This window comes from Serratia sp. Ag1 (assembly GCF_000743355.1).
Classification (GTDB): domain Bacteria; phylum Pseudomonadota; class Gammaproteobacteria; order Enterobacterales; family Enterobacteriaceae; genus Chania.
The window spans coordinates 1-115343 of sequence record NZ_JQEI01000008.1 but is presented as its reverse complement, the minus strand read 5'-3'; the positions used below and the strand labels follow the sequence as shown (position 1 = coordinate 115343).

Here is a 115343-nt window from a genome sequence, read left to right as displayed (position 1 = left end):
CATCTCTTCAGTGCAGTGCCAGTTTTTGTAATGGGCGTTCTGCGCTAGGCACTGTTGCTCGAGGGTTTTCAGACCGGCGTGATCGTTGGCCCGCAGCAGATCGGTGCGCTGTTCCATCACTTTGTACGGTGCCCAGGACTTCGGATAAACGATGTCTGCGCCCTGGAAAGCCTCGGCCATTGAGGTCACCTGCTGGAAGCTGCCACCGGAAGCCGCCGCGTTGTTTTTCGCCACCTCAATCACATCCGGGATCAGGTCGTAGCCTTCCGGGTGCGCCAAAGTGACTTTCATACCAAAACGCGTCATCAGGCCGATAATGCCCTGCGGCACCGACAACGGTTTGCCATAGCTTGGGGAATAAGCCCAGGTCATGGCGATTTTTTTCCCTTTCAGTTTATCCAGGCTGCCAAAATGCTCTTGCAACCAGGCCAGATCGGCCATCGCCTGCGTTGGGTGATCGATATCGCATTGCAGGTTAACCAGCGCTGGCCGCTGCGGCAGCACGCCTTTCTGGAAGCCTTCATCCAGCGCCTCGCCCACCTCGCGCATGTAAGCGTTACCGGCACCCAGGAACATGTCGTCACGGATCCCGATAGCATCGGCGCAGAACGAAATCATGTTCGCCGTTTCACGCACCGTTTCCCCATGGGCGATCTGCGATTTCCCTTCGTCCAGATCCTGCTGCGCCAGGCCCAGCAGGTTTAACGCCGACGCATAAGAAAAACGGGTGCGCGTGGAGTTATCACGGAAAATAGAAATACCCAAGCCACTGTTGAAAACCTTGGTTGCGATATTTTCTGAACGCATGGTTTTCAGCGCTTCAGCCAATTTAAGCACCAGCTCCAGCTCTTCGCGGCTCTGTTCCCACGTCAGTAAAAAGTCCTTCTGATGTAAGTTGGACTTTAACGCTTTTATGTCCTTAATTAACTGATTAACTGTTTTCATCTTTGCCCCTAAATAACCGATGGTTGACCCAGAATGTCCCATACGCTTTTTCAGCGTCTGTTATCAGGTAATCAATAAGCATGCCAAGAGATCCAGCAGAGCAGGAAACCACTGCATAACATGATTTCGGTCACATAATTCACTGGTTTCTGCGGATTTAATCGGAGGGATTCAAACAGCCGTCGCGCGCCAAGCGATAATGTCAACCGGCCATCGCAGGGTTATTTATAATTATCAGCCAATATCGCAACCCAAAATGATAGCAATTACCGCCGTGTATCATTTTGATAATAAAACGTGACGCTAATGACACAATCTATTTATCTGAAGGATTAGCTTGATGGTAATCAAATAACCACCAGCATTAATGTATTATCGTTTCTTTTTTCTATGATGAAAAAGAGAGACTCTTGATGATAGCACCGGTAAATACCCAATCTGCGCTGATGCAGATCCAACCGACAATCTTGCGCTTCACCAAAATGCTCTCCAGCGTGCTGTTGTTGGAGGTCGAGATTGTCGACGCCAATCTGGTGCGAGTGGCAGGAACCGGCCCCTATGGCAAAAACTTTGGCAGAAAACTCGGCAGCAACTCCGGGTTACTAAAACATGTTATTGATACACAAAGGGAAAAAATAGTCACCCATTCTCGTTTTGATCCGGTGTGTGATGGGTGCAACAACAAAGAAGAGTGCCAGGAGAAAGCCTTTCTCGGCATTCCGATCCTGTTTCAGCATACCTGCATCGGCGTGATCAGCCTGGTGGCTTTCAATCTGGAACAGCAACAACGATTACGCGATAATCTACAGGAATTCTCTGATTATGTGCGGAATATATCCAACGTTTTCGTTTCCAATTTATTAGAGACACAAGGCAGCAGTGGTGGACTCAATAAAGTGCTGTTCAGCCTGATTGAAAATATGGATCAGGGCGTATTAATCCTCAGTGAAAAAAATCAGGTCAAATTTGCCAACGCAATGGCGTTGAAAGAGTTTAATTTACCGCAAGAAGACATTATCGGGAAAACATTCAGTATTCATGCACTGACTTTTCATCAAAATTATACCAGCGGGCATTTACAGCATATTATCACCTTCGATGGCCGCCAGGAGATCATGATTGGTCAGCTACATCAGGTTCAGGAGCATCAACTATTTTTAATGGCCTTTCATCAGTCACATTCATCATTTAACGCTCCAGAAAGCCATGAAGATCCGCGTATTGAGCATCTGGCCGGGGAAAGTAAGCCCATGCGCCTGATGAAGAAACTGATTACCCGCATTGCCCCCAGCCCTTCCAGCGTCTTGGTGGTAGGGGAAAGCGGCACCGGTAAAGAGGTAGTGGCGCGCGCCATACACCGGTTGAGCAACCGCAGCGATAAGCCTTTTATCGCCATTAACTGCGCCGCGATCCCGGAGCAACTGCTGGAAAGTGAGCTTTTTGGCTACCTGAAAGGCGCGTTTACCGGTGCTTCGGCCAATGGCAAGGTGGGGCTGATTCAGGCTGCCAACCAGGGCACACTGTTTCTGGATGAGATTGGCGATATGCCTTTACTGCTGCAGGCCAAATTGCTGCGCACGGTAGAATCGCGCGAGGTGCTGCCCATTGGCTCCAGCAAGCCGATCCCGGTAGATATCCGCATTATCTCCGCCACCAACCAAAACCTGGAGCAATACATCGCCGAGGGGAAGTTCCGTGAAGACCTCTATTATCGTCTGAACGTTATCCCCCTCTCATTACCGCCCTTACGCGAGCGCGAAGGGGATATTGAGCTGCTGGTCCATTACTTCCTCAGTTTGCATACCAAAAGAATCGGTATTATCTACCCTGGGATCTCGGCAGAAGTGCTCAAAATATTGCGCCAGTACCGCTGGCCGGGCAATGTGCGCGAACTGAGCAACCTGATCGAGTATCTGGTTAACGTGGTGCCTAGCGGTGAAATTATTGATACCTATCTGCTGCCGCCGAACTTAACCCGTGGTCAATACCTGCATCAGCCCCATCCAACTCCGGCCAGTAGGGCTACGGAGATCTGCACAGGTCAGGATGCGGTAGGGCTGGAGAATATGGAAAAACGCATGATTGAGGAGGCACTCAGGCATCACACCAACAAGAAACTGGTGGCAGAAAAATTAGGCATCGGGATCGCGACGCTGTATCGCAAAATAAAGAAGTACGAACTGTCCTCAAGCTGACAGGGGCACAGATGACTCGAGGAACCAGGTTGCATAAAATCGGGCAGCACTGTATCCCCTCCATACTGCACGTTGTTTGAAGTGTGAAGGGGATAACGATCATTAACGGTTAAATTCGTTTGCTATAGCAAACGACTACCGGAAAGATCATTTCACTCAGTTCATATCCACCGTTGCCAAGCGAGGTGATAGACATATAGAAATCTTTTTTATTGCCAAACATGATGTCATTAAACAGCTCACTGGATGCACTGTTCGTGGTTGCATAGTCTTCTTCTTTGACTCGCTTAAAATAATAATAATCCCCGTGTGATTCACGGTTATAGATGAAATAAACCTTGCGATTGACGTTAAAATCCACCCCATCTTTGGTTATTACACCGTTTACGTCAAGAATCGCCATGCTGTTGCTCGTCAACAACAGGGATGTGTTGGCATCTATCAGGCTGTTACTTTTGGAGTTTTCAAAGTGAATTTCCGTGTCACATTTAAAGAACCGATCTTGTGCTCTCATTACCGTAAAATAGGCTAAAATCAGCAAAGCTAATAAAATAGCTGCTCCAAGAGAATAAAGCCATTTTTTATTCTTCATTTAAATTAAACCAACCTGATACTGTAACAGTGGGAGTAATAACCATCACCGCCATTGCGGCATAAAGAAAACATTTTAAATTTGTTCCTGTTTTGCTCTTTACCATTGAGGTAGAAGAACACATCATATTTATCATTATCACAATCTATCTCATTGCTTTTTATCGTATCAATGACGATTGAGATAATTTTTTCCTTCTTGTTTTCAGGCACTTCCTGTAGCGTTTTCAATGCACACTGCTTATAGGTGTAAATCTTTTCTGCGTGGGTATTTAACAGCGAATGATAAACTTCTTTGCCATAGAGAGAAGAAATAAATAAAAGTGAAAAAGTCAGCAGCACAGCCAAGGCGGCTTTATTGAACTTGAATTTGGGCCGGTCAGTAGCCTTAAGGCTGCTCGTGATATCGCAGGCGTCATTCCCATCCTCGCCACAGATCTCAACCCGATAGCTTTTATTAAGGATAAAGCCCTTCTTAGGCAAGGTCTTGATCAGATCGTCCAAACCGGCCAACTCTTCAAGATGTTTTCTTAACAGGCTGATATGGTTATTCAGATTGTTATTTGAGGCTTTTAAACCATGGTCTGACCATACTGCGTTTAACAAATGCTCTCTCGTCACCCCAGCACCATTCATCAGCAGCTCTGACAGCAATCGCACCGAAATAGTACTCATTTCTAATGTTCTATCATTAACCACGGCTGACAACGTGCCCTCTTCAGGATCGAATATCAATGCCTCGTTAATTATGTACTTCATTTATTCACCTATAATAATGTTATCAGGCGTAGTTGTCTTGAGCAGTGGACTTAAAAAACATTATTTTGTTATATCAGGTAGTTTATGAAAGCACCTGAACCACACGTTTTATTTGCAAAAACATAGTCCATCAGAATTTTCTTTTAATCAAGTATTCAGCTATCACGGTTGAATCGAGGTTTAGATAAAAAAACCATTAAAAAAATAAAAAAAGTTATATAAATATTAATAAAAAATAATTAATTAAAGCAGCGGCAAAATCAGGTGGGGTTAATAAATAAAAAAACCTACCCATGGCATGTTGGGCAGAGTTTAAAACTATTTAATGCTACACATATGGATAAATCAGCTAAATGGTATCTGTAGATTGAGAGCCTATCAATATAGACTCTCAATCAGTACCGCAGTGATGGTGCGACTCATGGCCGAACAAGGTCTCTGCGCCGGGTGTCAGTCAAAGATATGGTTGCTGACACAGAAGCGAATCAGTTCCTGATTGCTTTCTACGTTCAGCTTGCGCATGGCCGAGTTCTTTTGCAGGCTGACGGTTTTAGCACTGCGATTAAGCCGCTCGGCGATGTGTGTAATGGATTCCCCTTCAACAAAATAGCGCAGCACTTCAAACTCTCTGGGAGACAGGCTATTAATCCGCTGCTGTAAAAATATCTCTCGTTCGTCACGGCTGCCCGTATTCTGGAATGAGGGAGGGTAATAGCGTGCGTTAGTGCGCAGCGCGCGCAATGCAGATTGCACTTCGCTGAGCGGATCCTGCTTAAACACCACACCCGATACCCCTGCGTCATAAAGCGCGGAGACAATCATCGGGTTAGTGATCATGGTCAAAATCAATAGCTTTATTTGTGGGAACGTGCGGACCAAAAAGTCGACAAAGCGTAAGCCATCTTTGTGCACTTCGTCGTTAGGCATGTTGTAGTCGGTAATGATCACGTCCAACGGATTGGCTTTGGCGTAATTCACCAACTCTGTCGTGGTGGAAAACGTCGCAACGACCTCAATATTGGCGCTGTTTTTCAGAAACTCTTTCATGCCAGCCAATACCACCTGGTGATCGTCCACCAACACTACGCGTAGTTTTTTCATAGTGTCATCCCCTTTTATACCGTTGATTCAATGCTGGCCAGAAAATGGCGAATCTCAACCATGATAGCGGCCAAGCTGGCTTTCTCTTGTTCGTCCAGGCCATGCGTCTGCATGCGTATCTCTAATGCTTCCATGTTGGCCGCTAACTCACGGCATTGAGCCAAAACTAGCGCGCCACGCATACGATGCAGTGCGTTTTCCACTTTGCCTGCCTCTTCCTCGGCCATCCCCTGTTCCAATTGGCTCAGATCATCGGCCATACTTTTGAGGAAAATATCGCGGTGTTTATCAAGCACGTTAGGTTCGAGCTGTTCGAAGTGTTCATTCGCGACCCCCTCAGCGGGTAATGGCTCTGCTGGCATAAACTTGCGCAACAGATCCACCAGCGTTTGCAGCCCAATGGGTTTCACCAACCAGGCATTCATCCCCGCCTCAACGCAGCGCCTTTCCTCATCCAGCATGGCGTTAGCCGTGACACCAATAATCGGTATCGCCATGCCCTCATTGCGCAGGCTGCGAGCAAGTTCATAACCATTCATGTAAGGCATGTTTACGTCGGTCAGCACCAAATCATGGGGGGCGATATCCCACAGCGCCAACGCCTCTTCACCATCGTCCGCTAACGTGACTTCACAACCCAACAGTTCAAGTTGCCCCTGTAGTGTGACCTGATTGAGCGGGTTGTCCTCAGCAACAAGAACGCGAGCCTTAAATTGCGGTAACACCGTTTCGCGTTGCTCGCTGAGTTGTTGCCCGTGCAACAGGCGATCGATACCAAAGCCGATGCTACTCAGGCTGTAGGCATCAATATCAGCATAATTCGCCGTCTCACCCGACAAGGAAATCGGTAAGGAACGCCCTGGCCACTCGCCAGGATCGCTTGGTCGCTGCGCTTGTATATCCAGCAGAATATCCTGCTCATGGCCCGGCGGTACCGAGGTGGTAAAGGGCGAAGATTGTGCCCCCCAACGCTGCAACCAGGCGCAGAGATTGTCGGTCAACTCAGGGTGGGGAGTTTTCACCCACACGCTGGCTCCTCGTAACTGCGGCTCATCCACCTCGGTGGTTGTGGCCACGGCCAGAGCCAGCGTCAGATAAAATCGGCTGCCTTGTTGCGGCTGGCTGTCGAGCTGAATTTCCGCCCCCATCAGGCCTGCCAAGCGCTTGCAGATCGACAGGCCCAATCCGGCGCCCCCCAAACTGCCCCGGCTGGCATCCGTCAGGTAAAACGGTGTGAACAGTTTTTCTTGCTGTGCTTGGGTGATGCCGATCCCGCTGTCACACACCTCCATTCGGAGCTGGGTTTCTGCCGCAGAACCTGCCGTTTGGCTAAGGCGCACGATCACCTGACCAGAATCGGTAAATTTGATCGCATTGTTGACCAGATTGCTCAGAATCTGGCGGATGCGCACCGGATCGCCCACCGTCAGACAGGGCACATCAATGCTGACCACCGAAAACAGCAACAATCCCTTGCGATAAGCCATGGCCGCAAAGGTGCTGGTCACGCTCTGTACCAGTTCACGTGGATTAAATTCAACCGTTTCCAGTTGCAGTTGCCCTGCCTCGATCTTGCTGATGTCCAGGATGTCGCTGATCAATTGCAGCAATATCTGCGAAGCGTCGTCGATTCGGTCCACATACTGGCGTTGCTGGCGATCCAACTGTGTCATGGACAGCAGTTCCAACGTGCCAAGAGCACCATAAAGCGGTGTACGGATTTCGTGGCTCATGGTCGCCAGGAAGGTCGATTTGGCCGCGCTGGCCTCGTCTGCCGCTGACTTGGCACGCTCAAGCTGGCGTTCTATTTCCGCACGCGCGCTGACATCCGCAAACACGCACAGAATCACATCACGCTGCATGTAACGCGTGGGCGCATAGGCAACATACAGAGTTCTGCCGTCTATCCCTTCCAGCTGTTCGATGGTTCCGGCCTGCCGCGTAAGCAACACCTGGCCCAGCAATTGTTTGGTAGCCGCAGCGGGCGGTAAACGTTGGCCAGCGGTGGCATCCAGCCACTCCAGCGCCAATGCGTTACCGAATACCAGGTGACCATCCGCACGGGCAATCAGGCATACCGCGACCGGTGCCGTCTGGATCAGCGTTCGATTAAAGGCTTCGCTTTCAAGCAGCTCACGCTGTGCCTCCTGTGCCGGAGCGATTACTCGGCGATTGTACCAACGCGTATAAGCCAAACCACCGAGTATGCTACTCAGTAACAACATCAACACCCCGATAGGTAACCACAAGTTATCCTGAAAGAAACTGCCATAGCTGACATAGTAATATCCTGTCCACTTACTGTTTGGCCCTATGATCTTGAACACTAAACCCGTCAGGGTGTAATGCACCCCTTGTTGCTCAAATTCTGGCGCTTTCCCCTGCCCCATCAGCAAACCGTAGTCCTGATGCTTCAGCCACACCTGATCGAAACGCTGCAACCAGAAGGCGTGCTTGGGTGCCGGATTAACGCGTTGTTCCAGCATCCCGAAGCGCGAGCGGCTCAGTAAAGTGGCCGCATAAATGCAAGACGTTGGGCGCTTATGTGAAATTGTCCAGATACTCGGTGGGAACCCAGCCGGAATCAGCCCAATCATTTGATTTGGCAAGGCCGTTTCCCTGAACCAGATCACCTCCCTGTCGGTAGGTTTATCACCGCGCTGTTGCTGACAGCCTTTGGTGGCAAGCTCGCGCAACCGCTCACGCACAGCATCGGTGACCGCCCGATAGGTTTGCATATTGCCAGCCGTATCCGTGGTGTTTCTGTTGACCGCAGGCACGTTGATGCTAATTCCGTCACTCTCATTAACAAAGAATACAGCCCCCGCCGGAAAGTAAGACGATGCCCAGAATGAGGAGTAAAAATCAGCGAGATAACTCCCCAACGAAAAAAGCATGCCAGGCGCGGTAGGGCAATCGGCCTGTTTTTCACAAAATAGCGAGAAAGGCATCGTCACGGCAGACTCTTGCCCCTCAAACAGCCTGCCGCCCCACTCAGGAGAGGTGGCGACTTGCCGAAAGCTGTTGACCCGTGGAATAGGCAAATAAGAAAGCTGACTGTTTTGGGCTCGTAACTGACGCAGGAAGGCCTCTTGTTCATAGGCATACCCCACCAACGTTGAGAAATCGAGGGTGAATCGACCACGCTCTTGGCTGATGATACGCTGCGTCCCCCAAAACAGGCCGGTTGCCAAAACCAAAGCCAGTGCTATCAGACCAAACAACAGATTATTCTGCCTACGCGACGTGTGTGTAATCCTACCGAAGGGTGTGTCCTGCATGGGGTTTGCTCACCTATCAAGGGTGTTATGGTTAGAATATTCACTCCTCTGATCATAATTCATCAGTTAAGAACTTTCCTTAACCTAAGACAATTCTCCCCCCTACTGCAAATGGTTCGGATGTTGGCTTTGTTACTCGGCCCATCCGTAGGCCTCACCCCGTTGAGGCGATAGAGTCACCAGCCCGTTTAACACAAGCCAAAAATCGAATAGTGATCGCGAGTAACGATATAGCCCAGCAATGAGCTCAAAATAATGACCACGATTGAGAGTAACCACAACGCCATTGGGTAATGTTCAGCCCAGCCGTCTTTCTCTGGCCTGACAGGCGGGGCTGTGGGTATCGGCTCGCTGATGCTGTGAATCGTATATCTCTTGTTGATCATAAAGCCCTTTTTAGGCAGCGTGACGATCAGGTCATCAAAATCAATCAGGCTGGAAATACTCTTTCTCAGTTGGCTGATATGATTATTGAGGTTGTTATTCGACGGCCTTAAACCATGATTCGACCAGACGGTATCCAGCAGGTACTCGCGATCGACTCCCGCTATATTTTCAAGCATCTCAACAAACAGACGCGCTGAAACAGCACCAATCTCTACATATTCCTCGGGTGATTCTGCTAAAAACAGCGTTTTTTCATCACTATCAAGTATTAGTTTTTTATCAATAATATACTTCATACTTCTCTAAGCTGGTAAAAATAAGAATGATAAACCCAAGCCAAACACAACCTGTTTGCCAAGCGAGTCATAAATTTAAATAGGTGGTTTGCAGCCGTATTTATTCTTCGCAGTTTACGTTGGCAATTAACCAACGTCTAAAATCACCTTTATGCTTAAAGTTGAATTTTGTCATGGCATTGACCTTATGCGCACTCACCGTTTTTTGATTAATCCCCAATAGCTGCCCAATTTGAACATTGCTATAACCAATAGAATAATAACTCAACACCGTTTTTTCTCTTTTGGTTAACACGGTTTTCGATCCCATGCTGCGCTGAATCTCAGGCGGTGAGTATGCTGCGTCAACCTGGTTGATAATCGTTTCGGCACAATCATGACGTTGAATACTTTCCATGTCTTCATCACCATCAGCCTCCATTTCCTCCGAGCCAGCTCGAATAATAAATACCGTATCGGCATTTATTGCTGTTTTAACTGAGCGATGCTGTGCCATTTTCTCTTCGCAGACAAAGGCCATGGAGTAGCGGACATTGGGGTTAATGCTTTCATTAAACTCCGTGCTAACCTCTTTCTCCTTAAAGTAATCCGCCAATAACGCGCGCAATCCCGCTGTAAAATATTTATCATTATCCACTATGAGTATTTTCATTGAGTCAGTTCCCTGTTTAATAAATCAATTAAATGTCACCAGCATTTCTGCTGATGCGCTTACGTTACCAGTCGGTAAGTCGTTGCCCCCTGAGCACAAACGCCAAGTGATCTGGTTGGTGGTATTTTGGGTGGATTGCGCATTGGTAATATTGCCCACTTTAAGTTGGCTATTATCAAACGGCACGCCGCTGGTGCCGGAGCAATTTCCACTGCCGGTGATGCCACCGCTGATTTCACCGGTAATATAGCCGCCCCCTTGGCTGAGGGCCAAACGGGTGGGTGTAGATGCGAACAAACCGGTTAATGCTCTAAACTGCACATTAATATTGGCATTAATTCCCGAGGTGCCGTCTTGCGAGCACTGGGTCGTCAACGTATTGGTCTTTAAGCCCAACTCCGCACCGCTCTGGGTATTTTTAGCGACGGCACCAAAATCAATCTGTACCGGGGTATTCACCGTGCATTCCAGGGTAGAAATACGCAAGGTGGTATTTCTTGAAAAGATCGGCACAAAACCAAGGCTGTTCCCCGCAGTGGAGAAATTTACATTATATAAGGCAATATTGTCCTGCCTGGTTTGCGTTCCATCGGCCACCATCACCCAATTGCCCGTCGCTGTCGCGTTGATTAAGGTGTTCGCCTGATAAAAGTTAACGACACTGGACATTCTTGGCGCTAAACACCAACTCCCTCCCATCAGTGGATTAGTAATGGTTATTCCACTTGATGTCGTCCCCTGCGTGCTCGGTAGCCCAATGGTGCCGTTAAGCGTTTCAGTTGTGCCATTAGCCAGTACATAACTCGCAGTAATGGTTGCCCGAGGAATAATGCCAACGCCAGGTGCGATCTTGAAGGCTTTATATCCGGCAATTATCGTCAGCCAATTATCTGGCACACAATTATTACTTGCCAGATTGGTCGGGTTAATAAAAGCCACGCTTCTGCCGGGATCCAAGTTTGGATTAGCCCCCGTGCCTGCCGTATTCGAAGCATTAAACGGCATTCCCTCCCAGACAATACCGCTACCTTTGCCAATCGTAATGGTATCCGCCACGGCATATGGCGCGGCGAATAGCGCTGACAGCGCCAGCAGGCTCAAGAGGTTGGCAATACGCCGAATTGTCTGGTTTACTCTTGTCATTATTTCTTTCCTAATTAGCTGTTCTCACAGCGCGCCGTTAACTGGCGCACCGGATTGCCCGCCGCTGGGGTGGCGCTATTGGCAAAACTGAATGCGGCACGGCATTGCTGGTTGGCTTCGTTACCCCATTTAGCCGTCAACTGACCTTTTTCCGGCAATCCGCTCAGATATACCTGCCCCGCATCGCCAACAATGCCGGTATTGTTTTCACCTGCGGGCGTCCCCTCCACTGTGACCACCGTGCCAAACGGAATGCTGGTGTCACCCTGTTGTAAGGTCACTAACGCCTGATAACCCACGCGCGTAGCAAACTTGGCCATCACTACCGCACCTTTGGTTGGGTAGACGTTGAGGCTTGAGTAAGTCATTTCTACGTCGTCCGGTAAGGTGGCCGGATTCAGGCTGATGCTGTTGTTCTGGTAGTTCGACAAATAAGGCACCAGAGCGTAACCACGGCTGTCGGTGCGCACATTGCCGTTCATGACGCTAGTCTCCTTGGCTCCCGCTGCACTGACGACGGCCACCGAGTTGCCCAGCATTTGCCCCAGCGTCACCCCCTCTGGATGCACGACGACGCCACCATTAGCGCTGAGGTTCAATGAACGGAATGCACTCCCGTAGCTATAACCCATGTTGACCTGCCCTTTGCTGCCCTGATAACCCGCATTCAACGTACCGTTATTGTGGCCCTCACCGTTCGACCAACCCTGCATGACGCTGTAAGAAAGACGATCATCCATGGCGTTACCGCTGATCCCAACCTGCTGCTGCACTTCACCCTGATTGCTACGGGTCATTTGATAGTTGGCATAATTGCGACTGAACATTGGTTTTGCACTGAACAGGCTGAAAGGAACCTGCATATTCAGCGACAGCTGGCGATTCTCTGGCCAACTGCCATCCCCTTTAATGTGATCGATGCTGTAAACCACCCCATAGCTGACGCCGCGATAACTGCCGTGGTAACCCGCCGAAACGGTGTTATTTATACGATCGCTGCCCCAATAGTCGTTACGGGCGGCAGCCAGATACAGTGCCCCCCAGGAGCCCAACTGTTGGCTGAGGCGCACCTGAAAATTAGAGCGCTGCCGCTCCAGCGACCACGGCATCTGTCCGTCATTCAGTTGATAACCCTGGCCGTTAAAATCGGCAAAACTGTAGTAATGACGGGTGGAATAGCGGTAAGCAGTGAGATCGACCGCAGTCCCCGTCCTCAACAAACTTTTGGCATAGCGTATCCGGTAAGACGCCCCCTGCTGCCGGTTATCCTGCCCATCCAATCTGGTGCTGGAGGTGGTCACTTCAGCCGATAAGGCCCCCCATGCCCGCAGCGACACGCCTGTTCCTAACACCAGCGAGATATAGTCTTGCGCCACCAACCCACCGCCGTACAGGGTGATGTCATAAGGCAAACCGTACATCAAGGTGCCTAGCCCAAAAATCGCCTCGCGCGACCCTTGCGTGATCCCCCCGTTGTAACGCCCAGTGGTGAACTCGTACTTCAGTGCGCCGGGGCGTTGCATCACCGGTAGTGCAGAAAACGCCAGCGTTTGCGTGCGCACGCTCCCGTCGGCTTCGCTGATCGTCACCGTCAGATCGCCGCCCTGCCCGGTCTGATACAAATCGTCGATGCGGAACGGCCCCGGAGCGACATAGGTTTGATACACCACATTGCCGTTCTGGCTGACGGTGACCCGGGCGTTAGTCTGGGCAATCCCGCTAACAACCGGTGCAAAACCGCGCAGGCTGCCCGGCAGCATCTCTTCGCTGGAGTTCAGCTTGATGCCACGGAAAGGAATACTGTCAAACACGTCATTACCCGTGTTGCTCTCCCCAGCCAGTATCTCTGAACGCCAGGCGCGGATGTCGCGCTGTAAATAGGTGTTGGTGAAACGGGTGCTCTGCGTTGTCGGGGCAGACACATCACCACTGCTCTGGTTGCGTAAATAGGTCATGTCGCTGCGCAAACGCCATGCCTGCCAGTTCAGCCCACCGTGCAGGCCAGCGAACAGGTTGGTCTGTTCACTGCTGCTTATTCCTGCCTGAGCATTTTGTCTGTTGCGGCTACCGCTCAGGTTATAATTCATTATCAGAGCCGGTACGCCATCGTCCCACAGTGCCGGATCGACTGAACCGCGTGCATTCTGCTGCATCGCGATCTGCGGAATACTGAGATCCAGGCGCAGTTGCGCCATATGAAAATGCACCTGTGCATCAGGAATCAACGCGGACAACTCGCCCTTAAGCGGCACCTGTTGCGGCAACCCTTTAAAGTTGGGCAACGCCGTGGTGTTCACTCCTAACTGATTCAGGAACTCAGGCGTCAGTTCAGGCTGAACCACGCCTTGTGCATTTTTCTTGAACTCGAGCCGATGCTGCCCCTGATTGACCTGATTCACCCACAGCTCAACCAGGTAATGGCCTTCCGGCACGCCTCCGGCGGTTTCATAAGCGCTCAGATCGGCGGTCATCGCCTGTTCCCCGGCCAAAGCCAGTAAGGCAGGGTCAAAATAGTCCCGTGCGGCAGCAGGTAATGCCCCAGTCAGTAATAACGCGCCGGTCAGCATGGGGGAAACCGCTGAGTTATTAAGGCGTATCTTCACTGTTTTTTGTCCATTCGAGGTCCGTCCCTAATAACTCAAAAATTACCAGTCCTGTTGCTGCCCGGGAGTATCCCACCCGTCCTCATCAATTAATTTCCATACAACCTTGCCGTTGGTCCCCGTCGGTAAGGCATAACGCTGTTGCCCTTTAGGCGGCACCATCAGGCGCAGCGCAGGTTTGCCCAATGCCACATCGCCGACCTGCAGTTGTGAAAAGGTGAGCCAATACGGCGTCGGGTTTTCGGCAATCAGCACGTCGCCCTCACGTTGGAACCGCAACTGAGAAGCCACATCCGCCACTGCCCGCGTGGCCAAACCCGCTGGGCGATAGAACAATTTCATGTTGCTGACTACGGTGAGCGCCATCTGGCCGGACGCGGCGGGCTCACTGAGTGCTTTTTTCGCCGGAATCGCCTTCATTGAGATAAAAAACACCGATTCCCGGTCGGTGGGCAACGGCTCACCGTTGCGCCGAATGCGCAGCGTCAGTTCGCTATTGGCTTCTAAACGTGCCAGAGGCGGTGTGACAATAAAGGGCATCTTCGGTTGCCCGCCGTAGTTCAGATCGACCTCCCCACTGTTAGGGTCGACTGGCCGGATCCAGGACTGCATCAGGTACGGAGCCGCACTTTTGTTATTCACGTTTAACGTAGCGCCGTTCTTGGCGCTTTCCGGATAAATCACCCGCAGTACATAAAAAGAGATGCCGCTGGATCCCGGAGCTACGGCCTGCGCTGCCGACAGGCTGCACAGGAGCAACATCACTGCCTGAGTTAAACGTTTCATTGTGGTTGTTCCCGTCATTGGCAAGCGGCAGACAGCGCCCCGAAATCATCGATAACCTGCCAATGCACCTGCTTAACCGGCTTGCTGACCGGGTAGATTTCACTACTCAGCGGTGCAATCATCGCCGGTTGTACATTCAAATCCACGGCTCGTTGGTCAAATGACAAACGGCCAAATGTGACAAAATAGGGCGTAGGGTTCTCAATACGCATTCCCTGCGCCGTAGGGGTGATCCGCAGTTGGCAACTGGCACTCTCTGCTGCGATCTTCAGCCCTGCCGGGCGATAAAACAGCTTGATTACAAACTGAAAACCCATAGATAAACGTGACTCTTGCGCCGTAGGCTGCGACTGCGCCGGGATAGCCGACACCGCAAGATAAAACAGCGACTCACGGTCGGTTGGCAGCGCCTGTTCCTGCTTTAAAATGCGCAGCGTCTGGCTGCTCTCTGGCCCCAGTTGAAACAACGGCGGAGTCACGATAAAAGGGGCTGCACTCGCACGCTGCTGCTCACGTTGAACGCGGCTTTGAATCAGGTATTTTTTTGCCCCGGTATTTTTTACCGTGAGGGTTTGGGCTTTATCCCCAGAGGAAAAAATCACCCGCGTCTGATTTAAGCTGACACCGCCGTCCGCTGCTGGCACGGAAAAAGCCATCAGCAACAGTGAGGTAAGCAAAAAATGTGCGAACGTCATCACTCTTTCACCGATAAGCAAACATAAACATCAAATTGGCCGTCAGTGCTCCCGGTTTTATGGTGGCGCAACCGGTACTGCCCCCACAGCTAACACCAGCAAAGAAGGGGAACTCTTGGTTGACCGGCACTTGCCCTACGCCAGCCAACGGGAAATAATCGCCCGGCTTAACCTCCGTGGCGGTGTAACTTGGGGGGGTATCCCCTTGTACTAACATCACCCCTGCTCCCCCGGCGGTAGAATTGCTATTGCGAAATAGCCATTTGCCGTCCTGCGTTGCACCAGCTCCCACCACCAGGATAACCAGCTGCTGTGAGCCACCGGCGACACCGCTGCAGTTGTCTACCCTGAGGCTGAAAGGCTTCAGATTGACCAACGCACCGCTGCGCAGGCTGGCCTGTGGTACGTCCCCCAACGGCAACACGCTTTTATCCAGGCTCAGCGAACAGGTGCTTTGCACAATCGATGCTGAAAAATTCAGTGTTACCGCGTGTACCGCCTGGCTGCAGAGGCTGAGCGCTATCAGGATCAGCGCATTAGGGCTGAACCCGTTTAAATGCATCGACGCCCCCTTGATCGTTAATGGTTTGCCATTCAATGGTTCCGTTTCTTACCGTGGTGGGGTAAGTGTGAGAACCAAATGGCGCAATCATCAGCGCAGCCGCAGAATCCAGTTTGAGAGCCTGCCCGCCAAATTGGATCCCGGCCAGACTGACAAAGTAAGGCGATGGGTTATTGACCTGCAGCCCATCGTTCACCTTGGCGAATTGCAGGCCTTTCTGCGCGTCGCTGGACGTTGATGACAACCCTTCTGGGCGATAAAACATCTTGATAATGCTGCCGACACCAAATTGCACCGCCGCCTGTACGCCCGCATTCGACTGTTTAGCCGTTGGCGCTTGGCTCGCAGGAATTGCCGTAGCCTGAAAATAAAAAACTGACTCGCGATCTTTAGCCAATGACTCGCCGTTACCGGTAATACGAATCTGGTTCATGCTCTTGGGTTCCAAACGGAACATAGGTGGTGTCACCGTAAAAGGCGTGGCCTCACGGCTGTCTGGCTTTTTACTGAGTGAAACCTGTACCAAATACGGCATCACTGGCTGAGTATTACGCACCGAGACAGGGATACTGTCTGCCCCTTGCGGATAGATCAGACGAGTGGCATTAATCCCAAAACCATCCGCCATGACGGCTGAGGAACAGGACAGCAGCGCCAGCGGCATGAAGAAAAACGGGTTTAGGCGCTTCATCGATTGACTCCTGATGGCTAAAATCGCAGGCAGCAGAGGCTACCTGCTCTGGGGCTTAGTTATAGGCAAAGCTAAACAGGATTGGTGCATTGACTGCACCAATGTTGATACCGGTGGTGGTGGTCGATGCCAACCCCGCCTGCAGGCTCAACGTTTTGCTATTAAAGTCGCTGGCTGCTGGCGTTGCACCCGCCGTTGCCACCAGGAGTTTCTGCCCGTTGGTGATATAGCTGTTTGGCGTTGCAACCTGATTCAACATGATGCCGGTATTGGTTCCGGTGGAATTAAACAGGTTAGGGTTGCCCCCCAGCGTCTGGCCGCTAACCACCAAATTGGCGGTATCTGCCGCTTGAGCAGGCACCTGGCAATTGTTCAAACCAACGGTAAAGGTTTTTTGGCTGGAAGGAATTGGCGTGGCGACCCCGGTAAACTGGCTCGGGGCATAGTTGCCCAAATCCAGGTTGTTGGTAGACAGAGAGACGTCACAGGTGGCAGCAACAACGTTAGCCGTTACGGTTAACTGGGCGTTGGTCGCCGCCTGAGCATTCCCGGCGACAGCCATTAATAACAGAGCCGCTGGAGTTAAAATAAGAATCGTTTTGCGCATGGAGCTATTCCTTTATGTATCAACATTCATATTTAAGTAAAACTTACGCTTACTCTGAATACTTTCAGTTATGCCTTGATCGCGAGAGCTGAAAGCATTTTTTACCCACGGGAAATCATTAAATGATCGCCACCAGGCATTCATTAATTCGCAGGTGATTTAATCATATTTCGTTTAATACAGAGTTGTACCCGTCGTAGCTCAATCAACTGGCAACGGGCTAAATATACGCAAGGTAGGTATTATCCAAATTTATCTTCCATGTTATATAAGGGAATCCTTAAAATACTTACATTGGTTTTTTAAGCAGGTTTATACCCCGATGATTCAGGCTACTTGAACACCCAAGTGACTCGAATTATTCTGGATATAGAGGGAACAAAGATGGAATAAACCTTCATGGTTAACCCTCTCTGAGCCCCCGCTAATATTCATGAATACGGTGTCGTTGTCAACAATCCCACACAGTCACCATTGTCAAAATAATTATTTGATTTTTATGGTTTTTTATCGCCTCGACAGTATGCGACACTCAACGCCCTCACCAGTTAGAGTATTACGCTATAGCTTGGTGTAAACATAGTTTTTAAAACTAATTAAATTAATTTAATTAGATTAATAGTTTGTTTTTTTATGGTATTTTGGCCAAAAAATCAACTTTACTGCAACAGTGTTAATTTTAATAAAAACAATGTAACGGGCAATATCATTTTTTATGAAAATAACTTTTTACAAGTTAATTTTATTAAGTAAAAACCACGTGCACTCATAACTCTGTAACTGGGCCTGATTGGTAATTTACAATAACCTGATGGCTTATCACCCGCAGCGGTGGATTTAACGTTCCGCGCGCCTGCACGTAATAAACAAAACGAAACTCGCTATCTGCAGGTTCACCATTTAATGCCTCACTGCGCCCACTGCCCGCGCCAAGCGCAATGCAGCGGGCAAGCGTGCATAATTGTACCTGTAGCCCAGCCGGTTCAGCGGATAATAATTGATAACGCCAACTAATACTGGTGATGCGGGCAGAGTTACCCGGCAAAACGTTGAATGGCCGTAACGGTTGCGATTCGGCCCGCAGTTGACCGTAGCCCAGTTCGATACCGTCATTACTCGCGTTCCAAGAGCCAGACACCGCTTGCGCGGCGAAAGGTGATAATAATAGCAAAACAACGCAGCAGATTTTCATGCGCTAGAGCCAATCGTTGCAGTCAGCCTGATTTGGCGTTCGTCACTGATTTCCAGATTCGACAACACCACCAACTGTGGCAATGTTCGGCGCAAAAAGCGCGCCAGCAGCGCGCGCAACGCATGATTGACCAACAATACCGGCGGTGCGCTGAGCATTTCCTGCCGCTGCAAGGCTTGCCCGGCCTGTTCCAGCAACCGATCCGCCAACCCGGGTTCAAGACCACCGCCCCCTTGCAAAGCTTGCAACAATAAACGCTCCAACGGCGTATCCAAGCCGATAACCTGAATCTCACCCCTGCCGGGGAACCATTGCTGGGTGATAGCACGCCCGAGAGCCAGCCGCACTACGCCGGTTAATTCATCAGGATCGCTCTGAATCGGTGCATGTTCCGCCAGCGTTTCGATGATGGTGCGCATATCACGGATAGATACCTGCTCGGCCAGCAGGTTCTGCAACACTTTATGCAGGAGAGTCAGTGAAACCACACCCGGTATAAAATCCTCGGCCAGCTTCGGCATTTCCTGTGCAACGCGCTCCATTAATTGCTGGGTTTCCTGGCGGCCAAACAGTTCGCAGGCGAACTGGCCGAGCAGATGGTTGAGATGGGTTGCCACCACGGTGCTGGCTTCAACCACGGTAAACCCCTGAATTTGTGCCTGTTCACGCAAGGCGCTATCGATCCACACCGCTGCCAGGCCGAAGGCCGGATCGAATGTGTTCTCTCCAACCAGTTCTCCCACCGCATTGCCCGGATTGATCGCCAGCCAACGCCCCGGGTGCGCTTCTCCGCTAGCGATCTCTACCCCTTTCATCAGAATACGGTAGCGGGTCGGCAACAGTTCGAGGTTGTCTCGAATATGCACGACTGGCGGTAAATAACCGATGTCCTGCGCGAACTTCTTACGGATCCCACGGATACGCCCCAGCAGTTCACCATTCTGCTGAAAATCCACCAGCGGGATCAAACGATAGCCAACCTCCATCCCCAGCGGATCTTCTAACTGAACATCGGCCCAACTGGCCTCCATCCCCTGCGCACTCTCCTGCGGTATGGCTGGCGTTGTGATTGGCGGTGCTTGCTGTTGACGCCCGCGTAACCACCAGGCCAGCGCCAACAAGGCGGCGGTAAACAGCAGAAATACCAGGTTTGGCATGCCGGGCACCAACCCAAGCAGCCCCAATACCCCGGCGCTCAACAGCATCACTCGCGGATTATTGAACAGTTGGCCCACCATCTGCTCGCCAACGTCCTGATCGGTTGCCACACGGGTGACGATCACACCCGCCGCAGTAGATATCACCAGCGCCGGGATCTGCGCCACCAGGCCATCACCAATCGTCAGTAAGGTATAGCTTTCCGCCGCTGCGCCCAACGGCATGCCGTGCTGGATCACACCAACCAGCAACCCACCGACCACATTGAGCACCATAATCATCAGGCCAGCGACCGCATCACCGCGCACAAACTTGCTGGCACCGTCCATCGAACCGTAGAAATCGGCCTCTTGTGTCACTTCGGCACGGCGCTTTTTCGCTTCCTCTTCACCGATCAACCCCGCGTTGAGATCGGCGTCAATCGCCATCTGTTTACCGGGCATCCCATCGAGCACAAAGCGGGCACCCACTTCGGCAATGCGCCCAGCGCCTTTGGTGATCACCATAAAGTTAATCAGTACCAGAATAATGAACACCACGATGCCGATGGCAAAATTACCGCCAACCAGAAAGTGGCCGAACGCTTCCACCACCCGCCCCGCAGCCGCCGAGCCGGTGTGCCCTTCCAGCAGAATAATGCGCGTCGATGCAACGTTCAGCGATAGACGCAACAGGGTGGAAAACAGCAGGATGGTCGGGAAAGCGGCGAACTCCAGCGTGCGCTGGGTGAACATCGCCACCAACAGCACCATGATCGACAGGGCAATATTGAAGGTAAACAGCAGATCGAGGACAAACGCCGGTAATGGCAACACCATCATCGACAGAATCAGTAAGATCAGTATCGGGCCAGCCAGCACCTGCCACTGTGTCTCTTTAAAATTGCCCGGCAAACGAAGCAGAGCAGCCAAATTCGTCATCATGGTGATTCTCTCAGGCCAAAATCCAGTGCTGCTGGCACCGGTAAACGCTCAGGCTTTTTCGGGATCAGCCCCCCCTCACGCTGCCAGCGGCGCAACTGGTAGACCCAGGCCAGCACTTCGGCCACGGCAGCATACAGGGTGATAGGAATATGTTGCCCAATCTCGCTATGGCGAAACAGCGCACGCGCCAAGGGTGGCGCTTCCAGCAGTGGGATACGGTGTTGATTGCCCAGTTCGCGGATACGCTGAGCTATTTCCCCCGCGCCTTTCGCCAACACTTTGGGAGCGCTCATTTTTTTATCGTTGTACTGCAAAGCTACCGCGTAATGCGTTGGATTAGTGACAATCACATCCGCCTGTGGCACATCGGCCATCATACGGCGGCGCGCCATCACCCGCTGTTGCTGGCGAATGCGCCCTTTTACCTGCGGATCGCCTTCCTGCTGTTTATGTTCATCACGAATCTCCTGCTTACTCATCTTCAATTTTTTGAAGTGGCTCCAGAGCTGATAAAACACATCGAACGCCACCATCGGCACCAACCCGAGCACGATCAGCATGCCGCACCCAAAAACCATCTGTAGCGCATCACCCAACGCATCGAGCGGCGGTTGTGCTATCAGATGCAGCATCGCCGCCCAGTTGTGCCACAGATAAAGGCCAGCAACCCAACCGACCAGCAGCGCTTTCAGGATCGCTTTCAGCAGTTCTGCCAACACTTGGGTAGAGAACAGGCGTTTAAACCCGGCAAGCGGATTGAGACGTTTCACATCGAACTTGATGCTGAAAGCCACCCCACCCAGCAACATCGGCGCGCTCAACGCCACCAGCACCAAACCGGCGATGATCGGCAGCAACGCCCACAGCGCCTGACGCAGCAGCATGGCAAACTGGTTCAGCATTTGCCGGTCATTGCCGATCATGCCATGGTCAAAACGCAGCCCTTCACTCAGCATCCCCGCCAACTGCCGGGCGAGAGGGTAGCCGGTCACCCACAAAAGGACTAACCCGGCGCTCAACATCAACATTGAGGTCAGTTCGCGCGAACGGGCAATCTGCCCATCCTCACGAGCTTTCTCTAAGCGGTGGGGCGTGGGGGCCTCACTTTTTTCCAGATCGCTATCTTCAGCCAAGGAGGCGATTCCTGTTGAGGGGAAATAATAGAATCAGCATGGCAAAAAAATGCCGATTTTATTGCGGGAATAACGGGGGGAAAGGCGGGCTATTTAGGGTATGGAACGTGAACCACGGCCATAGAGGCACTGTTGCTGCTCCCTATGGCCGCGCAAGTTACGGCATTAAAAACCAAGGCTGTCGAGCAGATCGTCTACCTGTTCCTGATTAGCGATCACCCCAACGCCCTGTTGATCAAGCTGCGGGCCGTTAAGCAAATTGTCATTTGGCCTTTTCTCTTTGGCTGGCTGCTCGGGGATATTCTCCATCAACACCATCAGCAGTTGTTTTTCAATCTCCTGTACCACATCCATCATGCGTTTGATCACCTGACCGGTCAGATCCTGAAAGTCCTGTGCCATCATGATCTCCAACAGTTGGGCGTTAGTGAAAGTGGTATGCTCAGGCACCCGCTCCAGATACTGGCGGGTGTTGGTGACCAGTGAACGGGCATCTGCCAGTTCGATCGGATCGGCAAACCACGCATCCCAGCGCTCTTTCAGCGCCTTGGCTTCTGACTCCAGCACCGCCTGGCGCGGCTGGGCCGCCTCTACGCAGTTGAGCGCTCGTTCCGCCGCCTGCGCCGTCATGGTAACAACGTAGTCAAGGCGATCGCGGGCGTCCGGTATTGCTTCCGCCGCCTGGGCGATCGCCTGATCGAGCCCCAGTTCCCGCATGCTATCACGCAGCATGCGGGTCAGTTGGGCGATGCGAAAGATGATCTCACCCGCTGTCGCTGCATCGCTGGTAGGCATTGAAATATCTCTCATCGCCCTCTCCTTTTACATACCCAGTTTTTCGAAAATCTTGTTGAGTTTTTCTTCCAGCGTTGCCGCCGTAAAGGGTTTCACCACGTAACCACTGGCTCCCGCCTGAGCCGCAGCGATGATGTTCTCTTTCTTGGCCTCTGCCGTCACCATCAATACCGGCATCGCCGCCAATACACCGTCGGCACGGATGGTTTGCAGCAGTTCGAGGCCGTCCATATTTGGCATGTTCCAATCCGAAACCACAAAATCGAAGCCGCCAGCACGGAGTTTATTCAAGGCATCGGCCCCGTCTTCGGCCTCTTCCACATTGTTAAAACCCAACTCTTTCAGTAAATTTCTGACGATGCGGCGCATGGTGGAAAAATCGTCCACCACCAGAAATCTGAGATTCTTGTCTGCCATGCTCACTCCCAAGGTTTACGCCTTTATCATTGTTCACTCAGATGCGCAGCGCCTGACCACCGGCGATTTGCGCCAACATACGCTGGCTCATGCGATCCAACTCCACCACTTCACTGACTCCCCCGCTGGCGATCGCCTCACGCGGCATACCAAACACCACGCAACTGGACTCGCTTTGCGCCAGGGTAGAGGCTCCGGCACGGTGCATTGCGAGCAGCCCTGCTGCGCCATCATTGCCCATGCCGGTGAGGATCACCCCCAGCGCATTGCGCCCGGCGAACTGCGCCACCGAGTGGAACAGCACATCCACCGAAGGCCGATGGCGGTTGACCGGTGGGCCATCGTGCAACCGGATTTGATAGTTGGCCCCGCTGCGCACCAACTCCAGATGGCGATCGCCCGGTGCGATATACGCATGGCCCGGCAGCACCCGTTCGCCGTTTTCTGCCTCTTTCACTGTGATCTGGCACAGTTTGTTAAGCCGCTCGGCAAACGAGCGGGTAAACCCCGGCGGCATATGCTGGGTGATCAGCAACGCCGGGCTATTCGCCGGTAACGGCTGCAATACCTGGCGGATGGCTTCGGTACCGCCGGTTGATGCGCCAATCGCAATCAGCTTTTCACTGCTGAGCAAAGGCGTATGGCTGAGGATCTCCGGTGTTGGGGTTATCGGGCGCAGCGGCAAGCGCGCCTTGGCCGCCATACGGATTTTCTCGGCAATCAGTTCGCTGTATGCCAGCATGCCTTCGCGGATCCCCAACTGGGGTTTGGTGACGAAATCAATCGCCCCCAACTCCAGCGCACGCAAGGTAATTTCCGAGCCTTTGCCGGTCAGCGATGACACCATCACCACCGGCATCGGGCGCAAACGCATCAGTTTTTCAAGAAAATCCAACCCGTCCATGCGCGGCATTTCGACATCCAGCGTCAGCACCTGCGGGTTAAACTGTTTGATCAGATCGCGCGCCACCAGCGGATCCGGTGCGGTCGCGACCATTTCCATATCGGCATGGCTGTTGACAATTTCAGTCATGATCTGCCGCATCAAGGCTGAATCATCTACGCTTAATACGCTGATTTTGTTCATTACCTCTCCTTGGCCAGGCCATAGACGGTCTGCCCACGCAAGTAGAAATCCTGGCTAAGCTGGCTGAAATTCTCAGAATGCCCGGCAAACAGTAACCCTCCCGGTTTCAGCAACGGCACAAAGCGGCGCAAAATGCGCTCCTGAGTTGCTTTATCGAAATAGATCATGACGTTGCGGCAAAAAATAGTGTCGAACTGCCCGGGAAGTTCCCACTCCATGGCCAGTAAATTGAGCGGCTGGAAATGCACCTGTGCCACCAATTCTGGCCGCACCCGTACCAAGCCATGATGCGGCCCGGTGCCGCGCAGGAAATAACGCTGCCGCTGCTCCGGCGTGAGGGTCCGCAGATCCTCCTGGCGGTACACTCCCGCTTCGGCCTTCTCCAGCACCTGGGTATCAATATCGCTGGCCCACACCAGCGTACCGGTGGCTCGTCGCCCCAAGGTTTCATTCAGGGTCATGGCGATCGAATAAGGTTCCTCCCCGGTAGAAGCAGCGGTGCTCCACACGCTGTAACCGTCTGGCCGTGAACGCGCATGTTCCGCCAGAATAGGGAAATGGTGCGCCTCGCGGAAAAATGCCGTCAGGTTGGTGGTCAGGGCATTGATAAACGCCTGCCATTCGGCGCTGTTAGGATCGCTTTCCAGCAGGGCCAGGTAATCGCCAAAGCTGGGCAGATCAAGCATTCGCAGGCGGCGGACCAGACGGTTGTAAACCATCTCGCGTTTGTGTTCCGCCAGCACGATACCCGCACGCTGGTATATCAACTGGCTGATGCGCCGGAAATGCACGTCCGATAGCGGCAACCGTTGCACCATCTGTGCCAGTATCGAGGTGGGTTCCCGGTTTGACACTGAAACTGTATTTTTCATACCCGATTACCTGGGGAATTGATGCCGTTATAAAAATATTTCGACGGTGTTTAGGCGCTTTTCGCCACATTATCCATCAGTGACATTTCTTCGCTGCTCAGCAGTTTTTCGATATCCACCAGGATCAGCATCCGTTCACCCAATGCGCCCAAACCGGTGAGATATTCCGTGGCTAGCGTTACCGCAAACTCGGGGGCTGGGCGGATCTGTTCGGTGGTCAGCGACAGCACGTCGGAGACTCCATCAACCACAATCCCCACCACTCGTTGACCAAAATTCAGCACGATTACCACGGTGTTTTCGTCATAAGACACCCCTTGCTGGGCGAACTTCACGCGCAGATCGACAATCGGCACAATCACACCGCGCAAATTAGTCACGCCTTTAATAAACGCCGGGGTATTGGCGATGCGAGTAACCTGATCGTAACCACGGATCTCCTGCACCTTGAGGATATCAATGCCGTACTCTTCATTTCCCAAGGTAAAAATCAGGAACTCCTGACCTACCGTTTCACCCGCCAGTTTGCCGACGGTTGCCAGTCCTGTCATATGACCCCCTTTGATGAACTCGGATTATTTTGGGCATAGTCGCTATGCGGCCACGTCGGTCAGATGCTGTTCACGGTTCAACGTTTGCAGCGCCGACACGTCCACAATCAGCGCAACGCTGCCATCCCCCAGGATCGTGGCGGCAGAGATCCCCGGGATTTTGCGGTAATTACTTTCCAGATTTTTCACCACCACCTGATGTTGACCTATCAGTTGGTCCACCAGCAGCGCATAACGGCGGCCAGCGCTCTGCAGGATCACTACAATCCCCTGCGTGGCATCGCTTTTGGCTCCGGCTACGTCAAATATGCGGTACAGTTCCACCAACGGCAGATATTCGCCGCGCACCTGCAACACGCGCTCACCACCGGCTAACGGGTGTAAATCTTCTGCCTGCGGTTGCAGCGATTCCATCACCGCGTTCAATGGCAGAATAAACACTTCTTCATTCACCTTGACCGACATGCCGTCAAGGATCGCCAGCGTCAGCGGCAGCAGGATACGCACTGCGCTGCCCTTACCGGCCTGCGAGTGAATCTCAACGTGGCCGCCCATTTCCTGAATATTCCTTTTCACCACGTCCATCCCCACTCCACGGCCAGAAACATCGGTCACCAGTTCAGCGGTGGAGAAACCCGGTGCGAAGATCAGCATGCCCACTTCGTCGTCACTCATGCTGTCGCTCACTGGCAAACCTTGTGAGGCGGCTTTCGCCAAAATTTTCTGGCGATTCAGGCCAGCGCCATCGTCGATCACTTCAATGCAGATATTGCCCCCCTGATGTTCAGCCGACAGGATCAGATTGCCCACTTCGGGCTTGCCTGCCGCCACGCGCGTCGCCGGTTCTTCAATGCCGTGGTCCAGGCTGTTGCGCACCAGGTGGGTCAACGGGTCGATAATGCGTTCAATCAGGCTTTTATCCAATTCGGTGGAACTGCCGCGCAGCGTCAGCTCTACCTGTTTATCCAGCTTGCTGGCCAGATCGCGCACCAGACGCGGGAAACGGCTGAAGACATATTCCATCGGCATCATGCGGATCGACATCACCGACTCCTGCAAATCGCGGGCGTTGCGTGCCAACTGGCTCATGCTGTTGAGCAGTTCGCCATGATTGACCGGATCCAGCGAGCCAGAGCGCTGCGCCAGCATTGACTGGGTGATCACCAGTTCGCCCACCAGATTGATCAGTTGATCAACCTTTTCAACCGCCACGCGAATACTGCTCGATTCGTTGGCTTTGGCACGCGCTTTGGGTGCCTCCGCCACAGGAGTAATAGGAGCCACTGCAGCAGGGGGAGCATCCGGCTGGCGGGCTTGTGCTGGCCTGCTGAACGCGATCTGTTCTGGTTCCAGCACAAAACACAGTACCGCACTGATAGCGTCTTCGCTGGCGGAGGTCAGCAGCGTCACTGCCAGGCTAGTTTCGCTCTGCTGTGGGCTCTGCACGTCCCCGAGATTGCCCAACTCTTCCAGCAGCAATGGAATCTCACTTGGCTTCAGGCCGCTCAGGCAGATACGCACGCCCTCTTCGATCGCCACAGGCTCCAGGGTTGTGGTCTCTTCAACCTGCTCCGCTGCAGGCTGTTGCGTTTCCAAAGCCAGTTGCCGCAACGCCTGACAGATGTACTCAAAGCTCGCGTTATCAGGTAGTTGCGACGTTTTATATGCGCCCAGTTGATCCTGCATAATGTCTTTGGTTTCCAGAAACAGGTTGATAATCTCGGTGCTCAGGCGCATTTCCTGACGCCGGGCACCGTCCAGCAGATTCTCCAGCAGGTGGGTGGTTTCCTGCAGGACGGAGAAACCGAAGGTGGCCGCGCCGCCTTTAATCGAGTGCGCAGCACGAAAAATCGCATTCATCGGTTCAACATCTGGGGCCAAGGGATCCAGCTTCAGCAGGTGCTGCTCCATATCCGCGAGCAGTTCGTCTGCTTCATCAAAAAATGTCTGATAAAAAGCGCTTATATCCATGCTCACGGTTCACCTCGGCTGTGGGTCAATAAATTCGGTGGGGTGGCTGATCTCCATCGCTTTACCTTCCGCATTTTCATGCTCTATGTCCTGTTGAGTCTCCTTGTTCAGGACCAGGATCGTGATGCGCCGGTTGATCGCATCCTCAGCACCCTGCACTTTCAGGCTCATGGTCGATGCCATACCGACAACGCGCAGCACTTTACCTTCGGCCAAACCACCAGCGAGCAACTCACGCCGTGAGGCATTGGCACGATCGGCAGAAAGCTCCCAGTTGCTGTAATAACGCTCGCCGGTCGCATAGGGCAGATCATCGGTATGGCCCGAAAGGCTGATGCTGTTGGGCAGATCGTTCAGAATCGGGGCCATGGCGCGCAGAATATCGCGCATGTGGCTTTCCACCTGTGCACTACCGGTCTTGAACATGGGCCGGTTCTGGCTGTCGATAATCTGAATACGCAACCCTTCATTCATCATGTCGATCAGCAAATGTGGGCGCAGAGCTTTCAGGCGCGGTTCAGACTCGATCAGTTCATCCAGCTTTTCGCGCAGCTTGTTCAAACGCTGCTTCTCAGCCTTGATTTCAGGAGAATCCACCGCTTTTTGCACCAACCCTTGCTGCTGAGTGGGATCGTCACCCCCACCGGGGATCAGGCTGCTCTCTGCGCTGCTTTTGTTACCGCCGCTCAAGGCCACTTTCAGCGGCGTGCGGAAATATTCGGCGATCTGCGTCAACTCCTGCGGGCTGGCAATCGCCAACAGCCACATCACCAGAAAAAAGGCCATCATTGCCGTCATAAAATCGGCGTAGGCGATTTTCCAAGAACCACCATGATGAGCGGCATGTTGGGCTTTGCGCTTTTTGACCAGAATAATCGGGTGATTCTGTTTCATGCGTCCTGATCTTCCGTCTCTTGTGGCGCAGGCGCTTTCACCCGGCGCACGTGTTCCTCCAGTTCCACAAAAGAGGGGCGCTCGGTGGTGTAGAGCGTTTTACGACCAAATTCGACCGCAATCTGCGGGGCATAACCGTTCAGGCTCGACAATAAGGTCACCTTGATGCACTGCATCATTTTGGTGGTTTCCGCGCTTTTCTGGCGCAACAGCGTCGCCAGCGGCGAGATAAATCCATAGGCCAGCAAAATGCCGAGAAAGGTTCCTACCATGGCGTTGGCGATCAGTGCGCCCAACTCAGCGGCGGGACGATCGGCAGAGGCCAAAGCATGAACCACCCCCATGACGGCAGCAACAATGCCAAAAGCCGGTAACGAGTCCCCCACCATCGCCAGGCTGCCCGCAGGCACTTCGCTTTCCTGCTCAAAGGTTTCAATCTCTTCATCCATCAACGCTTCAATTTCGAATGCATTCATGTTGCCGCTCACCATCAGCCGTAAATAGTCGGTAATAAATTCCACCAGATGTTTATCGGCAAGGATGCGCGGATAATTAGAGAAGATTTCACTTTCCTGCGGATTATCGATATCAAACTCGAGGGATAACATGCCCTGTTGACGGGATTTGGCCAGCAGGCGATACAGCAACGCCATCAGGTCCATATAAAGATTTTTGTTGTATTTTGAGCGGCGCATCAGTTTAGGCATGGCACGCAGCGTGGATTTGATCGCTTTACCGTTGTTACCGACGATAAACGCCCCCAGGCCGGCCCCGCCGATAATCAGGAATTCTGCTGGCTGATAAAGGGCACCCAGATGGCCGCCAACCGTTAAATAGCCACCAAACACAGCCCCCAAGACCACGAGATAACCCAGGATAACTAACACACGGATTCCTTACGTTCACAGGACAGAAAGTGGGGTCAGCGCGAAGGAAAAACACAGACGCAGCACGGGCCATTCCATGGCCATCGTGTACCGGGTTCCAGTACTTCAGTATTGGTTTTTACTTTCCGTAAGTCTGCGTTGCTGCAGGCTCAGACCGCGCGTTTAATCTGCTCGTCCAGCAGTTGAGGAGTAATATCGGCTGGTTGCGAAAAAGGTTTACGCTTTTTTACTGCACGGGAAGGAGGTTGGCACAAACTGCAGACAAAGTTGTTAACGGGTTGATAGGCATGGGTAATGAAGGTGCCGTTACAACAATTACAGGCCGAAAGTTGCAGCATGCCGCTGTCAACAAAGCGCACCAGCGTCCAGGCACGGGTCAAAGCCAGCAGCGGTGCTTCGCCCGGTTGCTGCGGGCACTGCTCCAGATACAGGCGATAGGCCTTGATCACCACGTCTACCCCCCGACATTGCCCACTTTTCAACAGGAACTGATAGGCGTTGTAAAACATTGATGAGTGGATATTTTGTTCCCAGATCATAAACCAGTCAGTCGAGAACGGCAGCATACCTTTAGGCGGTGGGCTGCCACGTAGCTCCTTGTAAAGTTTGATCAAACGCCCACGGCTGAGCTGTGTTTCGCTTTCCAGCATCTGCAGACGCGCCCCCAACGTGATCAACTCCATAGCGAGTTGAATGTCTCTAGCTTCTTGAACAATACTTTTATCGCTCATAGTCAGGCTCTTTTCTTCGTCGAGTTACCGTTTTTAGCCGATAACCCTTGCAGTAGATGGCTTGATAGCAAAATCCCTGTATGGATTTGTTGTAAATCATCCACCCGGGACTCTTTGGTCAGGCGCTCTATCGTATTGTGATCCTTGAAACGAAAATGGCAGACCAATTGATTAGTTTCTGCCAATTTAACCATTTGCGGCAACGTGAGTTGCGACAGCGCATCGGCCATTGTTTCATCAATCCCTAGGCGGAACATTGCAGACGCCTTCTCATCATTTATTAGGCGCTGCGCTAAAAGTAAATATGACAGGTTGATATCATAAACATGTTTAAGCAATTCAGATGTACCCATATTTTCCATCCCGACAAACTATGTTTAAAAACACACGTAGGGCGATAAACTTATCGCCCATGGTTTGGGTTTATTCCCGCATCTGGCAAACGGAACTCTTCATGCTTGCCGCGATAACATTACGGCATGACTCAATTAAGATTACTGCTCAGTATGGATATCGTTTAAAACAAAATGCACAGATATAGAGCAGTTCAGTTTTCAAAGCATTTTCGCCCTGAAATCATTTTACAATTTGATAAGATTATTCTGATCAACAATATCACTCTACCTCTGAACCTTTAGCATACACAACGTAAGCCACGGGTTATTTAAAAAAAAATGCAATATACATCACAAAAATAAAAAATTCTCGAGTCAAACGCTAACGTTTATGGATGCTTTTTAATCAAATTTAGTTCAAAAACCAGGATTATGTTAGAAAATGTCTCAAAATTCGCATTTGTTTGCTAAAAAGCATCATTTTTGAAATAAGTTCATAGAAAAACTTTACCAAAGCCAAATAACCCTATAAACATTCTGATTTTCATAAAAAATCAAAATATAACAATGAACTATAGCGTGTAACTGGTTACAGTCTTAAAATGTAAACCTGATAAACTATAAGGTTTATTAATTCCAGACCAATTAAAAACCAGAAGATAAGATACCTCTTTAGCCCTTTTTAGAGGCTGAACCTTGCAAATCTAGCGCAAACCTGATTTCAACAAGAAAAAAATGGTAACAAAAAATTTCCATAAAAAGGAAAAGTACCATTAAAACACAAGAATAGTCACAGGATAAAAGGCCAGAGAATTTGATGGCTGATTATCATTCTTATATTCCAAACCCACACTTTCAATACATCTCATCTTTATTTCACCTTTAATAAAAAATACCCCATTAAAACTGCACAACCTCAACAATTCAATTGTCATGATATTTTTAATTTATTGCACCTTACCTCTATTTTCTTTATAAAAATATGTCAATGAAGTTAAATAAATCATTACCCTGACAGTCAGGAATAATTATTGCCATTCGTATACGCCCCCCAACACAAAGGCCGCGTCTCTTTTCCAAGATTATTTTCTAGAGAAAAAAAGATGTGCTTTCCTATAAGCCCTTGCAGAAGAAGTCATCAGACCAGATACAGCTTTCTGAACGATGTTACCGCAAAGCGGTTTCAACAACGGCTGTAAACAAAGCCCAGAAGCCAAGCCGCATGAGAGCAGGCTCCTCATCCATTGATTAATCTGGAACCAGCCAAAAGAAATAATCCTTTCAGCATTGACGTTCACACCTAAGATAAACCCTAATTAATGCTTTATACTCTCAGGAATATTGCCGATCAGACCTTAGCATATTATGATTCCCTGTGCGCTCGCGGCTGCATTAGCTTTATTTCTTTGTGCCGTGGGCTGTTCGTTTTTTCTTTGCCTATGTCTAGCGGCGCATCTCTGCTCACGGTTCTCACGTAAACAGGTGATGCTTTTATTTAATCAACTTAAAATCAATTTGCAGGCTACATTTCAATCATGACTCATACCATCGATTATCTGATGACATTTCGTAAATGTTCCAGTCTAGACAGCCTGGAAAAAGTCTACGACAAACTGAATTACTCCATCACCAGCGACAGTGAAATGAGTAGCATGTACCGCGCAGCCGATCATCGTCGTGCTGAATTGGTATCGGGGAAGCTGTTCGATCTAGGAAAAGTACCAAAGTCACTGTGGGCTCAGGTTCTTTAATCACGCTCTATTACGCGCGTTTCTTTTTTTATCTTTTATGGCGGATTGCCCTGCCAGGCTCAAGATTTACTGCCGCGCGTGATACGAAACACATTTATTGAACAACCAAAGCTCTACTCTTTTAGCCAATAATCAAGCTACAGGAGGGAACATGGGATACAACAACGTGTTAGTTGCGGTAGCTATGGCTACTGACAGTCACAAGTTGGTAGATAAAGCCGTTTCTATCGTGCGCCCCTACAACGGCCAAATCACATTGGTCAGCGTGATCGCCAATCCCGAAATCTACAATAACTTTGCTGGCCCCATGTTGGGCGATCTGCGCGCATTGATGGAAGAGGAAACGTTGCTCTTTATGGAAGAGTTACGGCAACACGCAGACTACCCCATCAGCAACACACAGATTATTCATGGCGAATTGGGTGACTGCCTGACCTATGCCAATCAGCAGCATCCCTTCGATCTGGTCATTTGTGGCAACCACAGTGACAGTATAATGAACAAGGTAGCCTGTTCCGCCGCGCGTTTTATTAATACCAGCAGTATCGATGTGTTGATTATTCCGCTGTAATGGATTGGCAATTGTTGCATTACTTTTAACACTTCAGCTTTATGGTTTATACACCAGACTTAAGTGACACCTTATTTTTTGATGAAAAATAAGCAAATTCAGGATCAAAGCCTCACCATGTGGGGCCGAAGGCTAGCAGGATGCTCAGGGCGCTTTTGCGCCCTCCTCGCACAGCCAATAGACTCCGTGGCGTTCATGCACCTATTTCGGTGCGTACATCTAACAACTCAGGGAAAAATGTCAGTTCTAACGCTTTTTTTAGAAAACTGACCCCACTGGAACCCCCAGTGCCTGATTTAAAACCAATAATACGCTCTACCGTTTTCATATGACGAAAACGCCATAAATGAAAGCTCTCTTCGATGTCCACCAGTTTTTCCGCCATCTCATAGGCTTCCCAATAAGTTTGGGGATTGTCGTAGATCTGTTTGAACACCGGTAACAGTTCTGGATTGCGCTGATAAGGCTGGGTCCAATCGCGTTCAACACAGGCTTGCGGAATAGAAAAGCCATGGCGGGAAAGGTAACGCAGGAATTCATCGTACAGGCTAGGAGCTTCCAAAAGCGTTTTTAGCGCAGTATGTTTTTCTGCATCAGCGTTAAATACCGCCAACATCGCCGCATTTTTGTTACCCAGCAAAAACTCAATGGAGCGATACTGATGGGATTGAAACCCCGAAGAATTACCCAGCACCCCACGGAACTCAACATACTCCGACGGTGTTAACGTCTCCAGCACCGCCCACTGCTCAAAGAGCAACCGCTGGATCTGCTTTACCCTGGCTAGAATTTTGAAACAATGGCTGAGCTTATCCTGCTGAACCAACCGCCGCGCGGCCTGTAATTCATGCAGCATCAGTTTCATCCATAATTCAGAGGTTTGATGCTGCACGATGAATAGCATCTCGTCATGATGCTGAGGATTAGACAGAGGCTGCTGGCAGAGCAGTATCTGATCCAGGCATAGATAGTCACCGTAGCTCATACGTTTAGAGAAATCGGTAACAATGCTGCCTTCTAATTCCCGCTGATTCATTTTCTCTCTCCCTGCGCCCCGAGGTGGGAAAACGCGTTGCTAGTTGGCAAAACGAGAGAAAACCATAGTCCATTTGCTTAACATGGGCGTAACAATCAGCGAAAAATGTCTTGCCGATCACATGTAAGTTTATCCCCGCAGGACAACACGACGCGCCATCCCCCTTGGATTACGTTATTTTTTACCCGGCATCATTCTGATCAAGGTGTTATCCAACATAATATAATGGTGGAACAGTGCTCCAACCGCATGAATACCTACAATAAAATAACCAACGTCCGCAACCAGCTCATGGATTTCTTTCAGGTTATGCTGCAAATCGGTATGCGGCAGACCCGCAACCGGCATCGGGTAAGAGAAGAATGACCAGGCTACGTTGCCATAATAAAGCGATAATCCCCCCAGCAATGGAAGGCAGATAAACATCAGGTAAAGAATGCCATGAGTCGCTTTAGCTAATCGAATCTGCCAGCGTGGAGGCGTGGGTATTATCTCAGGATCTTTATGAGCAAACTTGATGACGACACGTATTAACATCAAGATCAGGATCATAATCCCAAAGGTATAATGCAGCGTTGCCATCCACTCCCTGAGGTTGCTGCCCTTGGGAGTAATCCCTTTCAGCTCCATTACGGCATAGGTGATGACCACCAGAATAAAGATCGCCCAGTGGAAAAAAATCTGACTCGGTGCAAATTTCCGGCTCATGCTGCCCCTCTCAACGTCAATATTCTACCTACGCCTAATATAGCCCCGTTCAGCTAAATCAACATGTAAAGCCGATAAAAAGCTCTTCTGAGGCTCAGAACAACACATGCTTAAATTCGCATCCAGATACGAATATTTGACAAATTCGTATCTGGATGCGAACTTAAGATCAAGAATCACTCCCTGACCGACCGAGAACATGAAAGCACAAATCAGCGTAATTACCGGCGATTTAGTCAATTCGCAGCAAGGTGATACGGCCAGTTACATCACCTACCTCGATAATCTGCTAGCCAAACTGCAGCAAGCCAAGTGCTTGCGGCAATATGACATCTTTCGTGGTGACAGTTTCCAGATAGTCTCAAAGCCTGACCAAGGATTGTTTCTGGCAATATATATACGCATAGCACTGCGTGCGGCGGATGCCGCTCGTTGGGACGCGCGCCTTGGAATCGGCCTGGGTACCCAGCAGGCGAAAAGTACCGGTTATGGTAGCGCATTCCTCAATTCCGGCAACGCGCTGGATGGCATGGCAAAAAATTGCTATCTAGCTCTGAAAACCGACAAACAGAAAATCAACAGCATTGTCAGCGATCTGCTACCGATGTTAGATCATGTCGTTGGTCAACTGTCACAAACCGAAGCCAACATTGTCCAGACCAGAATGTTTACGGACACGAACAAAGACGTCGCAACCGTGTTACAGAAAGCCACCTCGACAATATCCGCCACTTTGAAACGGGCTGCTTTTGAGGAAATAATGCTATTTATCAAGGCGATAAACAGGATGACTTAATAATGGATTTAACCTATATACCCCTCTTATTCTGGATGCTGGTCGTTCATTTTATTGCCGACTTTCCCTTGCAACCACTCAGTTGGGTGAAGGATAAAATTCTAAATCGCAGCCGTTCACGCTTTCTGTTGTTGCATGCACTAGTACAAGGCACACTGACCGCCTTGGTCATTGCCTTATTCAGTGTGCTGCATGACGGATTATCGTTGACTGATATATGGGTTGCTTTGCTGCTAATCAGTACCAGCCATTATTTCATCGATTTGATGAAGGTGACTTACTTTACCCGTATGAGCCAGGTGAGCAGCCTTTTACTCGACCAGACTTTACACGTGGCTGTTATCGTCTTTCTGTGGCTGTATCTCAGCCCCGATCCAGGCACATTCCTGCATGCCACATGGCAGCAGATTTCTGGCAGGCAACTCAGCCTGCTGGTATTAGCCTATCTGCTGATTTACATGCCAATGGGCATTCTGATTGGGCAATTACTGGCTCATTGGGCACCACAGATGCCGCTCAGTGCCAAAGCAGAAAATGATTCTCTACTACGCGCAGGTAAGCAGATTGGTTATCTGGAAAGAACGTTAATTCTGACGTTTGTCCTGATCGGCCAAATACCGGCTATCGGTTTTCTGCTGGCAGCAAAATCAATTTTTCGTTTTGGCGATCTGCGGCAAACGGGGGACAAAATGCGTACCGAGTATGTTCTGCTCGGTACGCTGTTTTCTTTTACGCTGACCATTATGCTAGGTCTGCTGGTGAAAAGAGTGTTATAGCCACTCCCCGAAGCGGCGAATGTAGAAACGCTTCATCAACTGTGCCACGACACAGTAGCTAACCAACGTTGCGGCTAACCAAGGGAAGTATTCCCAAGGCAACGGTTGCAACCCAACCCAAGCCCCAAGCGGTGAGAATGGAATATAAATGCCGAGCGCCATGATAAGCCCGGTGGTCAACAATACCGGTAATGCCGCCGTGCTCTGAATAAACGGAATTTTTTGAGTACGCAACATATGTACTACCAGCGTTTGTGATAGCAGCCCTTCAATAAACCAGCCTGACTGGAACAAGGCCTGATGTTCCACACTATTCGCAGCAAATACGAACCACATCAGCGCATAGGTCGTGATATCAAAAATGGAAGAGGTTGGCCCGATCCACAGCATAAAGCGACCAATGTTCTTGGCATCCCACTTGCGTGGCTTGCGCAGAAACTCTTTGTCCATCTTGTCCCACGGCAGTGACAGTTGAGAGATGTCATACATCAGATTCTGCAACAGCAAATGGATCGCCAGCATCGGCAAGAAAGGAATAAAAGCACTGGCGACCAGCACCGAGAACACGTTGCCGAAGTTGGAACTGGCTGTCATATTCAGGTATTTGATGATGTTCCCGAAAGTTTCGCGCCCTTTGAGCACACCTTCTTCCAGTACCATCAGGTTTTTTTCCAACAAGATAATGTCGGCTGACTCTTTGGCAATGTCGGTGCCGGTATCAACAGAAATCCCCACGTCAGCATCACGCAGCGCTGGCGCGTCGTTGATCCCATCCCCCAGGAAACCGACGGTATGGCCGTTAGCCTGTAACATCTTCAACACGCGTGATTTCTGCAGCGGTGTCAGTTTAGTGAAGACCGTACGCTGTTCTACTTCGCGTGCCAGTTGAACATCGTCCATCAGTTCGATGTCTGCACCAGAAAGCGGTTCCCCGGGTTCCAGGCCGACATCACGGCAAATTTTACAGGTGATCACCGGGTTATCGCCGGTTAGCACTTTTACCGCTACGCCGTTTTCCTGCAGTGCTGCGATAGCTTCCTGAGCACTTTCTTTTGGCGGATCGAGAAACGTCAATAACCCTTCGATCACCAGATCTCGCTCATCCGCCACACTGAGTGGCAACTGACAGCCTTCCAGCCCCAGATCGCGCGTGGCCAACACCAGCACGCGGAAACCATCTTCGTTATATTGACAGGCCAAGGCTTGCAGCGCAGCGCGGCGCTCATCGTCGATCTCCAGTACCTGCTGCCCTTCACGCACGTGGGTAGCGATTTCCAGCATCTCTTCCACCGCCCCCTTGCAGATCAGCAATTGACGCTGGTTTTCGTCCTTCACAACAATCGACAAACGGCGGCGCACAAAGTCAAAAGGCAGTTCGTCCACCTTGCTGTAACGCCCGAGTGCTTCAACGCCCGGTTTACCACGCCCAAAGCGGATCACGGCCTGATCCATCAGGTTTTTCATCCCGCTTTGATGGAAACTGTTCAGCCAGGCCAGATGCAGTACGTGACTATCTTGGTTACCATTTATATCCAGATGATGCTCAAGGATGATTCGATCCTGCGTCAATGTGCCGGTTTTATCGGTACAGAGTACATCCATCGCACCAAAGTTCTGGATTGCATTCAGGCGTTTAACCACTACCTTACGGCGCGCCATCGCGATCGCGCCTTTCGCCAGGTTAGAGCTGACAATCATTGGCAGCATTTCTGGCGTCAGGCCAACGGCCACCGCCAACGCAAACAGCGCGGCTTCTGACCAGTCTCCTTTCGTGAAACCGTTAATCAGTAAAACGATAGGCACCATGACCAGCATAAAACGGATCAGCAACCAACTGACGCTGTTTACCCCGCGATCAAATGCAGTTTGCGAGCGTGAGCCAACGATCGATTTAGCCAGAGAACCGAAATAGGTACGGCCACCGGTTGCAACCACCACTGCCGATGCGGTGCCGCTGGCAACGTTGGTCCCCATCAGGCAAATGTTTGACAGTTCGAGCAACTCACTTTCGCTGGAAGCATCGATTTCGGTCGACTTCTGGCTGATATTACCCAGCGCATCGTATTTCTCGATCGGGATCGCCTCACCAGTCAAAATAGCCTGGCTGATAAACAGATCGCGGGAACTCAGTAACCGCACATCCGCAGGCACCATATCCCCTGCAGAAAGCTGGATAATATCGCCCGGCACCAACTCACGAATGGGGATTTCTACCGCCTGTGCCTGGGTGCTGAAACTGCTGCGACGTAATACCGTTGCGGTAGTGCGCACCATCGATTTCAATGATTCTGCAGCCTTGTTAGTGCGGTATTCCTGCCAAAAACGCAGTAAGCCACTCAGAGTCACCATCACCAGAATAATGATCACGCCGGTAAGCTCAGTTTCTTCACCGTGCCGGGCAGGTAGCCAATAGTCGGTAAAGAAACTGATCCCCGCCAGCACCATCAAGACAAATATAAACGGGTTATTAAATGCGCTGACTAATTGAACCAACGCATGTGGAGCTTTCTCGTGAGCAACCTGATTGGTGCCGAAATGCTGTAAGCGTTCCTGTGCATCTTCCTGGGTTAATCCAACGCGGCTGCAGTTCAAATTTGCCAGCGTCTGATCGAGGCTATTCTTGGCCTCAAGAGCAATGATATAGGGCTCGCGGCTTTTATCACGGCGGTGTGTTTTTTCTTTAATATAGGTCATAACGCTATTCTCTTATTTTACTCTATGCACGGCATGCCCCACCCGAATTAACAGATGAATTGGCACAGAGTGGAATTTACTGAATTACGCTCGCCACAACTCAAGTTACCAGCACATTAACTGTACCCACTTGCAACTTGGATTATGTAGAGTATTGCGTTGTTAACGCCATTATTATCGCTCTAACAACGCTGAATAATAAAAACTCTGGGGTGCTCGTCCATGACGGCTCCTTATCACCAAGCTGGTGAATGTTGGTAATAATTAAACGGGTAATTCGGAAGCTACACGCCAATAAACCGCACTGACGCTTCTTTCCAAACTGACTCGGCAGACAATATTTTCAATCTCTCTCTGTGCTACCGGGTTGGCGATAATTTCAGCGCAAACTTCTAACTGGCCGGGAATAGCGATATCAGCACTGCGTAGCGATTGCAAACGTAAGGCTACGCCATTCAACGCCTGCAGAATTAACGTGCGTACCAAGATTTCATCCTGCTCTCCGCAGGTCACCAGAATACGGTAGCGTGTTTCCAGATCGACCGCTTGTTGCTGTGGCTGCAGGTTAATACGCTGCGCAGCTTCTCGCAGCAGAATATTGGCACACAAAATAACCAACGTCGCCAATACGGCTTCCCAATGTTGCCCCAACCCGCACAGCACGCCGATCGCTGCAGAACACCACAAGGTCGCTGCCGTATTCAGCCCACGGATATTGAGGCCTTCCCGCATAATGACACCTGCACCGAGGAAGCCGATCCCAGAAACAATTTGTGCAGCAATACGCCCGGCACTGTCAGGCTCGGTGGTAAACGAACTCAGGATAAATACTGCAGCCCCGGTTGCGACCAACGCATTGGTGCGCAAACCAGCCATACGTTGGCGCCATTGCCGTTCGGCACCAATAATTGCGCCCAAGCTCATCGCCAGTAATAAATTTAAAACAAAAGGAGTCATAGCCATGATCTTCCCCTTAATAAACACCAGGAGGGTGAATCATGTGCTTTTAAGCACACGCGAAACTGCGCTGACAATAAATCAGCGGGTTAGCGTTTTAGTGCCTGGAGGGAAAAGGCTGTGGCGATAAAATACCATAATAATATCCGAGTAAAATCTCCCAAAGCGATTAAGCTCCAGGTAAAACATCATATTCGGGGTGGCACAGCTCGGAATAACGTGTGAGGGGTGCTGCCCGCCGTGTTCGGCAAGCAACAAATCAAAAGGAGATCGGTCAGCTTGCCTTAATTATTTCGCTACTACTGCAACTGTCCAATGAGTTTTCTCCTTTGAGGTTTTGGTTGAAGTATAGTTATGTAAAATTATTAAGTAAAGAATAGTTTATTAAACGAATACTAAACTATACCCAAAATAATTCGAGTAGTTTATAAGCGGCACTCACCCCAATTGTTGTTGCAGCCAATGCAACAAAGTTTCAACAGCGGGTGTCAGGCCAGTGGCATGCGGCCACACCAGATAAATATCGTTATTCCCCAGATGTTGTGCCGGTGCCAATGGCACTAAGCGGCCCGCCGCAATCGAATCCCCTGCCAGCACCGTTTTCACCAAGGCAACACCAAAGCCCTGTTCCGCAGCACGAATCAACAGGCCCGCATCGTTAAACAGCGCTACCTGCTGACCACCACCGGTGTCCCCTTGTGCCTGGAACCAGGCACGCCAAGGCATAGCATCATGCTCCAGCAGCGGAACCGGAGCATCAACCATGCCAGAAAAGGCTCCCTGCCATTGCAAAGCCAGTTCTGGGGTGGCAACTGGAACCACCTCCCCTGTAGCAATGCGTTGTGCCTGCACACCGCTCCACACGCCATCCCCCATCCTGATTGCTGCATCAAACCCCTTGCGGGCTAAATCCTGCACCGCCAATGAAGCATCAATATCCAGCGCGATCCCTGAGCTAATGTGGTGAAACTCTGCCAAACGGGGTAATAACCAATAGTGAGCAAAAGAGGGTAATACGCTGATGCGCAGCACTTGGCTGGTCGCAATCCGTCTGACACGGTTGACACCTTGTTGTAAGGCTGACAAGGCGGGTTCAGCGACAGCCAGCAGTTCGCGCCCGGCAGCATTCAGCCGCACCCCACGGCCACTACGTTCAAACAACGGGCAACCTATGGCCTGTTCGAGTTGTTGAATCTGCTGGCTGACAGCACCATGAGTCAGATGCACCTGCTGTGCTGCCGCACGCAAGTTTTCTAAGCGTGCAGCAACAATAAAGGTCGGTAAAAAATGAATCGGCAGGCGATCGCTCATCATTGGTTAGCCTTACTATCACAAAAGGCTATTTTTCATCGATATCAGCGTAAATGCAAATTCTCTATGGTAGAGCCACTTACACCTGCGCCAAGGAAAAAACATGCACCCACGTTTACAGCAAGATCTCGATGATTTCCCTCGCATACTTGACCAGACCAACCTGTTGGCCCAAAAATTTCTTGCCGGGCTGGAACAGCGCTCAGTATGCCCACCGCTAGCTAAACAGCAGCTTAAAGCCGGAGATAATATCCTGGTGGAAGAAGGCTGCGGCGCTCTGGCCGCTTTAGAAGATTTCTGGCAACACTATGCCGCCGGATTCTCCAGCAGTGCCGGGCCACGCTACTTTGGTTTTGTTACCGGCGGTGGTACACCGGCAGCTTTAGCCGCCGACTGGCTGGTTAGTACAACCGACCAGAATAGCTTACTCAGCCATGACACTATTGCCGCAGCCCTCGAACTCGCCACGATTGAACAAATAAAAAGCCTCCTGAATCTGCCCGCTGATTTCAGCGGCAGCTTTGTCAGCGGCGCTACCATGGCAAACTTTGTCGGTATTGCAATTGGCCGCCAATGGCTTGGGCAACAACAAGGGATTGACGTATCACAGCAGGGGTTGGCAGCCCTGGGGCCCATTCAGGTGCTTTCAGCTAATGCCCACTCCAGCAGCCTGAAAGCCCTTAGCATGCTGGGGATCGGGCGCGACGCGCTGAAAGAGATTGCCCAGCAGCCTGGCTCAGAAGCCATCGACCTCACAGCCTTAGAACAGCACCTTGCCGCCACCCTTGGCAAACCTACGATCGTCTTGGCCAGCGCAGGGACGGTAAACACTGCCACCTTCGACGATTTGCCTGGTCTGTTGGCACTGCGCGAACGCTATCCCTTCTGGTTACATGTTGATGCCGCCTTCGGTGGCGTAGCGGCCTGTTCTCACCGCTATGAACACCTGGTGCAAGGTTGGCAACAGGCCGACTCAATCACCGTGGATGCTCATAAATGGATGAATGTTCCCTACGACAGCGCGATTCAATTCACCCGCCATTTAGCACTGCAAATGCAAGTGTTCCAGAACCATTCAGCTTACCTGGAAGCTCCAACCTTGCGCCCGGATAACTATCTTCACCTGACACCAGAGAACTCACGGCGTTTCCGAGCGCTACCATTATGGATGGCATTGAAAGCCTATGGACGCAACGGCATACGGGAGATCGTTGAACGTAATGTCATGCTGGCACACCGTTTGGGTGAGGGGCTATCCGCCAGCAAAGGCTTCCGTCTGCTGGCTGCCGTAAACCTGAACGTAGTGTGCTTCGCATTAACAGGGGTTGAGGGTGACGCAAAAACCGCTCGCGATCGTTTTCTCATGCGTTTGGATCAACACGGCGTGGTGCGCTGTACGCCTACCCAGTATAACGGTCAGCCGGGTATTCGCGCGGCTTTGGTAAATTGGATGACCGAAGAGCGGGATATCACTCTCGCACTGGCTTCACTGCACAGTTGTCGCCAAGAGGTCGCTTAATTCCCCGCCAAGGCAATGTGGCGCTGTTTCCACACTGCCTTGGCGGGCGCGTTTTGTCAGTTGTATGAAAGTGTTATCCTCTCAATCTTGCCGAATAGAACAGAGTAATCGATGTTTTTGTGCATCCAATGCCGAGGCCGGCCATAGGACATGTACAGAATCTCTACAGCCCACACCGCCCTTTCGCTCAAAAAAACAGCCATACAACTTAAAAAGTCAGAATTGTCATTATCAATGAGAGAAAATCATTGATATAATGAATTGATTTTAAACATCAAATCAGAATTTGTGATGTTAAGTAAATGAAATGTTGAGTAAAAAACAGGCAAAATTTAGGGGGAAGTTAAAATATGAATATTCCTTTAATAATCATCTCACTAACACAGAAATAATACTCATGATATATCAGGTAAATTTGATGGTGCCGATCTGGTCACTTGAGGGCAAGCGACTCTATTGCAGGCAGACATTCAACTATCCGCTATAATAAGTCAACTTAAGCTAAACTGATGGGTCAATAGGATTAAAAAATTTAGTCCGAAAAGGCGTTGAGTCGTATCTGTTTTATTGATAGAACTTTAAGTCCATAAAATGTAATTTTTTTGTACCTTTTAGCCTTAAAACTCGGGCTTTTCTTATTATTACTGTAGCAAAACAGGTTTAAGTGGGGGGTAAAATGCCAACAATTATTATGGATTCATGCAGTTACACAAAACTAGGACTCACTGATTATCTGACTTCACAGGGTATGAAAAAGCGTCATATTAGCGCAGTTACCGATATCGACAGCCTAGACGCAAAATGCACCAAGCTACAACCGAGTCTGGTTTTCTTAAACGAAGATTGCTTTATACATGAGGCTAATGCGACAGAAAGAATAAAACAGGTCATTTCTCAAAACCCTGCTACGTTATTCTTTATCTTCATGGCAATCACCAAAGTACATTTCGATAATTATTTATATGTACGCCAGAACGTCATCATCTCATCAAAGTCAATCAAGCCAGAAACAATGAGTGGGCTACTCGATAGCTGCCTTGAGAAGAAAATCACTCACCCTGAAAAAAACTCGTTCGACCAAACCCCGGTGACACTCAGCCAAACCGAGTCCAATATGCTACGCATGTGGATGTCTGGCCAAGGAACCATTCAGATCTCTGATCAGATGCAGATCAAAGCAAAAACGGTCTCTTCACATAAAGGCAATATCAAAAGAAAGATCAAAACACACAACAAACAGATTATTTATCATGTGGTTCGCCTAACCGACACCTTGACGAACGGCATCTTTGTTAACAACCGTTAACGCGGTCAATAGCACGCCCCTTCACCGATTCGTTTGTGAAGCAGTGCAACCACCTTACTGGACATCTTCTCCAGCAAAACTGAAATACCTGTTCGCATCAGCATGTTTTCTGCGGCGGGTATTCTCGTCTTTTCTAGCTACCTTTCTTGTTAAAACGCTTACTTCTTCTCTGAAGAGCGCTGTTCAACAAAAGTACCATCGCGGCTGTCGATCTCATTAAAGAACCATATCCCGGCAGGATAGTCCTCCAATGCCACCAGATACATTGTGCCCTCATTAAACACTTCCACCGCCAGAATCACCCCTTCGCGACGTGGGCCACCGTCAGTTTTAACCGTCACCAGATCGTTAACTTTCATAGATTGCCTCGTTTTGCAGAAGAAAACCCTCATCCCTCAATTCTGGTCAGCAAAGAATTGCAGACACAAAAAAACCCGCCTCGGCGGGTTTTTGTTAATCAGCACAAGGCCAATTAGATAGCGGTAACGTTAGCCGCTGACGGACCTTTAGCACCGTTCTCGATAGAGAACTGTACGTTCTGGCCTTCAGCCAGGGTCTTGAAACCTTGATCCTGGATTGCAGAGAAGTGTACGAATACATCTTTGCTGCCGTCTGCAGGAGTGATGAAACCAAAACCTTTAGATTCGTTGAACCACTTCACTTGACCTTTGATCATGTTAGACATGTCTAATTCCTTCAAAATTAAATTTAAGCCACCATGGGCATCTTATAGCCGGTCATCAGTTACTTATGGAGGCACTAGAAAGGAAATTCGTCAGAGAAGAGCTATCAAGGATAACGCTTTAAATTTGAACTACTTTACTCAAAATGTCGTGCATAAATAGGTCTGTACCACAGGCCGGGAATCATTAACTCATGCCTAGGGTTGAATAGCAACTCTTTTTGCCTCTGGAAAGCACAAACGTGTTTAAGCGCACAGTATTCCGCCGACTCAGGCGAAATTATCAACTCGATCTTGCCAGTTCTATCGTTATTGCGCTTAATGGCATACGGCTTAATTCTACCCAAAATAATTCAAACACTATGAAAGTCATCGAAATCGACCAACCTGGTGGGCCTGAAGTTCTGCTGCTGGCAGAACGCCCAACGCCTTCACTAGCCCAAGGGGAAATCCTGGTAAAAGTCGCCGCATCCGGCGTCAATCGCCCCGATGTCATGCAGCGTCGCGGTCTGTATGCGCCACCACCGGGCGCTTCAGATATTCCAGGGTTAGAGATTGCAGGAGAAGTGGTGGCTATTGGCGAGGGAGTGCAACGCTATGTACCAGGCGATCGGGTTTGTGCGTTGATCGCCGGGGGTGGCTATGCGCAATATTGCAAGGTACATGAGAGTAACGCGTTACCTGTACCGAAAGGGCTAAGTATGATCGAAGCCGCCGCCCTTCCAGAAACCTTCTTCACCGTTTGGGTGAACCTGTTTCAACGCGGCCATCTGCAAGCCGGGGAGACGGTACTGATTCATGGTGGGACTTCCGGGATTGGCACCGTGGCCACCATGTTGGCAAAAGCGTTTGGCGCTCGCGTTATAACAACAGTGGGTTCAGAGGAAAAACGCCAAGCCAGTTTAGATCTCGGGGCCGACGTGGCCATTAACTACCGTAATGAAGATTTCGTTGAGTGCACCAAGCAAGCCACCGATGGCAAAGGCGCGAACGTGATTGTCGATCTGATTGCGGGTGAGTATGTCGCCAAGAATTTTCAGGCGGCTGCAATGGATGGCCGCATCGTACAGATCGGCACTCAGCACGGCATCATTAAAGAACTGAACCTGATGCCATTGCTGCTTAAACGCCTCACCCATACTGGCTCAACGCTACGGGCCCGTAGCGTTGAAGACAAAGCACAAATTGCCGCTGAGCTGGAGCAGAAAGTGTGGCCGTTGCTGGAAAGCGGTGCGTTAAAACCACTGATCTTCCAAACGTTCCCGCTGGAGCAAGCGGCCCAGGCGCATGCACTGATGGAGTCCAGCGTGCATATTGGCAAGATTGTATTAACGCATTAAAAGAAAGGGTCGCCATAGCGACCCATTTCAGACTGCTGATAAAGCCTGTTATTAGGGGGAGCGTGCCGAAGGGGTCGTAGCGGCGTAAGCCGCCGGAGCGCCCCTCGGTGCGCTAGACCCGGGTATCTCGGGTTAAAAAGCCACTTTGTCATCAACCTCAAAGGGTCGCCATAGCGACCCATTTTAAGCAAGATTTGCTCAGCTTCTGACTTTTCTGTAGATAACCAGCACCACCAAAGCACCGACTACCGCAACTACAAAGCTGCCTAGGTTAAAGCCATCGACCCGGCCCATCCCGAAGAAAGTGCTGATATAGCCACCGACAACCGCACCTACGATCCCCAGGATAACGGTCATGATAAACCCGCCACCATCTTTACCTGGCAAAATCCACTTAGCCAGAATACCGGCGATTAAACCAAAAATGATCCAGGAAATGATGCCCATCTTTAACTCTCCCGATTTATCTTCTGACTAACAGAGACCTAACGCCAAGCCAACAACAGCACCGACACTACCCAACGATCGCTTTCATCAGCTACCCCAGCGAGCACCAGCTCCAAGCGGCCCATCAGCGGGGGACTGTCTGCAATAATTCGTATCTGCATGTTATTATTATAGTAAAAAAGCAGCGATTTACTCGTTTACAAACGGTCAATTTTACCTGAGCAAAATTTGTGCTAGTGTCATTATATTGTCACTCTTTGTCGGTAGAACGGGCTATACTTAGTCTATGCGATCTAGACTCCTCCGTGAGGTTCGCGCCATGAGCAACACATCTTTCATGATTTTTCTGGTTCTGGTATATGTACTGGCCGCAGTATGGGATGGCTCAGCTGCCTTACTGTTTATGTAAGTCTCTCCGGCAAGTCCCCTTCCTGCCGCGCCACCAGCGTCAGAATACTGTATAGCGCCACTGCCTGCTGATGCTGGTTGAATACCTGTACGTCCCACACCACCACACCATGTGGACGATCTTCAGTGGTCTTCTGAGGCTTGCGAATTTTCTTCTTGCAGGTTAAGCGTACCTGAATGGTGTCACCTATCTTCACCGGTTCGATAAAGCGCAGGTTTTCCATACCGTAGTTGGCAATCACTGGCCCGACGCCAGGATCGACAAACAGCCCTGCCGCCGCTGATACCACAAAATAGCCATGCGCCACCCGCTCGCCAAACAACGATTCTGCGGCACCAATCTTATCCATGTGCGCATAGAAATGATCGCCACTCAGGCAGGCGAAATTCACGAGGTCAGCTTCGGTTACGGTGCGGCGTGCTGTCAGCAGGCTTTCACCGATCTGCAATTGCTCGAAGTATTTACGGAATGGATGCACCTGCTCTTCAATCACCGTAGCACCACGTACCCATTCACGGCCAATCGCCGCCAACATGGCTGGGCTGCCCTGAATCGCCGTGCGCTGCATATAGTGTTTCACCGCACGCAAACCGCCCAGTTCCTCGCCACCGCCTGCACGCCCTGGGCCACCATGCACCAACAACGGCAACGGTGAACCATGGCCGGTAGACTCTGCCGCAGCATGACGATCCAACACCAGCATGCGGCCATGCGCGCAGGCCGTGGCGCGGATAAAACGGGTAGCCAGCGCTTCATCGGCGGTAATCAACGAGCCCGCCAGGCTCCCCTGCCCCAACAAGGCCAGTTCAATGGCCTGCTGGGTATTCTGATAAGGCATCAGCGTCGCCACCGGGCCAAACGCCTCGGTGCCATGCACCGCCTTATGGCTGAAAGGCTCGGCGCAATACAGCAAGGTGATCGGGTAAAACGCTCCTTCCTGCGCACGCTCACCAGCAATAGCCAGCTTATCCAATGACGCGCCGCACAGTGCCTCACAGCCGTTTTGCAGCAAAAATGCCACCTTCTGTTGCACATCGTCGCGTTGCTCCTGATTAACCAACGCCCCCATCCGCACCTGCTCCAATTGCGGATCGCCAATCTGCACGCCCGCCAAGCGCTGCAGCAGCGCCTGTTGCACCTCCGCGATACGCGCTGCGGGTACGATAATGCGCCGGATAGCGGTACATTTCTGCCCGGCTTTGCTGGTCATCTCGCGGCAGACTTCTTTGATAAACAGCGCAAACTCCGGCATATCTGGCGTGACATCCTCCCCCAGCACACAGCAGTTGAGCGAGTCGGCCTCCATGGTGAACGCGATGGATTTTTCCAGCAACCTTGGGTGAGAGCGCAGCTTTTGCCCGGTTTGCGTTGAACCGGTGAATGTTACCGCGTCCTGATAGTCAAGATGCTCAAACATATCGCCAATGCCGCCGCAGATCAGTTGTAACGCCCCTTTCGGCACCAGCCCGCTGTCAATCATCAGCTTCACCATCGCTTGGGTCAGTTGTGCCGTTGCGGTAGCAGGTTTGATGATCGCAGGCATTCCCGCCAGCCAGGTAGGGGCCAGTTTTTCCAGCATGCCCCAGCAGGGGAAGTTAAACGCGTTGATATGCAACGCGACACCTGGGCGCGAGGTCAATACGTGCCGTGCAGCAAACTGCCCCTGTTTGGAAAGCGGGATGGGTTCATCTTCCGGCCACAAGGTATCGTCCGGTAATTCTCGCCCTGCCAGCCCCGCATAAGAGAACAGCGTTGCGATCCCCCCTTCAATATCTACCCAGCTATCGTTGCGCGTGGCACCGGTCTGGTAGGAAACCTCATACAGCTCCTCCTTGTGGGCCAGCAGATGCTTAGCGACCGCTTTCATCATCTGCGCACGTTGCTGGAAGGTCATCTGTGCCAGCGTCTTGCCCCCTGTTTCACGCGCATAATCCAGACTGGCAGCCAACGCTAGCCCATCAGAACACACCTGATACAGCGGTTCTCCGGTAACAGCATGATGGATTGCACGGGCCTGGCCTTGGCCGTACACCCAGCGGCCAGAGAGATAACTGTATAACTGCTGCATTGGCTCCTCCAAAAATCACAAATAGACACCATGAAGATTAATTATGTATCACATATTTTTCATTTAACGCCAAGTTAAAATTTAACAAAAATAAAACACTCTCAGAAAAAGTCACCACCCTCGCTCAAAGACACTGCAAAACCAAATTTAAATATCATTTAAAAACAATTAATTGAATTTTTAGTTGTGATGAGTATCGCAAAATCATATCCAGGCCATTTGATCTTATTGTTATCAACTTGTAACTTCATGGTTATTGAAAAATGATTCACATTTTTATGTTTAAATTAAAAAATACGAATCACCAAGAGGCAAGCATGATAACCGAAGCACAATACCAGCAGCATTTTGACGACAAGATTGCCGCAGATACCTCCATTGAAGCCAAAGACTGGATGCCGGATGCCTATCGGCAGAACCTGATCCGGCAAATCGGCCAGCACGCTCATTCCGAAGTGATCGGCATGCTGCCGGAAGCTAACTGGCTGACGCGCGCCCCCACTCTGCGCCGCAAGGCGGTTTTACTGGCGAAGGTGCAGGACGAAGCCGGACATGGCCTGTATCTGTACAGCGCAGCGGAAACCCTCGGTTGCTCGCGCCAGGATATCTACCAAAAAATGCTCGTTGGTCAGATGAAATATTCTTCCATCTTCAACTATCCGACGCTGAACTGGGCAGACATTGGCGTGATTGGCTGGCTGGTCGATGGAGCCGCCATCGTCAACCAGGTAGCGCTATGCCGCGCGTCTTACGGCCCCTATGCCCGAGCAATGGTGAAAATCTGCAAAGAAGAGAGTTTCCATCAACGCCAAGGCTACGAAGCCGTGATGGCGATGGCGCAAGGCAGCCCAGAACAAAAGGCCATGCTGCAAGATGCCATCAACCGTTTCTGGTGGCCGGTGCTGATGATGTTTGGCCCAAGTGATGCCGATTCCCCCCACAGTGCGCAAAGCATGGCCTGGAAGATCAAGCGCCACAGCAATGACGAACTGCGGCAGAAATTTATCGATAACACCGTGCCACAGCTAGAAGCTCTGGGAATGAGCGCACCGGATCCCGATCTCGCCTGGGATGAAACCACGGGCCATTACCGCTGCGGCGAGATCGACTGGAACGAATTGTACGAGGTGATCAAAGGGCGCGGTCAGTGTAACCACGAACGCTTACAGGCCAAACGCCGTGCCTGGGATGAAGGCAGTTGGGTACGGGATGGTGCAATGGCCCATGCCGCTAAACGTGCGGCAAACGCTGCTTAACCGAGGAGAGAGCAATGACTCACGCTGAATGGCCGCTGTATGAAGTGTTTATCCGCAGCAAACAAGGCCTGGCACACCGGCATGTAGGCAGCCTGCACGCTGCAGACGATCAGATGGCATTGGAAAACGCCCGCGATGCCTATACCCGCCGTAATGAAGGCTGCTCGATCTGGGTGGTGCAGTCCTGCCACTTGGTGGCCTCACAGTCGGAAGACCGCGCAGCGTTCTTCGATCCGTCCGACGACAAGATTTACCGTCATCCGACGTTTTACACCATTCCCGACGGCATCAAGAACATGTAGAGGCAGGCCATGAAAACCATCACCGATGCCAAAATCACCTACGTCCTGCGCCAGGGCGACACACCGCTGATCCTGGCTCAACGCCTGTGCGGCTGGTGCGGCCATGCGCCAGAACTGGAGATCGATCTGGCGCTGGCCAATATCGGCCTGGATCTGCTGGGGCAAGCACGTAACTTTTTAGGCTACGCGGCACAATTGGCCGGGCCAGACTACAGCGAAGATCGTCTGGCGTTTAACCGCGACGAACGTGAATTCTGTAACCTGCTGCTGGCCGAACAACCCAACGGCGGTTTTAACGACACGCTGGTGCGTCAGTTCCTGTTAGATACCTACCACTTACTGCTGCACCGGGAATTAAGCCACAGCAAAGATAGCCAACTGGCCGCGATTGCCGCTAAATCGCTGAAAGAGGCTGAATACCATCTGCGTTTCAGCCGTGGCTGGATGATCCGCCTGGGCGATGGCAATGAAATCAGCCACCAGAAAATCCAGCAATCATTAGATGACCTGTGGCGTTTCACCGCCGAACTGTTTCACGCCGATGACATTGAGCTTGAACTGGCTGAACAGGGCATTGCCGTTGACCCGCGTCAGTTGCAGGCTCCGTGGCAAGAGGCCGTCAACAACACCCTGCAACAGGCCACGCTGGCGCTACCCGCCGTACCCGCTTTTCGCCACGGTGGCAAGCAAGGGCAACACAGTGAACATCTCGGCATGATGCTGGCAGAGATGCAGTTCCTGCAACGCGCTTACCCGAATTGCAACTGGTAGAGGCCAACATGCAAATCACCCGGCTACAGCCCGCAGAAATTCCGCAGATCTGGCACTGCCTGCAACAGATCAGCGATCCAGAACTGCCGGTGCTGTCAATCACCGATCTCGGCATGGTGCGCAACGTGGAACGTGACGATAAAGGCTGGCTTATCACCTTTACGCCAACCTATTCCGGTTGCCCAGCCACCGAGTATCTGCTCAATGCCATTGAACAATCGTTGGCAGACGCAGGCTTCAGCCCGGTGAAAATCGTAATCAGCCTGAGCCCGGCCTGGACCACTGACTGGATGAATGCCGATGCCCGCCTGCGGCTAAAGGAATACGGTGTTGCGCCGCCACAGGGGCAAAGCTGCGAAAAACCGCAGGTTCATGGCCCGGTACAGTGCCCGCGCTGCGGTAGCGCCTCGACAGAAAAAATCAGTGAGTTCGGCTCCACCGCCTGCAAAGCGCTGTATCGCTGCTGCGCATGCCGGGAACCGTTCGACTACTTCAAATGTATTTAGGAGCAACCATGACGGTCTTTCATCGCCTGAATGTCGCAGCCATCGAACGCGAAACGCCGGATGCCGTGGCCATCACGCTGCGCGTGCCGGACGAATTAAAACCTCATTACCGCTATACCCCCGGCCAGCACCTGACGCTGAAAGCCAAGGTTAATGGCGAAGAGCTGCGCCGCTGTTATTCCATCTGTAGTGCCCCACAGGAAGGTCTGTTGCAGATTGGGGTGAAAGCTATTCATCAGGGGCGTTTCTCTTCTTTTATCAACCAAAGGCTGCAAGTGGGCGACGAACTGGACGTGATGGTGCCGCAAGGCCGTTTCGGTTATCAGCCACAACCCCACACGCAAGGCCACTATCTGGCGATAGCCGCCGGTTCTGGCATTACGCCAATGCTGTCGATCATCAAGGCCACCCTGCAACAGGAGCCCAATAGCCATTTCACCCTGATTTACGGCAACCGTACCAGCCGCTCGGTGATGTTTAAAGAAGCACTATCAGATCTGAAAAACCGTTATCCACAACGCTTTCAGCCGTTGTACCTGTTCAGCCAGGAAAGCCTCGACAGCCCGCTGCTCGGTGGCCGCATCGACAGTGAACATCTCACTGCCATCGGCAAAACGCTGCTGGCTTTCAACGAATTCGACCATGCTTTTATCTGCGGCCCAGAAGCGATGATGGACGAGGCGCATACCGTGCTGGAGTTAGCTGGCCTGCCTGCCGAACGCATTCATAGCGAACGCTTCAACACCAGCAGCGCAACGCGCCCGGCCAACAGTGGTAACCGCAATGCCACTCAGGTGGAGATCCAGCTCGATGGCCGCCGCCTGAAGATCGACGTCGGCACCGAAGATGACAGCATTCTTGATGCAGCATTACGCCAAGGGGCCGACCTGCCCTACGCCTGCAAGGGCGGTGTCTGCGCTACCTGCAAATGCAAACTGAAAGCCGGTGAAGTGGATATGGCGATCAACTACAGCCTGGAGCCGGATCAGTTGGCAGCAGGCTACGTTTTGAGCTGCCAGTCCTGGCCACGCGGTGAAGGCGTGGTGCTGGACTTTGACGTTTAGGAGTTGCCATGGAAACCCCTTGGATTTTACGTGAACAGCACCAGCGGGTGGTAACGCTGCAACTGCATCGCCCCGAAGCCCGCAATGCGTTGAGCACCCCGTGCCTGGAACAGTTGGTTTATCTACTGGAACAGGCCGACGCCGATGTACAGGTGGGTGCGGTCGTGCTGACTGGTGCCGCACGCTTTTTCGCTGCCGGTGCCGACCTGCGTGAATTGCAACAGCAGGATGTCGCTGCTGCCCTACTCGATCGCCGCCCCCTGCTATGGCAACGCTTAGCGCAATTCAGCAAACCGCTGTTAGCAGCAGTGAACGGCTATGCGCTCGGTGCCGGTTGTGAATTAGCGCTGGCCTGCGACATCGTGATTTGTGGCGAAAGCGCCCATTTCGGTTTGCCGGAAATCACTTTGGGCCTGATCCCCGGTGCAGGCGGCACGCAGCGCCTGATTCGCTGTGTGGGTAAATCCCGCGCCTATCAAATGGTGCTGACCGGCGAGGCCATCGACGCCCGCAGTGCACAGCAGGCCGGGTTAGTGAGTGAGGTTTGTGTTGATGCGCTGACGCTGGAGCGCACCCAACAGATCGCCCAACGCATCAGCCAACATGCACCGCTGGCACTGCGTGCCGCCAAGCAGGCGCTGAAGCAGGCGCAGGAAATCGGCCTGAGCCAAGGTTTACAGCTGGAACGCCAACAGTTTGTCACCTTGGCCGCCACTGAGGATCGCCGCGAAGGCATTGCTGCCTTCTTCGAAAAACGTACACCGCATTACACAGGGCGCTGATTTATGGAAAACGCATTAATTCTCAGCCATATCGATGCCGGGGTGTTGACCATCACCCTACATCGGCCAGACCGTCTCAACAGTTTCAACGATGAAATGCACCACCAGCTCAGCGAAGCACTGACCCTGGCTGAACGTGACGATAGCGTGCGCTGCGTGCTGATCACCGGGGCCGGGCGCGGTTTCTGCGCCGGGCAGGATTTGAACGATCGCAACGTCAACGTTGAACAGGCCGCACCGGATCTTGGCCTGTCGGTAGAGCGTTTTTACAACCCACTGATCCGCCGCCTGACGGCGCTGCCTAAGCCGGTGGTGTGCGCAGTGAATGGTGTGGCAGCCGGAGCCGGAGCCGCACTGGCTTTGGCCTGCGATATCGTGATAGCTGCCGATAATGCCAGCTTTATCCAATCTTTCTGCAAGCTCGGGCTGGTGCCGGATTCTGGCGGCAGTTGGTTCCTGCCACGTTTGGCCGGGCATGCACGCGCCATGGGTATGGCGCTGTTGGGCGACAAAATCAGCGCCCAGCAAGCGTTAGCCTGGGGCATGATCTGGCAAGTCGTGCCCGCCGCAGAGCTGGCCGAACACACACAAACCCTGGCTAAACAGCTAGCGACACAGCCTACTTATGGCCTGGGGTTGATTAAAAAAGCGCTTTACAGTTCGGCGACCAACACGCTCGATCAGCAGCTTGATCTGGAGCGTGATTTGCAGCGCCTGGGTGGCCGCAGCGCCGACTATCGCGAAGGAGTCAGTGCTTTCTTCGCCAAACGACCACCGAATTTCAGCGGGAAATAACCATGAATATCACGGGAATTTCAGTGGCAGTGATCGGTGCAGGCACCATGGGGATCGGCATTGCCCAGGTAGCCGCAGCAGCAGGGCACCCGGTCAAGCTGTTTGATATCGCCCTGCCCGCCGCCGCTCGCGCGCTTGAGCAACTCGGGCAACAGTTGCGCAAGCGGGTGGCGGCAGGCAAAGCCGATGCCCATAGCACCGAAGCCTTATTAGCCAATATCCAGTTGGCTAATTCATTACACGAACTGGCCGATAGCGAGCTGGTCATCGAAGCGGTAGCGGAACAACTGGCGATCAAACAAAGTCTGTTTCGCGATCTGGAAGCCATCTGCTCCCCTAACGCGCTGTTAGCCAGCAACACCTCATCGCTGTCTATCACCGCTATCGCCAGCGCATTGCAGCACCCGCAACGTATGGCTGGGCTGCACTTCTTCAACCCGGCACCGTTGATGAAACTGGTGGAGATCGTCAGCGGGCTGGAAACCAGCGCAGAAACCTTAACCACGCTGCAAGCCTTGGCAGAGCACTGGGGCAAGCACAGCGTCCATTGCCGCTCCACGCCCGGTTTTATCGTCAACCGTGTCGCTCGGCCATTCTATGGCGAAACCCTACGGGCGCTGGAAGAACAAGTTGCCGACCCGGCCACACTGGATGCGGTGCTGCGTGACGCAGGGGGTTTCGCTATGGGGCCACTGCAACTGACAGATTTGATCGGGCAAGATGTTAACTATGCCGTCACCGAGTCGATCTACCACGCGTTCTATCAAGACGGGCGCTTCACCCCTTCGCTGCTGCAACAGGAACTGGTGGCTGCCGGGCATCTGGGGCGCAAAAGTGGGCGCGGTTTTTATCGCTATGGCAGCGAGCATACCGCCCCGCAGCCGGTTTTTGCCGCAGCGGAAACGGCTGAGTTACCGCAAGCGGTGACGCTGCAAGGCGACTGGTCAGCCTTGGCCGAATTTGCCCAGTTATTAACCAGAAATGCGTTAACGATCAAACATCCTGGCCAGACCAGCCCTGTGGCGCTCATAGATGATGTTAGATTTATGTTAACGAATGGCAGAAAGGCCAGCCAGATCGCTGCGGAAACCGGAACGCCCGTGGTGGTGTTCGATCTCGCCGTTAATTATCAGCATGCGCCTACCATTGCGATCGCCAGTGCCGTGCAGAACAGCGCAGCGCAAACCGCCAAAGTGATCCGTTTGCTGCAAGCGCTGGGTAAGCAGGTTATCCATCTGCCTGATTACCCTGGCCTACTGGTGATGCGCACCGTCGCGATGCTGAGTAATGAAGCGCTTGACGTGGTGAGCAAAGGCGTCGCCAGCGCTGCCGACATCGATAACGCTCTGCGCTTTGGCGTCAATTATCCACAAGGGCCATTGGCCTGGGGCAAAAAACTCGGCTGGCAACACATTCTTGCCACGCTGGAAAACCTGCAAAGCTATTACGCCGAGCCGCGCTATCGCCCCATGCCGTTGCTGCGCCGCTATGCCGCAAATTATTCAGGAGTCGAATACTGATGCACGCCCATACTCCCCACGCGCTGGCCCAACGCTGCGCCGAACAGATGTTTAAGCAAGATACCTGCGCCCAGGCAATGGGTATGCAGGTCGACGCCGTGGATGCCGGTTTTGCACAAGTCAGCATGATCGTCGGCCCACAGATGCTCAATGGCCACCAGACCTGCCACGGTGGCCAGCTTTTCAGCCTGGCGGATACCGCGTTTGCCTATGCCTGCAACAGCCAAGGGCTGGCGGCAGTAGCTTCTGGCTGCACCATCGATTTCATCCGCCCGGCAGTAGCTGGCGATCGCCTCACCGCCAATGCGACGGTGCGCCATCAGGGCAAAACCACCGGGTTATATGACGTTGAGATCGTCAATCAACAGGGTAAAACCGTTGCCTGGTTCCGTGGCCGCGCCCATCGCCTGGGCCACCACATTTTAGGGGAGCAACCATGAGTCAGGCATTTATTTGCGACGGCGTGCGCACACCAATTGGCCGCTATGGCGGCGCGCTGGCTAACCTGCGTACTGACGATCTGGCGGCATTGCCGCTGCGCGCTTTACTGGATCGCTACCCGAATGTCGATTGGTCGCGGGTGGATGATGTGATCCTCGGTTGCGCCAATCAGGCCGGGGAAGACAACCGCAATTTGGCCCGTATGGCGGCGCTGCTGGCTGGGTTACCGCTGACCGTTTCCGGCACCACCATCAACCGCCTGTGTGGCTCGGGGCTGGATGCATTGGCGATGGCCGCGCGCAGTATCAAAGCCGGTGAAGCGGGCCTGATGTTGGCCGGTGGCGCAGAATCGATGACCCGCGCCCCGTTGGTGATGGGCAAGGCCGACAGCGCCTTCAGCCGTCAGGCGCAACTGTTTGATACCACCATTGGCTGGCGTTTTGTTAACCCACGGATGCACGCCGCTTTCGGCACCGACTCGATGCCAGAAACCGCCGAGAACGTGGCGGCCCAGTTTGCTATCAGCCGTACCGCTCAGGATGCTTTTGCTTGGCGCAGCCAACAGCGTACCGCACGGGCACAGCAAGCCGGGATCCTGGCGCAAGAAATCATCCCGGTCAGCCTCACCAACAGGAAAGGTGTGGTCACTCAATTTACCGCCGATGAGCACCCACGCGCGGAAACCACGCTGGAACAATTACAACAACTGAAAACTCCGTTCCGCCAGCCGGGTAGCGTGACCGCCGGTAACGCCTCTGGCGTAAATGACGGTGCAGCAGCGCTGATTGTCGCTTCTGAGGCGGTGGCGCTACAGCAGGGCCTAACGCCGCGAGCACGGATTGTGGCCACCGCAACCTGTGGCGTCGAACCCCGGCTGATGGGGATTGGCCCACTGCCAGCCACCCGCAAGGTGTTGGAGATCGCCGGGCTGAGCCTGGCCCAGATGGACGTGATTGAACTTAACGAAGCGTTTGCCGCGCAGGCGCTGGCGGTGCTACGCCAGCTTGGCTTGCCGGACGACGCCGAGCAGGTAAATCCCAACGGTGGCGCCATCGCCCTCGGCCATCCATTGGGTATGAGCGGTGCACGCCTGGCGCTGGCCGCGATGTTTGAACTGGAACGGCGTGCCGGTCGCTATGCTCTGTGCACCATGTGCATCGGCGTTGGCCAAGGTATCGCCATGATTATTGAGCGTGTCTAAATTTCTGAGGCTAAAAAGATGACCACAAATCCACGGCCCCTCGACGCGATTGAATTTGCTTCGCGCGACGAAATAGAAGCATTACAACTGGAACGCCTGCAATGGACCTTACACCATGCCTACAACAACGTACCCATGTATCGGCGCAAGTTCGATCAAGCTGGTGTCCACCCGAGCAATCTCCGGCAACTGAGCGATCTGGCGCGTTTCCCCTATACCACCAAACAGGATTTGCGCGACAACTACCCGTTTGACACCTTCGCCGTGCCAATGGAACAGGTAGTGCGCATCCATGCCTCTTCTGGCACCACCGGTCGCCCGACGGTGGTGGGATATACCCAGCGCGACATCGATAACTGGGCAGACATTGTCGCCCGTTGCCTGCGCTCTGCCGGAGCCACGACCAAAGATAAAATCCACGTGGCTTACGGTTACGGCCTGTTTACCGGCGGGCTAGGAGCACACTATGGCGCGGAACGCTTAGGGGCAACGGTGATCCCGATGTCCGGCGGCCAAACGGAGAAACAGGTGCAGTTGATCATGGATTTCAAACCCGACGTGATTATGGTCACCCCTTCTTACTGCCTGACGCTGATCGATGAGCTGGAACGTAAACTGGGCGGTGACGCTCGCAACTGTTCGTTACGCTTAGGCATCTTCGGGGCCGAACCCTGGACTGAGGCTCTGCGCCATGAGATCGAAGCACGTATGGGGATTAAAGCCTTGGATATTTATGGGCTCTCCGAAGTGATGGGGCCAGGAGTCGCCATGGAGTGCGCAGAAAGCGGTGGTGGCCCCACCATTTGGGAAGACCATTTCCTGCCAGAGATCATCAACCCAGACAATGGCGTTATTCTGCCTGATGGCGAACACGGAGAGCTGGTTTTCACTACATTGACTAAAGAAGCGCTGCCAGTGATCCGCTATCGCACCAGGGATCTCACCCGCCTGCTGCCAGGAGACGCCCGTAATATGCGCCGAATGGGCAAGATCACCGGGCGTTCCGACGATATGCTGATCATCCGTGGTGTGAACGTCTTCCCATCACAGGTAGAAGAACAGATTATGCAGTTTGAACACCTGTCACCACACTATCAGTTGCAGGTGAGCCGCGCCGGGCATTTGGATACTTTGGCGGTGCGGGTGGAATTGAAAGAGTCGGCGCTCACACTCAGCCATCAACAGCGTTGCGACATCTGCCACCAACTGCGCCACCATATTAAATCAATCGTCGGCGTCAGCACCGATGTCAGCATTGCCAACTGTGGCGACCTTCCGCGCTCGGAAGGGAAAGCACAACGGGTGATTGATCTGCGGCCACGTTAGATTTTTCTCGCTAGGGCAGTCTCTTGATCAGACCTTCTGATCAAGAGACCTAGCCCATTTCCAGACCGGCTCTGCTAGATTATTTCCTTGTCGCTCACAATCGCTTTAGATACCAGACCATACTCGATCGCTTCCGCCACCGGCATCCAAAAATCGCGGTCAATGTCGCTCAAGACTTTTTCCAGTTTCTGCCCGGTTTCCTTAGCAATTAAGGCCGCGATTCTTTCCCGTATACGGATAATTTCTTTTGCCTGAATCGCCACATCGGTAGCCTGCCCACCAATGCCACCGCTAGGCTGATGAATTAGAAAACGTGTGTTTGTCAGGCAGAAGCGACGCTCTTTAGGCACCGACAAGAACACGTTAACCGCCGCGCTGCCCACCCAACCGCTACCGATCATATTCACCGGGGCACCAATAAAGCGGATGACATCATGAATCACATCACCCGACTCCACATGGCCGCCAGGTGAGCAAATCAGGAAATTGATCGGCGCAGAGGACTCATCGGACAGTGCCACGAGTTGTTTGACGACATTATGCGCTACCGTATCGTTAATTTGCCCAAACAGCAGGACAGTACGTGATTTGAAGGCTCTCTCATCCAAAAAAGCATCGCGTTGAGGAGTACTGACTTCCGTTTTTTCTTCCATCTTCTACCTCGATTGTTTTATGTCTCATCCACGCCGGATTCATCGGCAACCACTTGAATTTGGGTGAACATCGCACGGGTAACCATAGCAGAAATCATCGCCACGAAATCGACAACATCATCGAATGTATCAAAGATAGCGCTGAGGAATGCAAAAGCCGCATATTTACCCTCTCACCGTTTATGCTAATGTTGTGCTTCAACCAAGGCTAACCTATGGAAAAATATGGAACATAAACTGGATGAGTTTATCCGCCATGCCTTAGATGCACAGCCTATTAGTGGCACTTCGTTAATTATTTCGTTATACGGCGATGCCTTAAGCCATCGCGGCGGTGAGATCTGGCTCGGCAGCCTGAGTGCACTGCTGGAAGCGCTCGGGTTCGGTGACCGCTTTGTGCGCACCTCAGTATTCCGCCTGCAGAAAGAAGGCTGGCTGGATGTAGAAAAAATGGGTCGCCGCAGCTATTACCGCCTCACCGAACAAGGTATGCGCCAGTTCCGTCATGCCGAATCCAAAATCTACCTCAGCGAGCAACCGGCTTGGGATGGTAAGTGGGATTTGCTGCTGCTAGAAAACGCGGAAAAAGCCGAGCGTGCGCGGCTGAAAAAAGAGCTGGGCTGGCTGGGTTTTGGCCAGATCGCCAACAACCTGATGGCCGCCCCGACCCATGCGCAAACCGACGTCGCGGCGCTGCTAGGAGAACTTAATGCCGGTGAGCAGGTGATCTATTTCCGTGCAGATTACCCCTATAACCGCTCCGAACAAACGCTACGGCAGATGGTTGCCTACTGCTGGTCGCTCAGCGAAGTGGCTGCCTACTATCATGAGTTTATTGTCTCTTTCCGCCCGCTGATGATGCTACTGCGCGAAGCTGACGGCAGTGTGCTGACGCCCAAACGCTGTTTTCAGATCAAGCTATTGCTGATCCACTTTTTCCGCCGCGTGGTGCTGAAAGACCCACTGTTACCCGATGCCTTGCTGCCTGCTCAATGGGAAGGGCAGATTGCGCGTAATTTGTGCATCAACCTCTATCAGCAAGTGGATCGCGCCGCTACGGAGTATGTCAGCGAATTAGCCGAAACCACCATCGGTGCCCTACCCGCCCCTGGAGCCGGATATTACCGGCGCTTTGGTGGCCTGGCGCGCACTCATACTACATTTTGAGGAGACTATGCTATGCCTGTGTATCAGATTGACGGCCTGACGCCGGTAGTGGACCCCAGCAGCTTTGTTCACCCGACGGCGGTATTGATCGGCGATGTCATTATCGGCAAAAACGTCTATATCGGCCCCAATGCCAGCCTGCGCGGTGACTTTGGCCGTTTGGTGGTAGAAGACGGTGCCAACATACAGGATAACTGCGTGATGCACGGCTTCCCGCAGCAGGATACGGTCGTTGAGCAAGACGGGCACATCGGCCACAGTGCCGTCTTGCACGGCTGTCGGGTGCGCCGCAACGCGATGATCGGCATGAACGCAGTAATTATGGATGGTGCCGATATCGGCGAAAACACCATCGTGGGAGCCGGAGCCTTTGTAAAGGCCGCCGCAGAGATCGCGGCCAATAAGCTGGTGATCGGTAGCCCGGCCCGGGTTATCCGCGATCTCACCGAACAGGAGTTAGCTTGGAAACGCGTTGGAACACAGCAGTATCAGGAACTGGTGGCACGCTGCAAAAACAGCCTGAAAGAGGTTGAGCCGCTCAGCGCCGCAGAGCCTGATCGCCAGCGCCTGAGCTTCAGTGAACAGATCGTCCCCAAAAGCCAGCTTTAATCATTCGCCAAGCCGCAGGCACTCGCCCACGGCTTGGCATTGGCTTACTCGATGCCCGGCGTCGGCACTTTAGCCGCAACCGATGCCTGCGCCTGGCGGCTATAGAAATAAATCGCCACCAATAGCAAAGTGAAAGGGATCCCAAACAGCAGCGTCATTCTGAAGAAATCAGTAAACAGCGTGGTAACCATCAACGCCGCCATCAGGAGCGCCCCCAACAGCGTGAAATAGGGGTAACCCCACATACGGAACTTCAGAACCGTATTCTTATGCTGGCGGCGGAAAAACAGATGAGTGACAAAAATCATCAGCCAGGTAAAGCAGGCACCGTATACCGAGATCGACATCATCACCGCAAAAGATTTTTCCGGGTAGACGATGCTCAACACGATGGAAACCACAATGCCGACACAGGAAATTGCCAGCGCATTCACCGGGATCCCGCGTTGACTGATTTTACCCAGCCCCGTTGGGGCTTGCCCGGCCCGCGACAGTGAGAACATCATGCGCGTGGTGATGTACAACTGGCTGTTCATGGCCGACAACGCAGCCACCAGCACGATAAAGTTAAAGATCCCGGCAGCGGCAGGCAGATGAATAACATTCATCGCCACCAGGAACGGGCTTTCCCCGGTGCCAGATTCACGCCACGGTACAATCGCCAGCATCAAAGCAATCGAAAGCATGTAAAAAATAAACAGCCTGAGGATGGTGCCTTTGAAGGCTTTTTTGACCGCAACCACCGGGTTTTTGGCCTCTCCGGCAGCAACGGCGATCATCTCAATACTCAGATAGCTGAAGATCGACACGATCACCGCAAACCACATGCCCTTAATGCCAAACGGGAAGAAGCCGCCGTTAGCCGTAAAATTACGGATGCCGAAGGTGGGGTTGGAGGAGAACATCAGGATACCGATGCCAATAGCGATAAAGGCGGAAATCGCCACCACTTTGATGGTGGAAAGTGCGTATTCCACCTGCCCGAAGGATTTCACCCCCACCACATTAATGATGATCACTGCCGCAGAGAACAGCAACACCCATGGCCAGATTGGCGTCTCAGGGAACCAGAACTGCATGTACATCCCGATGGCGGTTACTTCGGTACCCACCGCCAACACCACGCAAGACCAGTAAGAATAACGCACCAGAAAACCAAACAGCGGGCTGAGATAAAACTCGGCATAATCACCAAAAGAACCCGGCGTCGGGTGCTCAGAAGTCATCTCGGCCAAACAGCCCATCAGCAGCAAAGCAATCACACCACCAATGAAATAGCTCAGTAATACGCTTGGCCCTGCCATCTGGATCGCATAAGCACTGCCCAGAAACAGGCCGGTGCCAATCGCCCCACCGATTGCCAACATCGACATTTGCCCGGCGGTAAGCTGCTTTTTCAGCCCCCCTTGCCGCTGAGCGATCTCGTCAAAACGTTTCGAATCTTTCATGATTGCTCACCTTTTCACGCGCCGCGGGTAACATCCAGAATGGCCGCCGTTACATAATCCACATTGTGTTGGTTCAGGCCCGGTAAACACATCCTGCCGGGAGCCACCAGATAAATGGAGTATTGATGCCGTAACTGGCTGAGCTGCTGCTCATTCAGGCCGGTATAGCTGAACATGCCTTTTTGATCGCGAATGCGGCGATAGTCCAAGGTGGTTCTCCCTTGCTCCAGCCCGGCAGACAGGCTGACACGCATTTGTTTGATGCGCTGACGCATGGTCGCCAGATCGCTCGCCCACAGTTGGCGCAGATGATCGTCGGCCAGTATGGTTTCTACAATCTGGCTACCGTGGGTTGGCGGGCAGGAATAACTGCGGCGGATCAGGGTTTTTAATGCACCTTTCACATTCGCCGCCATTTCTGCCGAGCCACAACACACAGAAAGCCCCCCCAACCGTTGGCCATACAACGCCACGTTCTTGGAGAAAGAGTTGCTGACCAGAAAATCCAGATCGGTTTTCAACGTCTCGCGCAGCGCGAAGCAGTCTTCATCCAACCCTTCACCAAATCCCTGATAAGCGATATCAAAGAATGGCAACAAACGGCGCTGTTGCAGGACATCGATCACGGCTCGCCATTGTGCCTGACTGAGATCGGTGCCGGTCGGGTTATGGCAGCAAGGGTGTAACAGCACCACCGCCCCTGCTGGCAAGCTGGAAAGTTGGTCGAGCATCGCGTCAAAACGCAGTTCGCCGCTGGCATTATCAAAGTACGGGTAGGTATTCACCTTGAGGCCCGCCCCTTCGAATATGGCCCAATGGTTAGCCCAGGTTGGGTCAGATACCCAGATTTCGCGTTGTGCCAGGTAGTGGCAAAGGAAATCTGCCCCTAACTTTAATGCCCCCGAGCCCCCCACGGTTTGTACCGTCGCAATATGGCGCGATGATTGCGCCGCCGCTTCGCCAAACAAGAGTGTTTGTACCTGACGGGCGAACAACGCTGAACCTTCGATCGGTGGGTAAGTATGCGGGCGCTGTTGTTCCAGCAAATGCTGTTCGGCAAGATGCACTGCGGGCATCAAAGGAATATTTCCCTGATGATCGTAATACAGCCCAATACCCAAATTAACTTTTTGTGGATGAGGATCCTGCATATACGCTTCCATCAGCGACATAATAGGATCGGGTGCTGAGGGTTTAATATGATTAAACATACGATGTCCTTAATTCATTTTCATATGAACTTGCAGGTGAATATTATTCTTGTGATCCCTTACAGATTTCATTTCCAGTATAAAAACGCAAGGGGGCGATTAAGCCATCGCACTAACCGTTATTTCTATTTTCATACCTGGGACAACCAGTTTTTCAACAATAACGGTTGAGCGATTGGGGTACGGATAATTAAAATAATTTTTATATATCTGATCGAGTAACTTAACGTCATCTACATCGGTAAGGTAAACAATAACCTGTAATACATTATCGCTGTGGCTATTGGCTGCTTGCAGTGTTTTAGCCAAATTATCAAATGTCAGAGTAATCTGTTTTTCTGGGCTGCCGGTTTCAATGGTGCCATCAGCCTTAACCGGGCCATGGGCGGTAAATAACATCCCGCCCCCCTTCGTGGCCCAAGAGAAGGGTTGCCCAATCTCAGGCAAACCGGTATCAATAACTGTGCGCATCAGATGTGTCTCCTTGCTTAATCAATTGGCGGCTCAGAGCGCCACCTGTTGCAAAAAGCGAATCCAGAACGTTAAAGTGGTTGGCTCCCGTAACCGCATGCAGGTTGACCGATAACCCTTTTTCTTTCAGCGCCTTATAATAATGAAGTGACTGTCCAATCAGCTCAGGCAACTCTGCTGCCCCGTAAAACAAGATCATCGGCTTAAGTTGCTGGGGTATATTCCGCGCCGGGCTCAAGGCTGAGATCTGCAGTGCGGTCAGTTGTAATTGCTGGTTAACATAGGTATTCAGCAAAGGTTCCAGTTCAAAAATACCGCTAATCGGGAAAACGGCCTGAATGCAGGAGTGGTGTTGCCAATAGGCTGCTAGATGCCCCCCAGCAGAATGGCCGCAAAGATAAACAGGTTTATTACCACGCGACTTTGCACGTAACTCAATGGTATCCAGAGCCATACCAATTTGCTGGCAAATATCCTCTAAATTCACGGCTGGTGCTAACGTATATTCCACCAGCACCACATCAAAGCCTAATAACAGAGGTGTTTCGGCAATAAAAGCAAAGTCTTCTTTATTACAGAACTGCCAATAACCGCCATGCAGAAATACAAGTGTGCCTTTATGTTCTCCGGTTGAATAGAACCAATCAAAAACCTCCCGTGAAGAATCGCCATAAGGAATATTACACTCAACGCGTACCTGTTGATAAACTTGCTGGCTGCGTGATTGAAAAGACGCCAAAATCGCATTTTCGTCATCTATCGCCGCACCATTATCGTAACTCCCTGCGAGAAGTTTCATATATTAAACTGTGTTTATTATTTAAAATGTGAGTTAACTATTAGCAACCAAGAAAATTATTGTCAAGACAAGTGAAACAGCAATGCGTGATCTGCGATATAAAATTAAAATTTAACGCAATAAGTTTCACGGGTAAAACGCCTTGCCGTTATTTTTGTTTCATCCATGAAACATGAGAATACACTCTGATTAAACATGCGCTGATCGAAGTTGCGTTAATTGGCTGAGATGTTGGTAGGCAAAATCCCAAAAGGTACGAACCTTCAACGGCATCCATTGCACATTATTCGCCACCAGTTGTACCGGCTCTGGAGCCGGTTCGTATGCTGCCAGTAGCCGAACCAACGTACCGTTTGCCAGGTCATCCGCCACCTGATAGGACAATAACCGGGCAATCCCCTTGCCTGCCCGCACCGCCAATAACTGTGTTTCGACTTCATTCAATAAGAGCCGTGGTACTAGCCGCACTCGCTCACTGTTTTCCCGTGGCCCAAAGCGCCATTCACGTAGTGAAGTGTGCAAGGTCCCTACGATAGTGTCATGATCCGCTAACTCCGCAGGCACCTGGGGTTCTCCACGTTGTGCCAGATACACCGGGCTAGCTACCGTTACCCGTGTCACCGCGCCCAATTTGCGCGCAACTTTGCTGGAATCTTGCAAGTGACCAATGCGTACCGCCACATCCAGCCCTTCATCAACCAGATCCAGATTACGATCGTTAAGCTGCATCTCGATTTGAATCTGCGGATAACGCTCAAGAAACGCCATCACTACCGGCGCAACATGTTTGCGCCCAAACTGCACCGGGGCGGTGATTCGCAGCAAACCGGTCAACTGTGTTTCTGTTGTGCCGATCAGCGCATCCTGATAATCCTGCAATAACTCACGAGCGCGCTCTACCAGCCTCGCTCCTGCCTCGGTTGGTGCCAGACGCCGGGTGGTACGCTCCACCAAGCGTGCCCCAAAACGCTGTTCCAATGAAGCAATGGCTCTGGTGATAGCCGGTGCAGAACGGTGCAACTTACGAGCCGCACCGGCCAAACTGCCATGCTGGATCACCGCTACAAAGATCGCCAACTCATCCAAACGGTCCATAAATTATTCCAATAAATGAAATTATCAATTTCCATTTTCCCGGATTCCCTTCACGTAGCGCAAGAGTATTCTGGTTGGCACACCAATCAGGAGAAACATGATGCAAACACTAAAGTTGTACGGCGTACCCGTATCCGGCCATTGCCACCGCGTTGAGCTCTTGCTACGCATGCTCGATTTGCCTTATGAATATCGCGCAGCTCCCGAGACAGTCCGTAGCAGCGAGGCTTTTCTCCGCCTCAACCCTTTTGGCCAGATCCCGGTGTTGCTTGATGGCGATCAGGTGCTGACCGACAGTAACGCCATACTGGTTTACCTGGTAAAGCGCTATGCGCCCGCTAGCCACTGGTTACCGGAAGAACCATACGCCGCAGCTCAGGTGCAGGTCTGGCTTTCCAAAGCCGCAGGAGAGGTACGCTACGGCCCCGCCTCTTGCCGCATGGTGAAACAGTTTTCTGTTGCGGAGAACTATCAAAGCGCAGTGGCCATCAGCGAACGTTTTTTACCGCAGTTGGAACAACATCTTAGCCAAAATCAGTTTTTGGCTACCGATCGCCCCACCATCGCCGATCTGGCTTGTTACAGCTATGTCGCAGTTGCTCCTGAGGGCGGTATTTCTTTGAAACCTTATCCGGCGATCCAACGCTGGGCGCTTGAGATCGCCGAGTTACCGGGATTCTTCCCGATGCCCGCATTACCTTTACCAGAATCGGCTGAAGAGCTAATAAAGTGACACAATCTCTATTCCATCCCGGCGAATTACGGGCACAAGCGCTGGCGGGCTTCGACGCCGTCAGCGGCAATATTTACTCGGCTATGCCAACTCAGCATCGCGAGTTTTTTGCTCAACTGCCTTATCTGTTTGTCGCCACGCTGGATGAACACCATTGGCCGGTTGCCACGGTGTTCAGCGGCTTTGCCGGGTTCCTGCGTACCCCTGATGATACCCATCTGCGTATTGTCTCACCGCGCCGGTTGGAGGATCCGGCGCAAGCCGAGCTGCAAGTGGGTCGCCCTGTGGGTGCATTGGGGCTCGACTTCAGTAATCGGCGACGCAACCGCGTTAACGGCATAATTAGCCGTATGGACAAAAATCGCGTTGAAATTGAAGTACATCAAAGTTTTGGCAACTGCCCGCAATACATTCAGCGGCGGGAATTTTTCCCGGTGCCCATTAGCCTCTCGCCGATAAATATCCTCAGCGGGCTGGATCAGCAAGCGCGTAACACGATCCAGCAGGCTGATACCTGCTTTGTTGCCAGCTATGCACAAGGCGGAGCCGATATTTCCCACCGGGGCGGCAAAACGGGGTTTATCTATCTTGATGGTGAAACCCTGTGGATACCGGATTTTCGTGGCAATCGCTATATGAATACGCTGGGGAATTTACTGCTACAACCGCGCGCCGCACTGTTATTTATCGACTTTGATCGAGGAGATATTTTGCATTTGCAGGGAGAAACCCAGATCCTCTGGCAACCTGTAAGCAAGGGGATCGGAGCCGCAGAACGTTACTGGCGATTTGATATAACCCGCGCATGGCGATTTCAACAGGCATTTGCCTGGCATGGCCGGAATGTGGAGTTTTCGCCAACGACGTTACGCACCGAGAATGGGCATGAAGATTATTCCATACCGAAAAAACTAAAAAATAACTAATTTCGTTATATTATTTAAATAAAAAACCATAAATCAAAATTTAATTCTTAAATCAGATGATAAATTCTTGCTTGAAAGCTAAAAGCAACAGCATTTTTATCTCAATAACTTAATGATAACTAATAATAAATACCTCCCATGGGGACTGAAATCAGACAACGAGCCAAAAGCAGATATTTTGCGAGCAAGAATCGTACAATAACCTTTTGCACATTAATGCCATTCCAAAAAAATCTGGAGTGCGCTAAGGTAAAAGCGGAGAAACCTCCAGTGTACAGTTCTACTCAAAGGAGCTTGAGTATGTTTCCTGAATACCGTGAATTAATATCGCAACTCAAATCAAGCCATCCCCGCTTCCAATCATTGTTTGAAAAACACAATCAACTTGACCATGAAATCTCCAGATTAGAAGGGCCTTCGGGTACCGGATACTGTGACGAGGTCGTTAAGCTGAAGAAGGAAAAACTGCATATAAAGGATGAGATACATAAAATTCTGAAAGCAGAGAATATGACGAAGTAACATATGCCGATCCCCGCCCTGTTGCGGGGATCTCTAGACACCTTACCCCCTCTTTATCACGGCTGTCAGGCTGATAAAAATCGACCAGCCAGTATCGATTATTGTAAACCCAAGCGTTGGTCTGCTTTCTTCGGGACGTTGGTCACAGACAAACTTCATGGTAACTGTTTGAATAATTATGGGGATACCCTAATACGGCACTTGTTATTGCGCCCATTTTTGCGGCACCAAGGCAAGCCCAGGTTTCAGTGATTTTTACGAGCAATGTGATGATTAAGTGGCCGTGGAAAACGCATCAATCGCAAGAGGAAACATTTGTTCAGTGGCAGGAAGCGCTGGATATTCCCTTGCTTTCCCCTCTTGATGAAAACGAACAGCGCCGCCTGGTCGCTGTCGCCAGCCAAATTTTGCAAAACAAACGTATTGTGCCACTGCAAGGGTTGGAATTAACGCCATTGATGCAGGCACGCATCGCCTTGTTGTTTGCTTTACCCGTGATGGAACTGGGCGCCGAATGCCTGGACGGTTTTAACGAGGTTCTGCTTTATCCTACCCCTTTTATTGTCGAGGATGAGTGGCAGGATGACTTAGGCCTGGTGCATTCTGGGCCAGTAGTGCAATCGGGGCAAAGCTGGGAACAGGGGCCTATCGTTTTGAACTGGTTAGACGTGCAGGACTCTTTCGATCTCTCTGGTTTTAACCTGATCATTCACGAAGCCGTGCATAAGCTGGACATGCGCAATGGTGGCACCACCACAGGGATCCCGCCCATCCCTCTGCGCGATATCGCTGCCTGGGAATACGATCTCCATGCAGCAATGGAAAATCTGCAAGATGAGATAGACATGGTTGGCGAAGAGGCAGCCAGCATGGACGCTTATGCGGCCAGCGATCCAGCAGAGTGTTTTGCCGTGCTGTCTGAATATTTCTTTAGCGCACCAGAACTGTTGGCCAACCGTTTCCCGGCCATCTATGACCACTTCCGTCGTTTTTATAAACAAGATACCTTGGCCCGTTTGCAGCGCGGGTAACCTGATAACGACGTTTCCCACCACCAAGCTTGCTCAGATGATGAGCATTCGCACCAATACAAACAATTTAGCGTTGACACTCCCCGAGTGGCTGGATATGATGCGCCCCGTTCACACGATTCCTCTGTAGTTCAGTCGGTAGAACGGCGGACTGTTAATCCGTATGTCACTGGTTCGAGTCCAGTCAGAGGAGCCACTTTCTACTCCATTGATGTCTGCTGATGTCTATGGAAGCTTTAAAATCAACGCGTTATATGTGAGCAGGGTTACACTGAGTTCTACATTGTTGCGTTGACTGCCAGAACTTTTAGGGGCCTGTTCGGTTCGATAATATCGAGGCCCCCAAATGTCACTCAGTGAAACAGTTCTCAAAAAGCTCAACCCCCAAGACAAACTTTCCAAGCTGGCCGATAGTGCCGGTCTGTATCTTTTGGTCAAACCCAACGGCTCAAAACTCTGTGATAACTCACGCGCCGAACTGGCACAGGGTAACGATCCAGGACAAACCCGGCGTGATGAAAAACAGACCCAAAGGCTAGGTAAATCACCTCTGGCTTCAATGTTGTTACCATCGGGATAAAACACAAAAACCGCGCAATACCTGGACGGTAGGTTCGTTCGCCTGCAGAACCCGAACTTTTTACTGACGAAACGACAAGCTCATCTGCCCAGAAATAATCGTCGCATGTACTTATGATAGGGATATCAAGAACAGCCAGTACAGCTGTATAAAACGCTTTGCTTGCATCGAAATCGCTTACAACAAGATAGATATGGTCGATAAGCCTGCCACAATGCAGCAAATAGATTTCCATGGGCAACTCCCTCTGTCAACCGCATTGACATCTATCCGAATCCACCTCTAATCAGGTAGTTTCAGATGATAATTCAAGATAAATCCCACCCCCATAAAGTTAGTATATCATTATGATATACACGTCAATTATTTTAAATTCAGATTTATATATCGCAAAACAAATAAAATAAAGTTTTTTAGACTGATGAAAAATATTGAGTAACACAAGCAATAACCTCGATAATTACCCAAAAAAATGGTTAAAAAAATCAAAGAATAATAGAATTTAAGAATTTTACTCTGCAATGCATTTCAGACAGGCGTCAACCTTATTGCTCACCAATAGGTTGCCATGAAAATAATTGCCTCTATAATACGCGGCCTAAGGGAGTCTTTTTATTTTAATAATATAACAGAGAAATAATAAAATAAGTGTATCTGGATAATAGACCTTATAGACTTCTGCTGAATGAGAATGAAAACTGTGTGGCGCGAAATCAGCCTGTCGTCATCTAGCTAACGACTCTGGTAAACGGTAAATGAATTAAGAAAAGAACTGTCCTACTCCGGGCTCCCCGATGATTTCACTGCTAATATTCATGGCATCGGTTATGCATTAATAACTCAAAACCTTGTTAACTACATATTACATAAACCGTGCTCTGTTAATAACAGGACGAACTCAGCATCCCTATATCGATAGAGGTATAAGTCACATCATTTCAATGTGCATCGAAATGGTTTAACAACACAAGGTAAGTAGGAATATATATGAAAAAGTTAACCATCGTTGCCTCTTTGGTAGCAGCATTCGGCTCTATAGGCCTGGCTCAGGCTGCTTCTACCGGTGCCATCACCTTTAACGGTGAACTGACCGCCACCACCTGCGACGTTATTATTGATGGCCAAGCTGCGGATGCGACTGTAACTCTGCCAACCGTGGGGATCAACCAGTTGGATGCAGCCACCAAAACCGCTGGTGAAACGAGCTTCGTGATGGCGCTGAACAACTGTTCTGGCACCCTACAGACCGCTTCCGCACTCTTTGAAGCCGGAGCTTCTGTTGACCAGGTAACTGGCCGCCTGAAAAACCTGACTGGTGGTGCAACCAACGTCAGCCTGCAGTTGCTGGACACATCTAGTACTTCTCGTACGGTGATCCAGGCCGGTAACCAGAACCAGGTAACCAACACCACTTACGTTGACATTTCAAGCGACAGCGCCAAGCTACCATACGCTGTGCGCTACTATGCTGAAGCACCGACCATGGCCGGAACTGTAGTAAGCAACGTTGTTTATTCTATTCAGTACCAGTAATGGACTGTGTTTTTGGGCCCCCAAATTACCTGCCCGCTTGGAGTTGATTATGAAGTTTCTCACAAACACAACACAGCAAATTTGTACCTTGGCGACTCTTGCCCTGTTCAGCAGCCATACGCTGGCCAGCGTGGTGATCAGTGGTACACGCGTTATTTACCCTTCAGAGGCCAAAGAAGTCAGCGTCAACATCAGCAACGTTGGACCTTCACCAGTTCTGTTGCAAAGCTGGATCGATAGTGGTGATGCCAATGCCAAACCAGCCGCCATCAAGGTACCGTTCGTTCTGACTCCGCCGATAAATCGTGTCGAGGCTGGTAAAGGCCAGACGCTGCGCATCAGTTCCGTTGAGGGTACATTGCCGATGGATAAAGAGTCGGTGTTCTGGTTGAACGTATTAGAAGTCCCGGCTAAAGGTCAGGCCAAAACCAGTGAAAACAAGCTGCAAATGGCGTTCCGCACCCGTATCAAGCTGTTTTACCGCCCAGTGGGCCTTGAAGGCAATGCCAACGATGCCGCCAAGTCGGTGACTTGGAGTACTTTGGGTAGTCAGGTTCAAGCCACTAACCCAACGCCGTTCTACGTATCGCTGGTCAATTTGTCCATCAACGGCAAGAAGCTCGATAGCGCAATGATCGCCCCACTCAGCACTAGGGTATTGGAATTACCAGCCCAAGCAGGGAATAAGATCAGCGGCAGTTTTGTTAATGACTACGGTGCCGTGCTGCCTTTCGACGCCGCCGTGAAATAAGCCCCAACAAAAAACCAATCACGTTAATTACCGTCTTCATCATTATTCAGGAAATCAGTTCTGAAGGGATTTTTATGGCAACCACGACTACCCGTAATTCTTTGCCAACATAAAACCTGACAGAAGGAGAAAACACAATGAAACAGATATTTTCCATAAAAAGCTATTTTAGCCTGTTGGGCAGTTTGGTTATGCTCTTTTCCAACACGGTGCAAGCCCAGGTTACGTGTCAGCCCTATGATGCCTCCATTCCAAGAACAGATACCATCCAGTTGGCACCGATGAATATATCTGCGGGGGTAGATATGCCAAATGGAACCATGCTTTATCGGGGATCCTGGTCTGGCGCAATACCAGGGTACCAGATACATTGTATAACAGACGCCGCCCCAGACAATTACAATTTTACATTTAATCTTGGACTTACAACTGCCCCATTGCCATTAGCAAACTGGACCGGTTCACCCTACTCAGGGAAGGTATATCAAACTGGAATACCAGGAATTGGTGTAGTAATTAGTGATGGCAGTCAGGGTGTAACAATTGATACCCCTCATGCTAACGGTGGGACTCGGACACAAGAAATGGACGCGACAACAAATGACAATAGAATATTAGGTAGTATCCGATATATCAATTTGATAAAAATTGGCCCCATATCTCCTGGAAGTTACTCATTAAATTCAGCTAATTTGCCTACTGCAAAATTATTCTATGACAATGCGCCAGGTGGCCCAAATGTTTTAGGATTCCCGATAATCAGTAATATATTGAGATTCCAGGGGGAATTGACAATTTCGGCTCAGACATGCGCCACGCCAGATGTTGTTGTATGGTTAGGCAGCTTTGATGCCAATAAAACCTTTACGCGTGAAGGAGCGGTAACACCTTGGGTGAAAACCAATCTTACGCTGCAAAACTGCCCTACATTCTATGGTTATTATAACAATTCAAATGTGGCCGCTTTATTCGATTATGGCCAAGGAGGTGTTAGCAACATTCCTGCCTCAACCAGCAATAATGTGGGCATCAGATTAGTGCCCAATACATCAGTGGTTGATGCAGAAAACGGTATCATGGCTATAGATACTTCCTCATCCGAATCTGCTTCAGGAATAGGAATTCAGTTGGGCTGGGGGGATAACAATCCAACGCTGTTTAATTTAAGTAATGAGCAGCAAATGATTTTACCTAAGGACGGCAGTAAAAATATTGTGATTCCATTATCTGCCCGATATATACAAACGTCGTCGGTGGTGAAACCAGGCAATGCAGATGGCAAGGTAACCTTTACAATAAACTATTATTAATGAATTGATTAGCTTTTTAATAGCCCCATAACGTTATCGGCTTATTCCATTTATGGGAGTTGAGGTTCTTGCCACAACTCCCGCAGAAAAAATAGCACCTGCAATTTGAAAAGAATGGATATTAATTAAAAATAATTAAGAATTAAAACCATGAAAATATACATCATGACCGAGAGTCAGTTTTTTATTGACATCAAAAATCAATTGTCATTAAAAAAGACAATACAAAAACCGCGCTCCAACTAATACCAAAAACAGCCAGTACGGTTGTATAAAACGCTTTGCTGGCATCGAAGCCGTTTACAACGGGATAGACATGACCGATAAACCTGCCACGATGTCGAAGATAGTCTCGTGGTGGCATTCTTATTGAATATGGCGGTTTGAGTCCGGAGCCGACACCTTTCCCTCTGTTCATGGTGTTGAGCAAAACACTGACGCTGCGAGGTTTCCTCGTCCATGAGATCATCAGCGATCCAGTGCGATTGGAAGCTGCAAAAGTGTTTATCCTCAAGGGGCTTACTTCAGGTTCGTTGCATCCTGTCATTGCCAGAGAATCTCCATTCGACCAGATCGTTGAGACACATTATTTTCTGGAATCAAATGAACAACTCGGCAAAATCGTCGTGACGGTGTAATCAGGGTAATGTTGACCAATCACACCGTTGCCCACAATTGCAAATAGGGGCTTGTTTAGGGGCCCTCTTCAAACATAACTATTTTTATAATGCATTTCGAGTCCATTCAGGGAGCCAAACTCCGCTACTCGATAAGTTATTGCAAAGCGCATCTGGGCAACGATGTTGCCAGATCACGCTTTCAATATTTAACATGAAAAGTACAATTTTTTACCTGAATGTTACATTCCATTAAAAAACCCTTATCGCATACTCATCGAACAACCATCACATAGGCTAAACACCTGATCCCGCTTCCTGAACTGTTTTAACCGGCGGTGATAAAGGATTAGTTGCCGCATATCTACCATTCCTGAGGGAGTTCGATGATGAAAACGCTCAACCCAATGCTGGAAAAGTTGCTACCCATTCTGCCACTTATTGCTGCCAATGCTGCAGAAGCAGAAAAAGAGCGAAAAGTGCCTGACGAAAATATTCGGCTCTTAAAAGGGATAGGCATGCATCGAGCCTTCCAGCCGAAGAAATATGGTGGCCTGGAAATCTCCTTACCGGAATTCACCGACTGCGTTGCCGCCTTGGCTGGTGCCTGTGGCGGCACCGCCTGGGCTTTCAGCTTACTCTGTACCCATAGCCATCAGTTGGCGATGTTTTCCGCCAAACTACAACAAGAGGTCTGGGGAGACAATCCTGACGCCACAGCAAGCAGCAGCATCGCCCCTTTTGGCCGCATAGAAGAAGCCGAAGGTGGCGTCTATCTGAGTGGCGAAATGGGCTGGAGCAGCGGTTGCGATCATGCCGAATGGGCGATTGTGGGGTTTCGCCGCAAAAATACCGCAGGCGAACCTATCTATAGCTTCGGTGTGATCCCGCGTAGTGATTATGAAATCCGTGATGACTGGTACGCCGTAGGCATGCGCGGCAGCGGTTCCAAAACACTGGTGATCAACCAGGCTTTCATCCCCAATCACCGTATTGAAGCGGCTCAAGATATGATGCAGGGGCGTTCTTCCGGTTACGATCTCTATCCTGACAGCAATATTTTCTACACACCTTATCGCCCCTATTTTGCTTGCGGTTTTGCCGCCATCAGTCTGGGTGTGGCCGAGCGCATGCTGGTCGCCTTTAAAGAGAAAACCCAAAACCGCGTGCGTGCCTACACCGGGGCCAGCGTAGGCACGGCGACACCCGCGCTGATGCGCCTGGCAGAGTCAACCCATCAGGTAGCCGCCGCCCGTGCCTTTCTGGAAAAAACCTGGGAAGAACATGCTGAGCATGGCCGACGTCATCAATATCCTACTCACAACACATTGACTTACTGGCGGACGAATCAGGCCTATGCGGTAAAAATGTGTATCGCGGCGGTGGATCGCTTGTTCAGTGCAGCGGGTGCAACCAGTTGGATGGAAAGCAATGAAATTCAGCGCCTGTTCCGCGATTCACACATGACCGGAGCACACGCTTATACCGACTACGACGTCTGTGCGCAGATCCTGGGGCGCGAACTCATGGGATTAGAACCCGATCCGACCATGGTGTAACAAGCCGGAGAACCTATCTGATGACTCATCACACAGACAATATCCTGGATCCCCGTGCATTTCGCCGCGCACTGGGTAACTTTGCCACTGGAGTAACGGTGGTGACCGCTGCCACCCCAGACGGCACCCGCGTGGGCATGACCGCCAACAGTTTTAACTCGGTGTCGTTAGATCCACCACTGATACTCTGGAGTATTGATAAGCGCTCTGGCAGCTATTCGGTGTTTGAGCAGGCCAGCCACTTTGCCATTAATATCCTGGCCGCCGACCAGATAGATGTATCTAACCGGTTTGCCCGCCCTAGCGAGAATAAATTTGCTGGGGTGGACACAGAGATCGGTGCCGGTAACGCGCCTTTGCTGGCTGACTGTGCCGCACATTTTCAGTGTGAGAAATACCAGCAGGTTGACGGCGGCGATCATTGGATCCTCATCGGCAAAGTGGTGGCCTTTGACGATCTGGGCCGTGCGCCGCTGGTCTATCACCAAGGGGCCTATTCGATGGTATTGCCTTATCAGCAAGTGTCTGAACGGGTTACGGATGGCCCAACGAGCAGTGCCAGGCAAGAGCGCCTTAATCAAAATGTCTACTATTTACTCACGCAGGCACTGCGTAGCTACCAAGCCAGTTATCAACCCAAGCAACTCTCTACCGGATTGCGGATCAGCGAAGCCAGAATGCTGCTGGTGCTGGACAGCAATGCCTGCCTGGATATGACCAGCCTGATGGCGGAAGTCGCGATGTCAAGCAGAGAGATCGAAGAAGCACAGGAAACCTTATGCCGTAAAGGGTTGATCTCAAGCACGGAGAACGGCTACCACCTGACAGCCGCAGGTGAGCGCCAAGCCAACGTATTAAGGGATATCGCTGCCAAACAGCAGGAACAGATGCTGGCCGCATTCCCGGCAGATGAAGTCGAAATATTGAAAAAGCTCTTGCGTGGGATTATTGCCAACGCCATGTAAAACATCAGGTTAAGCCATCATTCGTCCTACCTTAGCTGGTACGGCGAATGGTGGCTGCCCCCACCAGCCCTCTACTTACTCTTTTTTGGGTCGATTGAATGCAGTTGCGGACGTAAACCAACGACGGACATCCGCTGCCCTACCCAGCCAAGCGTCGCACAGACGGCCATCACCAACGTCATGGCAAACGGTGTGTCATCCTGTAGCCAGGAAACCGCCAGGCTCGCCAACGCCCCCATGCCAAACTGCAGCGAAATCGCCAATGCGCTTGCGCTTCCCGCCTGTTGACCACGTTGTTGCAACAATAATGACAGGCTGTTGGTGCCGATGGCATTCACCAGCGACATAAACAGGACAATCAGGATTACCAGAACCGGCAGACTTTGTTGATGAAATACCAATAGCAGCAGACCAAACAGAACCTGAGCACTACTCTGAATCATCAATAATCGTGGCAAGCTGTAGACTTTCAGCATCCTGACGTTGAGTAACAGCACTGCAATCATGCCAACGATATTGCAGCCAAATAACAAGCCATAATACTGGGCGGGCACCTGGAAATAGCTGATATAAACAAAAGGGGAACCGCTGATGAAAGCAAACATCCCTGCAAAGGAAAACGCCAGAGTCGCAATAATACCCATTGCCTGCCGATCCTTTACCAACAGGCAATAATGATGAAACGCCTTCAAGATATTGCTCGCATGCTCGGGCTGAGCTTTTAATGTCTCCGGCAATACCCAGAACACCAATAATCCACTGATACACCCAACCACCGCCAACAGCATAAAAATGGCCTGCCAGTCAAAAAACGTCAGCAGAGCGCCCCCCAGCAAGGGGGCCAACAGCGGTGCAATCATGGTGACCAGCGTCATTAATGACAGAACGCGCGGCAGTTCATCAGGCGCATAAACATCCCGGGCAATGGCTCGCGCCATCACTACCGCAGCCCCGCTGCCAAACGCCTGTAATGCCCGCAAAGCAACCAGTTGCTCAACCTGAGTCGCCTGCGTGCACAGCACGCTAGCTATCACAAACAATAGCATGCCGCTCAACAGCAACTTCCGCCGCCCCAGCCAATCGCTGAGTGGCCCATACAGCAACATCCCCAGGCAAAAACCGGCGAAAAATGCCCCTAAGGTATATTGCATCTGCCCTTGGGTTGCTTGTAACTGCTGGCCCATAGCAGGCAGAGCAGGCAAATACATGTCGATCGACAACGGACCAAAAGCGACCAACGACCCCAGCAGCGGGATCAACCAGCGTGGTGGCCGATTAGTAAAGGCAGACGGCATGAATGCTCCTCACCATAAATTATTCCCTATAATTTAATAAGATAATCAAAGAACATTATTCATTAACATATTAACAATGTAACTATACAATAAATATGTTTCACTCGAATCGCAAGGTTTCCCTGGCGATATTTATACCAACGCGTTGACGGGATAATCGGTACCGGCCTTAGTCAGCGGAGAGGAGTTAACGATTTTTATTCTGACGGGAAGAGGCATTTACAGAGGTATAACCAACGCCATCAATTTTGCACTTTAATGCTCAGCGGCACCGCCATCCTTGGAGTTAGCTCCAGCCAATCCTGTAGCAACTGAGCTCTGCATTACTGTTTGATGCACGGCAGTTCTAGGCGATGCAGAGATAACTTTATATCCTGACCGCGCAAGTCATAGCTCAAGGTACACTGCTCGCTGGCGGCATCGCCCCATTTTGCATGCAGTTGCCCTTGCAGTTCGCTCACCCGAGCATAGATTTGATTGCCTTGGCCAACCAAACCGATAACGGTGTTATTGTTGTCATAGACGTTGCTCCCCAACGGTAAACCACCGCCCTGATCATCAACGACTTTTATCAGCACAGCATAGCCCTCCAACGTTTTGAAACGCACTTTGACCACCGAACCGGCATAAGGCGCCACGCGCTGCTGGTTCTCAGTGAGTTCAGCACTCGCGTTTTCTATCCCCTTGGCATTCAGGCTGATGTCGTTGTAGCGGTAAGGCACCAACGAGGGAACAATGGCATAGCCGAAACGATTAACTTTGGCCCCTGTTCCATTCATCACCTCGGCCCCTTTTACCCCCTCGGCTTCAATAAGCCCAAAGGTATCGCCCAGATAGGGGCCAAAGGTTATGCCACCGCTATGCAAAACTGCGGCACCACGGGCGCTGGCACCACCTTGGGTGTAACCTCTCCCTTGCGAGAAGCTACCGCCCACGGTAACTATGGGCAGTTGTTTGGTCGCATTCGCCCCTAAACTGACCCCCTCGCCACCAGAGTTAAAAGCACTGTTAACGCTGTAGCTCAGGCTTTGGTTTTCACCGAGCGTTCCCGCCATGGCCGCCTGATAGTTCGTATTGCCACCGGTTTCATGGGTCACCCCTGCAGAGATCAGTGGCGCACGGGAACCGGAGCCCCAAGGAATGGAAACAGAAAACATAACGACATTCTGCGTGCGGCCATTATCCACCTCACTTTCCGATACAACCCCGGTTGGCGTACGGCCAGTCTGCTGCCTGCTCAGCGAGAGGTTATAACTGATGCTGTTGTAACTGTGCGAATAAGCCATCTGGTATTGCGTATCACGCCCACGGCCACCATGGTAAGTGCTGGTGGAACCAGAGAAATAAACCTGACCATATTCCCCCAGGCTCTGGCTAACGGTAACAACCAGTTGATTGCTCTGCTGATAAGTGCTGGACAACCAAACTTCATTACTGGCTTCGGCTTCACGCAGGCCCAGCACGTCGCTCAAGTCACGATAGCCCTGAGTAGAATAGCGATAACCGGCCAGCGCCAGCGTAGTGGACGTTGGAGCAAAAGTGCGGCTGTAGGTGGCTCCAACACGCCACCCATCCAAGGTTTTGCCCCACATATCAGCCCGTGAATAAGTGGCATTGACCCCCAGAGCACCAAGCTGACTGGCAAACACCGCGCCCCCCAGTAATGCCTGATAACCATCAGAGATGCGCACCCCGGTGTTTGCCGTTATGGCATTGGTCAACCCGGCCTGATAGGTGAGATCGGTAAACGCTGCATCACTATTGCCGATGTTGCGGACCTGCCCGGCAGCAAAGCTGACGCGTGAATGGCCAGGCCGTATGGAATCGGATACGGCAGAAAACGGCACGGTAAAAGAAGAAACGCGGCCATCAGCCTCCAGCACTTCTACCACCAGGTCGCCCTGATAGCTGGTCGGATAGAGATCATCAATCACGAAGGCCCCTGGGGCCACCGTGGTTTGATAAATCTGCACCCCCGACTGACGCACGCTGACTTTGGCCGTGGTAGCGGCAACGCCACGAATGGCGGGAGCATAACCCCGTTGCGATTCAGGCAGCATACGATCGTCAGTTTCTAACTGGATACCGCGAAAACCCAGGCTACTGAACAGGCTACCAGAGGTAAAGCTTTCACCCAGCGTCAATTGGCTGCCGATCGAGGGCAACGGGCGCTGTACATAATTACGCACCGAATTCCATTGGCTGTTACTTGGGCTGAGGCTGCTGTTATAGCGGGTAAAGGTGGATTGTTGACGGAATTGCCACAGGCCAAGGTTGAGCCCTGAATTTAGCCCCAGATAAGTGGACTCAGTCGTGTTACCGGAAGCCTGAGTGCGGTAATAGTTAGTGTCGTAATTGGCAAACGCGACGGTCTCACCCACGGCTAGATCTTTAGTCGAGACCGAACCGCGCGCCTCACGCTGCATCAAGGTCTGCGGCACAAACAGATCCAGGCGCAAACGCGCAAAATCAAAACGGCTGGACGCCCCTTCTACCTGCTGTTCCAGGTTTAAGCAGGATGACGTGTCGTCGGCTTTCGCTTTGATGGCAGTGGCTAAAATACCCGCATCAACCATGTTCTCCCTGCTCAGGCAAGCGGCAACCACGCCTTGCTCACCCGCAGCAAAGACCAGTGATTGCCGCGAGAGGAAATTCCCATTGATGAAGATATCGACTTGATAAGTGCCGGGCTCGATAGCGTTAGCCTGGTTAAAACGCGTAATGTTTTTTTGTTCTTTGGCACTGCCAACCAGCATGCTGTCATCAAATTCAAACGAGCTATTCGCGGGCTGGGCATAAACCTGGGGAATCAGCAACCATAGCAATACGGCCAGCGGTCTTAGCCTGGCCGGAATTAACCTGACATTCGCCATCCGCTGGCCATTTTCGAAAGCGTTTGGTATGGCTTTATGCATTTTTCAGTCCCTTAACCGAGGGATACTGGCCACCAGCGTCTGCTCAATTCAAACTGGCTTCCGCGCTGGTATGTCCGCCATAGTCATTAACCAACGTAAATTTCACTTTTTGCGCACCTGCCGGTGAGCCGGCCCCTTTCTCTAGTTTCCAGCTTACCTGAGACTTCGGCGCTACCATATCAACTTTGAATGGGACTTCTTTACCACCCACCACTGCGGCCGCTTTAATAAAGGAAGCATAAAAACCGGAATCATTTGTCGCGGCCATCACCCATTGACCCGCCTGTTGTTTCAGCGAGAAACGAAGTTGCTCGGTGACTTTTTCTGGGCTACCGGCAATGCCTTTCGGGCGATAAAAAATTTTAATCCGGTTACGCAACACCACCAGCATCTGGTTTTCTGCCGCTCCAGCCACGTTTTTAGGCGGGATCTGCACGCTGTTAAGATAAAACACCGACTCGCGATCCTGCGGCAAATCCTTGCCGGTAAATACCAGACGCACCGACTGACCGGTTTTCGGCTCAATACGGAACAAGGCCGGTACCACGACAAAAGGCCCATCGGCAGTATCAGGGGTGGAGGCAGGGTTATTGACATCTGACCACATCTGCACCACGTAGGGGATGTTGTCATTATTGGTGAGTTGGACGGTTTGCGACTGCGAGCCTGCAGGATAAATAACCCGAGTGTTGAGCATCACCACGCTAGCTGAGGCACAGGCAGAAATGAACAGGAAAAAGAGAGAGATAGCACTAATAACGACAGCGGAACATTTGGTTTTCACACGCAACATCCTCGTTTAATGCTCTGACTTAATCCCCCTTCCACCGCAGTGGAAGGGGATGCCTTATTATTGGTAAGACACAGCGTACTGCACGCTCCCCAATACAGATCCAGGGGTCGCGTTGCCTTCAGAATAATATTCCACCGCAAAATCATGAGCCGCAGAAGTGGCATTTGCCGCCAATACCAGACCTGCCGCACCGGTTTGACCAGTCAAATCCAGTGCCGTACCCGGCGTGGCTGGATCAACCAAGCGCAATGACACATTTGTTGCAGTACCGGTGTTCCCCATACGGCCATTAGCGGTCAGATTGTTGCCTACAAACACGGTTTTGATGGCGGTGGCGCTGCCAGAAGCCGTACAGCCGGTCAGGCCGATGGTGAATGGCGTCTGCCCAGCAGTTGTACCCGCAGCCACCAGTGACGTGGCCGCAACCGTTGGCAGCAGGATCAGTGGCGTTGATGCATTGCCATTGATGCTGATATCGCAAGTTTGATCGGCAACTTCACCCTGGAATTTAATGGTGTTATCAGCCAGCGCAGCGGTAGATAAAACCAAACCAGCAACCATGAGTGCAACTTTATTCATTTTCATACTCTGCATTTACCTTCAAGTTCAGTATAGGCGAATTGTTCAACTCGGTGATGTTATTCGCCCACGATAACGTTAATACGTTCTCTGTTGATTTTATTGCCAGATCTCTCTCTAGCCAGAGGAAACCTGCCCCTCAGCTATCAGAGAAATCTGCCAGTGTAATTTGTGGATTAAACAGCCAATGGCTGGAAATGCGTTAACAGCATTTACATTTATGCATTGCCTTCTTGGACGAGAGGCAACCTATTATTGATAGGATACGGCGTATTGCACGCTACCCAGCACAGAACCCGGGGTCGCCCCGCCTTCTGAATAGTATTGAACAGCAAAGTCGTGCGCTGCCGTTGTAGCGTTAGCTGCCAGTGACAGGCCCGCAGCACCGGTTTGGCCGGTCAGATCCAGAGGGACAGTTGGCGCTGCAGGGTCAACCAATTGCAGAGACACTTTGCCAGCAGTACCGGTGTTGCCCATACGGCCTTCAGCGGTCAGGTTGTTACCTACAAACACCGTTTTGATGGCGGTAGTGCTGGCAGAAGCCGTACAACCGGTCAGGTTGATGGTAAATGGTGTTTGCCCAGCAGTCGTGCCAGCAGTAGCCAATGACGTAGATGCTACCGTTGGCAGCAGAATCAGCGGCGCAGAGGCATTGCCGTTGATGCTGATATCGCAAGTCTGGTCAGCGACTTCACCCTGAAATTTAATGGTGTTATTAGCTAATACAGTAGTGGAAAAAACCAGGCCAGCAGCAACGATTGCAATTTTATTCATTTTCATACTCTGTAATTTACCTTTATGTTCAGTGGTCGGGTGTAAAGAACAGTCGTTGCTCTCGTTACCCTATGACAATGTTAATCCGTTCTCTGCATCGGCCTTATTTTCAGCTTGCTCTTCAAACCTACTGTGTGGGGAACCTCTACCACCAGAACAATCCGACTCAACCGACTGTGTTAATCAACCTGTCTTTCCTGGCAAATGCGTTTAGTACGTTTGCCACCCAGGCCGATTCGACGAGAACAATTCTACACAGCAACCCACAAAATAGAATCATTAACTATCAATTGTTAAAAATTAAAGATAAAAATCTAAATTTAATGTTTTAATGTATTAATTTAATTTAAAAACACTAATCGGGGTGTCTAGATAAGATAGTTCTCTAAGATAATTCCAACTTCAATCCACAATAAGAATCATCTTAACCAATCAAGAAGGAGTGGCCAGACCAGAAAATCGGGGAGCAGGACGACTCCCCGACAATTCAGCACCAAGCAACGTTAAGTGCAACGGGCTGGATTATTAGAAAGGAGCGTGGTTGAGGCGAGATAAGGCTTCGTTAACCGAAAAGATTTTGCCGTTGACGTGCGGGATACCAAAGCTTTTTAGCCTACTGGCATGTTTCTCCAGATAAGTGGCAGCAGACTTTTCGTCACGGAACAGATAGATTCCACCGGCTTCATGGGTCTCCTGATTTTCTGTCCAATATTTCCAGATGAAACCCGGCTCCAAGGAAATCGAGCGAGCAAGTTCTTCCATCGCTTGATGCATAGCCGTTCCCCATGGCCCTGTATAGGGAAAATCAACTTGAAGAATGTAGTACATCGGTAATCCTCCTGAGGTGTATTAAAGCGCTATCAAATAATCTACGAGCCCATTCGTGCTTTGAGCTGTGTAATGAGCGGCTCTGCAGTGGTATAGCCCATGCTTAGTGGACTCATTGCACCGTTCTTTTCTAATAATAAAGTGGGAAAAGAGCGTACTCCCCATTGACGGCATTTGACGAAGTCCTGCTCAACGGCTTTTTGGGCTGCACCGGAGTTAAACTCCTGGCTGAACAGTGCAAAGTCCAAACCGCTCTGCAAACAAGGTTGGCGATAAAAACCGGTTTCTTTAGGGTCGGCACCTTCAACATAGAATTTCTGCTGCACCGCAGCAAAGAAAGTCAGCAGATCCCGCTGTGTCTGGCCGCGTTGCAGCATGAGTTGCCTGGCTACCCCCACCGCACGGCAGGCGGGTTCGGTGTCATAATCAAAGTGGCTAAGTTGCAACAGCGTAAAGCCGAACGGTTGGCCCGTGACGCTGGCAATATGGCTCCACTCCTCACGCAGAAAATGCCTGAAGGCATCGTTCCAGGGATCGCCGCCACCGGCACGTAATCCCCCGGCAGTAATGGAAAACGTGATCCCGGCCTGTTGACAGAAATCAGCAACCTGACTGATAACAGGTGCAATCCCCCAACACCAGGAACACATGGGGTCACCAATATAGTGGACTGCCATTCCTTCCACCTGTGGCACAACAGCCTGTTCCGATGCACATTCTGGTCCACTCAAGGTGCAGTGTCCCGCATCAGGATCGCATTTCATCATCACAACCTCCCGACTAAATATTCTGTCTGGCTACCTATTTTTTGAGTACTAAGCCAGCAATAAGAGAAGGGAAACATGGTAATAAGTTTCTAATTGATGAAAAATACGCGTTAAAAGAATTCACTGTTCAACTTTTGAGAACAAATGGACAAACTTACCGCAATGCTGACCTTCGTCCGGGTGGTTGAAACCGGCAGTTTCACGCGTGCAGCCGAAGTACTGGAATTACCCAAAGCCAGGGTATCGCAAAGAATTAGCGACCTTGAACGCCTTCTGGGATTCCGGCTGTTACACCGAACCACCCGCACGCTGGGGCTGACGGAAGAGGGAACGGCCTATTATGAGCGCTGTCTCGATATACTCAGCGAAATCGAAGAACTGGAAAGTTCGCTCAAAGGCAATGTGGCAAATCCACAGGGCAAGATCCGAGTAGAAGTGTTGACGTCCATTGCTCGCTACTTACTCGCCCCACGGTTAGCGGAGTTCAAAGAAAAATTCCCACAGATATCACTGCGATTTGGCTGCAGTGACAGGATTAGCAACTTGTTCGAGGAAGGGATTGATTGTGCTATCCGGGGCGGGCATCTTGAGGATTCCAGCCTGATCGCCAAGCATATCGGCAATGTGCACTTTGGGCTCTATGCTTCACCGATTTACCTTCAGCGCACTAGCCCAATCAACTCGCCAGAAGATCTGTTAGCACACCAAAAAATCAGTTGGTTCAGCAGTAGAAACCACCGCCCCCTGCTCTGGCAGTTGCAATCAGCGCAGGAAAGTCTAGAGGTTCGCGGGCCTTATGATTGGTTATTCAATGACAACGAAGTGTCAATTGCAGCCTGTTTGGCGGGTACCGGCATCTGCCCAGCAGCCCCCTTCGCCGTTGAATCATTGGTACATTCAGGTGCACTGTGCCCCGTTTTACCAGCGTGGAGTTTCCCCCCACGAGAACTCAACATCATTTACCCAAGTACAAAACACTTGTCTGCACGGGTGAGAAGCTTTGTTGACTGGGCATTCAACCTACTGCAGTCCGATCCATCCTTAAGCTTAAAACCATGGGAGCTCATCAACCCGCGTTAGCAGGCATGCCCATCCTCGCCATACCTCAACACGAGCGGCGACTTAAAATATGAACATGCGAGAATAGTCTCAGGCAGAAGCCAACTTCATTATCGAGAGTAAAATTGCCCTATAAATGTAAGAATCAATTCGCTCTTACCTCAGTCACCCCAATGAGCCATTCACAGCATCAATTGAAAATCCTGCCTCTATCTAACTCAAATCAACGCCACTTAAGATAAATCTCGAGACAAAACTTAAGAATATCCTCAGAGAGTTATCCTATAAGATATATCTTATCGACACAAAAACATTAAATTAATTATAAAAATATCAAAAATAAGCATTAAAAACTTAAAATAAACGTTTTAATAGTTAATGATTCCAATTAAAGCCGGATGACTTAGAATAGCTCTCGTCAACAACAGACTAATCAGTAAACGCACTTAGCGCATTTTCATAGATTGGCTGGCTGACACACGGAGACAGTGCCATCAGAATCTTCTTGAGCTTAGTAAAAGTCATTAACTTTGCTTACAGCTCTTAATTCACAAGAACATTCTGAGAACCGGGTCAATAAAAAACGTAGTTATTCTGAGTACAGGAAACGGCGAAGTCGATTCAATCAACGGTTTCGCCAATGAGTTAACCAAAGGGAAATATTCAACATGAAAATGAACAAAATTGCGATCGTTGCTGCCGGCCTGGTTTTTTCCACTGCTGTATTGGCTGATAACACCATTAAATTTCAAGGTGAAGTGGCTGATCAAACTTGTGACATCAGCATCAATGGCAACGCATCAACGCCACTGATCCTGCTGCCAACAGTTGCAACAACCGCTCTGGCAACCTCAGGTGAGACTGCAGGGCAAACGCCATTCACCATCAGCCTGACCGGTTGCACCGCCTCTGCCAGCGCCACCGCTATCAAGACGGTGTTTGTGGGTAACAACCTGACCGCTAATGGCCGTATGGGTAACACCGGTACTGCAACAAATGTGTCTCTGCAATTGGTTGATCCTCTCGCGCCAACCACCCCACTGGATCTGACCGGTCAAACCGGTGCTGCGGGCCTGTCACTGGCTGCTAACGCCACAACTGCATCGCATGACTTCGCGGTAGAATACTATTCAGAAGGCGGGGCGACCCCGGGTTCTGTGCTGGGTAGCGTGCAATACGCTGTATCTTACCAGTAATGAGTGCGCCCCCTTCCACTAACGTGGAAGGGGCATTCCAAGAGGGTACTCCGCGTGACGATCAAATATTCAGGGGCCGTGCTTGGCGCGTTCTCCGTGTTCCTTATGTTGCTTTCTACCCCCTTGACCGCCAGTGTAGTGATGCTCAAGACCCGAATCATCTACCCAGCGGATGCTCAATCACAAACGATACAACTCACCAATAACGACAGTATTCCGTATGTGATGCAAATGTGGTCGGATATCAATAATCCTGCCTCTACCCCCGACACTGCCGACGGGCCTTTTGTCGTGATACCAGCCCTGTTCCGTATTGAGCCGAAAACCGGTCAGTCGGTGCGCCTGGTGTTTACCGGCAAGGACTTGCCGCAGGATCGTGAGTCGGTGTTTTATCTTAACAGCGTGCAGATCCCGCCTAAAAACGTGGCTGGAGCAGCAGAAAACCAGATGCTGGTGGTGCTGCGTAACCGGCTCAAGATTTTCTATCGCCCTAAAAATATTGTCGGTAACCCAGAAAAAGTCGCAGACCAGATCCATTTCTCGCTTGCGCAACAAGCTGGCCAATGGGTGCTGACCGCGAAGAATGATTCCGGCTATTACGCCTCGTTGATCAAGGCTGCTGCCGTCGTGGGTAATAAAGAGATTCCATTCAAAACCGAAATGCTGGCGCCAAAGTCCCAGGCAAGCTGGAAGTTAGAGAAAAATGCCCAGTCCCCTGCCGGCGCGCAGGCAGTGAAGTTTACGTTGATTAATGACTACGGCGGTTACACCAGCCAGGAAAGTCGTCTGAAGTAATTGGTTGTACTCATTCGTCATACCCAGGAATTCGCGTTTAAGGGACTAAAAGTATGTACAGAAAAGCAATCCATTCCCCACGCTATCCCAATCCTCACCAAGGAAAGGCGGCACTGGTCAACTCATCAATCAATGGAGTCCAGCTCAAGCCACTAGCGCTGCTATTCGGGTTGCTGATGTTTCAGTCCTTCACTGCTACGGCCAACAACCAGTTTGAATTTGATGACAGTATGCTGGTTGGCAGTGCCAAAGAACAAAAAAGTATTGCTCGCTTTAACCAGGCTAACGCCATCGAACCTGGCACTTATCAGGTTGATATCTTTGTTAATGGCGACTTTTTTACCCGTAAGTCCCTGCAATTTTCAGCAGGGGATCAAGGGCATGTCTCAGCCTGTCTGTCACAGGAGATGCTGCTTGATGCGGGAATTTTACCTAGTGCAATCAAAAATAAAGCGGAAAATGTGCCCGACTGCTTAAGCCTGGAACAACAGGTTGATGGGGCATCCAGCCGTTTTGATTTTGCTCGCCTGCGCCTCGATCTCTCTGTTCCCCAATTGCTGATGCGGCGCGAAGCGCGCGGTGCGGTACCGGTCAAGGATTTGTCCGCCGGAGAAACCGTGGCGTTTACCAGCTATGACACCAACTATTACCGGACCAGAGCCTCAGGCTATACCACAGACTCAACCTATCTGGGCCTGAATTCAGGGTTCAACCTGGGTCTGTGGCAATTCCGCCAGCAGTCGAGTTATACCCGTTATAACAGTGACCAAGGTGCCAGTAATAGCCAGTGGAATTCGATACGCACCTATGTGCAACGGCCAATCCCATCGCTCAGAAGCCAGGTAACACTGGGGGAAAGTTTTACCCCCGGTAACCTGTTCAGTAGCATGGGATTCCGTGGCATTTTGTTCCAAACCGATGACCGTATGCTGCCCGAATCACAACGCGGCTATGCTCCCACCATTCGCGGTGTTGCTTCCACCACGGCTAAAGTCAGCGTGCGCCAGTCAGGCGTGCAGATCTATCAGACCACGGTAGCCCCAGGGGCCTTCGTGATTGATGACCTGTACCCCACCAGCTTCCAGGGCGATCTGGTAGTAGAAATCCAGGAAGCTGACGGGCGGATCTCCTCCTTTACTGTGCCGTTCTCAGCCGTGCCAGACTCAATGCGCCCAGGCCATTCGAACCTGAGTATAGCTGCCGGGCAGGTCCGCAACATTGGTAACAGCAATGCGACCTTTGCTGATTTGACCTATCAGGCCGGGCTGACCAACGCCATTACGGCAAACTCCGGAATCCGCGTTTCTGATGGCTATCAGGCGCTGTTGGGGGGCACGGTGTTTGCCAGCCAATTAGGCGCCTTCGGCACCAATGCGGTGTATTCGCGAGCGGATATGTGGGGCAAAACGCTGGATGGATGGCGCTTAGGCACCACCTACAGCCGCACTTTTGCTCCAACGTCCACTACGCTGGCGTTGGCGGGATATCGCTATTCCACCCAAGGCTATCGTGACTTGAACGACGTGCTGGGAATACGCGATGCCTATGAAAACAATAAAGTCTGGTCGTCCAACACTTATCAGCAAAGTAACCAGTTTGTGGCGACTATCAGCCAAAGCTTGGGGGAATACGGCCAACTCTACTTCTCTGGTTCCACCAGCACTTATCGCGGAGGCCGTGGGCGTGATACCCAGTATCAGATGGCCTATTCGCACAGTTTCAAAAATATCAGCTACAACCTGTCGCTGAGCAGGCAGCAAACTGGCAGTACCCGATTGGGTGTCCAATCCGCGGATAATGTCTCCACTGGCAGCGCACAGAACCTTGTGATGTTCTCGATCTCCATCCCGCTAGGGGCGGGTTCACGTTCGCCCATCCTCTCTTCTGGCGTGAGTCATGCGACTGGCTCTAATGGCAACACCAGCTACCAGACTGCGCTCGCGGGTACACTCGGGGAAGATCAGAGCCTGAGCTATACTGTTAATGGCGCTTTCGACTCCGGTGGTACCGGGGGCAGCTTTGGGAGCAGCGTAACCAAACAGATGTCGCGGGCCACTGTAGGCGGCAACTTCTCGCAGGGCCGTAACTATACTCAAGGTGGGGCCAGCGTTCGTGGCGCGGCGGTCCTCCATAGCGGGGGCGTAACATTCGGCCCTTATCTGGGTGATACCTTTGGGCTGGTTGAAGCCGATGGAGTAAAAGGCGCTGAAGTGATTAACGGCATGGGAGCCAAAATTAATAACTCCGGTTATGCGATTGTTCCTTCATTGGTGCCCTATCGTTTTAACGATATCAGCCTGGATGCCAAAGGCATTGAGAACGCCAGCGCCGAGCTGACCGAGAACCAGCAACGTATAGCGCCTTATGCCGGTTCAGTGGTCAAAGTGCAATTCAAAACGTTGGAAGGTTATGCGCTGCTGATCAAACTGCTTGGTGCACAACCAGGCGGCTTGCCTCTGGGCAGTAACGTTTATGACAGCAATAACACCGTTGTCGGTCTGGTTGGCCAAGGTAATCAGATCTATGTCCGTGCTCCAGGTAAGGAAGGGAAATTACACGTGAAATGGGGTGAATCAGCCAGTGAGCAATGTACCCTGAGTTACGATTTACGCAGTCAGGATATGACTCAGTCACTGTATCGTCTGGAGTTACCATGCAACGGCCACTGATGCTCAAAGCAAAACGTGAGATAACAACTATGCGCAAAACCTTTTCTGCGGCATTGCTGGCGCTGGCTGGCATTACACTGGCGACTCCCGGCTGGGCGGAATGTTACAAAATCACCGCGATCAATAATACTCCTACTTCAAACTATTATACCGAAGCGGGTAAAGGGACAGCAGCCAATTGGGACGGATCCGTTGATGCAGCAGGTTCTTTAGGCACTGTACAAACGGTTATTAACGTCAACAGCAGTACCTTTCAACCAAATGGAACATTGATTGCAAGTGGCATCGTCAATTTCTTGCAGTCTGGTGCGCAACCGTACAGCTCAGATCAAATCCTGTTTCGCTGCACGGCTAGCGAAACAGGAAAACTGTACGAATATTATGCCACCAATGGCGACTCCGATTATGCAGGACGCTATGAGGTAGGTTCTGCGTATGGCTTACCAGAATCTTATCGAACAATTATTGATGGTGTAGCGTTGCGTGCTACCAATCTGGCTACTGGCGAATATTACTCCCGTTACTGGAAAGCGCGTCCGTTGACCAATCTCGATACAGACTCTCAAGGATGGATCCTCGTCAAGGCCAAAAATTTCAGTAATACCAACGTAGAACTATTTCGCCTTAGTAGCTCAACAGGCTCAACCAGTACAGGTGTCGTCAACTGGACACAACCAGCCACTTATATCGCTTTCCGTGGCGGCAGCCTCTCCAATGGTCTCACCGTTGGTGCAGATTCCAATTCAATTTATTATGGTTGGTACGGTTACTGGCCTGGTGCAGTCAACCTGCATAACCGTATTTATATCCGCAGAGCGGCCACCTGTTCAGTCACTAACGTAACCCCTACGGTGGTCTTCCCTCTTATTACAGTAGCGGAACTGAAATCCGGAGTAACTCGTCAACGGCCTATTACCATTCAATTCGCCTGCCAGACAGGGGCTCCAGCTAATACCGGCCTAGTGGGCCTGACCAGCGGCATTGCCGCCAACCAGACTGCCATGGGGATCCTGGTCAACCCCGCCAACGCAGCAGCAGCTGTCTCAGCCGGATTTGGTACTGCCGGTTCAGGTGTCGGCTATCTGCTGTCTGACGGTTATGGCACGGATCCTAACGTCGCCAGCGGTGTAGGTATTCAGATTTCGCGCACTAACGGTACGGTGCTGAACTTGCTCAGTACGCTGAGTGGTACAGTATTGGGGGGCAACAGCGCAGGTTGGTACCCGGTATTGGATGATGCTATTTCAGGGGGTGCCGTTAACGGCGTAACGACCTATACTAAAACCCTCAATGCGACGCTAAAAGCTCTTCCGGGTAAAACAGTCACTGCGGGCAAAGTGAGCGCTACAGCGCAGGTTATTATTCAGGTGCAATGATGCGAAAGTTAATCGGATTATTTTTTGCTGGTGGGTTATTTCTCAGCAGTTGGGCACAGGCCGGTGTGATGATTGAATCATCACGCGTAGTTTTCTCGGCGGCCGATCGCGAACGTTCACTGCTCATGTCGAACGATAATCCTTATCCCGTCATTGTGCAGACCTGGATTGACGATGGTTCACCGGACGGAACCCCAGAGACTGCGGGGGATGTCCCGGTGTTGCCTCTGCCGGGGCTTTTCCGGTTGGAAGCGGGAGAAAAGAAAAACTTACGCCTGCTGGCCACTCAAATAAAACAGCCGCAGGATCGTGAATCCCTGTACTGGTTAAATATTTACGAGATCCCCCCCACCGACGCCAACTTGCCACCCGGTGTTTCTGCAATAAAAGTGGCGGTCCGTCTGCAATTGAAGATGTTCTATCGCCCGCAGAATCTGAAGCCAAGCATCGATAAGTTGCCAGAGCAACTACAGTTCAATCTGAGCAGACTGCCCGGCATACTGCAACTTAAAGTCGAGAATACCTCGCCTTATTATGCCACTTTCAGTGCTGCCAAAGTGACTGGCGGTGGTAAATCCCACCCGTTAGAGATTGGTATGTTAGCTCCATTTTCCAGCAAAACGCTGGATCTCAGTGGCGAAAAAAGCTGGCAACCCGACACGGTCAATTTCGTTTTAATCAATGATGATGGTAACGGCGTTGAAGCCAACAAGTCCCTCAAGCGTTAATCATTAAGCCTGTATTGAAAGGACACTCTAGAATAGAGCTGATAAATACAAGAACGCCCTCGTACGAGGGCGTTTCTACTGTAAGCTCGTATTCCCGGGCTTGAATACGCACTGCTTATCTTAAAATCAAGCGTTACGAGCCAACAACACGCTGCACCAAGGCTTTGGTCAAGTCAGTACGAATCTGATTACAGGTTTTTCCGATACGGAATTTGTACGCTGCATCCATGATTTGATGAATTTCAGCGCTCACATCACTGCGAACCCGCATGTATAGTTTGGCTTCCGACACAATATGACCCAATTCAATGCTGCGAGTCTGATACATCGCTTGATTGACCTGCTGCAAAGCATTCAATTCTTTCATGCAAGAATTGATCACTGTCTCGGTACCTTCAGAAATTACAGGTTGGGCCGCTGGCTGAGGCACAGTGGCGGGGCGCGGCGTAGCCACCGGAGCAGCTTTGGGGTTAGGGCGCTCATTCAGGCTCTGGCAACCAGCCAGCAACACACACACTGCGGCTACCGCGATTGTTTTTTTCATTACTGAGAAACTCCGGGAAACAAAGGAACGGTGTGTCTTACCGCTGTAAAAATGACTTTGCGTAGCATAGAGTAATAAATGCAACCTTGACAAGGTCCGCAAACGTCATACTAGCCTCGCCGTCACAGGACACCTTCCAGAATAGCATAGAATAATCTTAAAAATTATCCATACAGGCCATGGATAATAATAACATTGAATTGATAAATATCATTATGTTAATAGGTTATTTTTATTGTGCTTAAGCCGCAGCAAATGCTTAAAAACGCACCGAAGTGCTCAATCTATCAACAGACACCCTTTTTTCTCACTTTAGCACTTTGACAAACCCGTAACTCGTCGTTATCATGCGCCCCGTTCACACGATTCCTCTGTAGTTCAGTCGGTAGAACGGCGGACTGTTAATCCGTATGTCACTGGTTCGAGTCCAGTCAGAGGAGCCAAACTCAAGTCAATGGAGTTCCACCAAACTCCATTACTTCGCATAAAATCCCTTGATATTCCTGATTTTACCCCCATCTACATTCCATCATACTCAATTCGATTCTACCCAAATCAAGTGACTGATGGGGGCCATTCCTGGGGCCTTTTCAGTTCAATGATTTTCGAGGCCCCCATATGGCTCTGAATGCTAGACAGGTCGAGACCTGCAAACCGAAAGATAAGGAATACAAACTCTCTGATGAGCGCGGTTTGTATCTCCTCATCAAACCCAACGGCTCCCGCTACTAGCGTATGAAATACCGCTTTGGTGGTAAAGAGAAAAAGTTGGCGCTAGGTGTCTACCCGGATGTTTCTTTGGCTGAAGCGCGCAATCGTCGGGATGAAGCCCGGAAGCTGTTAGCGGAAGATTCAGACCCGGCTGAAAAGAAAAAGCGGGATAAGCTGACACGAAAAATCTCCAGCGGGAATACCTTCCAGGCGCTGGCTCTTGAGTGGCACCAACACAAAACTCGTACTTGGGCAACGAGCACGTCTGAATGGGTGATGGAAGGATTCGAAAAAGATATTTTTCCCTACGTTGGTAAACGTCCTATCACCGACATTCTCCCCCTTGAGATGCTTGATATATTCCGATGTATCGAGGCGCGTGGTGCATTGGTGAAAATGGGGAAACTACGCCGGTATTGCAGTCAGGTGTTTATCTATGCCATTGCTACTGGACGGGCAACGTTGAATCCCGTTGTTAACCTTGCCAGCACGCTCTCTACCCCTGAAACACAGCACTTCCCTCACCTCTCTGAGCAGGAGCTTCCCGAGTTCATTCGTAAGCTACGCAAATACAGCAGTGCAGTCACCCGTTCGGCAACGTCTCTGTTGTTCTTGACGGGGGTTCGTACTATTGAATTACGCGCAGCAGAATGGAAGGAGTTTGATTTCGATAACGCGCTGTGGACCATACCAGAACAAAGGATGAAGAAACGTCGTAAACATCTTGTTCCCTTATCCCGACAAGCTATCACTATTTTACGCGATCTTCAGGCGCTAACAGGCCAGTTTTCCCTGCTTTTTCCGGGTCGAAATGATGTTAATAGCCCTATTAGCGAAGCAACCATTAATAAGGTACTGAAAATACTGGGCTATAGAGGAAAGGTCACTGGCCATGGTTTCCGGCATACGCTGAGTACAATCCTGCATGATAAAGGCTTTAACACTGACTGGGTTGAACTCCAGTTGGCGCATGTCGACAAGAACAGCATTCGTGGCACCTATAACCATGCTTTGTACCTTGATGGTAGGCGTGAAATGATGCAGTGGTATGCTGATTACATCGATAGCTTAGAACATGATGAAGCCATGCAAACGCTGCCCGTAGCAAAGTAATCTGTCGTAAAAAAGCTAACAACGCCAGTATGTTTAATAGCGTTGTTAGCTTTTATGGCATAACTTATTTTTTTGTCATTTCTTGCCGTAAATTAAGGGAAACCGCCAAACGCAACGGCCACGCCCCGTCTATCTGGTTGCGCGATGTGCTGGCCTGCTTACCGACTTGGCCCAACAATAGGCTCAGAGAGCTACTCCCCTACGCAGAAAGTAAGCGTCAACTCAGCACCGTCTGGCTTAACTCGTCAGGCTCTGTAGTTTAGGTACCCACTTATTCTTGCAGGTGGACACCTCCGTGAGTACTAAAGAACGACGTTCCCGTCAGCATTATTCCCCCGAATTGAAACTTAAACTCGTCAAAATGGCACTGGAGGCGAGTAATAATGGCAGCAGCGTTGCCGCGCTTGCCCGTGAATACGGCATTAATGACAATCTACTCTTTAAATGGATCCGCCTCTGGCAGCGCGAAGGCCAGGCCAGGTATCCCGACCGCGACGCAAATACCGGAAAAAAGCCTCACCTACTCTTTTACCAGTTCAGATAGCCCCCCTGCAGGCATCACCGCCAGTTATCCCTGTTGCCGAGCCAGCGGACACCGTCTGCCACGCCCGGCTTCGTCATGGCGATATCACTCTGCATAATCCCTCTCCTGAAATACTGAGTCTGCTGCTGCGGGAAATGATGACGGGAGGTGCCTCATGATGAACCTGCCCGTTGTGCACAAAAATCTGGATAGTGGTGGGTATCACCGATATGCGAAACGGCTTCAATGGCCTCGCAGCCAAAGTACAAACCACGCTCAAATTGATCCGGAGCATTATCTACGGCATGTGCTGAATGTGATTGCAGACTGGCCGATAAACCAGGTCAGTGAGCTCCTGCCGTGGCGTATAACACTGCCAACGGAATAAACTTACCCTACCTCAGTCAATACGGCCTTCGTTGGACGCTTACCGCCAAAAACAGCTTCAGTTAATATCTGCCAGCTTATTACATTACTTTAATCACACAACGCGAGTTCGCCGTTCACTTACTTAGTGCCAACCTGCCATGTAGGCACTATAGAAAAGCCCTTAGTGTATTCTTGTCCTAACCAGTCTCCATCTGGAGTTCTCACGCGTGATGGTGCCAACACTAACGCCGGTTGTGTCTCGCTGCTCGCCATAAACAGATCTTCCAGTACGGTGAGCGTTGCCACTGTTTTACCCATGCTCATACCCGCCCAAACGTTTGAGCGGAAGGTAAATTTTTTTGCATAGATGACCTTTTGAGGTATCCTTATTTACCATATGGATTTGTGCTTAGGGGAGTATCATGGAAATTTTGGATTTAAATAAAATTCTTATCTTCATGTTTTTTGTGATCCCCGGATTTATTAGTTTGAAAGTCTATGCGGTGTTAATACCTTCAGTTAATAAAACATCTTCAGAGCAAATGATTGATGCAGTAGCTTATAGCTGCATTAATTATGCTGTCTGGGGGTTGCCGTTTTTTTATTTCTATATAAACGGATATGTTGATAGTGGAAGTATAATATTTTATGTGTATGGCTTTTTTCTGCTTTTCGTTTTTCCTTCCCTAAATCCGGGGGGCTTAATCTTACTAAGAAAGTGGGATTTTGTTGCCAAAAGACTTCCACACCCAACAGGAAAGCCATGGGACTATTTTTTTAGCTTAAGGCTTAATTGTTGGGTCGTTGTTACCCTGAATGACGGAAGTAAAATAGGTGGCGCATATCGTGGTGATGCTTTTGCCTCCAGTGCGCCCGAACCAGAACAAATCTATCTAAGTGAGCACTGGGTTGTAAATGGAGATGGTGGGTTTGAGCGTTCTCGGGAGGATACTCTGGGGATACTAATATTATCTTCAGATATCAGAACCGTTGAGTTTTTTAAAATGAAACCAACAGCTTAAATTAAAAAATTAAGGAAATATTTATGACTAATAAAATAAAAAATGTACGTAATGGCGGAAGTGATAATAATTTCGGGTATACCCCCGCCAAACCGGGTAGAACCGAGCCCGGAGGGATTGCAACAGGGGGATATAAGCCACCTTCATCTGATGCGACAACCCCTGTAGACCCTCCACCGAAGAAACCTTAATACAATCCCTCTTCCATAAATACCTTAGGAAGGGGGAGTTTTATTACACTACTAGGCTGTGTCCCTTAATTTAACAATCGCTTTAAAAACAACCGAATGGCACCTAATTTAAGCATGCTCAGGTAATTTCTGGCTGCCTTTTCCGAGCGGGTAGCGATTCGGCGATGTTCTTTAAGCTTGGCGAAGCAACATTCAACGACGTTACGTTTTTTGTACAATCGGGTATTTAGTTCAGTTATCAACTGAGATAGCTTTGCCGGCCCCTTCGCGTAACAAGAACCTGCTGGACAGTTTTCTCGGAGCCATAGCCGCGGGTGATTATCGTAACTTTGTGTTCCAGGTCGAGCCAGAGTATATTAGGCATGAGTTTATCTTTAACATCGGAATTAAGAGGGAAAAGGAATAATGGAATACTTCCAATACTTAGTTGACCATGTCGAATCGCTAGCAAAACTCGGGTCTTACTTTATTGTATCTTGTGTGGTTTGTATTGGGGCATTGAGAAGAGTGTATTTTAACCACAGATACAAATCCCCCAAGCGAATTATAAAACTCATAATGTATTTAACGAAGTACGGAAAATACTTGGATGATAAAGATATAGCTTATACTAAGATGTGCATTAACGATGAGATTATGCGAAGCATTACAAAAATACCTTCGACATATAACCGAAAAGATCTTATTTATATATTCAATAGCATCGAGAAGAAAAATTATATAAACATATTGTATAAAGTTCAGAACTATATAGAAAGAGAAAATGGACACTTCTGCATTAGGATGAAATTTAGTGATGCAACTTGGTTTCTCACTAGATTGATGGCTTTTATAATGGGGGTGTTGTTTATTGCTTTTATGTTATTAGGCGCAATTTCCATTATTGAAAATAAAAACAACCTGGACTACATTACGTTCCTTTTTATGGCGGTGGTCATGGAACTAACTGGATTATGGGCATTTAGCATCTTTCCGACGCGAAAAGCTATCGAAAAAATCAATATCGAATTGGCGAAGTTTAGGGTACCAGATTAAGGATACCCTAAATTGTCAGATCAATTGGTACCCTGCCATCTCGCTTTCCGATGGATGTAAACTCTGAAAACCCCGGGAGCCTGGTCATTTTTTTACGCTCTGAGAAATAAACTGGCTATCCAACGCAAGGTGCCGCATTAGCCGCAGGCGGGGGCTCTATGAGTTTGCTTGAGGCTACGTCACCAGACCCAACTCGCTGTGCCACGCTGCTAGGCAAGCGGGCTCTAGTATTGCTGCAGCCAACGCTTGTCTGACTTCATAGTCGGGACCAGTCTCATCCAGAGCGACTTGGTAATCGGTTAAGTAACTCTGAAGTGACGCTAAGTCGCTCGGGCCTCGCCCGCGTTGTTTAAGATTGAAAAGCTCCTTTTGTTTAGCCAAATATTCTGCTTTAAATTTCCTAGTCCAGCGATCCGAAAGGTTTAGTAGTTGATCAAGATGGTCCGCTTTGGGTTTATCAGTCGCTACAATGGCAACGCAATGCACGGCCCGCTCCGACAACACATAATTGATTCGTAGCCCGCCATTACCAGGCCTCAAATAGGGGTGGAACCAATCGGAGAAACTGCCGGCGGTGTGTACATCTTTCTCACCTTTATTCGCCGTTGAATTGCATTCGCCACAAATGGGAAGCAAGTTGTCAGCACAGACGCTGAGCAAGGGAAACGCACTCTTTGCAATCCAATGATCGACTTCTGGTGTTTGGCCTAGCGGGCCACCACAAAGTACACATACCTCTTGAGCATCTAAGTTAGGATTCAAACGGTGAGCATCGCGGAATGCTTTCACATACTCTGCATAGCAGACACCACCAACCGCTACAGGTGTGCCATCAGGCTTATAGGGCAACCCACTTTTCAAGCCTCGCTCATAGAACGCCTGCATTAGACTCTTAAAAGCAGTCCAGGACGCAGCGGATATTGTGGGCAAGGCAGTGGGCCAAGGCGAGTGTGCCGGCTGGAACTGATTGGCTAAGGCGACTACAGTATCGCTCCAGTCAAGCAGTGCTTGTTTTTCACCAGGCGCCATTGCCGCAATCAGTTTTGCCTGCTCGAGTCGAGTCTGCTTACGTCCATGTAAAAAGTTCCACAACCAATTCGCTTCGATCTGGGTTGGCACGAGCGGCGGGACGAGATTGCCTTGGGTTACATCAATGGCTGCGGTTAATGGGTCACAAAGCCACCTCAACAGATGGATTTGCAAGTCGAGACAAGCATTGAGCGCCGCACAGCAAAACGGTTGAGCGGTAGGTTTAAGCATTGCCACCCCGCCATGTATTCAGCAAAGTGCGCAATTCACTACGATAAAAGCCCGAACCCATTCTGGCGATCAGACTCTCAAGATCGGCGATTTCTGCTGGTGTGCCAGTGGCTTGCCGCAGCTTTTCTTCAATGAACTCTTGGGCCCGTTTGCCAATACTGTCATCTGCACCGAACACTGTCATCATTAACGCGCTGGGGTCGGTGGCGAACGTCGGTTCGTCCACGTTGCGCACGGTGGACCCATCCGCCGTTTTTTGCACCATCACGATTTCATTGTTAAACACATCCGAGAGCACGATGGCTGAATGGGTGGAAATCAATACATCGTTACTGGTCTTGCCAATCGCGTCGTCGATGATGTCAACAATCTCGCGCTTCCATTTGTCGTTGAAATGGGTCTCGGGCTCATCGAGTAACAGCAAAGCGTCTTGCTGGCCTTGTAGCAAGTGGAACAGCGCCATGCGGCCCAACACCATTTGCTCACCGTCTGAAAGCTCCTCGTAGCGCAATATGCCAATGTCAACCGAGTTGGAATCGGTACCTTCGTCAGGTGCGGCTGTGCGGCGCAAGCGCAACAGCACATCATCAAACATGCCTGCCTGATTCAGCTCCAACAAACGGGTGAAAAGCTCAAAGCGGCTCACCCCCTTGGCGCCGCCGAGTAACGCCCACAGCGCTTCGCCCTGGCTGGTGCAGGTTTGCAACTCATCGCGGGTGGGAGACAAAAACGACATGCCTTGCGCGTTGAAGGGGCCTTTGAAATCGAACCACAGGGTACGACGCGGTTCAGCCGGATGCGGCTCAGCGACAACTTCACTGGCACACAACCACCAGTCGTGGGCGGTTTCACACAGTTTCTGATCCCATTGAGCCGCTTGTAAACGCGAACGGAATGCGGCAGAGACCAAGTGATGCCAACCACCCCGCTCCAGCAGCTTTTGCAATGAATTTTTGTTATCGGTTCGCCCTGACTGGTCTTTTGCTTCAACCAAGGCCTGTGGCAAAGCCACAGCCAGCAGCGCACATTTTAACAATGTGGCGTCAAGCAAAACAGGGCGGCGGAAGCTATCCATCTCGCTAGGGGTTGTATTCTGGGGCTGACGCCCGGTGTCCCCATCAGCCTGCTGTGTGGCTTGCAAGGCGTTTTCCTGGGCAACTGTCCAGCCTGCGGGGCGTTCATCACTTTGGGCATCATCGTTACTGTCGAGTAAACCATCTGCACGCTGATTGCGATTCCACACCGAACGCCAAGGGCGCAAGTCGCCGGTTGTGTAGGCCAGAACTGCGGAAGGTAAGGCAATGCTGTGCGGTGTCACCGATCCTGTGGGCCATTCACCTTTGCGCACAAGAGGTCGAAATTCCGAAGGAATATCGCCAGATTCGGCTGAAAAACGCGCCAGCATTTGCTCGAACTGATCCGCAGTCAGATTGTCTGCGAAGGAAAATTTGTCGGCAATCCACAAGCTTGCAGATTGACGATCTCCGGGCCAATCTACGACCAATGTTCGCGCATTGGATGAACTGCGATTCCCAAGCTCATATACCAGTTGCACGGGGAAAAGGGTTCTCTGTCCATCTGCTAGAGCCAAGAAAACCTCGACGACAGCCCTCAGCAGGTTGGATTTTCCACTGCCATTAACACCGACGACGAAGCGAATGGCGCATTCACGTGCCAGCGGCGAACCGCTGGCGAAACACACCTTGATATCGGAGATGGGTGGATAGTTTTGCAGGTGCAAATAACGAAGGCGCATTACACTTCCTCCAGATCAACGTACCACGCTTCTACCTTTAGTGCGTTAGCGATGTCTTTTTTCAGTTCATTGAGCGAGGCGTAATGGGTGCCTAGGTTTACCAAATGGGTGAAATCTTGTCCGTCTTCATCTTCAACGGCGATAACTTGAAACATTCCCTTTGCTCCAGCATGTGCAGAGGTCTCGTAATCCAGCTGGACTTCAAAATAGTAGTGCCGTTGGTCAACGCTGGATGACAGCGCCTTGCGCAAAGCTTGAACATCGGCCATACGTGTGAACTCTTCCGGACGCAATGGGCGGAAGGCTTTAAGGTAATCCAGCTCACCACTTTCCAAGTCTTGCTTGGGCAAGGTGATTTTAGCGATCAAGCCCAGTGAAGCCAATTGGCTCAAGGAGCGGCGAATGCGATTACCGTGCGACTGGCCAAAGGCTTGTAAACGTTCAGTCACCGTTGCGTCATCGCAAAAACGAGCAAAAACCTCCGGGTCTTCTACCAGCAAGGGGGGGCCGCTCTCCTGGCAATACTCCGTGAAGGCGGTTAGCACTCGACGCTGGAATTCACTGAGCTCGCTGAACAACCAGTGACGGGTGGGATAGACGTTAGCATCACCTTGGACTGTACTAGCAATCACGATATTCGCTGCCGTATTAACGATCTTCGTGCCGCGTTCGCACAGCAAAGCATCACGAGCTTTGGCTGCCTCGAGAATTTTATCTGTGTGCGCATCACGCCAGTTTGCAGTCAACTGCCCGACTAGAGTTTGCTGAGTAATGGTCTCCAGCAATTCGGAATACATCTCTAACTTGCCAAGCATCTGAGCCCGTAACGCTTCAATTTCACGCACCAGTTCAGAAAACTTCTGTTGTAACGGCAGTGGAGGCAGAGGAACGGTGATACGCCCCAGATCCGTCGGACTGACGTTCGCCATGCTAACGGCCTGCTTGGCTGAATTAAAGAGGCGATATTTTCCATAGGCACTGTTTAACGTAGTCCAGAGAAACTCCGGCAACATCTCCGGTTTTAAGCGAATGCGCACAAGATACGATGCAAAACTGAATTCGCCCTCAACTGGACGCCAGATTGCGCACTTCCCCACTAGCTCCCTTGAGTTTGTTCGATTAAACAGCAGATCACCATCGTGCAATTTCGTAGATTCAATGTCTTTTTTCGACAGGGAGGCGTATTTCAAATCCGTCAAATCCAACCAGCCGCTCGCGGTCATGCTGTTCATTCGCAATACTGCATGCGTTCCGGTTTCGCCCATTGCTTCGGATACCCCATATTGGGAGTCCGCCACGTAATCACTGATTCGAACTGGATCAATCAAGCCATCAGCTGTGTACCAATCGCTAAAATATTCCCAGTAAGCCGTCCGAACCAAGTGATCTACTTGATCGCTAATGGACTTCTTAGCCTTAGTGACCACCTCCGCCTGCTGCAGCACATCAACGATGCGCTGTTGTTCGTGGAGGGTGGGGAGTGGAATCTTGAACGAGGCAAGCGTGTCGCTTTCGATACCGGCCTGACTAACCCAGCGCTTTGCGCGAGTTTTGGAGTACCCCATCGACCACAACATTTGTAAATAGCCCGCGAGATATTCAGGTAACACGAGCTCTTTGCGCACGCGCAGACGTGTCATATGATTGGAAAAAACGAACTCACCTTCCTGATCAAAGACGGCTGTTTTTCCAACCCACTCTTCGCTATTGGTGTTGTTGAAAACCACATCTCCGATCGCGAGTGAATAGCGTGCTGCCTCTTTTTCACTGGCTGTGATGTGCTTGATGCCTTCCAAGCTAATCTTGCCGTCTGGTGTTACGTTGTGGGTGCGAATCTGGGGCGTAGAGCCTTCATCCTCTTCACCAGGCTTTTGGGCGAAACCAGGTTGAATATCGTCAACAACTGCGCGTACCGTGGTCTGAACCCACGTTTCAGGCAACTTCATTCCCGGCCCTCCACCATCGCCAGCAATTTATCCAAGCCTTTAATGATGTCTTGCTCGGTGGTTTTAAGCGTGCCGATCAATTCGGCCACGCTCTTGTCGCTCTTGAGTTGAGTGAAATCGAAAGGCTTATACTGCCCGGCGGAGAGGTTCCAGTCCCGAGCCTCAATACAGTCGGAGTCGAGCAGGTCATCCTTGAGTACGCCCTTGTCGTTGTAGAGCCCTTCGGCCAGTATTGCCTCCACATAAGCCGGTCGCACTAATCCATCAGCATCGTGCGAGCCGATTAGCTGGCCATCTGCACTTTTCCATTCGTCGTTGCGTGCCCATACGCGCACGGGCATGACCCAATGCTTGGCCTCTTTCAGCTGTGTTTGTTGGCCAATGGCCAAGCTGCGCAGGGTGACATCGAAGCCGTCGAGCTTGGCGACTTCGCAAGCAACTTCAGTCAGCTTTTGCCCGATGTCATGTGTAGTCATGACCTTGGGTGGCTGATGGCTTAGCAATAAGCCAAGCACATAGGTGTCGGCTTGCGCTTCAGCCAGCGCAGTCTTCACCAAGTCCTTCCAAATAGGCAGCCCGGGAGAATCTTCTTTCTCGAAAAAAGATTCTTTTTCTCTGGCCTGTTTTTTGAACTCTGTTTCGGCTGATTTGGCGGCTTTTTTCCAAGCTTCTAACAATTCTGCATCAGATAGCTTGTTTTCTAAACGTTCGACAAGCATTGCGTCCCACGCCTTTTTGGCCGCCGGCGTGATCACCTGAATAGCTAATTCAAGTAACACACTGGCGGCGGCTGAGCGGATCTTGTCTTCTGCTTCTTTGGGGTCAGCAGGAAGCTCGGGGAACAGTTCATGTATGCCCCATACCTGGCCATCCCACATGTTGGTGTCGGGCAGTTCGGCGAAAGCCTCACCTGCGGGTGTAAGAATTTCTGCGCCATTCTCCTGTCTTCTGAATGTGGCTTGGCGCCATCGCTCAGTATGGAAAGCTGGCTGGAAGAGTACTTTCTCGTTCTGCTTAGCCCCAGAGCGGCCCTGCTCGATCCAAGCTTTGAACTTGATGAGCGCATCCCATAGGTCGTTTTGTTGGCCTGGGCGTGGATTGCGCTTGGCATCTTTTGAGTAGCCGTCTTCCTCCACCTCATAGAACCAAACGTGTTCGGTCAGTGGCGCAGCATTGCTGGGCAGGCTTTGCTTGTTGTCGCGCCGAGTGACTTTTCTGAAGATCAGGATCGAGGTCTTGACGCCGGTGTAGGGTTGAAAGACGCCACCAGGAAGGGAAATTACCCCTTCCACCACATGCTCAACAAGCAGTTCGCGGCGTAAACGCACGTGTGCATCGGTATTGCCGAACAAAACACCCTCGGGGATGATCACCGCACAGCGCCCGCCAATATCGAGTAAGTCGAGCATCAACCACAGAAAGAGCAGCTCGCTTTTATTGGTAATCGAATCGTCCTTTTTCTTGCCTCCACCGCCCACGCGCGGGAATAGTGCAGTGTCGGGCTCCAAATCTCCGCTATCGACCGTTCCGGTAAAGGGTGGGTTGGCCAGCACGAATTGGTAGCTACCTGGCTCAAGCAGTTCTTTAAGTCTGACTTTTCCTTCGCGTTTGCTGAGGGAGTCGCCCTGCAGCAAGTGTGGGTCGGTCACGTCATGCAGCACCAGGTTCATCCAGCCGATACGTGCCATGGTGCGGTCGTTATCAAGGCCGACAAAATTGGCGCCATTGTGGATGGCGGCATATTGCTCTGGTGTAGCGGCGGCGCCATCGGTGCGATGCGGGGTGCCGTCCCATTCCAACACAAGATTGTCTTGCGCGGAGAATTTACGCATTAAGTACTGCTGGGTGCTAAACAGAAAACCACCAGTGCCGGCGGCGGGATCTATGACACGTTGGCCTGGCTCAGGGTCGAGCAGCTCAACCATGAAACGGATCAAATGTCGCGGTGTACGGAACTGGCCGTTCTTACCTGCCGTGGCGACTTCGCTGAGCAGGTACTCAAAGGTGTCGCCCATGATATCTTGGGCCGCAGAGCCTTCGCCCGCTCTGGCGAAGAGTTGGTCAATGGCATCAATCGCGTCGCTTAGCACCTTGCCTTTGTTGGGGTCTAGCTGGAAGTAGGCATCAGCCATGCGGTTATTGAGGCTGGCTAGCTCTGTACCGTCGGAGCTGCTGCTGAAATGATTATCGAGCTCCCGTAGCCACGGGAAAACCACGTCAATCAAATGGGCGGGATTGGTCTTTTCTTGACGGATGTAGCTCCACTTGCAGGACTCGTAGCCCGCATAGATCGAGGAGAAGCCGCGTTGCTTACGCTTGAGATCGATGTCTTCCAATCGTTTGAGGAAAAGCAGATAGGTGATTTGCTCAACTGCCACCAAGGGGTTGGTGAGGCCAGCCGCCCAAAAGCGGTTCCAAAGTTCGTTAACTTTTTTCTTGATATGAGGTGCAAGCATTCTGGGAGTCCTTGGTAGATCAGGCGGCGTAGTCTAACAGTTGGTTGGCGAGGTTGATGAGTTCGTCGATCTCCTGCGGCGGAAATAGCGCTTCCACTCGGCCCACACGTGAGAGCGGTGGTTCGCTGAGTGCTGCATGGGTAATGCGCCCGTGGCGCAGCACAGCGGCCTTTACAGCGCGCAGGAAGTTAAGTTGATTGGCACGCAAATAGCCGTGAGCAGCAATGAATGCTTCAAAAGCGGCATTGATGCGCTGCTCGCGGTTAGGCAAATGCGCACCTCCACAAAGTATGTGGCGTAAAAAATCAGCCAGCGATGCAGCAGGGGCTTCAAAGGCTTTGCGCAAGGTGTCTTCGGTAACGAACAGATCAGCCTGGTTCAATGTTTTGCTAATTCGATCCAACTCCTCGTCATCTAGATGCTCGCCTTGCTTGAGTTTGGCTAATTCTGGTAGCTGGCCCGCCAGCCGGCGCACCAACGCATCCACCTGCTCACGATAGCTTTCCGCGAAAGCACCTTCGCCGGTGGGGCCATAAATAATCCAGCTACGTTGCGTAATGCTGTCCGGTAGATTGATTTCTAGCGTGCGGCTTGGTGTGGAGGTGCGATAGCGCATCAAAGGCGAGAACACGGATTGCAGCGTGCCCAGACGTGCCGTATCTAGGTGTTGCCAAAAACCAGCAGATTGCACCCCAACTCGTTGTTCAGCCACACGCTGCACTTCGGGGATGTTGTCAGCCAAGCTACTCACAGCCTCTTGGATGCGCTCCTGCACTTTGGTTTGTTCGGTCGCATCGCCCTTAAGCCAGGCCACAGTAAGACGCTCACACCAGATGCGAAACTGCAATTCTTCCAAGCACGCCAATAGTGCAAAGCGCATCAATGGCGCGATGGTTTTGGAGATATGATCCAGTGCGCTTTGGCTGGGTTCTGGCCATTGCCGCGCCAACGTGTCGAGCTCATCCCAATGCGGCCGCACGTTGATGCTGTGCCGCGGTAAAGCATTTAGCATGGCCAGCAAATCGTCGATGGCCGTTTGTGTGTCTTGCTGCTGGGCGTGCAGAAGCTGCCACTTTTCCAACCGTAGGCGGAACAGACGCACTGGCAGCGGCTCACTCGGATGCTCCACTTCGCCATCGGGTTTGAGCTTGAAGTAGGCGAAGTTTTTCCAGTGATCAATGATCAGAAAATCCTTCTTGATTTCACCTGTTGCCTTGTCGATATGTAGTCGTGTGCCACGCCCGATCATCTGCCAAAACTTGACCTTGCTGAATACAGGCTTGGCAAAGACCAAATTTTGAACAGCTGGAACGTCCACACCGGTATCAAGCATATCCACCGAGATGGCCACACGCGGCATGGTGCGGTATTTGAAGTCGTCCAACGTGGCGTCAGCACGCTCCATGTGGCTGTCGATGATTTCGGCCATGCCCTGGCGTTGCAATTCTGGATACAGGCGATTAAAGCCTTCGTAGAGCCTTTTTGCGTGAGCGTGACTGACGGCGAAGATAATTGACTTGTGCGGCAGGCCGCGAACATCTTTGCGGCTTTTGTCCATAAACTCTTTAACCATGGCATCGTTGGTTCCTTGATTGATAATGCCTTTTTCGATGTCACAGCCATCAAAATTGAGCTCCTCAAGATCTACGCCTTGATCACGTGCCATCTGCTTCAAGGGCTCGGGTAGTGAGTCCCCCTGAATACCTTGAAGCTGAAAGTTGGTTTGTGCGTCAAGCACGCGGTAACTCACTAGGTTCTGATCAGCGATGGCCTGTTCGTAACTGTAGTAATAGCTGGGAACTCCGTCGCCACAATCGAATAGTTCAAATGTGTTATGGTCGATGTAATCGGTTGGGGTTGCGGTCAGCCCGAGCTGTATCGCATCAAAATGATCAAAAATGGCCTTGTAGCGCAGGTAGATGGAGCGGTGACTTTCATCGGCTACGATCAGGTCGTAATAACCGACTGACAGGCGCGAATACACCTGCATCATGCTTGGGTAGGTGGAAAACTGGATGCGCGCACCAGAGGCTTTGCCAGATTCGATGCGAGCCAGGCTTTCGTTGGGCAGATGAGATTTGAACTCCGACATCGCCTGGCGCACCAATTCCCGTCGGTCTGCTAGAAACAACACTCGCTGCACACGCTTGGAACGCAGTAAGGTATCAACCAGGGCAATGGTCGTTCGCGTTTTACCCGTACCAGTGGCCATCACCAATAGGAACTTGCGCTTGACGGCATCTACGCCTTCAGTGACGCGACGAATAGCCTCGTTTTGATAGTCGCGTCCGGCTATGTCAGCATTGATAGTCACATTGCCTACGGGCTCGGCGAACTTATGCTGGTGTCGTAGGCGCTCCAAATCATCTCGGGTATAAAAACCGGAGATCTTGCGAGGGGCGTAACGAGCCCGATCCCAAAATTGAATTTCTTTGCCATTGGTGAGGAAAATAAACGGGTCGCTGCCAAATTGGGTTTTGATCGCATCCGCGTAATCTGCAGCTTGGCGCTTTCCTGCGAGTTCATCGCGAGATGATCGTTTAGCCTCGACTACAGCAATTGGCTTGCCGTCTGATCCGAGCAAAATGTAATCCGCAAATTGGTGGTCGTTATCGGTACTCCCGGGCTCCGTCGTTTTGAGCAGAAATTCCTCTATAATGGTGCGCCGACTTCTTGACCAGCCAGCATGAGCAAGATGCGAATCAATGATCTCGGTGCGAGTCTGTGCTTCGTCACGGCTTGAAGTCATTCTGTGCTACCTCCCTCAGCAGAATCATCTGCCCCACCGGCCCGCACCCATTCGTCCACTTCAGACAGCTGAAACTTCAACAGCCGGCCAATTTTATGGGTGGGCAGTCCCTTGCATTCGCGCCAACGGTAGACAGTATCTTTGGCAACTCCCAAGTGTTGGGCAACGTCAAGGGCGGTGACCCAGGGTTCGGCAGTCATAACAGTGGCACACTTCAAAAAAGACTAGAGTCGTTTAAAGTCTACCTAATCAACCCTTAAATGACTATGCAAAATTAGCGGGTACTTGACTGCTCCCAATTCACAGGTGCGAACTGCACACTCGAGTTCTCGGCCTGTCGTTCGAGCAGCACGATGATCTAACCCATTCTCGATGGACACCTCGTTAAGTGAGTAAAATCACTGATTACAATCGGTGGCGTCGCCACAGTGCCTGTGGTGGCCTCAGCCCAGAATAGTTTGAAAACCAGAACCTCGCTTAGGCTTGTGCCCACATTACGTGGGTAGGATCACGCTTCTAATGCATCCGGTTCCTGGACAGAATCATGCCTGCGTATTACCATCCAGCAAGATCATCGAATAATCCGATCTTGATGAGGTTATTTGGCGATCTCCATTCATGAAAATATGCACGGATTAAATGAAAAACAGAGAGCCTGCACATACTTTGTATGCCCTTACAGAAAACACCCTGACTGCCAATACGAGCTCACTGAAACAACACAATTCTTAGTTTGAGGTTGTAGAGCCGTAAGGTGGCTTATCATCCAGTGTTTCCAGAATTTGACAGGCAATCATATTAAGCTCTATAAACTCTAACCAACTGTATTGCTGATGATAATTCTGTAAATACTGCTTATCCACTTGGCAAATCAGCGGTCGTGTCGCGTAAATAGCACAGCGTTTAGTATTTAGTTGATAGTGACGGCAGATACCGTCACCACGATCGAGAAACTGTGTTTCGCTGGCTCTATCAACATGACGACAACAGGCACCACATTGGTTGCATGGAAACTCAGGCAGCAATGTCATAGCTTACTTAACCAATTGCGCACGGAAGCGGTGTTGCCAGCTTCAAACGGCAACTGAATATTGCGCCGTTCTACCTCAGCCTGTAACAGTAGCCCGCGCTCAATTTCACTATTCACTGTCCTCAGATGTTGTGAAAACGTCTCTAATTCTGGTGCATCGACAATAAATTCCAGGGCCACTAGTTCCAGTAGATAGCGATCCAGTTCGGCATTAACCTGTTGGAAATACTCCAATGCTTTCTGAAATTTATCTTTGAATGTATCCAGGAACGCCCATAACTTCTTCATCAGTGCGCCATGTTCTAGATAGTAACTCATCACCAGCGTCAGTATGCCAGTCGCCAATGCACCACAGAATGCCGCCAATTCTGGCCCAAAGGGGAACAGGAAGATATTAGCCAATGCTTCGTTGATTATCACACCTGCAGCCAATGCCACGCCAGCGGCAATCAGTTTACTGACTGCTTTCGCCAGTTGACCGGGTGATAAACCTTCAGGGTTAAACACCATCACTTTGAATGCTTGTACAAGGCTGTTCCACATTTCACGGATCAGTCGCACCATTATCTTCTGGGTAGTGAAGAAGACATTAAATAGTGTAGTGGTGGCGCTGGAAAGTATGCCGCCAATCGCACCATCTCTAAAGTTTGTCAGGAAGGTATGGAATTTCGCTCGCACGCGCTCCCAAACGGCTCGTAAGGCATCACCTATATCCGAGAGAAAATCATTTGTGCTAAACGCGTGGCGGTGGGTATTAAAAATCACGGGAATGCGTTCGCGGAATTCAAACCAGGTTTCAGCCAAAATCAGTCCCAGCATTTGCCGGGTCCCCATGCGAAAACCATTACTCAGTGCGGCGCTGGCGACGTTTTTGGCGAACTTGCTGCTGCCATAATAGCTTTCACTGATGGTACTGTCGTATTTCGCACGCGCCTTCTCGTCAGCTTTTTTCATGCGCTCAAAATCTGCCGCCGCTTTGTTTTCGAGTTTATCCAGGTGCTTTTGTTCTTGTTCGGTAAGCACCGGTTTGCTACGTAGTTCGGCAATTTCTTGCTTGGTGGCATAATGCTGTTCTTTCAGAACCGCCACGAAGTCATTCATCGTTTTGGCTTTCTTGGATTTATTCAGAGATTCGCTGGTGAAAGTCAGATTAGTGGCATCATTTGCCAGGCTAGTACCATCCAGGCTGGCAAGGATGCGACCTGCATCGTTGTGGATCTCATGTGCGGCAATAATGTGATCGAGATTCTTTTTATCATCGGCGGTGAAGCGCTTACCAGTGTAAGTGTCGGTTAGCGTACCTGCTTCATGTTGGCGTTTACCTTCCCGGTTAATAGCAATATAATTTTCATGGCTATGATAATGATGGGAGTCATAGGCTTCGCGCTGCTCAAAACGCTGACGTTCAGCTTCAGTGGCATATATGCCCTGGCGAACATTGTGAATTGTATTCACATCACCGCCTTGCTGGTCATTCAATAACAGAAAGTCCAGCCCAAAAGATGTGGTGAGGCTTTTCACTACCGTTTGATGCAGTTCCTCACCCCAGTCAAATTTGGTTATGCTCATCGTACACCGTCCCTGATAACAGCGGGCCAAAGAGGCCCGGCAAGTTGATTAAATGTTAGAGGCGAAACTCAGCAAATTTGGATTCTGACGTTTGCAAAGCAGCATCCAACCCCTCTTTATTCAGCAGGTTCATGCCGCTGCTGGTAGTCTGTAACTGAATCACTCCATCTTCGATGAGTACTTCACCGTTTTCTTGGATCATTGGTTTGAACAACGGAGTGGTGATCACATCAGTCATGATAGCGGCAAGCTTATATCCGTTCTCAATCAGTGTGATGATGTCATCAGACTCATCAATATCAATGGCGATGTTTTTGTCCTGACATTCAACGATACGCGCGTGCATAGTTTTCAGAGGGGAAAAGTAGTGCTGAGTGAAAGTGTCATGCATGCGAATTATGGATGCATAAATGCTGTCGACATACTGCTGCACATTGGTTAAATGCTCTTCAGCAGCACTCATTTTCTCTACTGCCGCACTGACTTCTCTTGAGCTTTCATAGGCATTGTTAAGGGCTTTTTCTGCATGGTTGTCATAGGCCCAGCCAGCAATAGCAATCAGAGGTGCAACTACCGCGCCACCTAATACCATCGCCCCCCCCGCCATGCCCCAACCACCCGCTGCTAATGACCCTCCTCCAATCGCTGCCATGGTGGCGTTGTATGCTGCTGCGCCCGAAAGTGCTGCGATCGGTGTACCGGTAGAAGCTGCGGCAAACGCCATTACGCCGCTGTACACTGCAAACCCTGCAGCTGCACCAGAAGCACCTGCACCAACCACGGTGGTAAGGTATTCGGTAGCGGATATCGCCAGATTCTGGATCTTATTGATGCTGTGCTGAGGTACGCTCAGTTTGAGATCTTTATGGCCCTCTCTTTCCATACGAGCCAGCATATCTTTTACCAGCGTGTTGAACTCATTAAAGTTATTACCAATCGCAAGTTCTTTATCTCCCAATTCATTCAGCTTGGTGGTAGATAACTCGTTTGCAGTGTCGAAACTCTCCTTATGCGTGTCGAAACGGCGCTGAGCGCGAGTCAATACATCATCGGCTTCCGATTTCTTCTGGTAACCGTCGTAGGCTTTTTTGCCACCAAAGGCAGTGGCAGCTGCCGCAACGCCAAGAATGATAAAAGGTAATGCCATGTGTAATCTCCTGTTTTTGTGTTTTTTATTAAAGTAAATTAACCATTTTCCGGAGCGGTAATGGAAGGTTCGTTACTGTCTAAGTAGTCTCGGAGCGTATTCACGATTGTTGTTTTTAGCCATGCAGGCTCCAGCACTGTGATATTTGGAAGCCAGAACAGGATTAACGGAATAATTTGGTTTTGATGCGTCGCTTGGCAACGTAAAGTGAGTCCGTGCTCGTCTTCAGTCAGCAGTTCTTGCTGCGGGAGAAGATCGCGGCGTTGAAAGTAAAAGGCGATGCTGTGTTTAACACGCAGAAGAACTTCAAAGGTTTCTTCGCTAACCCACGGATCTTGGTGATGATTAATCAGAGCAATCATGTTGGTATCCACGATGAAGCGCTCTTTTTTCGTCTCTAACCAGTTAATTTTACTCAGCGCAAACGATTTGAGCTTGCCGTTCTCTGTCGCATTCAAATACCAGATGTTTTTCTGATTGGTTAACTTATAGGGGTGGACAATACGAGTCTTATTGTTATAAACAATCTGGCAAATGTTGCTTCTCTGGATGGCTTTTTCAATTAAATTTAAATAACGTCTCAGATCGGTTTTCACCGAGTGTTCAGGATTATTAGCCTGTACTAGAATATGATTTTCAATAACGCGATTTTCTAATTTCTGCCAAAACTCATCATCGCGTTCTGGAAAGAAATTATCGGCGTTCAATAGTTTGGCTAATGAATGGTGCGATGCTACGTTGACACTTGGCTGGCGCGGCAAGATCAGGCGATATTGCCCCTCACCACAGATCTCCACTATAGAAGACAAGGCACTCAAATCGCGATAAACGGTACGCTCAGTAATATTAAACTTTTCCATCAAAGCGCGACGATTCACTACCCCGTGGGTGTATAGCTCCGTAATAATATCGACTAAACGTTCTACAGACCGACTTCGTGTCGAAACTTCCATGGTTATCTACCATTCTCCGTGTGTATGACAGACATTATGCACATGTGACTGACACTATCTGTCAGTCATCCAACAAATGTGCGTTTTTTCTTTTGACGCATATTTCAGTTAATAAAACACCGTTTACCACCTGTAATTTCTGAACGTACAGAGGAATTTTTAGGTTTCCCAATCTCCGCTCCTCCTTAGTTCAAGTATTCCTTCTGAACCAGAGCCCTTTTCCTCTCGCAGCTCAGTCTGGCAGGGAGTGCTTCTTCATCTTCACTTGCGTCTGAAGGAAGGTATTCTGCAATGCTGCATCATCCAACGATGGTGGCAGTGGCCATTTGAATTGATCATCAACATTTTGGCCACTTTGCATTGGTCTTTCGCTTCCTGTATTTGATTTGTGCAAACTCCACAGATTTCAGGCTCCGTTCAGGAAACAATGCACATAGCTGTGCTATTGGTAGCGAGTGATTCTGAGCCAGCAGAAGCAATTCATCTTCGCTCCATTTGCGGTAGTTTTTATTACCCTGATAGATTATGCCCAGTCTTGCTGCTTTTAATATTATCGAATGGTTGGATCTGCCTGATAACCTGGCTACAACTTTCTTCCCCTCGGACGGATAATACCTCCTGAGGATCTTAAGCTCACGTTGCTGCCAAAATGGTTCGGGTCTGGTTAAGCCCAATTTTCTGGCTTTAATAACAACAGAGGCAGCCGACCTGCCGGGGAGCATTGCGCATATTTCTTCAACCTCCAGCCCTGTCCCATAGGTTGCACGTAAAATATCTATCTCCGCATCAGACCAATCAGGTGGTTTCTGCGGGGCGCATCCCAGTTTTTGGGCTATGGTCCGAACCGCATTTGCCGATCGCCCCAGGTGCTCACCGATATCGGCACAAGACATCTTACTGTAGTGTTTTTCGACATACTCCAACTCCTGGAGAGTCCAGGGCGAACCATGGTTTCTTTTCGTCGTCTTCATTTCAGTTGCCCAAAGTACGTCTGATATTCAGCGTTTCTTTCTATCTTGAAACAAAATCAGCATCGCTAAATGGAGTACCATCATTCCTCGCTATTTTCACGCCCAGAATATGATCAATAAACGACAAAACGTATTCATTTGTAGTGGGTAAATCCTTGCGGGAAATGATAAACGCGCTCTCATTAATCTTTCTAAGCAGGCAATATTACCAACCCCTGATATCGACACTCTGATGATCACCCTGAATATTGACCTGATTTTTTGCGCGCCTTTAATCGAGCTTTGGCTTTTTCCAGTGACAATCGACTCCGACCTGGCAATAACAGCATTTGTTCTGCTACCGATAAGTGCTGGTGTTTTTCTAACAAAATCCACTCATCCTCACTCCAGATGCGAAATTTACCTACCTCGCCCAAAAATTTGATGCCCAGTTCATTTGCCTTCAGTTTCACTGAATCAGGTGTCCTTCCCGGCAAACGTTCAGCAATCGCTGTGCCATGTTCAGGATAATACTCCCTGATAATCTGACATTCTTCTTCACGCCAATATTTACCTCGGATCAAGCCTAGTTTTTGTGCACGCGAATAAACAGCGCAGACTTGCCTCCCAGGGAGTAACTGCAACAGTTGCTCAATCTCCATCCCCGCAACATAATGTGTTCGTAGCACAGCCTCCTCCTTCTCCGTCCAGAGCGGAGATTGCTGACAGCGAACCCCCAGTCTATCTGCCATAATCCCCAAGGCCCCGAGAGTTCGACCTAGCTTGGCCGCTATCTCTGCAGGCGGTATCTTGCCATAGTGTTTCTCGACAAAGTGTATTTCATCAAGCGTCCAGCGTGAGCGGCTATTTCTAGGCTTTTGTAATTTCTCAGACATGAGATCCCTCTGTATAGGGTCGCTTCCATCCGGGGATAACCACGCAACTCAGTGAGTTGAATCCATCATGCTGCACGGTGTAATCGGTACGCGTATAGAACACCTCGGTTTAAGGGGCCGAGTGTTGCAAGTGAGGCTCAGACGTAGTTCTGCTGCTTCAGATGGCGGATGATGACCTGGCCTTCCGGCATAAACGCGGTGCCAAACCGCACCAGCCCGCGCCCTTGCAACTCGGCATCGATGCCGTATTCCAGATACCCGGGCGTAGTTTGTGGCAGCAGCACCACGGTCAGGCTTTTCAGGCGCGGCTCATATTTCAGCAAGGTATCGGAGAGGGTGACCAGCAGCGAGTGGGCCGTACCGGGCATACCTTGCAGGATTTTGCTCATGTCTGGCAGGCCGTAATCCGGCAGATGGCTGAGCGTCCCCGCGCGGCAGTTGAGGATACGCTGCATGTTGTCGAGGACCGACAGGATGACCTGCTCCTCCTCGCTGACCGCGTGCAGCTCCAGGCCACTGGCGAAATTGCCCAGCAGTTGCTCATACAGTGAAGGCGCGTGACGGTGTGGCATCACTTTTTCTCCACACGCAGCGTCAGGCCGTTATTACTCAGTTCAATGGTGCGCGGTTTATCGGGATCTAAATCATCGCGGGTCAGCAGCAGACGCCAGTGGTTTTTGTCCATATCCGGGTGGCGGAACAGACCGACCACGGCGACAAATTTTGTCTCTTTTTCCATCGGCATATCCAGCGATGCCGCAGTGCCAGGTTTAACCACCACGCTGCGGCTGGCC

106 protein-coding genes, 2 tRNA genes and 5 pseudogenes (1 of these 113 running past the window's edge) are annotated in these 115343 nt (G+C 50.8%); 46 read left to right on the top strand and 67 right to left on the bottom strand.

The features are described 5' to 3' along the window. Positions 1–945, bottom strand: partial view of a knotted carbamoyltransferase YgeW gene (ygeW, locus tag IV04_RS04530; protein WP_037395943.1) — the 5' portion only. 243 nt of this gene lie to the left of the window's left edge; only the first 945 of its 1188 coding nucleotides appear in the window; its start codon is at positions 943–945; its stop codon lies off the left edge, out of view. Positions 946–1361: 416 nt separating this feature from the next. On the opposite strand from ygeW, the gene IV04_RS04525 reads away from it, so the two are divergent. After that, the gene (locus tag IV04_RS04525) at positions 1362–3140 is read left to right on the top strand and encodes a sigma 54-interacting transcriptional regulator (RefSeq protein ID WP_369794869.1); all 1779 of its coding nucleotides are present in this window, start codon (positions 1362–1364) and stop codon (positions 3138–3140) included. Between the two features lie 109 nt (positions 3141–3249). Here the strand turns inward: IV04_RS04525 and IV04_RS04520 are convergent, their stop codons facing one another. The 26 genes from IV04_RS04520 to flhD form a co-directional block, all read right to left on the bottom strand. After that, on the bottom strand, positions 3250–3732 hold the full coding sequence (locus IV04_RS04520) for a hypothetical protein (protein ID WP_037395941.1): 483 nt from the start codon (positions 3730–3732) through the stop codon (positions 3250–3252). A gap of 5 nt (positions 3733–3737) precedes the next feature. Continuing rightward, entirely contained in the window at positions 3738–4490 is a 753-nt protein-coding gene (locus IV04_RS24635; protein ID WP_081893165.1) for a winged helix-turn-helix domain-containing protein, read from the bottom strand. A 450-nt stretch (positions 4491–4940) separates the two neighbouring features. Continuing rightward, complete coding sequence (locus IV04_RS04510; RefSeq protein ID WP_037395939.1) at positions 4941–5591, bottom strand: response regulator transcription factor; 651 nt, start codon at positions 5589–5591, stop codon at positions 4941–4943. Positions 5592–5605: 14 nt separating this feature from the next. Then, on the bottom strand, positions 5606–8815 hold the full coding sequence (locus IV04_RS04505) for a hybrid sensor histidine kinase/response regulator (protein WP_197062146.1): 3210 nt from the start codon (positions 8813–8815) through the stop codon (positions 5606–5608). A 245-nt stretch (positions 8816–9060) separates the two neighbouring features. Next, entirely contained in the window at positions 9061–9555 is a 495-nt protein-coding gene (locus IV04_RS24630; RefSeq protein ID WP_051916663.1) for a winged helix-turn-helix domain-containing protein, read from the bottom strand. A gap of 100 nt (positions 9556–9655) precedes the next feature. Continuing rightward, positions 9656–10207, bottom strand: coding sequence for a response regulator transcription factor (locus tag IV04_RS04495; protein WP_037440645.1), 552 nt, complete (start codon positions 10205–10207; stop codon positions 9656–9658). 24 nt (positions 10208–10231) lie between these two features. Continuing rightward, the gene (locus IV04_RS04490) at positions 10232–11350 is read right to left on the bottom strand and encodes an adhesin (protein ID WP_231566245.1); all 1119 of its coding nucleotides are present in this window, start codon (positions 11348–11350) and stop codon (positions 10232–10234) included. Between the two features lie 14 nt (positions 11351–11364). Beyond that, positions 11365–13953, bottom strand: a complete 2589-nt coding sequence (locus IV04_RS04485; RefSeq protein ID WP_037395933.1) for a fimbria/pilus outer membrane usher protein — start codon at positions 13951–13953, stop codon at positions 11365–11367. Between the two features lie 42 nt (positions 13954–13995). Continuing rightward, positions 13996–14739 (bottom strand): molecular chaperone, encoded by a 744-nt coding sequence (locus IV04_RS04480; protein WP_037395931.1) that lies wholly within the window; start codon positions 14737–14739, stop codon positions 13996–13998. 14 nt (positions 14740–14753) lie between these two features. Then, entirely contained in the window at positions 14754–15434 is a 681-nt protein-coding gene (locus IV04_RS04475) for a molecular chaperone (RefSeq protein WP_037395929.1), read from the bottom strand. A gap of 7 nt (positions 15435–15441) precedes the next feature. Then, positions 15442–15996 (bottom strand): fimbrial protein, encoded by a 555-nt coding sequence (locus IV04_RS04470; RefSeq protein ID WP_051916661.1) that lies wholly within the window; start codon positions 15994–15996, stop codon positions 15442–15444. Beyond that, complete coding sequence (locus IV04_RS04465) at positions 15971–16687, bottom strand: molecular chaperone (protein ID WP_037395927.1); 717 nt, start codon at positions 16685–16687, stop codon at positions 15971–15973. The genes IV04_RS04470 and IV04_RS04465 overlap by 26 nt, the downstream gene beginning before the upstream one ends. A gap of 55 nt (positions 16688–16742) precedes the next feature. Next, entirely contained in the window at positions 16743–17294 is a 552-nt protein-coding gene (locus IV04_RS04460) for a fimbrial protein (protein WP_037395925.1), read from the bottom strand. Positions 17295–18060: 766 nt separating this feature from the next. Next, on the bottom strand, positions 18061–18486 hold the full coding sequence (locus IV04_RS04455) for a flagellar protein FlhE (RefSeq protein ID WP_037395923.1): 426 nt from the start codon (positions 18484–18486) through the stop codon (positions 18061–18063). Further along, entirely contained in the window at positions 18483–20564 is a 2082-nt protein-coding gene (gene flhA, locus IV04_RS04450) for a flagellar biosynthesis protein FlhA (RefSeq protein ID WP_037396155.1), read from the bottom strand. Before flhA ends, IV04_RS04455 begins: the two co-directional genes overlap by 4 nt. Beyond that, positions 20564–21700, bottom strand: coding sequence for a flagellar biosynthesis protein FlhB (flhB, locus tag IV04_RS04445; protein WP_037440642.1), 1137 nt, complete (start codon positions 21698–21700; stop codon positions 20564–20566). The genes flhA and flhB overlap by 1 nt, the downstream gene beginning before the upstream one ends. Before the next feature lie 165 nt (positions 21701–21865). Next, positions 21866–22510: a protein phosphatase CheZ gene (cheZ, locus tag IV04_RS04440; protein WP_037395756.1), complete on the bottom strand. Its 645-nt coding sequence runs from the start codon at positions 22508–22510 to the stop codon at positions 21866–21868. A gap of 12 nt (positions 22511–22522) precedes the next feature. After that, a complete protein-coding gene (cheY, locus tag IV04_RS04435) occupies positions 22523–22912 on the bottom strand; it encodes a chemotaxis response regulator CheY (protein ID WP_037395759.1) in 390 nt (129 codons plus the stop codon). Positions 22913–22949: 37 nt separating this feature from the next. Next, positions 22950–23999, bottom strand: a complete 1050-nt coding sequence (locus IV04_RS04430) for a chemotaxis response regulator protein-glutamate methylesterase (RefSeq protein WP_037395761.1) — start codon at positions 23997–23999, stop codon at positions 22950–22952. Next, positions 23999–24871, bottom strand: a complete 873-nt coding sequence (gene cheR, locus IV04_RS04425; RefSeq protein ID WP_037395763.1) for a protein-glutamate O-methyltransferase CheR — start codon at positions 24869–24871, stop codon at positions 23999–24001. The genes IV04_RS04430 and cheR overlap by 1 nt, the downstream gene beginning before the upstream one ends. Positions 24872–24921: 50 nt before the next feature. Beyond that, the gene (gene cheW / locus IV04_RS04420; protein WP_037395765.1) at positions 24922–25422 is read right to left on the bottom strand and encodes a chemotaxis protein CheW; all 501 of its coding nucleotides are present in this window, start codon (positions 25420–25422) and stop codon (positions 24922–24924) included. Between the two features lie 42 nt (positions 25423–25464). Next, positions 25465–27399 (bottom strand): chemotaxis protein CheA, encoded by a 1935-nt coding sequence (cheA, locus tag IV04_RS04415; protein ID WP_037395767.1) that lies wholly within the window; start codon positions 27397–27399, stop codon positions 25465–25467. A 3-nt stretch (positions 27400–27402) separates the two neighbouring features. Continuing rightward, positions 27403–28287, bottom strand: coding sequence for a flagellar motor protein MotB (gene motB, locus IV04_RS04410; RefSeq protein ID WP_051916660.1), 885 nt, complete (start codon positions 28285–28287; stop codon positions 27403–27405). Next, a complete protein-coding gene (gene motA / locus IV04_RS04405) occupies positions 28284–29174 on the bottom strand; it encodes a flagellar motor stator protein MotA (protein WP_037395769.1) in 891 nt (296 codons plus the stop codon). The genes motB and motA overlap by 4 nt, the downstream gene beginning before the upstream one ends. 149 nt (positions 29175–29323) lie before the next feature. Continuing rightward, positions 29324–29905, bottom strand: coding sequence for a flagellar transcriptional regulator FlhC (flhC, locus tag IV04_RS04400; protein WP_037395771.1), 582 nt, complete (start codon positions 29903–29905; stop codon positions 29324–29326). Positions 29906–29907: 2 nt separating this feature from the next. Continuing rightward, positions 29908–30258, bottom strand: coding sequence for a flagellar transcriptional regulator FlhD (flhD, locus tag IV04_RS04395; RefSeq protein WP_037395773.1), 351 nt, complete (start codon positions 30256–30258; stop codon positions 29908–29910). A 1517-nt stretch (positions 30259–31775) separates the two neighbouring features. On the opposite strand from flhD, the gene ydgT reads away from it, so the two are divergent. Then, a complete protein-coding gene (gene ydgT, locus IV04_RS04390; RefSeq protein WP_037395775.1) occupies positions 31776–31991 on the top strand; it encodes a transcription modulator YdgT in 216 nt (71 codons plus the stop codon). A gap of 151 nt (positions 31992–32142) precedes the next feature. After that, positions 32143–32562, top strand: a complete 420-nt coding sequence (gene uspC / locus IV04_RS04385; RefSeq protein ID WP_037395777.1) for a universal stress protein UspC — start codon at positions 32143–32145, stop codon at positions 32560–32562. Positions 32563–32755: 193 nt separating this feature from the next. Here the strand turns inward: uspC and kynA are convergent, their stop codons facing one another. Next, positions 32756–33598 carry a tryptophan 2,3-dioxygenase gene (gene kynA / locus IV04_RS04380; protein WP_037395779.1) on the bottom strand — a complete coding sequence of 281 codons (843 nt, stop codon included), beginning with the start codon at positions 33596–33598 and terminating at the stop codon, positions 32756–32758. A gap of 174 nt (positions 33599–33772) precedes the next feature. Further along, the gene (locus IV04_RS04375; protein WP_037395781.1) at positions 33773–34306 is read right to left on the bottom strand and encodes a cytochrome b; all 534 of its coding nucleotides are present in this window, start codon (positions 34304–34306) and stop codon (positions 33773–33775) included. Positions 34307–34505: 199 nt separating this feature from the next. Between IV04_RS04375 and IV04_RS04370 the strand changes: the two genes are divergently transcribed. Together IV04_RS04370 and IV04_RS04365 are read left to right on the top strand one after the other, a co-directional pair. After that, positions 34506–35102, top strand: coding sequence for a hypothetical protein (locus tag IV04_RS04370; protein ID WP_037395783.1), 597 nt, complete (start codon positions 34506–34508; stop codon positions 35100–35102). A 2-nt stretch (positions 35103–35104) separates the two neighbouring features. Then, the gene (locus IV04_RS04365) at positions 35105–35878 is read left to right on the top strand and encodes a DUF3307 domain-containing protein (protein ID WP_037395785.1); all 774 of its coding nucleotides are present in this window, start codon (positions 35105–35107) and stop codon (positions 35876–35878) included. Here IV04_RS04365 and mgtA read toward each other — a convergent pair. The 3 genes from mgtA to IV04_RS04350 all read right to left on the bottom strand — a co-directional run bounded on the left by mgtA (position 35873) and on the right by IV04_RS04350 (position 40843). Continuing rightward, positions 35873–38572: a magnesium-translocating P-type ATPase gene (gene mgtA / locus IV04_RS04360; protein WP_037395787.1), complete on the bottom strand. Its 2700-nt coding sequence runs from the start codon at positions 38570–38572 to the stop codon at positions 35873–35875. The genes IV04_RS04365 and mgtA overlap by 6 nt on opposite strands. A gap of 264 nt (positions 38573–38836) precedes the next feature. Continuing rightward, on the bottom strand, positions 38837–39535 hold the full coding sequence (locus IV04_RS04355; protein ID WP_037395789.1) for an MgtC family protein: 699 nt from the start codon (positions 39533–39535) through the stop codon (positions 38837–38839). A gap of 432 nt (positions 39536–39967) precedes the next feature. Next, positions 39968–40843, bottom strand: a complete 876-nt coding sequence (locus IV04_RS04350) for a LysR substrate-binding domain-containing protein (protein WP_037395791.1) — start codon at positions 40841–40843, stop codon at positions 39968–39970. Between the two features lie 100 nt (positions 40844–40943). Here IV04_RS04350 and IV04_RS04345 point away from each other — a divergent pair, with 100 nt between their 5' ends. Further along, entirely contained in the window at positions 40944–42359 is a 1416-nt protein-coding gene (locus IV04_RS04345) for a pyridoxal-dependent decarboxylase (protein ID WP_037395792.1), read from the top strand. Positions 42360–43035: 676 nt separating this feature from the next. Beyond that, positions 43036–43665 (top strand): transcriptional regulator RcsA, encoded by a 630-nt coding sequence (gene rcsA / locus IV04_RS04340; protein WP_037395795.1) that lies wholly within the window; start codon positions 43036–43038, stop codon positions 43663–43665. Between the two features lie 158 nt (positions 43666–43823). Here rcsA and dsrB read toward each other — a convergent pair whose 3' ends face one another. Together dsrB and cspE are read right to left on the bottom strand one after the other, a co-directional pair. Further along, positions 43824–44024 (bottom strand): protein DsrB, encoded by a 201-nt coding sequence (gene dsrB, locus IV04_RS04335; protein WP_037395797.1) that lies wholly within the window; start codon positions 44022–44024, stop codon positions 43824–43826. A gap of 113 nt (positions 44025–44137) precedes the next feature. Then, positions 44138–44350 carry a transcription antiterminator/RNA stability regulator CspE gene (gene cspE, locus IV04_RS04330; protein WP_004946278.1) on the bottom strand — a complete coding sequence of 71 codons (213 nt, stop codon included), beginning with the start codon at positions 44348–44350 and terminating at the stop codon, positions 44138–44140. A 359-nt stretch (positions 44351–44709) separates the two neighbouring features. On the opposite strand from cspE, the gene IV04_RS04325 reads away from it, so the two are divergent. Beyond that, positions 44710–45687 (top strand): NAD(P)H-quinone oxidoreductase, encoded by a 978-nt coding sequence (locus tag IV04_RS04325; RefSeq protein ID WP_037395799.1) that lies wholly within the window; start codon positions 44710–44712, stop codon positions 45685–45687. Between the two features lie 198 nt (positions 45688–45885). On the opposite strand, the gene IV04_RS04320 is transcribed toward IV04_RS04325, so the two are convergent. The 3 genes from IV04_RS04320 to paaZ all read right to left on the bottom strand — a co-directional run bounded on the left by IV04_RS04320 (position 45886) and on the right by paaZ (position 48611). Beyond that, the gene (locus tag IV04_RS04320) at positions 45886–46134 is read right to left on the bottom strand and encodes a GlsB/YeaQ/YmgE family stress response membrane protein (protein WP_037395801.1); all 249 of its coding nucleotides are present in this window, start codon (positions 46132–46134) and stop codon (positions 45886–45888) included. 38 nt (positions 46135–46172) lie between these two features. Continuing rightward, positions 46173–46295, bottom strand: coding sequence for a hypothetical protein (locus IV04_RS27015; protein ID WP_255351715.1), 123 nt, complete (start codon positions 46293–46295; stop codon positions 46173–46175). A 240-nt stretch (positions 46296–46535) separates the two neighbouring features. Further along, complete coding sequence (paaZ, locus tag IV04_RS04315; protein WP_037395803.1) at positions 46536–48611, bottom strand: phenylacetic acid degradation bifunctional protein PaaZ; 2076 nt, start codon at positions 48609–48611, stop codon at positions 46536–46538. Positions 48612–48928: 317 nt separating this feature from the next. Here paaZ and paaA point away from each other — a divergent pair, with 317 nt between their 5' ends. The 11 genes from paaA to paaK are packed head-to-tail and all read left to right on the top strand — an operon-like array spanning position 48929 to position 58575. Continuing rightward, a complete protein-coding gene (gene paaA, locus IV04_RS04310) occupies positions 48929–49867 on the top strand; it encodes a 1,2-phenylacetyl-CoA epoxidase subunit PaaA (protein WP_037395901.1) in 939 nt (312 codons plus the stop codon). 14 nt (positions 49868–49881) lie between these two features. Continuing rightward, positions 49882–50169: a 1,2-phenylacetyl-CoA epoxidase subunit PaaB gene (gene paaB, locus IV04_RS04305; RefSeq protein ID WP_037395805.1), complete on the top strand. Its 288-nt coding sequence runs from the start codon at positions 49882–49884 to the stop codon at positions 50167–50169. A gap of 9 nt (positions 50170–50178) precedes the next feature. Beyond that, on the top strand, positions 50179–50940 hold the full coding sequence (paaC, locus tag IV04_RS04300) for a 1,2-phenylacetyl-CoA epoxidase subunit PaaC (protein ID WP_037395807.1): 762 nt from the start codon (positions 50179–50181) through the stop codon (positions 50938–50940). Positions 50941–50948: 8 nt separating this feature from the next. Continuing rightward, entirely contained in the window at positions 50949–51446 is a 498-nt protein-coding gene (paaD, locus tag IV04_RS04295) for a 1,2-phenylacetyl-CoA epoxidase subunit PaaD (protein ID WP_037395809.1), read from the top strand. 8 nt (positions 51447–51454) lie between these two features. Next, complete coding sequence (paaE, locus tag IV04_RS04290; RefSeq protein WP_037395811.1) at positions 51455–52510, top strand: 1,2-phenylacetyl-CoA epoxidase subunit PaaE; 1056 nt, start codon at positions 51455–51457, stop codon at positions 52508–52510. Between the two features lie 8 nt (positions 52511–52518). Then, entirely contained in the window at positions 52519–53292 is a 774-nt protein-coding gene (paaF, locus tag IV04_RS04285) for a 2,3-dehydroadipyl-CoA hydratase PaaF (RefSeq protein WP_037395813.1), read from the top strand. Positions 53293–53295: 3 nt separating this feature from the next. Beyond that, positions 53296–54087 (top strand): 2-(1,2-epoxy-1,2-dihydrophenyl)acetyl-CoA isomerase PaaG, encoded by a 792-nt coding sequence (paaG, locus tag IV04_RS04280; RefSeq protein WP_037395814.1) that lies wholly within the window; start codon positions 53296–53298, stop codon positions 54085–54087. Between the two features lie 2 nt (positions 54088–54089). Beyond that, positions 54090–55607, top strand: a complete 1518-nt coding sequence (locus IV04_RS04275) for a 3-hydroxyacyl-CoA dehydrogenase (RefSeq protein ID WP_037395815.1) — start codon at positions 54090–54092, stop codon at positions 55605–55607. Continuing rightward, on the top strand, positions 55607–56047 hold the full coding sequence (gene paaI / locus IV04_RS04270) for a hydroxyphenylacetyl-CoA thioesterase PaaI (protein WP_037395816.1): 441 nt from the start codon (positions 55607–55609) through the stop codon (positions 56045–56047). Before IV04_RS04275 ends, paaI begins: the two co-directional genes overlap by 1 nt. Further along, a complete protein-coding gene (gene pcaF, locus IV04_RS04265) occupies positions 56044–57249 on the top strand; it encodes a 3-oxoadipyl-CoA thiolase (RefSeq protein WP_037395818.1) in 1206 nt (401 codons plus the stop codon). The genes paaI and pcaF overlap by 4 nt, the downstream gene beginning before the upstream one ends. Before the next feature lie 18 nt (positions 57250–57267). Beyond that, positions 57268–58575 (top strand): phenylacetate--CoA ligase PaaK, encoded by a 1308-nt coding sequence (paaK, locus tag IV04_RS04260; RefSeq protein ID WP_037395820.1) that lies wholly within the window; start codon positions 57268–57270, stop codon positions 58573–58575. 74 nt (positions 58576–58649) lie between these two features. On the opposite strand, the gene IV04_RS04255 is transcribed toward paaK, so the two are convergent. Beyond that, positions 58650–59228 (bottom strand): ATP-dependent Clp protease proteolytic subunit, encoded by a 579-nt coding sequence (locus IV04_RS04255; RefSeq protein ID WP_037395822.1) that lies wholly within the window; start codon positions 59226–59228, stop codon positions 58650–58652. Positions 59229–59453: 225 nt separating this feature from the next. Here IV04_RS04255 and paaX point away from each other — a divergent pair, with 225 nt between their 5' ends. Both paaX and paaY read left to right on the top strand, forming a co-directional pair. Further along, positions 59454–60395, top strand: coding sequence for a phenylacetic acid degradation operon negative regulatory protein PaaX (gene paaX / locus IV04_RS04250; protein ID WP_037395824.1), 942 nt, complete (start codon positions 59454–59456; stop codon positions 60393–60395). A gap of 12 nt (positions 60396–60407) precedes the next feature. Beyond that, entirely contained in the window at positions 60408–61004 is a 597-nt protein-coding gene (paaY, locus tag IV04_RS04245; RefSeq protein WP_037395826.1) for a phenylacetic acid degradation protein PaaY, read from the top strand. 44 nt (positions 61005–61048) lie between these two features. On the opposite strand, the gene IV04_RS04240 is transcribed toward paaY, so the two are convergent. From IV04_RS04240 to IV04_RS04220, 5 genes are all read right to left on the bottom strand, one after another. Further along, on the bottom strand, positions 61049–62452 hold the full coding sequence (locus IV04_RS04240) for an amino acid permease (protein ID WP_037395828.1): 1404 nt from the start codon (positions 62450–62452) through the stop codon (positions 61049–61051). Positions 62453–62466: 14 nt separating this feature from the next. Beyond that, positions 62467–63663, bottom strand: a complete 1197-nt coding sequence (locus IV04_RS04235) for an amino acid aminotransferase (RefSeq protein WP_037395830.1) — start codon at positions 63661–63663, stop codon at positions 62467–62469. Positions 63664–63762: 99 nt separating this feature from the next. Next, the gene (locus tag IV04_RS04230) at positions 63763–64134 is read right to left on the bottom strand and encodes a RidA family protein (RefSeq protein ID WP_037395832.1); all 372 of its coding nucleotides are present in this window, start codon (positions 64132–64134) and stop codon (positions 63763–63765) included. Continuing rightward, a complete protein-coding gene (locus tag IV04_RS04225) occupies positions 64118–64933 on the bottom strand; it encodes an alpha/beta hydrolase (protein ID WP_037395835.1) in 816 nt (271 codons plus the stop codon). Before IV04_RS04225 ends, IV04_RS04230 begins: the two co-directional genes overlap by 17 nt. 189 nt (positions 64934–65122) lie before the next feature. After that, positions 65123–66028, bottom strand: a complete 906-nt coding sequence (locus IV04_RS04220) for a LysR family transcriptional regulator (RefSeq protein WP_037395837.1) — start codon at positions 66026–66028, stop codon at positions 65123–65125. A gap of 100 nt (positions 66029–66128) precedes the next feature. On the opposite strand from IV04_RS04220, the gene IV04_RS04215 reads away from it, so the two are divergent. The 5 genes from IV04_RS04215 (at position 66129) to IV04_RS04195 (ending at position 69436) form a co-directional block, all read left to right on the top strand. Further along, a complete protein-coding gene (locus IV04_RS04215) occupies positions 66129–66761 on the top strand; it encodes a glutathione S-transferase (RefSeq protein ID WP_037395839.1) in 633 nt (210 codons plus the stop codon). Beyond that, positions 66758–67687, top strand: coding sequence for a pyridoxamine 5'-phosphate oxidase family protein (locus tag IV04_RS04210; protein WP_051916658.1), 930 nt, complete (start codon positions 66758–66760; stop codon positions 67685–67687). The genes IV04_RS04215 and IV04_RS04210 overlap by 4 nt, the downstream gene beginning before the upstream one ends. A 300-nt stretch (positions 67688–67987) precedes the next feature. After that, positions 67988–68209, top strand: coding sequence for a YdcH family protein (locus IV04_RS04205; RefSeq protein WP_037395841.1), 222 nt, complete (start codon positions 67988–67990; stop codon positions 68207–68209). 269 nt (positions 68210–68478) lie between these two features. Then, positions 68479–69240, top strand: coding sequence for a DgsA anti-repressor MtfA (gene mtfA / locus IV04_RS04200; RefSeq protein ID WP_037395843.1), 762 nt, complete (start codon positions 68479–68481; stop codon positions 69238–69240). A 120-nt stretch (positions 69241–69360) separates the two neighbouring features. Continuing rightward, positions 69361–69436: transfer RNA gene (locus IV04_RS04195), tRNA-Asn, on the top strand. Between the two features lie 238 nt (positions 69437–69674). Here IV04_RS04195 and IV04_RS25730 read toward each other — a convergent pair. Next, positions 69675–70055, bottom strand: a complete 381-nt coding sequence (locus IV04_RS25730) for a hypothetical protein (RefSeq protein WP_231566238.1) — start codon at positions 70053–70055, stop codon at positions 69675–69677. 752 nt (positions 70056–70807) lie between these two features. Between IV04_RS25730 and IV04_RS04190 the strand changes: the two genes are divergently transcribed. From IV04_RS04190 to IV04_RS04165, 6 genes are all read left to right on the top strand, one after another. After that, the gene (locus tag IV04_RS04190; protein ID WP_037395845.1) at positions 70808–71353 is read left to right on the top strand and encodes a fimbrial protein; all 546 of its coding nucleotides are present in this window, start codon (positions 70808–70810) and stop codon (positions 71351–71353) included. 49 nt (positions 71354–71402) lie between these two features. After that, positions 71403–72104, top strand: coding sequence for a fimbria/pilus periplasmic chaperone (locus IV04_RS04185; RefSeq protein WP_037395847.1), 702 nt, complete (start codon positions 71403–71405; stop codon positions 72102–72104). A gap of 137 nt (positions 72105–72241) precedes the next feature. Beyond that, on the top strand, positions 72242–73414 hold the full coding sequence (locus IV04_RS04180; RefSeq protein WP_037395848.1) for a fimbrial protein: 1173 nt from the start codon (positions 72242–72244) through the stop codon (positions 73412–73414). Positions 73415–73797: 383 nt separating this feature from the next. After that, positions 73798–74052 carry a zinc-binding dehydrogenase gene (locus tag IV04_RS04175; protein ID WP_231566239.1) on the top strand — a complete coding sequence of 85 codons (255 nt, stop codon included), beginning with the start codon at positions 73798–73800 and terminating at the stop codon, positions 74050–74052. Positions 74053–74417: 365 nt separating this feature from the next. Beyond that, positions 74418–75590 carry a p-hydroxyphenylacetate 3-hydroxylase oxygenase component gene (locus IV04_RS04170; protein ID WP_200877127.1) on the top strand — a complete coding sequence of 391 codons (1173 nt, stop codon included), beginning with the start codon at positions 74418–74420 and terminating at the stop codon, positions 75588–75590. Between the two features lie 20 nt (positions 75591–75610). Beyond that, positions 75611–76555 (top strand): p-hydroxyphenylacetate 3-hydroxylase reductase component, encoded by a 945-nt coding sequence (locus IV04_RS04165; RefSeq protein ID WP_037395850.1) that lies wholly within the window; start codon positions 75611–75613, stop codon positions 76553–76555. A gap of 71 nt (positions 76556–76626) precedes the next feature. On the opposite strand, the gene IV04_RS04160 is transcribed toward IV04_RS04165, so the two are convergent. From IV04_RS04160 to IV04_RS04130, 7 genes are all read right to left on the bottom strand, one after another. Then, positions 76627–77850: a Bcr/CflA family multidrug efflux MFS transporter gene (locus IV04_RS04160; RefSeq protein ID WP_081893162.1), complete on the bottom strand. Its 1224-nt coding sequence runs from the start codon at positions 77848–77850 to the stop codon at positions 76627–76629. 323 nt (positions 77851–78173) lie between these two features. Beyond that, the gene (locus IV04_RS04155; RefSeq protein WP_037395851.1) at positions 78174–80765 is read right to left on the bottom strand and encodes a fimbria/pilus outer membrane usher protein; all 2592 of its coding nucleotides are present in this window, start codon (positions 80763–80765) and stop codon (positions 78174–78176) included. A gap of 43 nt (positions 80766–80808) precedes the next feature. Then, positions 80809–81549, bottom strand: a complete 741-nt coding sequence (locus IV04_RS04150) for a molecular chaperone (RefSeq protein WP_231566240.1) — start codon at positions 81547–81549, stop codon at positions 80809–80811. A 66-nt stretch (positions 81550–81615) separates the two neighbouring features. Further along, entirely contained in the window at positions 81616–82137 is a 522-nt protein-coding gene (locus IV04_RS04145; RefSeq protein WP_152562808.1) for a fimbrial protein, read from the bottom strand. A 252-nt stretch (positions 82138–82389) separates the two neighbouring features. Then, positions 82390–82911: a fimbrial protein gene (locus tag IV04_RS04140; RefSeq protein WP_197062143.1), complete on the bottom strand. Its 522-nt coding sequence runs from the start codon at positions 82909–82911 to the stop codon at positions 82390–82392. Positions 82912–83436: 525 nt separating this feature from the next. Continuing rightward, positions 83437–83739: a monooxygenase gene (locus IV04_RS04135; RefSeq protein WP_037395856.1), complete on the bottom strand. Its 303-nt coding sequence runs from the start codon at positions 83737–83739 to the stop codon at positions 83437–83439. A gap of 41 nt (positions 83740–83780) precedes the next feature. Then, on the bottom strand, positions 83781–84506 hold the full coding sequence (locus IV04_RS04130) for a DsbA family protein (protein WP_037395857.1): 726 nt from the start codon (positions 84504–84506) through the stop codon (positions 83781–83783). 144 nt (positions 84507–84650) lie between these two features. Between IV04_RS04130 and IV04_RS04125 the strand changes: the two genes are divergently transcribed. The 6 genes from IV04_RS04125 to IV04_RS04100 all read left to right on the top strand — a co-directional run bounded on the left by IV04_RS04125 (position 84651) and on the right by IV04_RS04100 (position 92329). Further along, positions 84651–85586 (top strand): LysR family transcriptional regulator, encoded by a 936-nt coding sequence (locus tag IV04_RS04125; RefSeq protein WP_037395859.1) that lies wholly within the window; start codon positions 84651–84653, stop codon positions 85584–85586. Positions 85587–86239: 653 nt separating this feature from the next. Then, positions 86240–86761: a fimbrial protein gene (locus IV04_RS04120; protein WP_197062144.1), complete on the top strand. Its 522-nt coding sequence runs from the start codon at positions 86240–86242 to the stop codon at positions 86759–86761. 54 nt (positions 86762–86815) lie between these two features. Beyond that, the gene (locus IV04_RS04115; RefSeq protein ID WP_231566241.1) at positions 86816–87556 is read left to right on the top strand and encodes a molecular chaperone; all 741 of its coding nucleotides are present in this window, start codon (positions 86816–86818) and stop codon (positions 87554–87556) included. Between the two features lie 53 nt (positions 87557–87609). Next, positions 87610–90225: a fimbria/pilus outer membrane usher protein gene (locus IV04_RS04110; protein WP_037395863.1), complete on the top strand. Its 2616-nt coding sequence runs from the start codon at positions 87610–87612 to the stop codon at positions 90223–90225. Next, complete coding sequence (locus tag IV04_RS04105; protein ID WP_231566242.1) at positions 90210–91601, top strand: fimbrial protein; 1392 nt, start codon at positions 90210–90212, stop codon at positions 91599–91601. The genes IV04_RS04110 and IV04_RS04105 overlap by 16 nt, the downstream gene beginning before the upstream one ends. After that, positions 91601–92329: a molecular chaperone gene (locus IV04_RS04100; RefSeq protein ID WP_231566243.1), complete on the top strand. Its 729-nt coding sequence runs from the start codon at positions 91601–91603 to the stop codon at positions 92327–92329. The genes IV04_RS04105 and IV04_RS04100 overlap by 1 nt, the downstream gene beginning before the upstream one ends. 133 nt (positions 92330–92462) lie before the next feature. Here the strand turns inward: IV04_RS04100 and IV04_RS04095 are convergent, their stop codons facing one another. Beyond that, positions 92463–92873, bottom strand: coding sequence for a hypothetical protein (locus tag IV04_RS04095; RefSeq protein WP_037395865.1), 411 nt, complete (start codon positions 92871–92873; stop codon positions 92463–92465). A 367-nt stretch (positions 92874–93240) separates the two neighbouring features. Between IV04_RS04095 and IV04_RS04090 the strand changes: the two genes are divergently transcribed. The 7 genes and pseudogenes from IV04_RS04090 to IV04_RS26700 all read left to right on the top strand — a co-directional run bounded on the left by IV04_RS04090 (position 93241) and on the right by IV04_RS26700 (position 96611). Then, a tRNA-Asn gene (locus IV04_RS04090) sits at positions 93241–93316 on the top strand. A 175-nt stretch (positions 93317–93491) separates the two neighbouring features. Beyond that, positions 93492–94697, top strand: a pseudogene (locus IV04_RS04085) (tyrosine-type recombinase/integrase). A gap of 92 nt (positions 94698–94789) precedes the next feature. Further along, positions 94790–94960: pseudogene (locus tag IV04_RS25030) on the top strand (transposase domain-containing protein); the annotation flags it as partial. A gap of 32 nt (positions 94961–94992) precedes the next feature. After that, positions 94993–95241 carry a transposase gene (locus IV04_RS25725; RefSeq protein ID WP_081893161.1) on the top strand — a complete coding sequence of 83 codons (249 nt, stop codon included), beginning with the start codon at positions 94993–94995 and terminating at the stop codon, positions 95239–95241. 170 nt (positions 95242–95411) lie between these two features. Further along, positions 95412–95501: pseudogene (gene tnpB / locus IV04_RS25995) on the top strand (IS66 family insertion sequence element accessory protein TnpB); the annotation flags it as partial. After that, positions 95501–95608 (top strand): annotated as a pseudogene (locus tag IV04_RS25020) (transposase domain-containing protein); the annotation flags it as partial. The pseudogenes tnpB and IV04_RS25020, both read left to right, overlap by 1 nt. A gap of 403 nt (positions 95609–96011) precedes the next feature. Next, positions 96012–96611 (top strand): DUF6338 family protein, encoded by a 600-nt coding sequence (locus IV04_RS26700; protein ID WP_037395869.1) that lies wholly within the window; start codon positions 96012–96014, stop codon positions 96609–96611. 256 nt (positions 96612–96867) lie between these two features. Here IV04_RS26700 and IV04_RS25010 read toward each other — a convergent pair. Beyond that, positions 96868–97017, bottom strand: a pseudogene (locus IV04_RS25010) (IS5 family transposase); the annotation flags it as partial. A 370-nt stretch (positions 97018–97387) separates the two neighbouring features. On the opposite strand from IV04_RS25010, the gene IV04_RS04065 reads away from it, so the two are divergent. After that, a complete protein-coding gene (locus IV04_RS04065) occupies positions 97388–97837 on the top strand; it encodes a hypothetical protein (RefSeq protein WP_152562800.1) in 450 nt (149 codons plus the stop codon). Between the two features lie 174 nt (positions 97838–98011). Here the strand turns inward: IV04_RS04065 and IV04_RS04060 are convergent, their stop codons facing one another. The 14 genes from IV04_RS04060 to IV04_RS04000 form a co-directional block, all read right to left on the bottom strand. Beyond that, positions 98012–99097 (bottom strand): hypothetical protein, encoded by a 1086-nt coding sequence (locus IV04_RS04060; protein WP_037395873.1) that lies wholly within the window; start codon positions 99095–99097, stop codon positions 98012–98014. Next, a complete protein-coding gene (locus IV04_RS04055) occupies positions 99090–100853 on the bottom strand; it encodes an AAA family ATPase (protein WP_037395875.1) in 1764 nt (587 codons plus the stop codon). Before IV04_RS04055 ends, IV04_RS04060 begins: the two co-directional genes overlap by 8 nt. Further along, complete coding sequence (locus IV04_RS04050; RefSeq protein WP_037395877.1) at positions 100853–102799, bottom strand: restriction endonuclease subunit S; 1947 nt, start codon at positions 102797–102799, stop codon at positions 100853–100855. The genes IV04_RS04055 and IV04_RS04050 overlap by 1 nt, the downstream gene beginning before the upstream one ends. Then, positions 102796–105255: a class I SAM-dependent DNA methyltransferase gene (locus tag IV04_RS04045; RefSeq protein ID WP_037395879.1), complete on the bottom strand. Its 2460-nt coding sequence runs from the start codon at positions 105253–105255 to the stop codon at positions 102796–102798. The genes IV04_RS04050 and IV04_RS04045 overlap by 4 nt, the downstream gene beginning before the upstream one ends. Before the next feature lie 19 nt (positions 105256–105274). Further along, positions 105275–108004: a DEAD/DEAH box helicase family protein gene (locus IV04_RS04040; RefSeq protein WP_037395881.1), complete on the bottom strand. Its 2730-nt coding sequence runs from the start codon at positions 108002–108004 to the stop codon at positions 105275–105277. Next, positions 108001–108204 (bottom strand): helix-turn-helix domain-containing protein, encoded by a 204-nt coding sequence (locus IV04_RS04035; RefSeq protein WP_037395883.1) that lies wholly within the window; start codon positions 108202–108204, stop codon positions 108001–108003. Before IV04_RS04035 ends, IV04_RS04040 begins: the two co-directional genes overlap by 4 nt. Positions 108205–108732: 528 nt before the next feature. Next, on the bottom strand, positions 108733–109035 hold the full coding sequence (locus tag IV04_RS25005; RefSeq protein WP_072010824.1) for a YkgJ family cysteine cluster protein: 303 nt from the start codon (positions 109033–109035) through the stop codon (positions 108733–108735). Further along, on the bottom strand, positions 109032–110603 hold the full coding sequence (locus tag IV04_RS04030; protein WP_037395885.1) for an ATP--cob(I)alamin adenosyltransferase: 1572 nt from the start codon (positions 110601–110603) through the stop codon (positions 109032–109034). The genes IV04_RS25005 and IV04_RS04030 overlap by 4 nt, the downstream gene beginning before the upstream one ends. A 55-nt stretch (positions 110604–110658) precedes the next feature. Continuing rightward, positions 110659–111750 (bottom strand): hypothetical protein, encoded by a 1092-nt coding sequence (locus tag IV04_RS04025; RefSeq protein ID WP_037395887.1) that lies wholly within the window; start codon positions 111748–111750, stop codon positions 110659–110661. A gap of 38 nt (positions 111751–111788) precedes the next feature. Next, positions 111789–112703 carry a YafY family protein gene (locus IV04_RS04020; protein ID WP_037395889.1) on the bottom strand — a complete coding sequence of 305 codons (915 nt, stop codon included), beginning with the start codon at positions 112701–112703 and terminating at the stop codon, positions 111789–111791. Between the two features lie 338 nt (positions 112704–113041). After that, entirely contained in the window at positions 113042–113674 is a 633-nt protein-coding gene (locus IV04_RS04015) for a hypothetical protein (RefSeq protein ID WP_037395891.1), read from the bottom strand. 236 nt (positions 113675–113910) lie between these two features. Further along, a complete protein-coding gene (locus tag IV04_RS04010) occupies positions 113911–114549 on the bottom strand; it encodes an SANT/Myb-like DNA-binding domain-containing protein (RefSeq protein ID WP_037395893.1) in 639 nt (212 codons plus the stop codon). A gap of 137 nt (positions 114550–114686) precedes the next feature. Further along, complete coding sequence (gene tssE, locus IV04_RS04005; protein WP_037395895.1) at positions 114687–115121, bottom strand: type VI secretion system baseplate subunit TssE; 435 nt, start codon at positions 115119–115121, stop codon at positions 114687–114689. Beyond that, a partial coding sequence (locus IV04_RS04000) for a type VI secretion lipoprotein TssJ (RefSeq protein ID WP_037395897.1) occupies positions 115121–115343 on the bottom strand: 223 nt, incomplete at its 5' end. The genes IV04_RS04000 and tssE, both read right to left, overlap by 1 nt.

What these genes read in the sequence shown, in the direction of transcription:
- IV04_RS04520 (WP_037395941.1), bottom strand. Translation starts at nt 3,732, where the DNA reads ATGAAGAATAAAAAATGGCTTTATTCTCTTGGAGCAGCTATTTTATTA.
- IV04_RS24635 (WP_081893165.1), bottom strand. Translation starts at nt 4,490, where the DNA reads ATGAAGTACATAATTAACGAGGCATTGATATTCGATCCTGAAGAGGGC.
- IV04_RS04510 (WP_037395939.1), bottom strand. Translation starts at nt 5,591, where the DNA reads ATGAAAAAACTACGCGTAGTGTTGGTGGACGATCACCAGGTGGTATTG.
- IV04_RS24630 (WP_051916663.1), bottom strand. Translation starts at nt 9,555, where the DNA reads ATGAAGTATATTATTGATAAAAAACTAATACTTGATAGTGATGAAAAA.
- IV04_RS04495 (WP_037440645.1), bottom strand. Translation starts at nt 10,207, where the DNA reads ATGAAAATACTCATAGTGGATAATGATAAATATTTTACAGCGGGATTG.
- IV04_RS04490 (WP_231566245.1), bottom strand. Translation starts at nt 11,350, where the DNA reads ATGACAAGAGTAAACCAGACAATTCGGCGTATTGCCAACCTCTTGAGC.
- IV04_RS04480 (WP_037395931.1), bottom strand. Translation starts at nt 14,739, where the DNA reads ATGAAACGTTTAACTCAGGCAGTGATGTTGCTCCTGTGCAGCCTGTCG.
- IV04_RS04475 (WP_037395929.1), bottom strand. Translation starts at nt 15,434, where the DNA reads ATGACGTTCGCACATTTTTTGCTTACCTCACTGTTGCTGATGGCTTTT.
- IV04_RS04470 (WP_051916661.1), bottom strand. Translation starts at nt 15,996, where the DNA reads ATGCATTTAAACGGGTTCAGCCCTAATGCGCTGATCCTGATAGCGCTC.
- IV04_RS04465 (WP_037395927.1), bottom strand. Translation starts at nt 16,687, where the DNA reads ATGAAGCGCCTAAACCCGTTTTTCTTCATGCCGCTGGCGCTGCTGTCC.
- IV04_RS04460 (WP_037395925.1), bottom strand. Translation starts at nt 17,294, where the DNA reads ATGCGCAAAACGATTCTTATTTTAACTCCAGCGGCTCTGTTATTAATG.
- IV04_RS04455 (WP_037395923.1), bottom strand. Translation starts at nt 18,486, where the DNA reads ATGAAAATCTGCTGCGTTGTTTTGCTATTATTATCACCTTTCGCCGCG.
- flhA (WP_037396155.1), bottom strand. Translation starts at nt 20,564, where the DNA reads ATGACGAATTTGGCTGCTCTGCTTCGTTTGCCGGGCAATTTTAAAGAG.
- cheZ (WP_037395756.1), bottom strand. Translation starts at nt 22,510, where the DNA reads ATGAGAGATATTTCAATGCCTACCAGCGATGCAGCGACAGCGGGTGAG.
- cheY (WP_037395759.1), bottom strand. Translation starts at nt 22,912, where the DNA reads ATGGCAGACAAGAATCTCAGATTTCTGGTGGTGGACGATTTTTCCACC.
- IV04_RS04430 (WP_037395761.1), bottom strand. Translation starts at nt 23,999, where the DNA reads ATGAACAAAATCAGCGTATTAAGCGTAGATGATTCAGCCTTGATGCGG.
- cheR (WP_037395763.1), bottom strand. Translation starts at nt 24,871, where the DNA reads ATGAAAAATACAGTTTCAGTGTCAAACCGGGAACCCACCTCGATACTG.
- cheW (WP_037395765.1), bottom strand. Translation starts at nt 25,422, where the DNA reads ATGACAGGACTGGCAACCGTCGGCAAACTGGCGGGTGAAACGGTAGGT.
- motB (WP_051916660.1), bottom strand. Translation starts at nt 28,287, where the DNA reads ATGAAACAGAATCACCCGATTATTCTGGTCAAAAAGCGCAAAGCCCAA.
- flhC (WP_037395771.1), bottom strand. Translation starts at nt 29,905, where the DNA reads ATGAGCGATAAAAGTATTGTTCAAGAAGCTAGAGACATTCAACTCGCT.
- flhD (WP_037395773.1), bottom strand. Translation starts at nt 30,258, where the DNA reads ATGGGTACATCTGAATTGCTTAAACATGTTTATGATATCAACCTGTCA.
- ydgT (WP_037395775.1), top strand. Translation starts at nt 31,776, where the DNA reads ATGACTCATACCATCGATTATCTGATGACATTTCGTAAATGTTCCAGT.
- uspC (WP_037395777.1), top strand. Translation starts at nt 32,143, where the DNA reads ATGGGATACAACAACGTGTTAGTTGCGGTAGCTATGGCTACTGACAGT.
- kynA (WP_037395779.1), bottom strand. Translation starts at nt 33,598, where the DNA reads ATGAATCAGCGGGAATTAGAAGGCAGCATTGTTACCGATTTCTCTAAA.
- IV04_RS04375 (WP_037395781.1), bottom strand. Translation starts at nt 34,306, where the DNA reads ATGAGCCGGAAATTTGCACCGAGTCAGATTTTTTTCCACTGGGCGATC.
- IV04_RS04370 (WP_037395783.1), top strand. Translation starts at nt 34,506, where the DNA reads ATGAAAGCACAAATCAGCGTAATTACCGGCGATTTAGTCAATTCGCAG.
- IV04_RS04365 (WP_037395785.1), top strand. Translation starts at nt 35,105, where the DNA reads ATGGATTTAACCTATATACCCCTCTTATTCTGGATGCTGGTCGTTCAT.
- mgtA (WP_037395787.1), bottom strand. Translation starts at nt 38,572, where the DNA reads ATGACCTATATTAAAGAAAAAACACACCGCCGTGATAAAAGCCGCGAG.
- IV04_RS04355 (WP_037395789.1), bottom strand. Translation starts at nt 39,535, where the DNA reads ATGGCTATGACTCCTTTTGTTTTAAATTTATTACTGGCGATGAGCTTG.
- IV04_RS04350 (WP_037395791.1), bottom strand. Translation starts at nt 40,843, where the DNA reads ATGATGAGCGATCGCCTGCCGATTCATTTTTTACCGACCTTTATTGTT.
- IV04_RS04345 (WP_037395792.1), top strand. Translation starts at nt 40,944, where the DNA reads ATGCACCCACGTTTACAGCAAGATCTCGATGATTTCCCTCGCATACTT.
- rcsA (WP_037395795.1), top strand. Translation starts at nt 43,036, where the DNA reads ATGCCAACAATTATTATGGATTCATGCAGTTACACAAAACTAGGACTC.
- dsrB (WP_037395797.1), bottom strand. Translation starts at nt 44,024, where the DNA reads ATGAAAGTTAACGATCTGGTGACGGTTAAAACTGACGGTGGCCCACGT.
- cspE (WP_004946278.1), bottom strand. Translation starts at nt 44,350, where the DNA reads ATGTCTAACATGATCAAAGGTCAAGTGAAGTGGTTCAACGAATCTAAA.
- IV04_RS04325 (WP_037395799.1), top strand. Translation starts at nt 44,710, where the DNA reads ATGAAAGTCATCGAAATCGACCAACCTGGTGGGCCTGAAGTTCTGCTG.
- IV04_RS04320 (WP_037395801.1), bottom strand. Translation starts at nt 46,134, where the DNA reads ATGGGCATCATTTCCTGGATCATTTTTGGTTTAATCGCCGGTATTCTG.
- IV04_RS27015 (WP_255351715.1), bottom strand. Translation starts at nt 46,295, where the DNA reads ATGCAGATACGAATTATTGCAGACAGTCCCCCGCTGATGGGCCGCTTG.
- paaZ (WP_037395803.1), bottom strand. Translation starts at nt 48,611, where the DNA reads ATGCAGCAGTTATACAGTTATCTCTCTGGCCGCTGGGTGTACGGCCAA.
- paaA (WP_037395901.1), top strand. Translation starts at nt 48,929, where the DNA reads ATGATAACCGAAGCACAATACCAGCAGCATTTTGACGACAAGATTGCC.
- paaB (WP_037395805.1), top strand. Translation starts at nt 49,882, where the DNA reads ATGACTCACGCTGAATGGCCGCTGTATGAAGTGTTTATCCGCAGCAAA.
- paaC (WP_037395807.1), top strand. Translation starts at nt 50,179, where the DNA reads ATGAAAACCATCACCGATGCCAAAATCACCTACGTCCTGCGCCAGGGC.
- paaD (WP_037395809.1), top strand. Translation starts at nt 50,949, where the DNA reads ATGCAAATCACCCGGCTACAGCCCGCAGAAATTCCGCAGATCTGGCAC.
- paaE (WP_037395811.1), top strand. Translation starts at nt 51,455, where the DNA reads ATGACGGTCTTTCATCGCCTGAATGTCGCAGCCATCGAACGCGAAACG.
- paaF (WP_037395813.1), top strand. Translation starts at nt 52,519, where the DNA reads ATGGAAACCCCTTGGATTTTACGTGAACAGCACCAGCGGGTGGTAACG.
- paaG (WP_037395814.1), top strand. Translation starts at nt 53,296, where the DNA reads ATGGAAAACGCATTAATTCTCAGCCATATCGATGCCGGGGTGTTGACC.
- IV04_RS04275 (WP_037395815.1), top strand. Translation starts at nt 54,090, where the DNA reads ATGAATATCACGGGAATTTCAGTGGCAGTGATCGGTGCAGGCACCATG.
- paaI (WP_037395816.1), top strand. Translation starts at nt 55,607, where the DNA reads ATGCACGCCCATACTCCCCACGCGCTGGCCCAACGCTGCGCCGAACAG.
- pcaF (WP_037395818.1), top strand. Translation starts at nt 56,044, where the DNA reads ATGAGTCAGGCATTTATTTGCGACGGCGTGCGCACACCAATTGGCCGC.
- paaK (WP_037395820.1), top strand. Translation starts at nt 57,268, where the DNA reads ATGACCACAAATCCACGGCCCCTCGACGCGATTGAATTTGCTTCGCGC.
- IV04_RS04255 (WP_037395822.1), bottom strand. Translation starts at nt 59,228, where the DNA reads ATGGAAGAAAAAACGGAAGTCAGTACTCCTCAACGCGATGCTTTTTTG.
- paaX (WP_037395824.1), top strand. Translation starts at nt 59,454, where the DNA reads ATGGAACATAAACTGGATGAGTTTATCCGCCATGCCTTAGATGCACAG.
- paaY (WP_037395826.1), top strand. Translation starts at nt 60,408, where the DNA reads ATGCCTGTGTATCAGATTGACGGCCTGACGCCGGTAGTGGACCCCAGC.
- IV04_RS04240 (WP_037395828.1), bottom strand. Translation starts at nt 62,452, where the DNA reads ATGAAAGATTCGAAACGTTTTGACGAGATCGCTCAGCGGCAAGGGGGG.
- IV04_RS04235 (WP_037395830.1), bottom strand. Translation starts at nt 63,663, where the DNA reads ATGTTTAATCATATTAAACCCTCAGCACCCGATCCTATTATGTCGCTG.
- IV04_RS04230 (WP_037395832.1), bottom strand. Translation starts at nt 64,134, where the DNA reads ATGCGCACAGTTATTGATACCGGTTTGCCTGAGATTGGGCAACCCTTC.
- IV04_RS04225 (WP_037395835.1), bottom strand. Translation starts at nt 64,933, where the DNA reads ATGAAACTTCTCGCAGGGAGTTACGATAATGGTGCGGCGATAGATGAC.
- IV04_RS04220 (WP_037395837.1), bottom strand. Translation starts at nt 66,028, where the DNA reads ATGGACCGTTTGGATGAGTTGGCGATCTTTGTAGCGGTGATCCAGCAT.
- IV04_RS04215 (WP_037395839.1), top strand. Translation starts at nt 66,129, where the DNA reads ATGCAAACACTAAAGTTGTACGGCGTACCCGTATCCGGCCATTGCCAC.
- IV04_RS04205 (WP_037395841.1), top strand. Translation starts at nt 67,988, where the DNA reads ATGTTTCCTGAATACCGTGAATTAATATCGCAACTCAAATCAAGCCAT.
- mtfA (WP_037395843.1), top strand. Translation starts at nt 68,479, where the DNA reads ATGATTAAGTGGCCGTGGAAAACGCATCAATCGCAAGAGGAAACATTT.
- IV04_RS25730 (WP_231566238.1), bottom strand. Translation starts at nt 70,055, where the DNA reads ATGGAAATCTATTTGCTGCATTGTGGCAGGCTTATCGACCATATCTAT.
- IV04_RS04190 (WP_037395845.1), top strand. Translation starts at nt 70,808, where the DNA reads ATGAAAAAGTTAACCATCGTTGCCTCTTTGGTAGCAGCATTCGGCTCT.
- IV04_RS04185 (WP_037395847.1), top strand. Translation starts at nt 71,403, where the DNA reads ATGAAGTTTCTCACAAACACAACACAGCAAATTTGTACCTTGGCGACT.
- IV04_RS04180 (WP_037395848.1), top strand. Translation starts at nt 72,242, where the DNA reads ATGAAACAGATATTTTCCATAAAAAGCTATTTTAGCCTGTTGGGCAGT.
- IV04_RS04170 (WP_200877127.1), top strand. Translation starts at nt 74,418, where the DNA reads ATGATGAAAACGCTCAACCCAATGCTGGAAAAGTTGCTACCCATTCTG.
- IV04_RS04165 (WP_037395850.1), top strand. Translation starts at nt 75,611, where the DNA reads ATGACTCATCACACAGACAATATCCTGGATCCCCGTGCATTTCGCCGC.
- IV04_RS04160 (WP_081893162.1), bottom strand. Translation starts at nt 77,850, where the DNA reads ATGCCGTCTGCCTTTACTAATCGGCCACCACGCTGGTTGATCCCGCTG.
- IV04_RS04155 (WP_037395851.1), bottom strand. Translation starts at nt 80,765, where the DNA reads ATGCATAAAGCCATACCAAACGCTTTCGAAAATGGCCAGCGGATGGCG.
- IV04_RS04145 (WP_152562808.1), bottom strand. Translation starts at nt 82,137, where the DNA reads ATGAATAAAGTTGCACTCATGGTTGCTGGTTTGGTTTTATCTACCGCT.
- IV04_RS04140 (WP_197062143.1), bottom strand. Translation starts at nt 82,911, where the DNA reads ATGAATAAAATTGCAATCGTTGCTGCTGGCCTGGTTTTTTCCACTACT.
- IV04_RS04135 (WP_037395856.1), bottom strand. Translation starts at nt 83,739, where the DNA reads ATGTACTACATTCTTCAAGTTGATTTTCCCTATACAGGGCCATGGGGA.
- IV04_RS04130 (WP_037395857.1), bottom strand. Translation starts at nt 84,506, where the DNA reads ATGATGAAATGCGATCCTGATGCGGGACACTGCACCTTGAGTGGACCA.
- IV04_RS04125 (WP_037395859.1), top strand. Translation starts at nt 84,651, where the DNA reads ATGGACAAACTTACCGCAATGCTGACCTTCGTCCGGGTGGTTGAAACC.
- IV04_RS04120 (WP_197062144.1), top strand. Translation starts at nt 86,240, where the DNA reads ATGAACAAAATTGCGATCGTTGCTGCCGGCCTGGTTTTTTCCACTGCT.
- IV04_RS04110 (WP_037395863.1), top strand. Translation starts at nt 87,610, where the DNA reads ATGTACAGAAAAGCAATCCATTCCCCACGCTATCCCAATCCTCACCAA.
- IV04_RS04105 (WP_231566242.1), top strand. Translation starts at nt 90,210, where the DNA reads ATGCAACGGCCACTGATGCTCAAAGCAAAACGTGAGATAACAACTATG.
- IV04_RS04100 (WP_231566243.1), top strand. Translation starts at nt 91,601, where the DNA reads ATGCGAAAGTTAATCGGATTATTTTTTGCTGGTGGGTTATTTCTCAGC.
- IV04_RS04095 (WP_037395865.1), bottom strand. Translation starts at nt 92,873, where the DNA reads ATGAAAAAAACAATCGCGGTAGCCGCAGTGTGTGTGTTGCTGGCTGGT.
- IV04_RS26700 (WP_037395869.1), top strand. Translation starts at nt 96,012, where the DNA reads ATGGAAATTTTGGATTTAAATAAAATTCTTATCTTCATGTTTTTTGTG.
- IV04_RS04060 (WP_037395873.1), bottom strand. Translation starts at nt 99,097, where the DNA reads ATGCTTAAACCTACCGCTCAACCGTTTTGCTGTGCGGCGCTCAATGCT.
- IV04_RS04055 (WP_037395875.1), bottom strand. Translation starts at nt 100,853, where the DNA reads ATGCGCCTTCGTTATTTGCACCTGCAAAACTATCCACCCATCTCCGAT.
- IV04_RS04050 (WP_037395877.1), bottom strand. Translation starts at nt 102,799, where the DNA reads ATGAAGTTGCCTGAAACGTGGGTTCAGACCACGGTACGCGCAGTTGTT.
- IV04_RS04045 (WP_037395879.1), bottom strand. Translation starts at nt 105,255, where the DNA reads ATGCTTGCACCTCATATCAAGAAAAAAGTTAACGAACTTTGGAACCGC.
- IV04_RS04040 (WP_037395881.1), bottom strand. Translation starts at nt 108,004, where the DNA reads ATGACTTCAAGCCGTGACGAAGCACAGACTCGCACCGAGATCATTGAT.
- IV04_RS04035 (WP_037395883.1), bottom strand. Translation starts at nt 108,204, where the DNA reads ATGACTGCCGAACCCTGGGTCACCGCCCTTGACGTTGCCCAACACTTG.
- IV04_RS25005 (WP_072010824.1), bottom strand. Translation starts at nt 109,035, where the DNA reads ATGACATTGCTGCCTGAGTTTCCATGCAACCAATGTGGTGCCTGTTGT.
- IV04_RS04030 (WP_037395885.1), bottom strand. Translation starts at nt 110,603, where the DNA reads ATGAGCATAACCAAATTTGACTGGGGTGAGGAACTGCATCAAACGGTA.
- IV04_RS04025 (WP_037395887.1), bottom strand. Translation starts at nt 111,750, where the DNA reads ATGGCATTACCTTTTATCATTCTTGGCGTTGCGGCAGCTGCCACTGCC.
- IV04_RS04020 (WP_037395889.1), bottom strand. Translation starts at nt 112,703, where the DNA reads ATGGAAGTTTCGACACGAAGTCGGTCTGTAGAACGTTTAGTCGATATT.
- IV04_RS04015 (WP_037395891.1), bottom strand. Translation starts at nt 113,674, where the DNA reads ATGAAGACGACGAAAAGAAACCATGGTTCGCCCTGGACTCTCCAGGAG.
- IV04_RS04010 (WP_037395893.1), bottom strand. Translation starts at nt 114,549, where the DNA reads ATGTCTGAGAAATTACAAAAGCCTAGAAATAGCCGCTCACGCTGGACG.
- tssE (WP_037395895.1), bottom strand. Translation starts at nt 115,121, where the DNA reads ATGCCACACCGTCACGCGCCTTCACTGTATGAGCAACTGCTGGGCAAT.